General features: G+C 59.0%; 109 protein-coding genes, 1 tRNA gene and 2 riboswitches (1 of these 112 only partly in view). Of the genes, 57 read left to right on the forward strand and 53 right to left on the reverse strand.

The features are described 5' to 3' along the window. The 4 genes from Q1A63_RS21625 to Q1A63_RS21640 form a co-directional block, all read right to left on the reverse strand. Complete coding sequence (locus tag Q1A63_RS21625; RefSeq protein ID WP_298975283.1) at window positions 1-378, reverse strand: winged helix-turn-helix domain-containing protein; 378 nt, start codon at window positions 376-378, stop codon at window positions 1-3. A gap of 10 nt (window positions 379-388) precedes the next feature. Beyond that, on the reverse strand, window positions 389-814 hold the full coding sequence (locus Q1A63_RS21630; protein WP_298975282.1) for a hypothetical protein: 426 nt from the start codon (window positions 812-814) through the stop codon (window positions 389-391). 12 nt (window positions 815-826) lie between these two features. Beyond that, entirely contained in the window at window positions 827-1,246 is a 420-nt protein-coding gene (locus tag Q1A63_RS21635; protein ID WP_298975280.1) for a hypothetical protein, read from the reverse strand. A gap of 97 nt (window positions 1,247-1,343) precedes the next feature. Then, entirely contained in the window at window positions 1,344-2,333 is a 990-nt protein-coding gene (locus Q1A63_RS21640; protein WP_299632469.1) for an AraC family transcriptional regulator, read from the reverse strand. A gap of 212 nt (window positions 2,334-2,545) precedes the next feature. On the opposite strand from Q1A63_RS21640, the gene Q1A63_RS21645 reads away from it, so the two are divergent. Next, the gene (locus Q1A63_RS21645) at window positions 2,546-3,199 is read left to right on the forward strand and encodes a cysteine hydrolase (RefSeq protein WP_299632470.1); all 654 of its coding nucleotides are present in this window, start codon (window positions 2,546-2,548) and stop codon (window positions 3,197-3,199) included. A gap of 322 nt (window positions 3,200-3,521) precedes the next feature. Here the strand turns inward: Q1A63_RS21645 and Q1A63_RS21650 are convergent, their stop codons facing one another. Then, window positions 3,522-4,706, reverse strand: coding sequence for an MFS transporter (locus Q1A63_RS21650; RefSeq protein ID WP_299632471.1), 1,185 nt, complete (start codon window positions 4,704-4,706; stop codon window positions 3,522-3,524). Next, a complete protein-coding gene (locus Q1A63_RS21655; RefSeq protein ID WP_299632472.1) occupies window positions 4,703-5,380 on the reverse strand; it encodes a cyclase family protein in 678 nt (225 codons plus the stop codon). The genes Q1A63_RS21650 and Q1A63_RS21655 overlap by 4 nt, the downstream gene beginning before the upstream one ends. Window positions 5,381-5,488: 108 nt before the next feature. Between Q1A63_RS21655 and Q1A63_RS21660 the strand changes: the two genes are divergently transcribed. Beyond that, the gene (locus Q1A63_RS21660) at window positions 5,489-6,343 is read left to right on the forward strand and encodes a helix-turn-helix transcriptional regulator (protein WP_299632473.1); all 855 of its coding nucleotides are present in this window, start codon (window positions 5,489-5,491) and stop codon (window positions 6,341-6,343) included. A 349-nt stretch (window positions 6,344-6,692) separates the two neighbouring features. Here the strand turns inward: Q1A63_RS21660 and Q1A63_RS21665 are convergent, their stop codons facing one another. Then, window positions 6,693-6,872 carry a hypothetical protein gene (locus tag Q1A63_RS21665; protein WP_298975274.1) on the reverse strand — a complete coding sequence of 60 codons (180 nt, stop codon included), beginning with the start codon at window positions 6,870-6,872 and terminating at the stop codon, window positions 6,693-6,695. A gap of 15 nt (window positions 6,873-6,887) precedes the next feature. Between Q1A63_RS21665 and Q1A63_RS21670 the strand changes: the two genes are divergently transcribed. Next, on the forward strand, window positions 6,888-7,550 hold the full coding sequence (locus Q1A63_RS21670) for a DUF4332 domain-containing protein (protein WP_298975272.1): 663 nt from the start codon (window positions 6,888-6,890) through the stop codon (window positions 7,548-7,550). A 136-nt stretch (window positions 7,551-7,686) separates the two neighbouring features. Here the strand turns inward: Q1A63_RS21670 and Q1A63_RS21675 are convergent, their stop codons facing one another. Together Q1A63_RS21675 and Q1A63_RS25690 are read right to left on the reverse strand one after the other, a co-directional pair. Continuing rightward, window positions 7,687-7,932: a hypothetical protein gene (locus Q1A63_RS21675; RefSeq protein WP_298975271.1), complete on the reverse strand. Its 246-nt coding sequence runs from the start codon at window positions 7,930-7,932 to the stop codon at window positions 7,687-7,689. After that, window positions 7,829-8,278 (reverse strand): hypothetical protein, encoded by a 450-nt coding sequence (locus Q1A63_RS25690; RefSeq protein ID WP_366524396.1) that lies wholly within the window; start codon window positions 8,276-8,278, stop codon window positions 7,829-7,831. The genes Q1A63_RS21675 and Q1A63_RS25690 overlap by 104 nt, the downstream gene beginning before the upstream one ends. A 787-nt stretch (window positions 8,279-9,065) precedes the next feature. On the opposite strand from Q1A63_RS25690, the gene Q1A63_RS21680 reads away from it, so the two are divergent. Further along, a complete protein-coding gene (locus Q1A63_RS21680) occupies window positions 9,066-10,505 on the forward strand; it encodes an alpha/beta fold hydrolase (protein ID WP_299632474.1) in 1,440 nt (479 codons plus the stop codon). 153 nt (window positions 10,506-10,658) lie between these two features. Continuing rightward, window positions 10,659-11,129, forward strand: a complete 471-nt coding sequence (locus tag Q1A63_RS21685; protein WP_299632475.1) for a YbaK/EbsC family protein — start codon at window positions 10,659-10,661, stop codon at window positions 11,127-11,129. On the opposite strand, the gene Q1A63_RS21690 is transcribed toward Q1A63_RS21685, so the two are convergent. Then, window positions 11,126-12,073 (reverse strand): LysR family transcriptional regulator, encoded by a 948-nt coding sequence (locus Q1A63_RS21690; protein WP_298975266.1) that lies wholly within the window; start codon window positions 12,071-12,073, stop codon window positions 11,126-11,128. The genes Q1A63_RS21685 and Q1A63_RS21690 overlap by 4 nt on opposite strands. Before the next feature lie 129 nt (window positions 12,074-12,202). Between Q1A63_RS21690 and Q1A63_RS21695 the strand changes: the two genes are divergently transcribed. The 4 genes from Q1A63_RS21695 (at window position 12,203) to Q1A63_RS21710 (ending at window position 17,531) form a co-directional block, all read left to right on the forward strand. Beyond that, window positions 12,203-13,210 (forward strand): TAXI family TRAP transporter solute-binding subunit, encoded by a 1,008-nt coding sequence (locus tag Q1A63_RS21695; RefSeq protein WP_298975265.1) that lies wholly within the window; start codon window positions 12,203-12,205, stop codon window positions 13,208-13,210. A gap of 95 nt (window positions 13,211-13,305) precedes the next feature. Next, a complete protein-coding gene (locus tag Q1A63_RS21700; RefSeq protein WP_298975263.1) occupies window positions 13,306-15,522 on the forward strand; it encodes a TRAP transporter fused permease subunit in 2,217 nt (738 codons plus the stop codon). Between the two features lie 17 nt (window positions 15,523-15,539). Further along, entirely contained in the window at window positions 15,540-16,766 is a 1,227-nt protein-coding gene (locus Q1A63_RS21705; RefSeq protein ID WP_366524393.1) for an FAD-binding oxidoreductase, read from the forward strand. Between the two features lie 27 nt (window positions 16,767-16,793). Continuing rightward, window positions 16,794-17,531, forward strand: a complete 738-nt coding sequence (locus Q1A63_RS21710) for an aspartate/glutamate racemase family protein (RefSeq protein WP_298975259.1) — start codon at window positions 16,794-16,796, stop codon at window positions 17,529-17,531. A gap of 36 nt (window positions 17,532-17,567) precedes the next feature. Here Q1A63_RS21710 and Q1A63_RS21715 read toward each other — a convergent pair whose 3' ends face one another. The 8 genes from Q1A63_RS21715 to Q1A63_RS21750 form a co-directional block, all read right to left on the reverse strand. Further along, entirely contained in the window at window positions 17,568-17,987 is a 420-nt protein-coding gene (locus Q1A63_RS21715) for a hypothetical protein (protein WP_298975258.1), read from the reverse strand. Between the two features lie 133 nt (window positions 17,988-18,120). Next, entirely contained in the window at window positions 18,121-18,558 is a 438-nt protein-coding gene (locus Q1A63_RS21720; protein WP_298975257.1) for a hypothetical protein, read from the reverse strand. Beyond that, a complete protein-coding gene (locus tag Q1A63_RS21725) occupies window positions 18,558-18,974 on the reverse strand; it encodes a hypothetical protein (RefSeq protein WP_299632476.1) in 417 nt (138 codons plus the stop codon). Before Q1A63_RS21725 ends, Q1A63_RS21720 begins: the two co-directional genes overlap by 1 nt. Before the next feature lie 45 nt (window positions 18,975-19,019). Further along, complete coding sequence (locus Q1A63_RS21730; RefSeq protein WP_298975254.1) at window positions 19,020-19,265, reverse strand: hypothetical protein; 246 nt, start codon at window positions 19,263-19,265, stop codon at window positions 19,020-19,022. A 211-nt stretch (window positions 19,266-19,476) separates the two neighbouring features. Continuing rightward, window positions 19,477-21,129, reverse strand: coding sequence for a hypothetical protein (locus tag Q1A63_RS21735; protein WP_298975251.1), 1,653 nt, complete (start codon window positions 21,127-21,129; stop codon window positions 19,477-19,479). Window positions 21,130-21,322: 193 nt separating this feature from the next. After that, the gene (locus Q1A63_RS21740; protein WP_298975250.1) at window positions 21,323-22,513 is read right to left on the reverse strand and encodes an LLM class flavin-dependent oxidoreductase; all 1,191 of its coding nucleotides are present in this window, start codon (window positions 22,511-22,513) and stop codon (window positions 21,323-21,325) included. 123 nt (window positions 22,514-22,636) lie between these two features. Then, the gene (locus Q1A63_RS21745) at window positions 22,637-23,257 is read right to left on the reverse strand and encodes a VPLPA-CTERM sorting domain-containing protein (RefSeq protein ID WP_298975249.1); all 621 of its coding nucleotides are present in this window, start codon (window positions 23,255-23,257) and stop codon (window positions 22,637-22,639) included. A gap of 367 nt (window positions 23,258-23,624) precedes the next feature. After that, window positions 23,625-24,332, reverse strand: a complete 708-nt coding sequence (locus Q1A63_RS21750) for a response regulator transcription factor (RefSeq protein WP_298975248.1) — start codon at window positions 24,330-24,332, stop codon at window positions 23,625-23,627. A 76-nt stretch (window positions 24,333-24,408) separates the two neighbouring features. Between Q1A63_RS21750 and Q1A63_RS21755 the strand changes: the two genes are divergently transcribed. The 15 genes from Q1A63_RS21755 (at window position 24,409) to cobJ (ending at window position 44,505) form a co-directional block, all read left to right on the forward strand. Beyond that, window positions 24,409-26,610 (forward strand): ATP-binding protein, encoded by a 2,202-nt coding sequence (locus Q1A63_RS21755; protein ID WP_298975247.1) that lies wholly within the window; start codon window positions 24,409-24,411, stop codon window positions 26,608-26,610. A 323-nt stretch (window positions 26,611-26,933) separates the two neighbouring features. Continuing rightward, complete coding sequence (locus tag Q1A63_RS21760) at window positions 26,934-28,010, forward strand: cytochrome c peroxidase (protein ID WP_298975246.1); 1,077 nt, start codon at window positions 26,934-26,936, stop codon at window positions 28,008-28,010. A gap of 11 nt (window positions 28,011-28,021) precedes the next feature. Then, the gene (locus tag Q1A63_RS21765; protein ID WP_298975245.1) at window positions 28,022-29,149 is read left to right on the forward strand and encodes a cytochrome c peroxidase; all 1,128 of its coding nucleotides are present in this window, start codon (window positions 28,022-28,024) and stop codon (window positions 29,147-29,149) included. A gap of 13 nt (window positions 29,150-29,162) precedes the next feature. Beyond that, window positions 29,163-29,750, forward strand: a complete 588-nt coding sequence (locus Q1A63_RS21770) for an arsenate reductase (azurin) small subunit (RefSeq protein WP_298975244.1) — start codon at window positions 29,163-29,165, stop codon at window positions 29,748-29,750. A gap of 11 nt (window positions 29,751-29,761) precedes the next feature. Beyond that, the gene (locus Q1A63_RS21775; RefSeq protein WP_298975243.1) at window positions 29,762-32,437 is read left to right on the forward strand and encodes an arsenate reductase (azurin) large subunit; all 2,676 of its coding nucleotides are present in this window, start codon (window positions 29,762-29,764) and stop codon (window positions 32,435-32,437) included. A 57-nt stretch (window positions 32,438-32,494) separates the two neighbouring features. Beyond that, window positions 32,495-34,612: a HEAT repeat domain-containing protein gene (locus Q1A63_RS21780; protein ID WP_298975242.1), complete on the forward strand. Its 2,118-nt coding sequence runs from the start codon at window positions 32,495-32,497 to the stop codon at window positions 34,610-34,612. Between the two features lie 12 nt (window positions 34,613-34,624). Next, on the forward strand, window positions 34,625-35,146 hold the full coding sequence (locus tag Q1A63_RS21785) for a DUF2478 domain-containing protein (protein WP_298975241.1): 522 nt from the start codon (window positions 34,625-34,627) through the stop codon (window positions 35,144-35,146). 124 nt (window positions 35,147-35,270) lie between these two features. Further along, window positions 35,271-36,167: a DMT family transporter gene (locus Q1A63_RS21790; protein ID WP_298975240.1), complete on the forward strand. Its 897-nt coding sequence runs from the start codon at window positions 35,271-35,273 to the stop codon at window positions 36,165-36,167. Window positions 36,168-36,216: 49 nt separating this feature from the next. Continuing rightward, window positions 36,217-36,429, forward strand: a riboswitch (cobalamin riboswitch). A gap of 93 nt (window positions 36,430-36,522) precedes the next feature. Continuing rightward, complete coding sequence (locus Q1A63_RS21795; RefSeq protein WP_298975239.1) at window positions 36,523-36,921, forward strand: DUF1636 domain-containing protein; 399 nt, start codon at window positions 36,523-36,525, stop codon at window positions 36,919-36,921. Next, window positions 36,914-37,972 carry a cobalamin biosynthesis protein CobW gene (gene cobW / locus Q1A63_RS21800; protein ID WP_298975238.1) on the forward strand — a complete coding sequence of 353 codons (1,059 nt, stop codon included), beginning with the start codon at window positions 36,914-36,916 and terminating at the stop codon, window positions 37,970-37,972. Before Q1A63_RS21795 ends, cobW begins: the two co-directional genes overlap by 8 nt. A 6-nt stretch (window positions 37,973-37,978) precedes the next feature. Beyond that, window positions 37,979-41,272 (forward strand): cobaltochelatase subunit CobN, encoded by a 3,294-nt coding sequence (gene cobN, locus Q1A63_RS21805; RefSeq protein ID WP_299632477.1) that lies wholly within the window; start codon window positions 37,979-37,981, stop codon window positions 41,270-41,272. Continuing rightward, on the forward strand, window positions 41,269-42,405 hold the full coding sequence (locus Q1A63_RS21810; RefSeq protein ID WP_298975235.1) for a cobalamin biosynthesis protein CobG: 1,137 nt from the start codon (window positions 41,269-41,271) through the stop codon (window positions 42,403-42,405). Before cobN ends, Q1A63_RS21810 begins: the two co-directional genes overlap by 4 nt. Next, window positions 42,402-43,031, forward strand: a complete 630-nt coding sequence (locus Q1A63_RS21815; RefSeq protein ID WP_298975233.1) for a precorrin-8X methylmutase — start codon at window positions 42,402-42,404, stop codon at window positions 43,029-43,031. The genes Q1A63_RS21810 and Q1A63_RS21815 overlap by 4 nt, the downstream gene beginning before the upstream one ends. Then, the gene (cobI, locus tag Q1A63_RS21820; RefSeq protein ID WP_298975231.1) at window positions 43,028-43,756 is read left to right on the forward strand and encodes a precorrin-2 C(20)-methyltransferase; all 729 of its coding nucleotides are present in this window, start codon (window positions 43,028-43,030) and stop codon (window positions 43,754-43,756) included. The genes Q1A63_RS21815 and cobI overlap by 4 nt, the downstream gene beginning before the upstream one ends. Further along, window positions 43,753-44,505 (forward strand): precorrin-3B C(17)-methyltransferase, encoded by a 753-nt coding sequence (gene cobJ / locus Q1A63_RS21825; protein ID WP_298975229.1) that lies wholly within the window; start codon window positions 43,753-43,755, stop codon window positions 44,503-44,505. Before cobI ends, cobJ begins: the two co-directional genes overlap by 4 nt. On the opposite strand, the gene Q1A63_RS21830 is transcribed toward cobJ, so the two are convergent. Then, window positions 44,478-45,233 (reverse strand): cobalt-precorrin-6A reductase, encoded by a 756-nt coding sequence (locus tag Q1A63_RS21830; RefSeq protein ID WP_298975227.1) that lies wholly within the window; start codon window positions 45,231-45,233, stop codon window positions 44,478-44,480. The genes cobJ and Q1A63_RS21830 overlap by 28 nt on opposite strands. Here Q1A63_RS21830 and cbiE point away from each other — a divergent pair. From cbiE to cobF, 7 genes are all read left to right on the forward strand, one after another. After that, entirely contained in the window at window positions 45,232-46,431 is a 1,200-nt protein-coding gene (cbiE, locus tag Q1A63_RS21835) for a precorrin-6y C5,15-methyltransferase (decarboxylating) subunit CbiE (protein WP_298975225.1), read from the forward strand. The two genes, Q1A63_RS21830 and cbiE, sit on opposite strands and share 2 nt — an antisense overlap. Beyond that, the gene (locus tag Q1A63_RS21840) at window positions 46,413-46,796 is read left to right on the forward strand and encodes a cobalamin biosynthesis protein (protein WP_299632478.1); all 384 of its coding nucleotides are present in this window, start codon (window positions 46,413-46,415) and stop codon (window positions 46,794-46,796) included. Before cbiE ends, Q1A63_RS21840 begins: the two co-directional genes overlap by 19 nt. Further along, the gene (gene cobM, locus Q1A63_RS21845; protein ID WP_298975221.1) at window positions 46,793-47,587 is read left to right on the forward strand and encodes a precorrin-4 C(11)-methyltransferase; all 795 of its coding nucleotides are present in this window, start codon (window positions 46,793-46,795) and stop codon (window positions 47,585-47,587) included. The genes Q1A63_RS21840 and cobM overlap by 4 nt, the downstream gene beginning before the upstream one ends. Then, window positions 47,580-48,899 (forward strand): cobyrinate a,c-diamide synthase, encoded by a 1,320-nt coding sequence (locus Q1A63_RS21850; protein WP_298975218.1) that lies wholly within the window; start codon window positions 47,580-47,582, stop codon window positions 48,897-48,899. The genes cobM and Q1A63_RS21850 overlap by 8 nt, the downstream gene beginning before the upstream one ends. Continuing rightward, window positions 48,896-49,615 (forward strand): uroporphyrinogen-III C-methyltransferase, encoded by a 720-nt coding sequence (gene cobA, locus Q1A63_RS21855; RefSeq protein ID WP_298975216.1) that lies wholly within the window; start codon window positions 48,896-48,898, stop codon window positions 49,613-49,615. Before Q1A63_RS21850 ends, cobA begins: the two co-directional genes overlap by 4 nt. Before the next feature lie 35 nt (window positions 49,616-49,650). After that, window positions 49,651-49,834: riboswitch (cobalamin riboswitch) on the forward strand. 52 nt (window positions 49,835-49,886) lie between these two features. After that, window positions 49,887-50,564, forward strand: coding sequence for an energy-coupling factor ABC transporter permease (locus Q1A63_RS21860; RefSeq protein WP_298975214.1), 678 nt, complete (start codon window positions 49,887-49,889; stop codon window positions 50,562-50,564). 66 nt (window positions 50,565-50,630) lie between these two features. Next, window positions 50,631-51,371 (forward strand): precorrin-6A synthase (deacetylating), encoded by a 741-nt coding sequence (cobF, locus tag Q1A63_RS21865; protein ID WP_299632479.1) that lies wholly within the window; start codon window positions 50,631-50,633, stop codon window positions 51,369-51,371. 13 nt (window positions 51,372-51,384) lie between these two features. Here cobF and Q1A63_RS21870 read toward each other — a convergent pair whose 3' ends face one another. Further along, window positions 51,385-53,658 (reverse strand): mechanosensitive ion channel family protein, encoded by a 2,274-nt coding sequence (locus Q1A63_RS21870; RefSeq protein WP_298975211.1) that lies wholly within the window; start codon window positions 53,656-53,658, stop codon window positions 51,385-51,387. 236 nt (window positions 53,659-53,894) lie between these two features. Further along, window positions 53,895-54,491, reverse strand: a complete 597-nt coding sequence (locus tag Q1A63_RS21875; RefSeq protein WP_298975209.1) for a hypothetical protein — start codon at window positions 54,489-54,491, stop codon at window positions 53,895-53,897. Window positions 54,492-54,916: 425 nt separating this feature from the next. Between Q1A63_RS21875 and Q1A63_RS21880 the strand changes: the two genes are divergently transcribed. The 4 genes from Q1A63_RS21880 (at window position 54,917) to Q1A63_RS21895 (ending at window position 58,865) form a co-directional block, all read left to right on the forward strand. After that, window positions 54,917-55,978, forward strand: a complete 1,062-nt coding sequence (locus Q1A63_RS21880; protein ID WP_298975208.1) for an extracellular solute-binding protein — start codon at window positions 54,917-54,919, stop codon at window positions 55,976-55,978. A 71-nt stretch (window positions 55,979-56,049) separates the two neighbouring features. After that, on the forward strand, window positions 56,050-57,153 hold the full coding sequence (locus tag Q1A63_RS21885; protein WP_298975206.1) for an ABC transporter ATP-binding protein: 1,104 nt from the start codon (window positions 56,050-56,052) through the stop codon (window positions 57,151-57,153). 1 nt (window position 57,154) lies between these two features. Next, window positions 57,155-58,018, forward strand: coding sequence for an ABC transporter permease (locus tag Q1A63_RS21890; protein WP_298975204.1), 864 nt, complete (start codon window positions 57,155-57,157; stop codon window positions 58,016-58,018). A gap of 1 nt (window position 58,019) precedes the next feature. Further along, on the forward strand, window positions 58,020-58,865 hold the full coding sequence (locus Q1A63_RS21895) for an ABC transporter permease subunit (RefSeq protein ID WP_298975203.1): 846 nt from the start codon (window positions 58,020-58,022) through the stop codon (window positions 58,863-58,865). Here the strand turns inward: Q1A63_RS21895 and Q1A63_RS21900 are convergent. Both Q1A63_RS21900 and Q1A63_RS21905 read right to left on the reverse strand, forming a co-directional pair. Next, window positions 58,862-59,620, reverse strand: coding sequence for a sulfite exporter TauE/SafE family protein (locus Q1A63_RS21900; RefSeq protein ID WP_298975202.1), 759 nt, complete (start codon window positions 59,618-59,620; stop codon window positions 58,862-58,864). The two genes, Q1A63_RS21895 and Q1A63_RS21900, sit on opposite strands and share 4 nt — an antisense overlap. 40 nt (window positions 59,621-59,660) lie before the next feature. Then, entirely contained in the window at window positions 59,661-60,347 is a 687-nt protein-coding gene (locus Q1A63_RS21905) for a fumarylacetoacetate hydrolase family protein (protein ID WP_298975200.1), read from the reverse strand. 259 nt (window positions 60,348-60,606) lie between these two features. Between Q1A63_RS21905 and Q1A63_RS21910 the strand changes: the two genes are divergently transcribed. From Q1A63_RS21910 to Q1A63_RS21940, 7 genes are all read left to right on the forward strand, one after another. Continuing rightward, a complete protein-coding gene (locus Q1A63_RS21910) occupies window positions 60,607-61,290 on the forward strand; it encodes an ABC transporter ATP-binding protein (RefSeq protein ID WP_298975198.1) in 684 nt (227 codons plus the stop codon). Beyond that, window positions 61,287-63,671 (forward strand): FtsX-like permease family protein, encoded by a 2,385-nt coding sequence (locus Q1A63_RS21915; protein WP_299632480.1) that lies wholly within the window; start codon window positions 61,287-61,289, stop codon window positions 63,669-63,671. Before Q1A63_RS21910 ends, Q1A63_RS21915 begins: the two co-directional genes overlap by 4 nt. Beyond that, window positions 63,661-64,710, forward strand: a complete 1,050-nt coding sequence (locus Q1A63_RS21920) for a lipocalin-like domain-containing protein (protein ID WP_298975194.1) — start codon at window positions 63,661-63,663, stop codon at window positions 64,708-64,710. The genes Q1A63_RS21915 and Q1A63_RS21920 overlap by 11 nt, the downstream gene beginning before the upstream one ends. Window positions 64,711-64,811: 101 nt before the next feature. Next, window positions 64,812-67,052: a molybdopterin cofactor-binding domain-containing protein gene (locus Q1A63_RS21925; protein WP_298975192.1), complete on the forward strand. Its 2,241-nt coding sequence runs from the start codon at window positions 64,812-64,814 to the stop codon at window positions 67,050-67,052. A 95-nt stretch (window positions 67,053-67,147) separates the two neighbouring features. Continuing rightward, entirely contained in the window at window positions 67,148-68,296 is a 1,149-nt protein-coding gene (locus tag Q1A63_RS21930) for an acyl-CoA dehydrogenase family protein (protein ID WP_298975190.1), read from the forward strand. A gap of 138 nt (window positions 68,297-68,434) precedes the next feature. Beyond that, window positions 68,435-69,571 carry a chemotaxis-specific protein-glutamate methyltransferase CheB gene (gene cheB, locus Q1A63_RS21935; protein WP_298975188.1) on the forward strand — a complete coding sequence of 379 codons (1,137 nt, stop codon included), beginning with the start codon at window positions 68,435-68,437 and terminating at the stop codon, window positions 69,569-69,571. A gap of 131 nt (window positions 69,572-69,702) precedes the next feature. Continuing rightward, a complete protein-coding gene (locus tag Q1A63_RS21940) occupies window positions 69,703-70,089 on the forward strand; it encodes a chemotaxis protein CheD (protein ID WP_299632481.1) in 387 nt (128 codons plus the stop codon). Between the two features lie 267 nt (window positions 70,090-70,356). Here the strand turns inward: Q1A63_RS21940 and Q1A63_RS21945 are convergent, their stop codons facing one another. The 17 genes from Q1A63_RS21945 to Q1A63_RS22020 all read right to left on the reverse strand — a co-directional run bounded on the left by Q1A63_RS21945 (window position 70,357) and on the right by Q1A63_RS22020 (window position 83,612). Beyond that, window positions 70,357-70,578, reverse strand: coding sequence for an Arm DNA-binding domain-containing protein (locus Q1A63_RS21945; protein WP_298975186.1), 222 nt, complete (start codon window positions 70,576-70,578; stop codon window positions 70,357-70,359). Window positions 70,579-70,799: 221 nt separating this feature from the next. Next, window positions 70,800-70,889 (reverse strand) — tRNA-Ser (locus Q1A63_RS21950). Window positions 70,890-71,074: 185 nt separating this feature from the next. Further along, window positions 71,075-71,689: a hypothetical protein gene (locus Q1A63_RS21955; RefSeq protein WP_298975185.1), complete on the reverse strand. Its 615-nt coding sequence runs from the start codon at window positions 71,687-71,689 to the stop codon at window positions 71,075-71,077. 2 nt (window positions 71,690-71,691) lie between these two features. Then, window positions 71,692-72,459 (reverse strand): vWA domain-containing protein, encoded by a 768-nt coding sequence (locus Q1A63_RS21960; protein WP_298975184.1) that lies wholly within the window; start codon window positions 72,457-72,459, stop codon window positions 71,692-71,694. A 12-nt stretch (window positions 72,460-72,471) separates the two neighbouring features. Continuing rightward, entirely contained in the window at window positions 72,472-74,160 is a 1,689-nt protein-coding gene (locus tag Q1A63_RS21965; protein ID WP_298975183.1) for an ABC transporter substrate-binding protein, read from the reverse strand. Window positions 74,161-74,265: 105 nt separating this feature from the next. Next, complete coding sequence (locus tag Q1A63_RS21970; RefSeq protein WP_298975182.1) at window positions 74,266-74,775, reverse strand: hypothetical protein; 510 nt, start codon at window positions 74,773-74,775, stop codon at window positions 74,266-74,268. A 176-nt stretch (window positions 74,776-74,951) separates the two neighbouring features. Next, on the reverse strand, window positions 74,952-75,446 hold the full coding sequence (locus tag Q1A63_RS25695; protein WP_366524395.1) for an OmpA family protein: 495 nt from the start codon (window positions 75,444-75,446) through the stop codon (window positions 74,952-74,954). A gap of 548 nt (window positions 75,447-75,994) precedes the next feature. Next, window positions 75,995-76,366, reverse strand: coding sequence for a hypothetical protein (locus tag Q1A63_RS21975; protein ID WP_298975181.1), 372 nt, complete (start codon window positions 76,364-76,366; stop codon window positions 75,995-75,997). 3 nt (window positions 76,367-76,369) lie between these two features. Further along, on the reverse strand, window positions 76,370-76,756 hold the full coding sequence (locus tag Q1A63_RS21980) for a response regulator (RefSeq protein WP_298975179.1): 387 nt from the start codon (window positions 76,754-76,756) through the stop codon (window positions 76,370-76,372). A 36-nt stretch (window positions 76,757-76,792) separates the two neighbouring features. Beyond that, window positions 76,793-77,611 carry a CheR family methyltransferase gene (locus Q1A63_RS21985; protein ID WP_299632482.1) on the reverse strand — a complete coding sequence of 273 codons (819 nt, stop codon included), beginning with the start codon at window positions 77,609-77,611 and terminating at the stop codon, window positions 76,793-76,795. A gap of 26 nt (window positions 77,612-77,637) precedes the next feature. Further along, complete coding sequence (locus Q1A63_RS21990; protein WP_298975175.1) at window positions 77,638-78,096, reverse strand: chemotaxis protein CheW; 459 nt, start codon at window positions 78,094-78,096, stop codon at window positions 77,638-77,640. After that, window positions 78,093-80,363 (reverse strand): chemotaxis protein CheA, encoded by a 2,271-nt coding sequence (locus tag Q1A63_RS21995; RefSeq protein WP_299632483.1) that lies wholly within the window; start codon window positions 80,361-80,363, stop codon window positions 78,093-78,095. Before Q1A63_RS21995 ends, Q1A63_RS21990 begins: the two co-directional genes overlap by 4 nt. A gap of 9 nt (window positions 80,364-80,372) precedes the next feature. Continuing rightward, window positions 80,373-80,738 (reverse strand): response regulator, encoded by a 366-nt coding sequence (locus Q1A63_RS22000; RefSeq protein ID WP_298912239.1) that lies wholly within the window; start codon window positions 80,736-80,738, stop codon window positions 80,373-80,375. After that, a complete protein-coding gene (locus Q1A63_RS22005; protein WP_298975171.1) occupies window positions 80,735-81,010 on the reverse strand; it encodes an STAS domain-containing protein in 276 nt (91 codons plus the stop codon). The genes Q1A63_RS22000 and Q1A63_RS22005 overlap by 4 nt, the downstream gene beginning before the upstream one ends. 233 nt (window positions 81,011-81,243) lie before the next feature. Further along, on the reverse strand, window positions 81,244-82,326 hold the full coding sequence (locus Q1A63_RS22010) for a methyltetrahydrofolate cobalamin methyltransferase (protein ID WP_298975169.1): 1,083 nt from the start codon (window positions 82,324-82,326) through the stop codon (window positions 81,244-81,246). Between the two features lie 15 nt (window positions 82,327-82,341). Next, window positions 82,342-83,268, reverse strand: coding sequence for a methylenetetrahydrofolate reductase (locus tag Q1A63_RS22015; RefSeq protein WP_298975167.1), 927 nt, complete (start codon window positions 83,266-83,268; stop codon window positions 82,342-82,344). A gap of 47 nt (window positions 83,269-83,315) precedes the next feature. Beyond that, window positions 83,316-83,612 (reverse strand): virulence factor, encoded by a 297-nt coding sequence (locus Q1A63_RS22020; protein WP_298975166.1) that lies wholly within the window; start codon window positions 83,610-83,612, stop codon window positions 83,316-83,318. A gap of 307 nt (window positions 83,613-83,919) precedes the next feature. On the opposite strand from Q1A63_RS22020, the gene Q1A63_RS22025 reads away from it, so the two are divergent. The 3 genes from Q1A63_RS22025 (at window position 83,920) to Q1A63_RS22035 (ending at window position 86,423) form a co-directional block, all read left to right on the forward strand. Then, a complete protein-coding gene (locus tag Q1A63_RS22025) occupies window positions 83,920-85,035 on the forward strand; it encodes a Ppx/GppA phosphatase family protein (protein WP_298975165.1) in 1,116 nt (371 codons plus the stop codon). Beyond that, window positions 85,035-85,757, forward strand: coding sequence for an RlmE family RNA methyltransferase (locus Q1A63_RS22030; protein ID WP_298975163.1), 723 nt, complete (start codon window positions 85,035-85,037; stop codon window positions 85,755-85,757). Before Q1A63_RS22025 ends, Q1A63_RS22030 begins: the two co-directional genes overlap by 1 nt. A 93-nt stretch (window positions 85,758-85,850) precedes the next feature. After that, entirely contained in the window at window positions 85,851-86,423 is a 573-nt protein-coding gene (locus Q1A63_RS22035; RefSeq protein ID WP_298975162.1) for a hypothetical protein, read from the forward strand. Window positions 86,424-86,442: 19 nt separating this feature from the next. On the opposite strand, the gene Q1A63_RS22040 is transcribed toward Q1A63_RS22035, so the two are convergent. Further along, window positions 86,443-86,655, reverse strand: a complete 213-nt coding sequence (locus Q1A63_RS22040; RefSeq protein ID WP_298975160.1) for a hypothetical protein — start codon at window positions 86,653-86,655, stop codon at window positions 86,443-86,445. Between the two features lie 302 nt (window positions 86,656-86,957). On the opposite strand from Q1A63_RS22040, the gene Q1A63_RS22045 reads away from it, so the two are divergent. The 3 genes from Q1A63_RS22045 to Q1A63_RS22055 all read left to right on the forward strand — a co-directional run bounded on the left by Q1A63_RS22045 (window position 86,958) and on the right by Q1A63_RS22055 (window position 93,948). Beyond that, window positions 86,958-89,918 (forward strand): ABC transporter transmembrane domain-containing protein, encoded by a 2,961-nt coding sequence (locus Q1A63_RS22045; RefSeq protein WP_299632484.1) that lies wholly within the window; start codon window positions 86,958-86,960, stop codon window positions 89,916-89,918. Between the two features lie 203 nt (window positions 89,919-90,121). Further along, a complete protein-coding gene (locus tag Q1A63_RS22050; protein WP_299632485.1) occupies window positions 90,122-91,363 on the forward strand; it encodes an ABC transporter substrate-binding protein in 1,242 nt (413 codons plus the stop codon). Beyond that, complete coding sequence (locus tag Q1A63_RS22055; RefSeq protein ID WP_298975157.1) at window positions 91,363-93,948, forward strand: EAL domain-containing protein; 2,586 nt, start codon at window positions 91,363-91,365, stop codon at window positions 93,946-93,948. The genes Q1A63_RS22050 and Q1A63_RS22055 overlap by 1 nt, the downstream gene beginning before the upstream one ends. Window positions 93,949-94,051: 103 nt before the next feature. Here Q1A63_RS22055 and Q1A63_RS22060 read toward each other — a convergent pair whose 3' ends face one another. The 3 genes from Q1A63_RS22060 to Q1A63_RS22070 form a co-directional block, all read right to left on the reverse strand. Further along, window positions 94,052-95,602 (reverse strand): alanine/glycine:cation symporter family protein, encoded by a 1,551-nt coding sequence (locus Q1A63_RS22060; RefSeq protein ID WP_298975156.1) that lies wholly within the window; start codon window positions 95,600-95,602, stop codon window positions 94,052-94,054. Between the two features lie 13 nt (window positions 95,603-95,615). After that, entirely contained in the window at window positions 95,616-96,053 is a 438-nt protein-coding gene (locus Q1A63_RS22065) for a universal stress protein (RefSeq protein ID WP_298975155.1), read from the reverse strand. 376 nt (window positions 96,054-96,429) lie between these two features. Then, window positions 96,430-97,104 (reverse strand): YafY family protein, encoded by a 675-nt coding sequence (locus Q1A63_RS22070; protein ID WP_298975154.1) that lies wholly within the window; start codon window positions 97,102-97,104, stop codon window positions 96,430-96,432. Between the two features lie 87 nt (window positions 97,105-97,191). On the opposite strand from Q1A63_RS22070, the gene Q1A63_RS22075 reads away from it, so the two are divergent. Genes Q1A63_RS22075 through Q1A63_RS22085 form a run of 3 tightly spaced genes read left to right on the forward strand, consistent with a single transcriptional unit; the run spans window position 97,192 to window position 98,280 of the window. Then, complete coding sequence (locus Q1A63_RS22075; protein ID WP_299632486.1) at window positions 97,192-97,659, forward strand: hypothetical protein; 468 nt, start codon at window positions 97,192-97,194, stop codon at window positions 97,657-97,659. Continuing rightward, window positions 97,656-97,838: a hypothetical protein gene (locus Q1A63_RS22080; RefSeq protein ID WP_298975152.1), complete on the forward strand. Its 183-nt coding sequence runs from the start codon at window positions 97,656-97,658 to the stop codon at window positions 97,836-97,838. The genes Q1A63_RS22075 and Q1A63_RS22080 overlap by 4 nt, the downstream gene beginning before the upstream one ends. Next, window positions 97,831-98,280, forward strand: a complete 450-nt coding sequence (locus tag Q1A63_RS22085; RefSeq protein WP_299632487.1) for a hypothetical protein — start codon at window positions 97,831-97,833, stop codon at window positions 98,278-98,280. Before Q1A63_RS22080 ends, Q1A63_RS22085 begins: the two co-directional genes overlap by 8 nt. A gap of 24 nt (window positions 98,281-98,304) precedes the next feature. Here Q1A63_RS22085 and Q1A63_RS22090 read toward each other — a convergent pair whose 3' ends face one another. Beyond that, window positions 98,305-99,237, reverse strand: coding sequence for a hypothetical protein (locus Q1A63_RS22090; protein ID WP_299632488.1), 933 nt, complete (start codon window positions 99,235-99,237; stop codon window positions 98,305-98,307). 477 nt (window positions 99,238-99,714) lie between these two features. Here Q1A63_RS22090 and pufB point away from each other — a divergent pair, with 477 nt between their 5' ends. The 4 genes from pufB (at window position 99,715) to Q1A63_RS22110 (ending at window position 102,843) form a co-directional block, all read left to right on the forward strand. Continuing rightward, window positions 99,715-99,870 (forward strand): light-harvesting antenna LH1, beta subunit, encoded by a 156-nt coding sequence (pufB, locus tag Q1A63_RS22095; RefSeq protein WP_298975149.1) that lies wholly within the window; start codon window positions 99,715-99,717, stop codon window positions 99,868-99,870. A 12-nt stretch (window positions 99,871-99,882) separates the two neighbouring features. Continuing rightward, window positions 99,883-100,236 (forward strand): light-harvesting protein, encoded by a 354-nt coding sequence (locus Q1A63_RS22100; RefSeq protein WP_299632489.1) that lies wholly within the window; start codon window positions 99,883-99,885, stop codon window positions 100,234-100,236. A gap of 100 nt (window positions 100,237-100,336) precedes the next feature. After that, the gene (locus Q1A63_RS22105; protein ID WP_299405104.1) at window positions 100,337-101,797 is read left to right on the forward strand and encodes a PucC family protein; all 1,461 of its coding nucleotides are present in this window, start codon (window positions 100,337-100,339) and stop codon (window positions 101,795-101,797) included. Then, window positions 101,794-102,843, forward strand: a complete 1,050-nt coding sequence (locus tag Q1A63_RS22110; protein ID WP_298975145.1) for a PucR family transcriptional regulator — start codon at window positions 101,794-101,796, stop codon at window positions 102,841-102,843. Before Q1A63_RS22105 ends, Q1A63_RS22110 begins: the two co-directional genes overlap by 4 nt. Window positions 102,844-103,505: 662 nt before the next feature. Here the strand turns inward: Q1A63_RS22110 and Q1A63_RS22115 are convergent. The 7 genes from Q1A63_RS22115 to Q1A63_RS22145 all read right to left on the reverse strand — a co-directional run bounded on the left by Q1A63_RS22115 (window position 103,506) and on the right by Q1A63_RS22145 (window position 108,108). Next, the gene (locus Q1A63_RS22115) at window positions 103,506-103,787 is read right to left on the reverse strand and encodes a hypothetical protein (RefSeq protein WP_298975143.1); all 282 of its coding nucleotides are present in this window, start codon (window positions 103,785-103,787) and stop codon (window positions 103,506-103,508) included. 143 nt (window positions 103,788-103,930) lie between these two features. After that, entirely contained in the window at window positions 103,931-104,164 is a 234-nt protein-coding gene (locus Q1A63_RS22120; protein WP_298975140.1) for a hypothetical protein, read from the reverse strand. Between the two features lie 49 nt (window positions 104,165-104,213). After that, window positions 104,214-105,335: an alanine/ornithine racemase family PLP-dependent enzyme gene (locus tag Q1A63_RS22125; protein ID WP_299632490.1), complete on the reverse strand. Its 1,122-nt coding sequence runs from the start codon at window positions 105,333-105,335 to the stop codon at window positions 104,214-104,216. Beyond that, window positions 105,332-106,531 carry a DUF1611 domain-containing protein gene (locus tag Q1A63_RS22130; RefSeq protein ID WP_298975137.1) on the reverse strand — a complete coding sequence of 400 codons (1,200 nt, stop codon included), beginning with the start codon at window positions 106,529-106,531 and terminating at the stop codon, window positions 105,332-105,334. The genes Q1A63_RS22125 and Q1A63_RS22130 overlap by 4 nt, the downstream gene beginning before the upstream one ends. 94 nt (window positions 106,532-106,625) lie before the next feature. Then, window positions 106,626-107,339 (reverse strand): hypothetical protein, encoded by a 714-nt coding sequence (locus tag Q1A63_RS22135; protein WP_298975136.1) that lies wholly within the window; start codon window positions 107,337-107,339, stop codon window positions 106,626-106,628. Between the two features lie 115 nt (window positions 107,340-107,454). Beyond that, on the reverse strand, window positions 107,455-107,808 hold the full coding sequence (locus tag Q1A63_RS22140) for a hypothetical protein (protein WP_298975135.1): 354 nt from the start codon (window positions 107,806-107,808) through the stop codon (window positions 107,455-107,457). A 63-nt stretch (window positions 107,809-107,871) separates the two neighbouring features. Then, window positions 107,872-108,108 carry a hypothetical protein gene (locus Q1A63_RS22145; RefSeq protein WP_299632491.1) on the reverse strand — a complete coding sequence of 79 codons (237 nt, stop codon included), beginning with the start codon at window positions 108,106-108,108 and terminating at the stop codon, window positions 107,872-107,874. Window positions 108,109-108,771: 663 nt separating this feature from the next. Between Q1A63_RS22145 and Q1A63_RS22150 the strand changes: the two genes are divergently transcribed. Then, entirely contained in the window at window positions 108,772-109,656 is an 885-nt protein-coding gene (locus Q1A63_RS22150; protein ID WP_299632493.1) for a FecR domain-containing protein, read from the forward strand. Window positions 109,657-109,673: 17 nt separating this feature from the next. Next, window positions 109,674-112,400 (forward strand): EAL domain-containing protein, encoded by a 2,727-nt coding sequence (locus Q1A63_RS22155; protein WP_299632494.1) that lies wholly within the window; start codon window positions 109,674-109,676, stop codon window positions 112,398-112,400. A 377-nt stretch (window positions 112,401-112,777) separates the two neighbouring features. Here Q1A63_RS22155 and gltS read toward each other — a convergent pair whose 3' ends face one another. After that, window positions 112,778-113,619, reverse strand: partial view of a sodium/glutamate symporter gene (gltS, locus tag Q1A63_RS22160; RefSeq protein ID WP_298975128.1) — the 3' portion only. 373 nt of this gene lie beyond the right edge of the window; only the last 842 of its 1,215 coding nucleotides appear in the window; its start codon lies off the right edge, out of view — the gene reads right to left on this strand; it ends in the stop codon at window positions 112,778-112,780.

The raw sequence follows: 113,619 nt of genomic DNA on the forward strand, positions 1-113,619 counted from the left end.
TCAACATGCGTCCACCCGTCCCAGAAACCATTTTAGAGAAAGCCCAAATTTGTGGCCCAGGATCAGGGGGCTAGACATGGTAAGCCTCATCATGTGTGAGGTTGGTCGCTCTTCCTTATTCGGTCGGCATCCACACGCCGCGTTGCTCGGTGTCAATGAGGCCAGCTTGGCGAGGTAGAAGCGCGCCCATCCTACCTTATTTTCGAACTTTGATTGCCCGCCTTTTGTAGTACCTTCGATCTCGGCTTGGGGAATGTCGTGATGCTCGGCGATCCAGCTGTAGACTTCTTTGGGCTTTGCAGAAGAGCCCAGGTCTCGAAACCCGTCAATAACCGGCTGGAAATATTGGACGAACTTTGGACCCTTTAGTTTTGACATTTCTTCTTCCTCACCCCAACCCGTAGAATTTTGAGACCTGTTCCTTAACTGCCTCGCGAAGTGCGTTGGTGTCATTCAGTCGCAGTTGCTTTACCCCAGCAATGTTGAAACCGATGTCCTTCCTCATGTCGCCGATGGACGCGTTGTGCACCAGCAAGAAGTTCTCGTGGGCAAGTCCCTTGCCTTGGTTCAAACCCATTAGGTAGCCGATCTCTTGATAAACGTTCATGTTCCCATGGGTAAGGTCCGCGATCAGCAATCCAGAATCCTCGATCAGGCGCAGGAATTCCGCGTTGATCTCGTAGGAATAACCGGCGTCAAACTGGTCAATCCGGATGGGTCTGATCGCGATGTCAAGATCGTGCGCGGCGTTTAGGTCGTCGACCGCGCTCTTGATCGCGTCGAAATTTGGTTTCGTGTCGTCGCTGAATTGCATCGACACAAATACCTACCGTTTGCGCGATTGTGCAATCTTGCTGAAAATCTTGATCAGGTCGGCGGCGTTGATCGACGTCAGCTCATACTGGTGGGTCCGCAGCACCCAGTTGGTGAATTGTTCATAGGTGCCCCGCTTGCGATCTTCAGACAGCTGGAAGTAGAGGAAGGCCGCAAACAAGCCCTGCGCCATCGAGGCTTGCAGCCGCTTGTCGCCATAAGTGTCATTGATGCGTTTGATCGCCTCGAACACAGCTTCGGTGTCGAGGGTAGTATTGGGATCGATTTGCCCGCGCACGTCCTGCAAGGATTGGATCAGCACGGAACGCGCACACTCGTCCTGGCCCTTGTTCTTGCCGAACACGCTTTTGAGGTTCGACAAGTAAGAGAAGTCGAGCCTGTCCTTGAGCTGGCGGCATTGTAGGTACGTCACTGGTCTGTTTGGGGTGGTAAGCGTCCGCCCATGTTGATCGCCAAAGCCGACTGGGCAGACACTTATCTCTGTCATTGAGCGGGAACGCTATATGCTCTCATCTGACTTTTCGCGATGCCCGGAAATCACTTGGCGATTGGCCAGTCTTAGCTTCAAATGCGCGGGTAAAGGCACTGCGTGATGCAAAGCCAACGAGGTCCGCAACACGTTTTATCGGTAAATCTGTCTTTCCCAGCAGGTGGCCCGCACGCCTCATCCGCAAATCGCGAAGAAGCTCTATTGGTCCCGATCCATACGCGTCGGCAAAGCGTTTGGCGAATGCAGCCCGACTCATGCTTACATGTCTGGCCAGGCTTTCGACGGTGTGAGGATCGCCCGGTTCGTCTAACATCACCTTTAAGGCGCTCCATATAGATGGATCAGCCAGCGCGGCCATCCATCGCATGGCGTCTCCTTCCTCGGTCAAACGCTTGCGCAGCATGTCGATCACGCATTGCATCAAAAGAGCGCGGATCATCGCGCGACTGCCCAAAGACGGGTTGGACACCTCGGTGAGCAATGCCTGCAATGCCGGACGCATATGACTGGGAGACGATACGTTCTCGATCATGGGTTCGCGGATAACGTCAATGATATCCCTGATGCCGCGCAGACCGACAGTAACGTGGGCGCAAAGCGCGGTGAGTTGCCCACTTTCAACGTGTTCTGACCCGGCCATAAGGCTGGCTAGCTTCAGCGCTGCGGGCTTGCACTCAGGTATCGGGTGATTGTTGCCACCAAAACTGTGCAATGCATGGCTTTGCAAAGCGGGTATGAAAACCAACATACCGCGCGACACTTTTATAGGCGCACGCCCGCGCAGGCTGATTTCCCCTTCACCCGACAATATGTAGTGCAACGTAGCCGATGCATCCCGTCCAAGCCCAAGATCACTGGCCCCGCGCAGCTCGCACAATGCGAACGGGTCGGTGACAATTTCCAGCTCATCAAAGATATGATCGTATTTCATGCCGCAGAGTAACCAGAATTTAGACGGAAAGGCACCCCTGACTTTGCCTGGGAGCCAAATCAAGACGAAAAGATACATCGCCATTCCTAACTTTGGGTCATCGAAACACAACACGAAGGATCAACCCAATGTGCAACTGCGATGACCACGATCACCACCACACTCATCAACCCCTCACGCGGCGTGCAGCGCTGCGACGGCGGCGGCTGTCGCGGTCGGCGCAACAGCCGCCACTGCACAGCAGGCCGACCCTTACGCAGCACCGGCAGAGCCTGCGTTGCCACCCCGACATGGAACTTGACCTGTCGCGCGCGGCTCTGGTTGTGACGGACCCGCAGGTGGATTTCCTGCACCCCGACGGCGTGACCTGGGGTGTCATCGGGGCGAGCGTGATGGAGCACAATACTGTCGACAACATCGAAGCTCTGTTCAAAGCGGCCAAGGCTGCCGATATCACGACGGCCGTCTCCCCGCACTACTACTACCCGACCGACCACGGTTGGAAGTTCGAAGGGGCGCTGGAAAAACTGATGCACAAGATCGGCATGTTTGACCGCAAGGGCCCGTTGAATCTTGATGGGTTTGAGGGATCCGGCGCGGATTGGATGCCGCAATACAAAAGGTACATCGAGGACGGCAAAACCATCGTGACATCACCGCACAAGGTCTATGGAAACGACACCAACGACCTGTCCCTGCAGCTTCGGAAACAAGGCGTCGATCAAGTCATCCTGGCGGGTATGTCGGCCAGCCTTTGCACTGAGAGCCATATGCGTGAACTGCTCGAAGACGGGTTCGAAGTGGCCGTCGTACGCGACGCCACCGCTGCGGCCATGCTGCCCGAGGGCGACGGATACCTCGCCGCTCTTATTAACTTCCTCTACATGGCGAACGCGGTGTGGAGCACGGAAGAAGCCGTCGCAAAGATCAAAGCAGCGTCTTAAAACTCGCGAGAAAAGAAACCTACCTTGCGAAAGAAAGGTAGGTTTCTTGAAGCCAGTCACCTTGTGTTATCTTTCCGACAGCTCAGTCGAGAATTCAGTCGCACTGAATGCAGCGCCGGACTTTCGCGCCTCGCAAGTACACAGGATCCGAGATTACCTCGAACCAGCACCACGTTGGCAGCTATTGCGTTGACCTCGCACCGAGATATGTACCCCAACTCATCCCGTGGCCGGGCACACATGGCAGATAGAAACCTGACCCAACAAACGGCTTGGGTGGGGCAATCTGCTTGCGCAAAGCCTCTTTGCTGAGGCGCCCCCGCTACCCAAGCCCTGAGACAGCAGCCTTTTCTGGGTCGCCATAATGCCCAGTCCTGGGCCAGAGCACCGCGAGGATCATTGCGGACAAAATCGTGGGGACGAACAACAAAGAGACCGCGTCATAAACTTCAGCCAGCACGCCGCCGATCATTGGCAGCACAAACGCAAGCGCATAGCCGATGAGCGTGATGCCGCCCGTCAACCTTGCCACGGCACTCCCCGATGCGACGATTGGGGGCAACGACATGATCAGGATCAGTTGCACGGTGGAGGCGAAACCCGCCAGCAGAGCGCACGCAAATCCCACCGCGCCCGGCAGCAGCGCAAACCCAGCCATGCCGATGACCCCGGCGATGCCTGTGGCGACGACAGGCCCGCGCCGACCGATGAACGAGCTCCCACACCACAAGAGTAAGAAAGAGGCCAGCAAGGGTGTCGCATTATAGATCAGCAGAAGAGTTGCAAGCTGAGGCGCGCTGTCGTGCGCATCGAGCGTTGTTTTCATATACGCGTTGATCGAAAAGAATACTGCAATTGAAATCGCCAGCCAAAGGCCAAGCTCCCATGTCAACGGCTCTCGCCAATCAGGCCTCCAAGGGCCGGGTGGAGATGGCTCGCCTTTGTCCCTCGGGAGCAGGGCCAACACGGCGATGATGATCGCAGGTAATGCCCAGATCAGAAAGGCGCGCCGCCAGTCGCCATCTGCAAGCGGCAAGATGACCGGAAGGGTCAAACCGGCACCGGCCAGTTCTCCCACCATCATACCATTGAGATAAACCGCACTGCCAAGGGTGGCGCGCGTCGGCAACCAGGATCGCACGGCAGAAGGCAAAGCCGTTTGAAACAATACAATGCCAAGGCCCATCCCTGTTGATGCGGCAAGGATCATCACGGCTGATGGGGCCCACCCACGTGCGGCGGAAAGCGCGGAGCCCAAGACAAGCCCAATCGCAATCGTGCGACCAATGCCCAAACGTGTGACCAGCAGCGCCGCGAAGGGCGCGGCCAGTGCAAGTACAACCACGGGAAGCATGGTCAGCGCCCCGGTCTGGGCTGTCGACAGATCCAGATCTGCTGCAATATCGCCCGCCAACGCTGGTGCAGCCAGCACCGGGATGCGCAGGAACAGACCTATCGCCCAGAGCAGTGCGAGCAGGCCAATATCATGAAGCGTCAGCCCTTTCATGGTGCGTCTGCAAAGGCGCGCACGGTCATGGCAGCCGCACCCTGCGCCTTGATCGGGACCGCAAAGAACCTGAACGGTCCTTCGGGTAGGGCAGCGAGGTTTGTAAGGTTCTCGACGATCAATATGTCGCGCGACAACAGTTCTGTATGCACAGGGCGGATAGGATCGGTCCGGTCATCGGCATTAAACGTGTCCATTCCGACCAGCTTTGCCCCACCACGGATCAGACGGTCGATGATGTCCGGGCCAATGAAGGGGTAGGTTTCATATGTGTCGGTCCCCCAGTGCTGATCCCAGTCGAACCGAAACAGCACGGCTTTACCTTCGATATCATCGGGCAATGTGTAATTGTCGAGGCCAACGGGACGTCCTGCTTGCGCATTCGGAACATGCACGACTACGCCATCAAGTACGACGTCCTCCAGACGCAGGCCCGAGATGTCTCGCATGCCCTGAAACCGATGTGCCGGCGCATCCAGATACGTCCCGATTGAGGTTTGAAACGTGATCTCGGTCAGTTCAAACGAGGCCTTGCCCTGATAGAAGGGCGCGGAGGTTTCGTGCGTCAGGAAAGGCTTGATCGATGCACTGAAGGTTTCTTCGCGCCCTTCCGGTGTACGGATGGTGAAGCCGGGCATTCCATCGGCGAAAGTGTGGGAAAGATCTATAAGCATGGTCGTGGTCCTTCTGATCAAGTGTCGGCCGCTTTTGTCACGATCAGGTCTCACGTTCTTGGACAATACTGCCGCATCTGGTACGATCCTGTCGAGAAAGGGGAAGCCATGAACCTCGATTATTCCGTTGCCAAATCACTCAAGGACTCTGCAAACCTGCTGCGCAGCGTGACCTCCCCTGCCGGGATCGGCCTGGCGTTGTGGGAAAGGCGTGGCGGGCGCGATCTGAGTTACCGCCGCCCCGCCCATCACACGATCAGCCTTTATCTGCGTGGCGGAAATTATGTGCGTCACATCACAGACGGCACAGGGCAGCGCGGAAAATCCAATGTGTCCGGCAGCCCCGGCGCCATTTGTATCATGCCTGCCGGATGCGAGGCTCGATGGGACAATCGGGGCTATGTCCGGTGGCTGCACATCTATTTTCGAGGCGAGCACATGCAACAGGCCACGTCAGGGATGACAGATAGCCCCACAGAGCTTGTGTTCGGGTGCGACCCTGCCTTTCGGGAAATGGCCGAACGTTTTGTCTTGGCCCTGGATTGGACAGCGGCGAATGACCGTCTGGCGCTGGATCATGCCCTTTATGCGCTTCTCGCGCGGTCCTTGGAGATCAAACGAACGACCGCGACGTTTCGTGCACCGAACGGTGGCTTGACAGGAGCGCAATGCCAAGCCCTGGAAGACGCCGTTGCGGCATCTCTTGAAAAACGGATTACCGTGGCGGACCTTGCTGAGATTGCCGGTTTGAGCTCCCGGCAACTCTCACGGGCCTTCCCGGTAAGCTACGGCATGCCGCCTTACGAATGGGTGTTGCGCCGCCGCCTTGATGCGGCACGCAGCCTGCTGGATCAGGGGCGCGAAGCACTGGACGTCGCCGCCGCCTGCGGTTTCTCTTCTCAAAGCCACATGATCCGTCGCTTTCGTGCAACATTTGGATACACGCCAGGTGCGATGCGTTGAGGTAGTTCAGAGATGGGGAGATTCAGAACCGGTGGGAGCAACGTTTGTAAAATCGGGTGGCTCCTATTCGTCGGCAAAAGCTTACTTCGTCCCGCGCCGGTATCACAGGAGCCGCTTGCTGCTAAGGTCTGGATCGAGCCCAAAGTGACAGATGATACGAACAGTTCAAATGCCTGGTAATGCGTAGAGCATTGTTCCGACGCCCTTCCAAATAACACCGTCGAACCCAAACGGCTTTGCAGATCAATATGCTGATTGATGTGTGTCAACGCTTGTTTGCCGCACCACTGCTAACCTCAGTTTACGGACAAGGAACTCAACGCATTGAATCGAAGGTCATATGACTATGTCACCGATGCTCTTTATCTGCCTCTTCTTCGCCGGTTTCGGAGTTTTCCTGATCGGAGCGGGTGTGATCTGGTGGGTCTCCTTGCAGGCCAGAAAGCTGGCCCATGAAAGCAGAGGGTAAACCTACGACCGCGACTTCATTTTGGATTTCGTTCTTTGGCTGTTGAACGCCAAAAACCATCTTTAAGGAAAGACGGTGACACCTTACTACCTGGACGATCGCGCAACCGATCTGACCGAATTGCAGAAACGGCTGGAAACCTCCGATCTGATTCCAAGCCAGGAGCCTTTGCTTGATGAACTCGACACAAAATTTGCCGCTCTTCGCACCGCAGGCATAGGGTCGCTCGCGGGTCTTCGCGCTGCGCTCAATTCATCGAAATCGCTGGCATCCCTGTCAACAGCATCCGGTGTCGATCCAGATTACCTTCGGTTACTCAAGCGAACAGTCGGTGGGTTCTTCCCGAAACCAAGATCCCTGAATGAGATCGGCTGGCTGGAAAGGAGCGCGGTCTCGCGTCTGAAAGCGGCGGGCCTGACGAACACCAAGAAGCTATTCGATGCTGCGCAAGATGGTGTAGATTTGCTGGCGACCAAAGTTGGCTTGGACGTCGCCGACTTGATGGAACTCGCTGCAATCTCTGATCTGTGCCGGATTCAGTGGGTCAGCCCGAAATTCGCAAGGGCATTGTTGGCCAGCGGTCACGTCAATGCCGCATCCGTTGCCAAGGCTGATCCTGATAGCCTGTGCGACGCGATCGTGGAGGCGAACAAGGGCAGCAAATTCTATAAGGGCAAGGTGGGCTTAAGAGACGTCAAGCGACTGGTGATGGCAGCCGCATATGTTCCCGGGCACTGAAATATGAGGGTGCGGACGCAGCCGAAATCAATCGCGACCGATGTTGCCTTCGTTAAGCGCCTACCCAATGGAGAGAACTTCTTTCTGATGGGGGAGTGTTTGAAAATTGGTCGAAGCGAGGTTTAAGCCTTTTCATTTATATTTCGATCATGCGTAGGGTTTTTGCGTGAATGCTAAATAGAGGATCGTCCCGAACGCTGCGCAGAATACCGCCAAGTATCTGATATTCTACTTCGCTCAACCGGCGATCCAGCACTTTGTACCTTGGCTTCTTGAGGCTATGCGTCGGGTTTTGATTGATGATTCCTGCCGCGATCGCATGGGGGAAAACGTCGGCGAGGAGGCCCATGGCGCGGATGGCGGTGCCGCGGCCGCCACGCATGATCGGCTTTGCTGCGCAGCTTCTCGGTCTTCATCACGACGCTTGTCTTGCCGACGATAATGTCCTTCATCCTCCGTGTCCCGAGCAGCGGTATGATGTGCCCGCGGATGTGCCCGGAATCGGTCGCGACCGTGGTCGCCTTCTTAGGACGGCCACCTTTCCCGAGAACGAGGCCTGCTTTCATGTTTGCGATGTACTTTTGACAGAGCTCCCGAACGGTAACTGCGCGACGTTCCTCTTCTCTTTCAGTCGCGGGATCCTGCCCTTGCGCGATCTGGCCAAGCACTGTCTTGGCTTCCCGTCGCGCGGTCTCTGGTGTCCAGACTCCATGGATTCCGATCCTTATAGCGCCGTGAGCGACCTTTCACTCTGTATTGGATGAGGTAGCTTCGTTTTCCTGAGGGATAAACACCAAGGCCAAAGCTCGGCAGTTCGTAATCCCAGACGACGTGACCTTTGCTTTTTGGGCTACGGACTCGACAAATCGTTTCGTCAGCTGCTCATGCTCCGGTCCTTCGAAGACCCGCTTTCACGCAAGCACCAAGCAAGTGGGCGGAAGTCAGGGCATAATCTCGAATAGAGCCTTCGGAGCGATGAACTGTAAAATCTAGTACTTTCAGATGCCTATCGTGCCCTGGCGTGCTTTATCGTGCAATTCGGAAAGGTTATTTGACCATCTCCGAGAGCAGAGGCTAGAGTTTCTCATCCTCTAGGGCCCGCGATAAAATCAATAACTTTGCCATTCGTCCTCTCTTCAGTATCTGTTCCGCGTAAAAAAAGTTTGTACGCCTTCACTGTAACGGATACGCCTAGGTCTTTGTTGTTGTTAATGGCCTCTCAAGCTCTGTTTCTATTCATGTCTTCGATTGCGTGCTGCACTGGGGCGATCGCATCAATGATCCCCTTTTCAACTTCCTTGAACGCCCTGCGACATCTTTCGAATGGACAATCGCATCGCCCTGTATTTTCACACGCGCTGTGGCCACCGCTCACATAATTGTACTTTCTTCCAAAGCCTCCGAAGCTAGATTGCATCGCATGGACGCAATGTTAAACCGAGCCCGGCAGGCAAGCGCTTTCCGTCCTTTCCGGAAAGCTTGAATGGGATCAGCAGATGTACAGGTCAGGGTGAAATGTTGAGAGCGCTTCTAGCGATTGCCGCGATCCTGACCTCGCTTTGGGTTCTCGAAAGCGCGCGGCAGGACGTTGATATTTCACGCTTTGATATCGGGCAGACGCCTGTCACCGAATTTTCCATCGCGGAGAGCGACGGGCCGGTGGTGGTCATGGCGCACGGCTTTGCCGGCTCGGCCCAGATGATGCAGGGGTACGCGCTGCCCCTGGCGCGGGCCGGATACCGGGTGGTTGTGTTTGAATTCCTCGGTCACGGGCGGCACCCGGACCCGATGTCCGGCGATGTCAACGCGATTGACGGCACGACGCGCGTGCTCGTGGAGCAAACGCAGGAGATCATCGATGCTGTGACGCCGGGTGATCATCCCGTCGCATTGGTTGGTCATTCCATGGCGACTGATATTCTGGTGCGCACAGCCACGACGCGGCAGGATATTGGCCCCATTGTCCTGATCTCCGCCTTTTCGCAGGTGATTGATGCCCAAACCCCCCAAAATCTTTTGCTGGTGACCGGGGCCTGGGAGCCCGGGCTGCGCGGTTTTGCGCAAGAGGCGTTGCAAATGGTGGCACCGGGTGCGGCCGAAGGTGAGACGGTGACCAAGGGGGATGTCTCGCGCCGCGCCATTGCTGCGCCTTTCGCCGAGCATGTCTCTGTCTTGCAGAGCCGCGCGGGGCGGCGCGAGGCGCTGGCCTGGCTTGATCGGGCCTATGACCGGCGCTCGGACGTCGATATCTTGCCCACCGGCTGGGCAATCCTTGGTCTGCTCTGCGGGCTGGTACTGCTCTTCGTGAGCCTCGCAAAGCATCTGCCAGCACGCGATTTTTCCGCGCCGGAACTGAGCCGCACGCGGTTTTCGATCCTGGTGTTACTGCCGATGATGCTCGCGCCGATGATCGGCGTGCCCATGAATCCAGAGTTCCTGCCCGTCCTTGTTGCTGACTATCTGGTTTTGCACCTGATGATTTTCGGTGCGGTGCAACTTGCCTTGCTTTGGATGTGGGGCGCACGGGCAGGGTGGCTTTGTTTCACTGCTTTCCTTGTGCTTCTGCTTTTCTGTGCGCTTTTTGGGGTGGCCCTTGATCGATATGCCGCGAATTTCTGGCCAACGCCTGAGCGGCTTGCCATCATTGCCGCGATGCTGCTCGGTGCGGTGCCCTATATGCTTGCGGACGCAATGCTGACGACAAATGCCACGCGTCTCAGACGCCTTGGATTGCGCATGGGCGTGCTGATCTCGCTTTTCGGCGCTGTTACGTTGGATTTCGACAGCCTGTTTTTCCTGGTGATGATCGCGCCGGTTCTGGTGCTGTTCTACCTGGTTTTCGGGACCATGGGCCGCAGTGCCGCGACAAGGTCAGGGCCGCTCGCATCGGGTCTCGCACTGGGTATCGTGCTGGCCTGGGCGCTTGGCGTCAGTTTCCCACTTTTCCAAGTATAAACTTATCTCGGTCGGCTTTTTAGAATGGCTTCGCGCGGCGCGCCATCTGCCATGAACCTCAGCAACCGACGCATTTGGCCGAACAGACCGGCGGTGATTGACAGCACCCCTGACGAAGGGTCCTTTGTCCATGAAGTTGAATGAGGTTCCGAAATGTCCAAAAGTATCCGCCGCGTCGAAGAGGCCGCGCGCGCGGCATCGCTGCAGATTGAAATAGAACGCATGCCAGACAGCACCCGCACCGCCAGCGAAGCCGCCGAGGCCTGCGCGTGTTCCGTCGCCCAGATCGTGAAATCCATGGTGTTTGAAGGGGCCAGCACGGGCAGGCTCAAGCTTTTGCTGATCAGCGGAAAACATGATGTTGATCTTGACAAAGCCAAGGTGCTTTTCGGCGAAGAATTGATCCGTGCCGATCCCAAACGGGTGCGGTCGGAAACCGGTTTTGCCATTGGCGGTGTCTCGCCCCTTGGCCATCTGTCGGAAATCGAGACCTGGATGGACACCGAATTGCTGGCGCATGACACCGTATGGGCCGCCGCTGGCGCGCCAAATGCGGTTTTCAGTGTCGCGCCAGAGGGGCTTCTGACCGCAACTGCGGCCAAAATGCTGGACCTGAGCGGCTAACCTTTCACCCGGCTTTGCGGTGCTGCGTCAACATCCTGCAACATGGCCATCAATTCGCGCGCCCAGCTGTCCTTGATCCTGCGCGCCAACTGCGACAGTGGACGATGCAGCGGGGTCAATATCGAATACTCATACCGGATCGCATCTTCCATCGGGACAAAGACAATCTCTCCCCGACCGATCTTCAATTCACGCTCCGTGACAACCGTCAAGGGATCGACAATGGACAGACAATGACCGGAGGTGATGAACGGCATCAGCGGCAGGAAAAACTGACTTGCATTCACAACATTGAAACGCGCACCAACCTGATCAAACGCCCGGGTGAGGGTCCGTGACAAGGGATGATTTGCATGGAGCGTGCCCATGGGCTGGTTGTCCAGGTCGGCGACGGAAATTACCGCCTGGCGCGCCAGTGGATGATCCCGGTGCAGCGCGCAAAAGCAGCGCGCATCAATGATTTCCGCATGGTATTGCGGGGTCTTTCCAATCGGGTCGTCAAAATCTGCAAAACCGAAATCGATGCTTTGGGTGCTGGCCAGCTCGCGGATTTGAGGAGAGCTGCGAGAGGAAAACGTGATCCTGAAATCCGTGGTTTCCGCGACTGTGCGGCTGATGAAACGGGGGAAAATGAACGCCGAAGGTCCGGGCATCGCAGCAACGTTCAGATTACCGGATTGCGCGTTGCGCAGGCTTTTCATGGTGCCGGACACGGTTGTAAGCCGATCAAGTATTTCGGAGGATTCCGCCAGCAGATATCGCGCCTCCGGCACCGGCACAAGTTGGCGTCCCCGGCGTTCAAAGAGCTTCAAATCAAGTGATTTTTCCAGATTCTTGATGGCCAGGCTGATGGCGGGCTGGGTCCGGCCAAGTTTCTTGGCTGTTTGCGAAATGGACCCGGATTCCATGACCTCGCGGAAGACGGTGAGTTGGGTGAGATTCATCCGATATTCCATAAGGAATACTTTGTGAAAGTTAAATATATTAAATTTGTTTTTATGTGATTTCCCGTTAGGCTGGTCGTCGCAATAATCGGGAAAACCGATACAGAAAACCTCAACCGGGAGACCACAATGACATTCACAAAGACACTGGCAGGGATCGCCCTGACCGCTGCGTTGGCCGTGCCTGCACTTGCGCAGGATCCTACGTTTTTCCGCATCGGCACGGGCGGGGCAGGCGGGACCTATTTCCCCATCGGCGGGACCATTGCAAATGGGATCTCCGCGCCTCCCGGTTCGCGGGCCTGCGACGAGGGCGGCCAATGCGGCGTGCCCGGGCTGATCGCGATTGCGCAATCGACAACGGCCTCGGTTTTCAACAACGCCGCCGTGCAGAACGGTGAGCTGGAAGCGGGGCTGGCCGCGGCCGATGTGACCCGCTCGATGTATCTGGGCGAGGGCAAGTTTGAGGGCAAACCGCACCCCAAGCTGCGCATCATCGCGAACCTCTTCCCCGAAGACCTGCATCTGGTGATGCCGCAGGGCAGCGAAATCAGCAATCTGGGGGATCTTGCGGGCAAGCGTGTGGGTATCGCTCAGGCGGGGTCCGGCACACAGGTGGCCGTGCTGCAGATGCTCGACGCCTGGGGCGTGAATCGCGACAATATGGAAGAGGCGGAGCTGAACAACAGCCAGTCCGCCGAACGGCTCGCCGATGGTCAGATCGACGCCTATTTCTACGCTGCGGGCTGGCCGGTTGCCGCGATGGTGCAGCTCGCGTCCACCAAGGGCATGAGCCTGCATTCCTTCTCCGAGGAAGATCTGGCCAAGATCAACGAGATCATTCCCGCCTATATCCCGTCGAAAATTCCGGCCGGTGTCTATGAAGGGGTCGACGAAGACATCCTGACACCTGCCGTCTCGGCGATGCTGGTTGTCTCCTCGGATCTAAGCGACGAGTTGGTCTACGGTCTGACCAAGGCGCTGTGGAACGACAACACCCGCAAGCTGCTCGACAACGGCCACGCCAAGGGCAAGCAGATCACGCCAGACACAGCGCTGGATGGCGTCGAAGCCCTGGGTGTTCCGCTGCACCCCGGTGCCGAGAAATTCTACAAAGAAGCCGGTCTTCTGAAGTAATAACCTGACCCTTTCTGGTCAAAACCCAGGCCGGTGCCCCGACAATCAGGGGCACCGCACTCTCCGAATGCAAGCATTGCCAAGGGGGCATTCCAATGTCGGACCCATCTCAGACCGATCAGCACGACCTGACCGACGCGGAACTGGCCGCGATCGAAGAGAAATATGACGAGGGGTCCGCGACCCGATCCGTCGGGCCGACCACCGGGCATATCCTGCGTGCTGTCTCGCTTGTCTTCGCACTCTATCACTACATCACTGCGGGTTTCGGTCTTCCAGCGGATCACTGGCATATGGGTTGGCATCTTGCCGGGCTGTTCATTCTGACCTACGCGCTTTTCCCGATCATTGGCGCAAAAAGCCTTTATGCACAGAAGCTCAGCGCCTTTCGCATCGGCAATATCCCCCTTTATGACCTTGTTTTCATGGCGCTTGGCGTTGCCTCTGCCCTCTACGTCGGCCTTGCGTGGCGCGGCGTGCCGAGCTTGGGGATCGAAGAGCAGACCTTCCGCATGGGGAACCCCAATGGCTATGACGTGTTTTTCGGTGTGGTCATCATTTTGCTGGTGCTCGACATCGCGCGGCGCACGCTGGGCTGGGTGCTGCCGCTGATCATCTGTGTGTTCATTTCCTATGCGCTGCTGGGCCCCTATTTCCCCGGCCTGCTGCAACATCCCGGGGTGAATTTCAAAACCTTCGTCTCCTCGATGTACTTCCCGCAGGAGGGCATCTTTGGCGTCACGCTCTGGGTGGTGTCGACCATTGTGTTCCATTTCGTGCTCTTCGGGGTGATCGCGCAGCGCACCGGTCTGGGGCAGCTCTTCATCGACAATGCCACGATCCTTGCGGGCCGTTACACGGGCGGTCCGGCCAAGGTCTCGGTGGTGTCCTCCGCCTTTTTCGGCACGATTTCCGGCTCGTCGGTCGCAAATACCGTGTCGACCGGGGCGCTCACCATTCCCAATATGAAACGCCTCGGATACCCCGGCCATTTCGCGGGCGGCGTCGAAGCGGCGTCTTCTGCCGGGGGGCAGATCACGCCGCCGATCATGGGGGCAGCGGCCTTCATCATGGCGGAATTTCTGGAGCTTCCCTACACCACCATCGTGATTGCCGCGATCTTTCCCGCGCTGCTGCACTACGTAGGCGTCTTCACCGTTGTGCACCTGATGGCGCGCAAGCTGGACCTCAAAGGCCTGACCAAAGATCAATTGCCCAAGCTTGCCGCGGTCTGGCGCGAGGGCTGGGCCAATATTGTGCCGCTGATCGGCCTGCTGGTGGTGCTGTTTTCGGGCTATACACCCTTTATGTCCGCCTTCTGTGGCATTTCGCTGGCCGTTGTTGCGGGGATGTCGCGGCTCAGGGAGCCGCCGACGCTGGTCTATGCGGCCGCCTTCATCGCCTTTGTGCTCTGGAAGTTTTCCGACGGCGGGTTTGACCTGACAATGACCATCATCCTCTGCGCGGGCTCGGCCATCGCCACGCTCAACCCACAGGCGCGGATCAGGATCCCGGAGATGGCCGCCTCGATGGAACTCGGCGTGAAATACGCGCTGGCCGTAGGGGCCGCCTCCGCCGCCGTGGGCATCGTGGTTGGGGTGATCAACACAACCGGGATCGGCTTTCGCATCGGTTTCATGGTGACGCAGGGCGCGGGCAACCTCGCCACCGACATCTTTGGCTTCATGACCCTGGGCGGGCTGTTGGAGCTCTTTACCGTGCAGGATTTGCAGCTCTTTATCTCTCTGGTTTTCATCGCCATCGCCTGCATTCTGATGGGCGCGGGCATTCCTACTACGGCGCTCTACATCATGCTGGTGTCGGTCGCTCAGCCCGCGCTGGCACAGCTGGGCGTGCCCCCCATCGCGAGCCATATGTTCGTGCTCTACTACGGGGTTGTGTCTGAGATCACGCCGCCGGTTTGCACTTCGGCCTATGCCGCTGCGGCCATTGCCAATTCCAACCCATTCCGCACCGGGCTGTCGGCCTTCTCGCTGGGGCTGGGCAAGGTGGTGGCGCCCATGGCCTTCGTCTATGCGCCGGTGCTGCTCTTTGTGTCCTCGACGGGCTTCGACCTGTGGGAATTCACCTATACGGCCAGTTCCTGCATCGCCGGTGTCGTGGCCCTGTCGGCGTCGGTCGTCGGCTACTGGCTGGTGCCGATGGGGCGGGTGTCGCGCATCCTGATGGCGGTGGCCGGTCTGGTCTTTGTCGCACCGTCCTTGTCGGCGGATCTGGTGGCCCTGCTCATCGCGTCGCCGGTCATTGTGACGCAGATCATTGCCCGGCGCGCCGCCGTGGCGCCTGCCTGATCCCCATGCAGCCACCTGTGACCATTATTGGCGCCGGGATCGTCGGCATCTGTTGTGCCCTGTCATTGCAGGAGCGTGGTGTGCAGGTGCGTCTGATCGACCGCGGCGCACCGGGGCAGGAGACCTCCTTTGGCAATGCCGGGGTGATCTCGCCCTGGTCAATTGTGCCGCAGGCGGTGCCGGGCATCTGGAAAAGCATTCCCGGTATGTTGCTGAACCCGTCGGGGCCGCTGTCGGTGCAAGCGCGTTTCTGGCCTCGGATGATCCCCTGGGGGCTGCGGTTTCTCGGCAAATCAAGCGCATCAAGCACGCGCCGTGTCGCGGATGCGATGGAGCTACTCTGCGGGCCTTCCGTGATGCTCTTTCGTCGCCACCTGTCGGGCACAGGCCATGAGGATCTGGTGGTGGACAGCTGCTATGTGCACGCCTTTCGCAAAGCTGAAAAAGCCAGTCTGTCGGATCTGGGATACGCGATCCGGCATGAAAAAGGGGCGGAGATGGAAGTGGTCGGGGCGGACGCACTGCACCGGTTGGAGCCCGCGCTGTCGCGGGATTTCAAAGCCGCTATCCTGATCAAGGGGCAAGCGCGTGCGCGGGCGCCCGGACGGATCGCAAAAGTGCTGGCCGAAAAGATCCTCCAGCAAGGCGGATCATTTGTCAGTGCCGACGTCACAGCGCTGGAGCGGGCAGGGGATGACGGCTGGTGGGTGCGGACCACGGGCGAGGATATTTCGGCCCAAAAGATCATTCTGGCCGCAGGGGTCTGGAGCGCTGCGCTGCTGAAACCCCTTGGCCTCTCCGTCCCGCTGGCTGCGGAACGTGGGTATCACGTCGAATTTCCACATGCCGCCGTTGCACTTGAGAATTCGGTCATGGATGTGGATGCCAAAATCGTCGCGAGCGCGATGGAGGGCGGTGTGCGGGTGGCGGGATCTTCTGAATTCGCCACACCGGATGCACCGGCCAATCCGCGCAAGAAGGCGCTGCTGGCGCGACAGGCGAAAGCGATGTTGCCTGATCTGGAGATGCGCGATGTCAGGTTCTGGATGGGGCGGCGCCCCTCATTCCCCGACAGCTTGCCCGCTCTGGGTGAAATCAACGGCCGACCGGATCTTTTTGCGGCCTTCGGGCATTCGCATTACGGGCTGATGATGGCGCCAAAAACTGGCGAATTGGTGGCGGATCTGGTTGCTGGTGTGGTGCCCAATCTGGATCTCAGCCCGTTTGATCCCGGCCGGTTCTGAAACATCCCTTTTGGAAAGGAACATCTCATGGTGAAATATGCGGGCGGGCAGAACATCTGCGGCGCAATCATTGGCGTATTATGTCTGGAAAGCTATTTTCCCAAACCGCCCGGCCATATCAAGAACCCTTCAAGCCTCCCATTCCCGGTGCTCTATGAGATGATTGAGGGCGTGAAAGTGCCCGATTTATTGCATGATCCCAGCCCTGCCTTGTTGGAGCCGTTTCTGGAGGGCGCGCGCCGTCTGGAGCGGAGCGGGGTGCGCGCCATCACCGGCAGCTGCGGGTTTCTGGCACTTTTCCAGAAAGAGCTGGCTGCGGCAGTCGATATCCCGGTGTTTGCCTCAAGCCTGATCCAGGTGCCTTTGGCGTTTCACATGACGGGGGCTGCGGCACCCGTTGGCATATTGACGGCGGATGCCTCCGCCCTGACACCCGGACATCTTGAAGCTGTCGGCGCGGGCGACGTGCCCATCGCCGTTGAAGGGCTTGAACAAAGCGCAGAATTTGCCGCCGTTATTCTGCGCTACGAGCGCACTGCGCTGGATCTCGATAGGGTCGAAGAGGAGGTGCTGGCTGCGGCGCATCGGCTTAAATCCCGCGCTCCTGACATCCGTTCGCTTGTGCTGGAATGTACCGATCTGCCGCCCTATGCGGCGCGGTTGCAGGGCGCTTTGAAACTGCCGGTCTTTGATCTGATCACCCTGGCCACGATGGCAAATGATGTCACAACGCGGCGCGGGTACAGTGGTTTTATGCCGTGGTAAGCGCAAGGCGGTGTGGTGCGCCAGTCTGCCATTTGACTAGTGGTCGCCCAGATCACCGGGCCACACGCCGGTCCATTCGTGGTGACCTCTGGCGTTCAGAATGGCCGCCAGTTTGATCCCCTCGTCAGTAGACACCAGAAGGGCCGAGGAGGTGAAAGGCGGTGCTGCGCGGAGGTTCTTGCGCATCAGATTGGTCTCGTAAGTCCCGATCCAGGTGCCGTCCATGCAGTTTTCCAACCCCAGGGGGCGCCGGTAGATATTGTCGAGCTGCATGATGTCACACGCCGTCAGGTAGTGATCGAAATTCTTGCGCAACTCCTCCTCTGTCGACAAAAACACCGGCCCATCCTTGGTGACCATCGAAATGGGCAGGATGATCAGGCTGCGCCATGCCGCGAAATCCCGCTCGATAAAACACGCCGACATCCGGTCCAGCAAATCCTGGAACTCCTGCACGTGAATGGAAGAAGGCGGTTTCGATGACGGCAAGGTATTTGGGACCCTATCAGAGATGACCTAAGTGCAGCGTTACGGTCATGAGCGTTGCCCAGAACCGCATCAACGATAGGGTCTGCGGATTGCTATTCCCTTAACCTGCGACGCTGTTTTTCTTTTTCGGCAGGATCGCGTCGGCCACAGCGGGCGAGGGCAACTGCAGATATTCCACCAGCATGATGTTCATCGGCTGGTCCTGCACATGAGACACGAAAAAGCGAATGAAGCTCTTGCCGAGCATCGCACCGCCTTCGCGGTAGTGCGACCATTGCACCCAAACCGATTTTCGATCGCCACGCGTAAGCGATTGCGCAATCACATCGCAGGCCGTGTGCGTATAGCCTGCGCCCTGCAACAATTGCCGGTATTTCCCGTGAGCGTCGACCATCTCCTCTGCGGAGTTCATGACGATCATATGATCCTGATAGTAAACTGCGGTCGGGAAGGAGAAATGCGCCGCGATCCGGTGCAATTCGCCGGACGTAAAATGCCGGGCCAGTTGTTCGAAATGAGTTTCGAGCGTCAGTTTCATCAGGTTCCCCTCCGCTTTTCAAACCCAGCAGTTTCTAGCTGCGCCCGCACCACAGACAGAACGTCCCGCAGGCTGGGCACACCTTGAAAATGCATCTGCGAGCCGCTTTGTTCCATCAGGTTGCCCATCCAGCGCGGGTTGAACCGCGCATATGTCATGACAAGCGGGTCGCTTCCTGACAGCAGAGAGACAACCTCGCGGAGGCTCTCCAGGTTTTCCGCGCTGAGCGGATCGACCGGCCACAACAGCGCATCCACCGTCATGGTTGCCGCTTTGGCTCTGAAATCCTCAACACAGGCAAAGCGCAGGACCGACCATCCTGCGTCCTGCATAAATTCAGGGGCATTCGGAAAGTCGTCGCGCGCGTTCCAAAGAAGCAGGCTATGTGACGGGGTCACAGGGGTGCGAATATGCATTTTCTGCCCCTCCTGACGGGCATGGGTCTTCAAAAATGAATGGATCTAATTTGTTTGTTCTGATGATGATGTGTCCTGGGCCAGGGACAGGTCTTCCAACCGCGCGGCCAGCAGCAGCAATTCGGCCACGCGGTGCCCCGGACTATGCTGGGTGACACAATTTGCGGCCTCGTCCACGAAGGCGGCCGCAGCCATCATGCACATGCGATAATTATCCGGATACTGCCGTTCCGAGGCACGTGTTGCGAGCTGAGACAGCAAGGTGTCGAAGTCACCCGGTGAATGTGTCATGCGTTTTCCTTCTGGTTTTCAAGTCCAAGATTTCAGTGCGGGATCGAAAACGACCGCTGGCTGAGGATCTTTTTGGTTCAGCCTGCCCGAGTGGCAGCTGATCGGCGCCTTGTGCGAAAAGCGTGACGGAAAAACCAGTTTCAAAGGGTATGTAACAGGTTACATCACCTCGTTAGATATTGAAAATATTTGAGTATTTAAGGAAGCACGCTTAGAGGCGCGGGGTCATCGCCTTTGCCAGCGTGACATAGTTTTCGATAAAGGGCGCTGCGGAGTCTTCCTCTGAACACAGGCGCGGTATCGTGACTTTGGCAAAATGCTCCGGGCTGATGTCGGGCCAGTTGACCTGTTGGCTGCGAATGACATCGGCGGCCGCGTCGGGCCTGCCCAATTTATTCAGCAAGACCGCGCGGCGCATGAAGGTATAGGGGATCTGAAAAATCAAGGCGGCCTCGGTCTCCGCCTCAAGTGCGGCGCTGTATTCTTCGCGGTGCAAATGCAGCCATGCGATCCAGGTCAGGGTCAGCCAGCGGATCGGGTTATCGGGGGAGAGATTGGCGTCAAACCCGATGGCCTCGGCCAGCGTATCATCCGGTGCCACACGACAGGTATAGGGGATCACAAGCGCCAGAAAACGCGCCAGATCGTGGCTCCGGTCCAGGGCGACGACGCGGCGCATGGTTTGTTCGCTGTCATGGATATGGCCACTGTGCCATTGCGATTGGGCAACGTTGAACATCACATCCGGGTCGAGCGGCGCCAGTTCCAGCGCCCGCTGCGCATGCCAATGGGCCTGGTCACGCAGCGCAGGGGTGTCGGACGGGCCGTAGACATTGGCCAGATAGGCCAGTTTATCCGCCAGCACGGAATGCGCCGCCCCAAATTCCGGGGATTTTTCCAGCGCCATCTGCATCAACTCGATGCGTTCCAACTCCCATTCAACCGCATTGGTGGCGGGGCCGGGCACCCATGTCGCCATGACAAAGAGCTGTTCGGGGCTCAGCCGGTTGGGGTCGCGGCCCTCCAGTACATTCTTGGTGACACCAAAGAGCCGCACACGCAGCTCATTGCCGATGGTCTTGGCCAACGTCTCTTCGAGGCGCTCACCGTTTTGGAGGGCGACGGATTTGGCCCAGACGGTGCGGCTGGTCTGTGCGTTGATCAATTCCACGCTGGCCTGCTTTTGATCATCCACCTCCAGAATGGCACCGCGCAGGACAAACTCCGCATGGGGGTGCAGCTTGGCATCTTCGGGTGCCGATAGAACCGTGATCGCCTTATTGCGCGCCAGCACACGGCGTAAGATCAACCCGGCCTGCTGACCGGATTGGTCACTGCCTTTGAGATCGTCAATCTGCACCGCAATCGCGTTTTCTGCCGGGTCCTGCCGGGGCGCGTAGAACTCCAGCCACCCGATCCAGAGCAGTGTGGTGGCAATCGCTGTGACAGCAACGGTCCACCAGTTGCTTTTGCGCTGGCGTGTCGCGCGCGGCTCTGCCGCGATCTGTGCGGTGGGCGTATACGTGGCACGGTGGGTGATGCTTGGCCGGTAGGTGCCAACCGGAATGTCGATGCGGATGTCGGTATCCGCAAATGTGCTCGCCTCAAAAACGGCGATGGCCGTGCGCAGCCTGCCAACCTCGACCCGCACGATGCTGTCGGTCGAGGGGTCGAAATCTTCTGACTTGTCGAAGATGTCCAAAGCGATGGTATAGGCCTTGAGCTGGTCGCCCTTATCCAACACCTCGGCCTTGGCCAAATGCTCCAGCAGCCGCAACCTGCGCTCGCTCTTGCCCATGGCGCCGGAGGCTCTGATGCGTTCGATGTAAGCGTCGACGTCCTGCAATGTGATCGTCGGGGTCATGTGGCGGATACTCAGCTAGAGTTTAAAATGCCGTGATCGCAACATCCTAGCTTCAATCCATCACGCGATCAACTTATTGGAGAGCGGATGCAAGAAATCCCATTCATGCGTGTATGGTTGCGTCCAACCCTATGCGTTTACGTCAAAGCCGGGGATGAAGTGGCGCCTGAATAATCGCAGGCGCCACCGCGGTTTATTCCGCCGGTTCGCTCACCGTTTTTGTGCGGCTTTCCTTTTCGGCGGCATAGTTGGTCTGCGCCGTCTCCACCGCCTTGGCGTGGATTTCCGCCAGTTCAGGCCGCATTTTCTGCGCGCGCATCGCTGCGTTCATCGTCGACATATGCTGCCCCTGGAAATGCGGGAAGACTTCTCGGGCGATCAGCTCGTAGCTGCGCCGTGTCGCGTCAAAATTCGCCCAGTTATGCGCCAGCATCAGATAGGCGCCAAAGCCGCCGTTGCTCTGTTTCCAAAGCCGGTCGATCTGTGCCCGGCACATCTCCGGCGTGCCGATGGCGCCAAAGCCGCTGTCATTGATGAAATCAATCATCTCCTTGGCATTCTGGCCGGGCATGGACATTTGCGGGAAGGCGGCAATTTCCTGGAAATAGTTGAACCAGTGTTCAATGCCGTATTCCACATCGCGGTGTGCCTGTTCCATCGTTTCCGCGATGTGACAGAGGCCCACCAGCCGCCATTTGGACCGATCCGGCATGTGACCGTAGTGTTTGGCCTCTTCCTCGATCACATCCCAATGCAGGGCCAGCGCATCAAACCCGGCGGCGGTGGTTGCGCCGATGGAGATCATGCCCGTGCCGTATTTCCCTGCCAGTTTCGGTCCGGTGGGCGAGGCCACAGCGGCGGTGGCAAGGTCGAAATTGGAGTAGGGGCGCAGATGCAACCGCGCGTCCTTCAGCACCCAGCGATCGTTTTCGAAATTCACCGGCTCATCGGAGCGCAGCAACCGCGTGATGACATCGAGCCCGTCCGCCAGCAACCCGCGTGTGTCCTTTTGCGACAGCCCGATCATCGCGGCATCCGTGGGCAGAGAGCCAGGCCCCAACCCCAACATCGCCCGCCCGCGTGTCAGGTGGTCCAACTGCACGATCTTCTCGGCCACCCAGAGCGGGTTGTGATAGCTGACGGACACAACCCCGGTGCCCAGCTTGATGCGGCGCGTTCGGGGCGCGGATGTGGCGATCATGATCTCCGGACTGGCGGAAATCTCTGATCCTGCGGAGTGATGCTCGCCGAACCAGACCTCGTCATAGTCGCACCGGTCGAGCCATTCGACCAGTTCAAGGTCCTGTTCTAGCGCCAGTGTAGGATTGATACCCGGTTTGTGGAACGGGGCCAAAAAAATGCCGAAACGCATACGATCCGTCATGTGGTTTTACCTCCCTATGTGCCGGGGCGTTGTGCGCCCGGCATTAGGACAGGGTAAACCAAGCAGGCCTATCCACCAATTCAATTTTAGGTAGCAGGTACCGGCACTTCCGCGCTGGCAGGGTCAGGCCGCTTTTTTCTGCCGACGCCGGGCAATCATCCCCAGCCCGCCCAGACCCAGCGCCAAAAGCGGCAACGTGGCGGGCACAGGCACGGCGACCGGCGTGAAGGTATAGGTCAAATAGGCCGCTTCCCAGGACCCATTGTCGGTGCTGCCGTAAAACCCGATCAATTCAGGGGACCATTCCAGATAAAGCATCTCGCCCTTCATCGTTGACCCGTAGAAATCAAAGACTTCATCATAGGGCAGCGAGATGTCGACATCTTCGGGTGTTGCCTGAGCGCTTTCGTTGTTGTTGCAGGAAAAATTGCCCAGATAGCAGTTGGTCGCGATGCCACGGTTCTCTGACCCGCCGCCGTTTTCGATTGTGGCGGTGAAGCTGAAAACCTTGCCGATATCGTCATATCCAAAAGGACCGGGCGTGCGGAAAATGTCGTTCAGACCCCACACATCAGAGGATGATTCCAGAGAGTCATATTCTGTTCTGCCGGAGTCCGTATCGACGATCAGGCCGATCCATTCGATCTTTTCCAATCGCACGTTTTTTTCAAAGGAATGGACGGTGCCCGCCGTGGCTGAAACACCAAGCGACAGAAAAAACAGGGAACTCAGAAACCGGAACATGACACATGCCTCATAATTAAGGAAAAATTAATACTTTAGCACTTGGACAGGGTTTGTGCTCCGGTTTCAAAGGAAAAGATGGATTGGCGCTTCCCTCAGCGGATTTTGCGCCCATAGGTTGCGGGACCTCAGCGCCGCTCCCCCTCAAGCGGTGGAAAGTCCTGCATCGGCCCCGTTTTTCAAAGCGCTTTATTGGCCGTTAACCTTTTGATTCGTCTCCAGATAGCGGCGAATTCCATCTTCGATTGAATTTTCTTGCGCGCCTCGGAGGCCGAATTCACTATCAATCCTTTGAATGCTAAGAGATTGCTGCCCAAAGCGGGCCGACGCGGCGAAAAATGGCACTCATCTTAAAGTTGCACTGCTGCTAGGACACGAGGGCCGCGAGCTTGTACCCGACCCCATGTACCGTGCGGATCAGGTCCTCATTCTGCGTTGCGCCGCCAAGTTTCTTGCGCAGGCGCACGACATGGGCGTCGATGGCCCGGTCGGTGATCTGTACCGAGTTGCCATAGACCGTCGTCAAAATCTGCTCCCGGGTCAGAACCTCACCCTGCGCATCGGCAAGCGCGCGCAGCAGGGCAAATTCGGTGCTCGTGAGCCGCAGTTCGCTGTCATTGTGAATGTTGCGCACGACCGAGCGGATCAGATCGATTTCCAGTGCGTCAAAACGCAGCGCCTTGGCGGAAGTTTCAGGGCGCGACCCGCCACCTGCGTAGCGCCGCATCACCGAGCGCATGCGCGCCAGCAATTCCCGTGGCTCATAGGGTTTGGTGACGTAGTCATCCGCGCCCAGTTCCAGCCCGACAATCCGGTCATAGACCTCATCCCGCGCGGTCAGCATGATCAGCGGCGTTTCCATCTCGCTGCGGATGCGCTTGGCCACCTCAAAACCGTCTTCATCCGGCAGGATAAGATCGAGGATGATCAGATCAAAACTTTCGGTTTCCAGAATTTTGAAGAGCTCAGCCGCGGTGGCCGCGGTCGCAGATTGATACCCGTGACGTGCAAAGAACCGTTCCAGAAAGGAGGTCACCTGCTGGTCGTCATCAACCACCAGAATTTTCTGTTCCATATCCCTACACTCCCACACCCGCAGCTTTAGCGTATTTTAACTTGTGGCGGGCCGCAACTCGCGACAGGCTGCGGCCATGACAGAGTCCAGAGCCCATGTCTCGATGCACCGCCCCCTGCGCGCAGCCCTGTCAGCTTTGGCATTGGTTCTGGTCACCGTCATTCTGGGCGGTGTTCTGGGCGCGCTGACGCAGGCGCAATTCAAGGAAGTCCGGCAAAGTTGGCTCGACTATTCAACCGGAACGGAACGCAAAGGCATCCTGATCAGCGAAGTGCGCGCCTTACTGGGCTATGGCGGCCTGATCCACAATTACAAGAACTTCGTGCTGCGCCAGGAGGATCGCTACCTGGGCGAGACACAGCGGCAACTTGTGGAATTCGATGAAGTCCTGTCCCGGTTCCGGGCGCTTGACCTCTCGGGGGACGAAGAGGCCGCGCTCAGCGCGATCGAGCGGACGATTGCGGAATACAACGCCAATCTGCCGCTCGCGATCCGCGCTGCGGACGAGGGCTGGTCTGCAGAGCGTACGGACGCACAGGTGCGCGTCGATGACAGCCAGGCGATTGCAGGGCTGGCACAATTGGAGCGCATCTGGTCGGAGCTGCAGGCGTCGAGCACGCGGCGCTTGCTGGCGGCCGTGGGGCAGGGGCAGCAGCTGATCTGGATCGGGTTTCTATCGATCGCGGCACTGGTGATGGCGGCTCTGGTCGTGGGGTGGTTGTTGGTCCTGCTCTTTCGCGATCTGCGCCATGCGGTGGCGGATCTGGCGAATGAATTGTCGGAACGCAAAAGGCTGGAGGCCTCCGAGGGGCGGCTGGCCACCGCTGTTGAGCAGAGCCCGGCGACGATCATAATCACGGACACAAATGCGCAGATCCAATATGTGAACGCCAAATTCACACAGCTGACCGGCTGGACGCTGGATGATGTCCGGGGGCAGACGCCCGCGTTCCTGCAATCCGGCGACACCGAAGACAGCGTCTACCGCGACATCCGCGCCGGGCTCTCAAATGGCGAAGCCTGGCACGGTATCTTTCGCAACCGCAAGAAGGATGGATCAAGCTATTGGGCGGAAACGACCATCCTGCCCTTGCTGTCGCCCGAAGGCAGCATCCAGAACTTCATCGGTATCAGCGAGGACATCACCGAAAAACGGCAGGCCCGCGATCAGGTCGTGCGCGCGCAAAAACTCGAAGCCGTGGGGCAATTGGCGGGCGGCGTGGCGCATGATTTCAACAACATCCTGACGACAATTGTGGGCTCCGCGCATCTGGCATCGCTGGATGCTTCCGAAGGCAGTGATCTTGCCGGAGAGATTGCCCAGATCAACATCGCGGCGCGGCGCGCGCAAAGTCTGGTGAACGAACTGCTGACCTTTGCGCGGCGTGAGCCCGGAGACATGCGCGCGGTGGATCTTGGGCAGATCATCGAGGAGGTGACCGGGCTGCTCAAGGCCTCGACGCCGCCGATGATCACCATCCGTTTCGACCCCGAGGGCGCACACCATTTCGTGCGCGGGGATCCGACGCACCTGCACCAGATCGTCATGAACCTTTGTCGCAACGCCGCTGAGGCGCTCGAGGGATCACAGGGAACCATCGACCTGAAGCTCTCCGCTGTTGCGCCGCCCGCCAACGCCGCCCCCCGTGCCGAGGGCTGGGTGAGTCTGACGGTGAGAGATGACGGGCCGGGCATGTCCGCCGAAACCCAGCGGCATCTCTTTGAGCCGTTTTTCACCACCAAGCCACTGGGCAAAAGCTCCGGTCTGGGGCTGTCCGTGGTCTACGGGCTGGTCAATGAGATGGGGGGCGAGATTTCCTTTGTCAGCGATCTTGGCGCCGGCAGCACCTTCACCATCATTCTGCCCGGGGCGGAAGCTGCAGAAGAAACTCTGGCGTCGAAGGATGATGCCATCCCGCGCGGCACCGAACGCATTCTGCTGGTGGACGACGAGGCCGAGGTTCTGGGCACCTTCCGGCGCCTGCTGACGCGGCTGGGGTATCGGGTTGAAGCCTTCAATTCACCCATGACCGCGCTGGAACGCTTCAAGGCGGACCCGGCCCGATTTGACATCCTGATTTCGGACATGGTGATGCCGGACATGAGCGGCGAAGATCTGGTGCGCGCCGTGCGGGATCTGCGCGACGACATCCCGGTCATCTATTGCTCTGCCTATAAACCGCGCCGTGTGACCGTGCCGGGCCCTGCACCAATCCTCATCGACAAACCCGTGCAGCCCGCAAAACTGGCGCGGGAAATTCGCACACTTCTGGACTAATCTGTCGCATTTGAAGGACCTCGTGCGGGCCCGTTTCATATCGCAACATTTCGTCGCAATTAGTTACAAATCGCAACTCCGCGCGCAACATATCCCGCGAGAATAGGCGTTAACCTTAGGTCAAACGGAACGGTTGGGACCCACCTCGCCAGTGCGCCCCAACCGCCTCATGTCGCATAAAAACCAAAGGGACAGGACTTAAAAAGTCTCATCTGAAGGTGTTTTCCAAAGCGGTGTCTCGCGGCACCGCACCCGTCGCGGCTGCGCATTTCGCAGCTGAATTACAGCTAGGCCATTCATCGCCCAGCAAGAAGGAGAGCTCGATGAAACGGACACTGCAAGCGGTTTGCGTGCTGGTTCTGGGGGCGAGTGCTAGTGCCGCACAAGACGTCACACCTGACCCTGCCATAGAAGTAGACGCCGCCCGCGCCGAACTGGGAAAGCGCATGTTCTACGACACGCGGCTCTCGGGCGATACCTCGCTGTCCTGTGCCAGCTGTCACCAGCCCGACAAGGCCTTTACCGACGGCGAGGCGCTGAGCCAGGCCTATACGGGTGCCGGACATTTCCGAAACGCGCCGACACTGGCGAATGTCGGGTTCCGCGACGCCTGGATGCACGATGGCCGTCTGGGCACTAACCTCAATGATGTCGCGCGGGAAATGATCACCGAAACCTATCTGATGAACATGGACATGCGCATCATGCAGGAGCGCATGAAGCAGGATCCGGTGTACCGCGAGATGTTCGCCGCCGCCGGCATGTCGGAACCGTCGAATGGGGGCGCGCGCAATGCGCTGATGGATTTCATGAAGACGATCCAGTCGCGCAATGCGCCTTTCGACACCGGCGAGATGTCGGCGGCGGCGATGCGCGGGCAGGGCATCTTTGAGGGCAAGGGGGGCTGCGCCGCCTGCCATTCCGGCGCGCGCTTCACCGATGACAAACCCCATAACACCGGCGTGCCGACCAACCCCGACATCTGGGCCGATCCGCTGCGGCACTCGGCCTTTGTCACCTACGCCAAATTCATGGGTGTCGAAAACTATATGAACCTGCGCGAGGATCTGGGCGCCTATATCCGCACCCACCGTGAAGAAACCAAACGCACGTTCCTCACACCCTCGCTGCGGGAGCTGACCTATACCGCGCCCTACATGCATAACGGCACCTTTGCGACGCTGGCGGATGTGGTCGATTTCTATGATGCCGGCGGCGGCAACGACACGGGAAAGGACGCGCGCTTGCAGCCGCTTGGACTGGTGCCCAGTGAAAAGGCCGACCTGATCGCCTTCCTCGAAAGCCTCTCCGGCGACAGCTTCGACACCGATGCCTACGTCTGGCGTGAAGATGATTACGATTACGAACTGATCGAAAACTGGCGCGAGCAGCCAAACTGATAGAGGGCATCATGACACATAAAACCCGGATCGCCGCCTTCCTCATGGTCACCTGCCTGGCGGGGGTGGGCATGGCGGATGGGCACAGACCGTCAGAGCTGGCAGCGCTGGATCCACCGGCGGCCCCCGCTGATAACCCGCAGACACCGGAGAAGATCGCCCTGGGCGAGTTGCTGTTCTTTGACCCGATCCTGTCGGGCAACGGCGAGATGTCCTGCGCCTCCTGTCACCGGCCCGAAGCGGGCTGGGCGGTGCAGGACAAGATCAGCTTTGGCTATCCCGGCACCACCCACTGGCGCAACAGCCAGACCGTGGTGAATTCGGCCTACTACAAGAAGCTCTTCTGGGCCGGGGCGAGCGGTAGCCTTGAGCATCAGGCGCGCTCGGCCGCCCGCGGCGGCGTGGCTGGCAATGGTGAAGACGACATGATGGAGGCGCGGCTGGCCTTTGTGCCGGAATACCGCGAGGCCTTCCGCGAGGTGTTTGGCGATGACTGGCCGCTGGTGCGCCATGCCTATATGGCGCTGGCCTCATACCAACGCACCTTGGTCCAAACCGACACCCCCTTCGACACGTATATGCGCGGCGATGATGCCGCACTGAGCGAGGCGCAGAAACGCGGGCTGGATCTCTTCACCGGTAAAGCCAATTGCGCGGCCTGCCACAATGGCGCGCTGCTGTCGAACGAGGCCTATTACAACATCGGCGTGCCACCCTACGACGGCTGGGAAGAGGATGAGTTGGCGCAGATCACCTTCCGGTTCGAACTCTACGCCAAAGGCTCCACAGAAGAGATGTACCGCAAGACCAAGGATGATCCGGGCCTCTATTTCCGCACCAAGCAGAAGGCCGACAAGGGCAAGTTCCGCGTGCCCAGCCTGCGCTACACCAAATACACCTATCCCTACATGCACAACGGCATGCTGGAGACGCTGCGCGACGTGGTGGTCTTTTACAACGCGGGCGGCGGCGAGAATGAATTTGCCGCCAACAAGTCCGAACTGATCCAGCCTCTGGGACTGGAGGAGGCGGAAATCGACGATCTGGTGGCCTTTCTCGAAAGCCTGAGTGGGCCGGAAATTCTGGTCGACGATCCGGACCTGCCCGAAATGCAACCCCTGCCAGCGACACAGAATTGATGAGGAAGCAAGCATGACACAGGTCGATCCTAAGATCCGCGCGGCGATCAACGGCGAGAACGGCGAGGCCGCCAGGGCCGGCACCCGCAACTGCCTGATGAACCGGCGCGAATTCCTGCTCACCAGCGGCATTGCCACCAGCGTGGTGATGGTGGGCGTGCCGGGCATGCCGCAGGCGCAGACACCCGCTGTGGTCTCCACCTATCCGCGCAAGCTGATCGCCAAGCTCAGCGCGCTGACCGTCGATGAACCGTTTGATTTCGAATACCCCGACGAGGGCGAATATGCGGAATCCATTCTGGTTAAACTGGGTCGGGCAGCAGGGGGCGGGCTTGGCCCGGACAAGGATGTGGTGGCATTCAACTACACCTGCACCCATCAGGGCGGCCCGCTGCAAGGCACCTATCAGGCCGCGGACAAGGCGCTGGGACCATGCCCGCTGCACCTGACCACCTTCGATCTGACACGGCACGGGATTTTCATCGCCGGGCAGGCCTATCAGTCGCTGCCGCAGGTGCTCTTGGAACTGGATGGCGACGATATTTACGCCGTCGGCATGTTTGGCCTGATCTACGGCCGTTTTGACAATCTGCAAGGCTGAGGAGCGCACCCATGTCCACGCCATATTATGTCCCGGAAACCGCCGTGCCGCTGCCGCCGCCAGACGCCGACGTCATTTCAACCGCCTGCGACTATTGCGTTGTCGCCTGTGGCTACAAGGTTTACCGCTGGCCGGTTGCGGGCGGCAAGGTCGGTGGCCCGAAAGCCGAAGACAACGCCTTTAACGAAGATTTCCCCGTTGCCCCTCTTGGGGCCTGGGTGGCTCCGAACCAACACAATATCGTGCTGCACAACGGTGCGCCGCACCATGTGGTCATCATCCCGGACAAGGACGCCGAATTCGTCAATTATTCCGGCAATTCGTCAATCCGGGGCGGGGCGCTGGCGCAAAAGGTCTATAACCCGCAAACCCCCACGCGCGACCGTCTGAAATCCCCGATGGTGCGGATGTTCGGCGTGCTGATGCCCGTTACCTGGGACTTCGCGCTGGAGATCGCGGCAGAGGTCGGCAATCACGTGCTCGAAAAACACGGCACCAACGCCTACGGAGTAAAAACCTTCTCCTATGGCTATATGGAGAATACCTATGCGATCACCAAATATGCGCTGCGCCATGTGCGCACGGCGAATTTCACCTTTCACGACACGCCCTCGGATGTAACCTCCACGCCCGGTTTCCGGGATGCGGGTTTTGACAATTTCGGGCCCAGCTACGACGACTGGGCTGAGGCCGACACGCTGTTGATGTGCGGCACAGACCCCTACGAATCCAAGACCATCCTCTTCACCGATTACATCATGCCTGCGATCCAAGGCGGTCAGAAGGCGATCTTTTTGCTGCCGCGCCGCACCTCCGGCACTGCCTTCGCGGAAAAGAACGGTGGCATGGTGATCGATATTCAGCCCGGCACCGACCTGCCGGTGGTGCTGGCCATCGCGCGGGTGATTGTCGAGAACGGCTGGGAGGACAGTGAATGGATCCAGAACTGGGTCAACAACAAGTGGGAAAGCTCTTCCGGCTTCGGGCAGGGCACGCGCAACACGCCCTGGCAGTGGCGCACCACCTGGGGCAAATTCCAGACGGCCGGTTTTGAGGATTGGAAGGAATGGCTGCTGGCCCAGGATTATTCCGAGCCGGAAAAGGCCGCGGAGATCGCCCAGATCGACGTGCAGAAAATCTACACCGCTGCCGAATGGATGGCCAAACCGAAAGAGGACGGCACCCGCCCCAAGACCTCCGTGATGATCGAGAAGGGGTTTTACTGGTCCAACAACACCGGCAATACGCAGGCGATCTCTGCCTTGGGCATCATCACCGGCTGTGGCGGGCGCCCCGGTCAGGTCATCGGGCGCGCCGGGGGCCACCAGCGCGGTGGTCTGCGCGGCGGCGGCTATCCGCGGAACAAGTCTCCCGAAAAACTCCCCGGTCGCAGGCGGCGCGCCATGGACACCGACCGCTATCTGATGAGCGGTCACACGCGGCTGGCCCATGTCATCGGCACCACCTGGGTGCAGGCGATGTGCGGCACGCAGTCGCTGCAGGCCAAGTTTGACGAGCTGACCACGCGAAACCCGCATCAGGTCCAGAGCTTTGAGAAACAGGACATCATCGACACGCTGAAACGGAGGGCGGATTCAGGCGGTATGGTGGTTTGGAACCAGGACATCTACATGGTCGATCCCATCGGCACGCGCTATGCCGACATCGTTTTCCCGGCCAGCGGGTGGGGTGAGGATACCTTTACCCGCGCCAATGGCGAGCGGCGTATCCGGCTTTATCCGAAGTTCTACGACGCCCCCGGTGAGGCAAAACCGGATTGGTGGATCATCGCGCAGCTGGCCAGGAAGATGGGCTTTGAGGGGTTCGACTGGAAGGACTCCAACGAGGTGCTGGAAGAGGGCGCGCGCCATTCGCGCGGTTCGCGTAAGGATTTCTTCATGGTCAAGGTCAAGGCCGATCAGGAAGGCAAGACGCTGCACCAGAAGCTGGGGGAGTTTGGCACCAATGGCATCCAGGGCCCGGTTCTGATGGACAAGGATGGAACCTTGGTGGAGACCAAGCGGCTGCATGATGTGAACCGGGTACTCCCCGAGGAGGGACCGATTGGCGCCAATGTGTTCAACAAGAAGCTGACACATTTCAACAGCCAGACCGGCAAATGCAACATCCAGAAAGCACCCTGGGATCTTTTCTCCAGCTACTGGGAATGGCTCAAACCGCGTGAAGGTGAGATCTGGATCACCTCGGGGCGCATCAACGAGCGGTGGCAATCGGGCTATGACGACCGGCGCAGGCCGTATATCGTGCAGCGCTGGCCGGAGAACTGGATCGAAATTCACCCGACAGTGGCGGAAGCCAGCGGGATCGAGAATGGCGACTACGTGCAGGTCTATTCGGACCGGATTCCGGTGCAGACGGATACGATCATCGGGGTCGAAGGCTCTGATTTCGATTTCGCCGAGTTACTCAAGAACGGGCATATCGAGCTGACCAAAGCGTCAATCACAGCCGTCGCCATTGTGACGCCGGCGGTGAAGGAAAACCTCGGCTACATGGATTTCCTGCACACCAGCCAGCCTGCAAATGCCCTCTCGGGTCGCGTCGTCGACTGGATCAGCGGCAACTACAACTACAAGATGGGTGTCGGCAAGGTGCGCAAAATGGGCGAAAGCCCCTATAAATCGCAGTTCCGGTCGATGTCCTTTGCCCGCCGCGATATCGCGTGATCCCATGTGCGGGTTGGGTCTTTTCGGTCCGGCCCGCCGCACATTCTCGGAGATATGATGCAATCTGATACCCTGCTCAATCCGCGCGCAAAGCTTTCCGCATTTGATGCGTTTCTGACATCGGAGAACGAAGTCCTCCGTTCGGCTGCGGTCTGTGCCTTGCCCGCCTTGATGGAGGGGAGCGCAAAGGATGTGCGCGCGGCATTGTTGATAGCACGCCTTGACCCCGATCCAGACGTGCGCAGCGACGCGATTGAGGCGCTGGTGCCTCTGGCAGAGCCCGAAGATGCGGAGGATTTGCTACATTCGCTCGCCGGTGATCCGGTGCGCGAGGTCAAACTGGCTGCCATTCGGACGCTGGCGCGATTGCAGTCGACGGAGGCTGTCCCCCTGTTGCAGGCGCTGGTGATATCGCGGTCCGAGGATCAGGTGACCTGGGAAGACGCCGGCAGCGATTGGGAAGACTGGCTGGATGTTCAAATGGCTGCCATCCGAGCGCTGAGTGACATGCAGGCCGAAGAGGCCATCGACGATCTGATCGTGGCGCTGATGGATGCGTTCGGGCAATCCGTTGACGTACCCGTCTACCACGCCCTGGCGCAAATGGGCGAGATTGGCGTTGCCACGCTGATCGAGGTCTTCAATCAGATGAAAGGCGTCGCGCGTCGCCGTGCCGCTGCAGCTTTAGCCAAGGCCGCGCCAGAAAGCTTCGAGATGCATCTGGAAAAGCTGTTGGCGTCAGAGGAGCCTGAATTGCGGGTGCTGGCGCTCAAGGTGCTCGCGCCCGATGATGCCCGCAGCGAAGCGCTTGCGCGCGACGACCCCGATGCCGATGTCCGCGCTGCAGCACTGCGGCATGCGGTATCTGTTCATCCCGATCTCGCGCGCCGCGGCCTTTCCGACAGCAGCGAACGTGTTCGGGTTGCGGCCTTGAACAGCCTCGCGCCGCCGTTTGAGTCAGATTTCCACGAAGCACTTGTCGACAACATGCTGATGTGGCTACCGCGTTGTGGGCCTGAGCTGGCGATCTGCGTGATCGAAAGACTGCAGGTGCTCGCGCCCAACCGCGCTTTGGGTCCGCTTTTGCAGCTGATTGATGCGCGTGAAAATGACCTGGAGGTGCGCGTTGCGGCGGCAAAAGCGCTCGGAGCAACTGCATTGAAAGTGCCGGTAGCGCTGATTGCGGAACGTCTGGAAAATCCCGCGCGTCAGGTCCGCGCCACGCTCCTGACCGTATTGATGCACAAGATGGCCAGCGACGACGACGCGGTTGATCTCGCCGCAGCCGTGATTGCGGGCGACATCCTGCTGCCCGAGCCCGACCCCGAACAAATGACGGGTGACGTTGCGGTTCCGGACGCTGGCACGCCCAAGGAAGGGGCCGGGTCCAGCCGCATCTGGATCACGCCTGAGGGTGAGATTGTCGAACGCGAGAACGCCGCCCAGCAAAGCGGGCAGAGCACACTGGATGCAATCCAGTTGGACGCGCATGTGACGCTCTCCGCAGCGCCCCCGATGGCCGGAGAAACGCCCGAAGAATCCGGTGCGAAACGTGCCAAACGACGCGTTGTTGAAGGATCCGACGATCTGGCGCCGTCGCTGGCCTGCGACGCGATGCGGATATTCCGCGACTGCGTTGGGGGCAAGCTGACCGAGGCGATGATGGCGCGGGTAGATGATCCCGATGAGACGGTGCGCCGCGCGGCCTGGGAGACGTTGGCGGGCAGGGTGGTGGCACCGGCGTTCCGCAAGACCGCCGAGGCTGGCTTTGCCGACAGCGACCCGCTGATCCGCATGGCGGCGTTTCGCATTCTGTCGCAAGATCCCGATCCTGCCGTGCTGAGCAGGGGGCTCAATGACGCAGACGCCTTGATCCGCGCCGAAGCCGTTGCGCACTTGCCTGCGAGCCAAGCGCTCGACTTCATCGGCGACACAGCAACCGCTGTGCGGCAAAAAGCGGCGCAGAAAATCCTGACCTCGGGGGAGACCACGTTTATCCAGGCAGCGATGCGCGCCGCGATCAACGCAGAGCGGTCCGACACCCTCGGGATGCTGGCGCGGCAAGCTGACGCGGCGCAGGAAACAGCCCTCGAAATCCTTGCAGACAGTGTTGACAATCCCCGCCGCGCGTTGATCATTCTACGCGGGCTTGCCCCGCGCCACGACGCTTCATAATTTGGTCAGACCATGAGAATTGCCTATACGATTGCGCCCGGAAAAGGCGATACGGATCAGCTGCTTTATGGCTTTGCCCGCAAAGCGCTGACCCTTGGTCATCGCTTGTGCGGTGCCGTGCAGGTCAATACCGACAGCTGCGATGGCGGGCTCTGCGATATGGATGTGAAGCTCCTGCCGGAGGGACCTGTCATTCGCATTTCGCAAAGCCTGGGCCCTTCCGCGACCGGCTGCAGGCTTGATCCCGAAGCGTTGGAACAGGCCGTGGGTTTGGTCAGCACCGAAGTGGCCAAGGGGGCCGATCTGCTCATCGTCAACAAGTTCGGCAAACACGAGGCCGCTGGCCGCGGGTTTCGACCGGTGATCGCGGAAGCGCTGAGCCTTGATATCCCGGTTCTTGTGGGCCTGAATACCTTAAACCTTGCTGCGTTCATCGCGTTTACGGGGGATTTGGCCCAAGCGCTTCCAGCAGATGAGGCGACACTGACTGCATGGTTCGACGCGCAAATCGCGGAACGGAACGCGCCTGCTTGACCCCCGCCTGGGAACCGCTGCGAAAACACATTGCCCGCGGCATTGCCGTTGACGGGCCCGATGCGATCCGTCATGCGGGGCCGGGATCAGTCAGGTCCTGGCGCATCGCAGCATCGGAGACCGCGTGACCCCCAGCATTGCAACCGACAGCAAGGCCAACCTTGTCGGCAGCCTGTGGATGGTGCTCGCCATGGCCGCTTTCGCAGTCGAAGACGTGTTTATCAAAGCAGCGGCGCAAACGCTACCCGTCAGTCAGATCCTGATCCTTTTCGGCCTCGGCGGTGCTATCGTCTTTGCCGGTCTTGCCGTGCTCAATCGGGAAAGCCTTTTCACGCGGGATGTCCTGTCCCGCCCGATGCGGTTGCGGGTCTTTTTCGAGATCACAGGACGTCTCTTTTTCGTGCTGGCGATCACCCTAACGCCGCTGTCGTCGGCCACGGTGATCCTGCAAGCGACCCCCTTGGTTGTGGTGGCCGGGGCCGCCCTGGTTTTTGGTGAAAAGGTGGGGCCACGACGCTGGGTCGCGATCTTCATCGGGTTGCTGGGGGTGATCGTGATCGTGCGTCCGGGCTCAGACAGCTTTTCGCTGCTGTCGTTGTTGGCCGTTTTGGGCATGCTCGGGTTTGCCGGGCGCGATCTGGCGAGCCGCGCGGCCCCAGCGTCTTTGAGCGCGTCCATTCTGGGGCTCTATGGGTTTCTATCGGTTGTCATTGCCGGGCTGCTGTTCTCCTTGTGGGAAGCGGCGCCCTTTGTCCGGCCTGATCCCGTGGCGTCTGCGTGCCTCTTGGGCGCCGTGCTGGCCGGTGTGGCAGCCTACACCGGCCTGATGAAGGCCATGCGCACTGGCGAAGTCTCTGCAGTGACGCCCTTTCGGTACACGCGACTACTTTTTGGCGTTGGCTTTGGTGTTGTCCTTTTTGGCGAGGACATCGGCTGGTCGGTGCTCCTGGGCTGCGGCCTGATCGTTCTGTCCGGTCTTTTCATTCTTTGGCGCAGCAAACAAACCACCGGTCAGGCATAGCCCGCGTGCGGAAACACCCGCTTCTGCTTGACAATGCCCCTGCTTCTGACGCAACTGAATCGCAGTTGGTGCTTCGTGCTTTGAAGTGAAAAGGGAATGTGCAGTCGATTGCTTTCGACGAAGCACAGCCGCCCCCGCGACCGTGAACGGAAAGGTCTGCCGATACCACTGGACATAGGTCCGGGAAGGTGGCGCAGACCGAAGGCAGCCAGGCTGCCGGGATCCGTGAGCCGGGAGACCTGCCAGCGACACGTGAGGAAACCGGACGGGGTGTTCCGGTGTCGGGAAAGCCCTGATCCCATCAGGCCCATCTCGTCATCTGACCCACGTCCCATGACATATGGGACAAAACACTATGACGACAGACGCAACAGCCTTGACCGGCCCTGCCACAGAATTGCTGATCTGTGTCAAATGCAGGCGCGGTCAGGAGATCCCGGAGGACGAACGCCGTCCGGGACAGCGCCTTTATGACACTTTGGCGCAAAACGGGATGCCGCCTGGCATTCGCCTGAAACCCGTGGAATGCCTGCAGAACTGTGACCATGGCTGCACGATTGCGCTGCGCGGCGGCGACAGGTGGACGTATATTTACGGAAACATCGATGAAGTGTCGCATCCGGACGTCCTGATCGATGGGGCGGCCCGCTATAACGCCACGCAGGATGGCCTGATCCCGTGGCGCGAGCGCCCCGACCATTTTAAACGCAACTGTATCGCGCGCATCCCGCCGCTGGAGAACGACCATGACTGATCTTGCAAAACTTCCCGTGACCGTGATCACCGGCTTTCTGGGCTCGGGCAAAACCACCCTGATCCGCGAACTGATGCAGAACCCCGGCGGCAAGCGGCTGGCCGTGGTGGTGAATGAGTTTGGCGATGTGGGGGTCGACGGCGACATCCTGAAATCCTGCGCGATCCCCGATTGCCCGGCGGAGAATATCATGGAACTGGCCAACGGCTGCATCTGCTGCACCGTGGCCGATGATTTCATCCCGACCATCGAGGCGCTGATGGCGCTGGAGCCGCGTCCCGATCACATCCTCATTGAGACCTCCGGGCTGGCGCTGCCGAAACCCTTGCTCAAGGCCTTCGACTGGCCCGACATCCGCTCGAAAATCACGGTAGACGGTGTGATCGCGCTGGCAGATGCCGAAGCCGTGGCGGCGGGGCGCTTTGCGCCCAATGTGGCGGCGGTGGATGCGCAACGCGCAGCGGATGAGAGCATTGATCACGAAACGCCCCTGTCCGAGGTCTTCGAGGATCAGATTTCCTGCGCCGATATCATCCTGTTGACCAAGCCCGATCTGGCCGGACCGGAAGGGGTTGCGAAGGCAAAAGAAATCATCGCCGCCGAAGCGCCGCGCCCCTTGCCGGTGGTCGAGGTTGCCGAAGGGATCGTGGACCCGCGCATCATTCTCGGCCTCGAAGCGGCGGCGGAGGATGACATGGACGCGCGTCCCAGCCACCACGACGGCCCGCATGATCACGACCACGAGGATTTTGAAAGCATCGTGGTAGATATCCCCGAGCAAACCGACCCGGCGGATCTGGTGCGCGCGGTGGAGGTGCTGGCCAATGAGCACAACATCCTGCGCGTGAAAGGCTATGCCGCTGTGGCAGGCAAACCCATGCGCTTGCTGGTGCAGGCGGTGGGTGCCCGCGTCCGGCATCAGTATGACCGTGCGTGGCAGCCGGATGAGGCGCGGCAGGGGCGTCTGGTGGTGATTGCCGAGCATGACGATATCAGAGTGGCAACCATTCAGTCCGTGCTGGGCGCCCGCGCCGTCGAGGCCGCAGAGTAACCCCCCATGCACGTCGTTTTCCGCGAAAGCCATGGGTTGGAGGAGACCGAGACGCCAACGGATCTGGGGCAGAGCCCCGCGGATCTGGTGGTGTTGTCGTTCTCCGACAGTGACCTGGGTGCTTTCGCGGAGGCCTGGCGGCGGGGCGGCGGGCCAGAGGGCAAACTGCCCACGTTGCGGCTCGCCAATCTGGTGGCACTGAAACATCCGCTGTCGGTCGACACCTATGTGGAGCAGACGCTGGCGGGCGCGAAGGGCATCCTGATCCGGCTGATCGGCGGCGTGCCGTACTGGTCTTACGGGCTGCAACAGGTCCGCGCAATGGCCGAGCGCAAGGGTATCGCGCTGGCGGTGCTGCCTGCGGATGGGCGCGTCGACGCAAGGCTCGATGATTTCGCCACGCTGCCGGTCTCGACCCTGCGACGGCTCAGTCACCTCTGTGACACCGGTGGCGTTGTTGCCGCGCAGGCGGCGCTGGCGCAGATGTCACTGGCGGCGGGCCTCTATGCAGGGCCGGTCGCAGGTTCCAAAACGCTGCCGTCTCTTGGCGCCTGGACGCCGGAGCATGGCGTGACCTGTCCTGTTGTGACGCAGGTCGCTGATCCGAAACCGCGCATTCTCATCAGCTTCTACCGCTCTTACCTCGTTTCTGCCGATCTGGCGCCGATCCATGCGCTTTTTGCGGCTTTCCGCGCCCGGGGCTATGACGTCATTGGCCTCTTTGTGCCCTCGCTGAAAGCGCCGCAAGCCTCCGGGTGGCTGCGCCGTCAGGTGGCGCACATGAAACCGGCGGCCATCGTCAACGCCACGGCCTTCAGCGGCAAGGGTGACGATGGCGCATCCCCGTTGGATGTGGGCGATGTACCGGTATTTCAAGTGGCGCTGGCCACCTCGACTCGCGCAGCCTGGGTGGAAGCAGAGCGGGGGTTGTCACCTGCGGATCTGGCCATGCATGTGGTGCTGCCCGAGGTGGACGGTCGGATCATGGGCGGTGTCGCCTCCTTCAAGGAACCGGGCGTGCGCGACCCTGATCTTGAGTATTCCCGCTTTGCCCATGCGCCGGAGCCCGACCGGATCGAGGCGATTGCCGATCGCGTGCACGGCTGGCTGACACTGGCAGCGACACCTGCAGCCGAACGCCGGGTGGCGCTGGTGCTCTCCACCTATCCCGGCAAAGACTGGAACATGGGCCATGCGGTGGGGCTGGATGCGCCCGCCTCGGCGCAGACCATCCTGCAAGACCTCGCACAGGCTGGTTATGACGCGCAGGCGGCGGCTGCAGAGATCACGGGTGAGCTCGTGGCCCGCCACGAAACATGGCCTGTGGCGGATTACATGGCAGCTCTGAGCCAAGTCCCTGATGCGCTGAAAACCGATCTTTTCAACGCCTGGGGCGCGCCAGAAAACGATCCGGATGTCGAGGATGGTGCGTTCCGCTTTGCCGTGACCCATCACGGCAAGGTGTTCGTGGCGCTGCAGCCCGAACGCGGCACGCCGGATCAGCGCGACGATGACTACCACGATCTGTCGCGGGTGCCCCGGCATGCCTATGTGGCGTTTTATCTCTGGCTGCAGGCGCGCGCCGACGCCTTGGTGCACATCGGAGCACATGGGACGTTGGAATGGCTGCCCGGCAAATCGGTTGCACTTTCAGCCACCTGCTGGCCCGAGGCGCTCACCGGGGCGCTGCCGGTCATCTATCCTTTCATCGTCAATGACCCGGGCGAGGCGGCGCAGGCGAAACGGCGGATCGGCGCGATCACCCTCGGTCATGTCCCGCCACCGCTGCGCGAGAGCGGCACGCCCGAGGGCCTGGTGCGGTTGGAGAGCCTGCTGGACGAGTTCTCCAACGCCGATGGGTTGGACCCGCGCCGCCGCGACCGGTTGCAGGATGACATCCGCGCCGAGGCGCAGGCGCTGGGTGTCGAGGACGATCTGGGTCTGGATCGCGCCGGGTGCAGCGCCGAAGCGATCACGCGCATCGACAGGTTTGTCTGCGACATCAAGGAAAGCCAGTTTGGCGACGGTTTGCACATCTGGGGTAGGGCACCGCGTGCCGACACAGCTTTCGATGTCGAACCCTCGATCCAAGCCGAGCAACACGCGCTGCTGGATGCCCTGGACGGGCGACGCATTGCGGCGGGGCCCTCGGGGTCGCCCTATCGCGGTCGCACGGATGTCCTGCCCACGGGCCGCAACCTCTTTACCACCGATCCCCGCGCCGTGCCGACCCGTGCCGCCTATGCGCAGGGCGTGAAGCTGGCCGATGAGCTGGTGCGCCGCCATCTGCAGGATGCGGGGGACTGGCCGCGCGGTCTGATCGTCGATCTTTGGGGGTCGGCAACCATGCGCACGGCGGGCGAGGATTTCGCCATGGCGCTGCATCTGCTGGGCACAAGGCCCGTCTGGGACGCCGGATCAGAGCGCGTGTCCGGCATCGAGGTGCTGCCCATCACCGAATTGGACCGGCCCCGGATCGATGTCACCCTGCGGGTCTCAGGCCTCTTCCGCGATGTCTTCCCCACGCTTTCGGCGCTCTTTGCCCAGGCCGTGCGCGCCCTGGCTGCGCGGGACGAGGCCGCCGATTGGAACCCCTATGTTGGGAGGGGCGATCTGGCGCGCGTCTATGGCCCGGCACCCGGCAGTTTTGGCGTCGGCATGACCGACGCCGCGCAGACCCATACCGAAGCGGGCCGCCGGGCCGCGGGCGAGGCGTGGTTGAAGGCCAGCGCCTGGGCACTGGACGGCGAAACGGCGAAACGGCAGGATCACGGCATCCGCACCCGGGTCGCGCAGGCGGATACATTTGTGCACGCACAGGACCTGCCGGAGACGGACCTGTTGCTGGCCGCCGATTACGCGGCGCATGAGGCCGGATTTGCCGCGGCACAGGCCATCACTGGCGGGCAGGCGGCGCTCTATCATCTGGACAACACCGATCCCAACCGGCCCCGCGCCCGCGCGCTGCCCGAAGAGATCGCGCGGGTGGTTCAGGCGCGCGCCGCCAATCCAGCGTGGATCGCTGGCATGCGCGCCCATGGGTTCCGTGGCGCGGCGGAGATTGCGGCGACGCTGGATCACATGGCGGCCTTTGCGCATCTGGCGGGCGCTGTCTCGCCGCATCTCTTCGATCTCTATCACGATGCAACGCTGGGTCACGTGGATACGGATCAGTTCCTGCAGGACGCCAATCCTGAAGCGCGCGAGGCCATGGTGCACCGCTTTGCAGAACTCCATGCTGCCGGGCTCTGGCAAACACGGCGTAATTCGATCCTCGCCGGGCTAGAGGCGGCGCAATGACCGCCACGCCCGATGTCAAAGGCTGGTGCCCGGGCGCCTACAAACCGATGATGTCGGGGGATGGGCTGATCGTGCGGGTCAGGCCGTTCTTTGCCCGGCTTACCGCGGCCCAGGTGTTAGGTCTGTGCACGCTGGCACAGCGGTATGGCAACGGCTTTCTCGACCTGACCAACCGGGCGAACCTGCAAATTCGGGGGGTTGGCGACGGCGCGCTCGACGCGCTGCTACAGGACCTGGACGATCTTCACCTGCTCGATGAGACACCTGCGCTGGAAAGCCGCCGCAACATCCTGGTGACGCCGTTCTGGTCCGCTGGGGATGAGACGGAAGCGCTTGTGGCCCGCTTGTTGAACTCTCTGGCGCAACTCCCTGATCTGCCTGCAAAGTTTGGATTTTCGGTTGACACCGCTGCCGCGCCATTACTGACGACAGCCTCTGGGGATATCCGGATCGAGCGGAGCGCGGGGGGCATCATCGTACGGGCGGATGGCGCGGATTTGGGTCGGCTAGTGCCTATGGACGCTGTGGTGACGGCTGTTCATGACTTTGCGACCTGGTTTGCCACGCACAAACGGCCCGAGGACCGGCGCATGGCCAGCGTTCTGGCACATACGCAACCGCCTGCGGCATGGCGGCAATCCCCACCGCTTGCCGCCGCAGCTCTGCCAATCCCCGGCGCCCATCAACAGGGTGCGCTTTTTGGGGCTGCCTTCGGGCAGATCGACGCTGTTGCGCTTTCTGAACTCATGCAGGAGACGGGTGCTATTGCCTTGCGCGTCACCCCATGGCGGCTCTTTCTGCTCGAAGGGGCGGATATGGTGCATCATGATGCGTTTGTGACCACGCCCGACGATCCGCTGCTGCAGGTGGATGCCTGCCCGGGCGCGCCGTTCTGCGCCAGCGCCAGCGTCGACACCCGCATCATCGCGCGGGCGCTGGCAGGGGCACAAATCGGCAGCCTGCATGTCTCGGGGTGCGCCAAGGGATGCGCGTGCAAGGGCGCCGCCGACACCACAATTGTTGGCCAGGACGGGCGTTTTGACCTTGTTCGGCGCGGTCATGCATGGGATGCCCCGGAAAAATCAGGGCTATTGCCCCAGGACTTATTGGCGGAATTGACTGGCTCCTCATGACTTATGCTTACGAAACGGACGGCGCTGCGATTTACAAACAATCCTTCGCAACAATACGCGCGGAGGCAAATCTGGCGCGGTTTGCCGAGGATGAAGAGCAGATCGCGGTGCGGATGATCCATGCCGCCGGGCTGGTCGGGCTGGAAGAGCACATTCGGTTTTCGCCGGGGTTTGCCCGGACGGCACGGGCGGCACTGGAAGCCGGAGCGCCGATCCTATGCGACGCGCGAATGGTCAGCGAAGGGGTGACCCGCCCGCGTTTGCCCGCAGAGAACGCGGTGATCTGCACCCTGCAGAACGATGGCGTGCGCGCCCTCGCGGCGGAGATGCAGAATACCCGGTCAGCGGCCGCCCTGGAGCTCTGGCGCCCGCATCTGGCAGGTGCGCTGGTGGCCATTGGCAATGCGCCCACAGCGCTTTTTCATCTGCTGAACATGCTGGAAGACCCTGATTGCCCACGCCCCGCAGCGATCATCGGCTGCCCGGTTGGTTTTGTCGGCGCGGTGGAAAGCAAGGACGCGCTCTGGGCGGATCAACCGGTGCCCTGCTGTATCGTGCAGGGACGCCTGGGCGGCAGCGCCATCACCGTGGCCGCTGTCAATGCCATCGCGAGCCGTGCGGAATGAGCGCTGGGACTCTGCACGGCGTCGGGCTCGGCCCGGGTGATCCGGATCTGATGAGCGTGCGCGCCGACCGGCTGCTGCGCAGCGCTCGCCATGTGGCCTTCTTTCGCAAGGCCGGCAGGTCGGGGCAGGCCAGACGGATTGTGGAAGGCATGCTGCACAAGGATGTCATCGAATTCCCGATGGAATACCCCGTTACCACCGAAATCCCGGTGACCGATCCGAGTTACAACGCGACCCTCTCTGATTTCTACACCACCTGCACCGAGCATCTGCGCACATTGGTCGACAGTGGCGAAGATGTTGTTGTGCTCTGCGAGGGCGATCCTTTCTTTTTCGGTTCGTTCATGCATCTCTATACCCGTCTGAGGGATGTCGTGCCGGTGCAGGTCGTGCCCGCGATCACCGGCATGTCGGGGGCCTGGACGGCGACGGGTCAGCCGATCACCTGGGGCGACGATATCCTCACGGTGCTGATGGGCACCCTGCCGTTGGAGATGCTGGTGGACCGCATGGCGCAAAGCGATGCGATTGTGGTGATGAAGATCGGCCGACATATCGAAAAGGTCAAATCCGCGCTACAACAGGCGGGCAAATTCGAGGATGCCTGGATCATCGAATATGCCAGTATGCCGAACCAGACGGTGCAGAAACTCTCCCAAGCAGGTGAGAAGATCACCCCCTATTTCTCGATCATCGTTGTGCATGGGCAAGGGCGCAGACCGTGAGCGGCTGGCTGGTCATTGCGGGGCTGGGGCCGGGGGATGAAAATCTGGTCACGCCGGAAGTGCGCGCCGCGCTGGATCAGGCCACGGATGTGGTGGGCTACATTCCGTATGTTGCCCGCGTGGCTGCGCGCGACGGGTTGACCCTGCATGCCAGCGACAACCGCGTGGAACTCGACCGCGCGCGCCATGCGTTGGAGATGACGGCGGTGGGGCGGCGCGTTGTGGTGGTCTCCTCGGGCGATCCCGGCGTTTTTGCCATGGCAGCGGCGGTGTTCGAGGCGGTTGAAGCGGGGCCGCAGGACTGGCGTGCGCTGGACATTCGCGTGGCCCCCGGCATCACCGCAATGCTGGCGGCGGCGGCCCATGTGGGCGCGCCTCTGGGCCATGATTTCTGTGCCATCAATCTCAGCGATAACCTCAAACCCTGGGCCTTGATCGAAAAGCGCTTGCGGCTTGCGGCGGAAGCCGATTTTGCCATGGCCTTTTACAATCCGCGGTCCAAATCGCGCCCCGAAGGTTTTGTCAAAACCCTTGAAATCCTCAAGGAGGTCTGTCGTGACGCGCGCCCGGTGATTTTTGCGCGTGCGGTTTCCACGCCGGAGGAAAAGATCACGGTGGTGCCCCTGACCGACGCCCGGCCGGAAATGGCAGATATGCGCACCATGGTGATTGTTGGTGCGTCGAATACCCGGATCATTGCGCGGGACGGCCCCCCGATTGTCTACACGCCCAGATCGGTTGAGGCATGATGCACCCAGTCCAGGACCGCCTGAACAGAATGCACCTCGCGGCGCTCCGGCACCTGCGGGCGGTCAATCATGATGACGGGCAGCCTGAGCGCGCGGGCGGCAAGGATTTTCGCGTAGGCACCAGTGCCACCGGCGTTTTTGGAGACCACAAGCGAGATGTCAAAGGCGCGCATGAGATCCAGATCCCCCTGTGTGTCGAAGGGGCCGCGGTCCACCACGATGTGATGATCGGGGAAGGGCGGCGGCGTTTCCGGCGGATCCACAAGCCGCAGCAGATAGAAATGCTGCGGGTGCGGGGCAAAAGCGGGCAGGTTCATGCGCCCGATGGCCAGCATGACCCGCGTGGCGGGCCGGTCCAGGGCGGCAACGGCGGCGTCAATGCTCTGCACCGAGGTCCATTGGTCACCCTCCTGCGCCATCCAGGGCGCGCGTGTGAGGGCGACCAAGGGCACCCCAACCTCGGCACAGGCGGCAATGGCATTCCGGCTCATCTGCGCGGCAAAGGGGTGCGTGGCATCCACAACATGGGTGATTTTCTCCGCGCGCAGAAAGGACACCAACCCGGCAACACCGCCGAACCCGCCGACACGTTGCGGCAGGGGCTGTCTGACCGGGCGCTTGACCCGACCGGCAAAGGAGATTGTGCCCGCCAGTCCGGCTTCAGCCAGCGCACGACACAGTGCCGTCGCTTCGGCTGTGCCGCCAAGGACAAGCAGGTTTGGCACCATGTCTGAGGCTCCGTGGTTGACCATCATCGGGTTGGGCGAAGATGGCCTCAAAGGGCTGACCGCTGCAAGCCAATCCGCGCTGGATAGCGCAGAAATCGTCATGGGACCGGCGCGGCATCTGGCGCTTCTGGGCGATCTGCCCTGCGAAACTGTCGAATGGCCGGTGCCTTTCGCAGAAGGCGTGCAGCAGTTGTTGTCGCTGCGGGGGCGGCGCGTGGTTGTTCTGGCCTCGGGCGACCCCTTCTGGTTCGGAGCGGGTGCCGTGCTGGCGCGGCATCTGAACCCGCATGAATGGCAAAGCCTGCCAATACCTTCAGTGTTTTCGCTTGTGGCCAATCGTCTGGGCTGGCCGCTTGAGACGACGCTCTGCCTGGGCCTGCACGCGGCTCCTTTGACACGGGTGCGACCACATCTGGCCAAGGGGATGCGCTTGATCGTGCTCTTGCGTGACGGTGCGGCGGTCCGCGACCTCGCTGATTATCTTGATGACGCGGGTTTCGGCGAAACCTCGATGACAGTCTTTGAGGCTTTGGGTGGACCGCGCGAACGGGTGACCGATATGCACGCCAAAGCGCTGCCTGATACCACGTTTCAGCACCCCGTCTGCGTGGCCTGCGACATCCTCGGGGTGGGGGCCGCGATGCCTTTGGCCAGCGGGCGCCCGGACACATGGTTTGACAACGACGGTCAGATCACCAAGCAACCGATCCGCGCCATGACCCTCTCCGCCTTGGCGCCACATCCCTTCGAACACCTGTGGGATATCGGCGGCGGGTCGGGCTCCATCGGCATCGAATGGTTGCTCTGTCACCCGACCTTGCAGGCCACAACGATTGAACCGCGTCCGGATCGCGCGGCGCGCATCACCGCCAATGCGGCCAGCCTTGGGGTGGACCGATTGCGGGTTGTGACTGGCGCGGCACCCGAGGCGCTGGCCGGGCTGGACGCGCCGCAGGCGGTCTTCATCGGCGGCGGGTTGTCTGAAAATCTGCTACACTGGCTGGTGGAAAACCTTGCTGCGGGCACCCGCCTTGTCGCCAACGCCGTGACGCTGGAGACCGAAGCGCTGCTTTTGCAAGAGCAGGAACACCACGGCGGGGAGCTGATGCGTCTGGAACTGTCCCGGTCCGAACCCCTGGGTCCGCGCCGGGGATGGAAGGCCAGCTACCCGATTGTGCAATGGAGCGTGACCCTATGATTGTAGCAGGTTTCGGATTTCGAAAGGATGCGTCCCAGGGCAGCCTGCAAAATGCCTATGACAGCGCCTGCGTTTCGGCGCGGCCTGACGTGCTGGCGGCCCCGGATGACAAGGCGACGGCCAAGGCGTTCCGCCTTTTCGCAGAGGAGGCCGACCTGCCCATCAAGGCGGTGCCCGCCGACATGCTGGAACAGCAGAACACCGTCACGCAATCGCTGAAATCCCTGACAGAGAGGGGCATCGGGTCCGTCGCCGAGGCCTCCGCGCTCGCAGCCGCAGGCCCCGGCGCCAAGCTACTGACGACACGACATATTTCCGCGGACAGGCTGGCAACCTGTGCCCTGGCCATCAGAGAGACATCATGACCGTTCATTTTATTGGCGCCGGTCCCGGCGCGCCCGACCTTCTGACCCTGCGCGGGCGCGATCTGATCGCGTCCTGCCCGGTGTGCCTTTACGCGGGCTCGCTGGTGCCGGAGGCGATCCTGGCGCATTGTCCGCCCGGCGCGGAGATTGTGAATACGGCTTCGATGAGCCTGGAGGAGATCATGGCGGCCATCAAAGCGGCCCATGACCACGGCAGGGACATCGCGCGGCTGCATTCCGGCGATCTGTCGGTCTGGTCGGCGATGGGCGAGCAGATGCGCAGACTACGCGCGGCGGGCATCCCGGTGTCCGTGACGCCGGGGGTGCCGTCCTTTGCCGCCGCTGCCGCCGCACTGGGCGCGGAACTGACGCTGCCGGGGCTGGCGCAATCGGTGGTGCTGACCCGCACACCCGGGCGCGCTTCTTCCATGCCCGAAGGCGAGACTCTGCAGAATTTCGCAGCCACCGGCGCGACAATGGCGATCCATCTGTCCATTCAGAACCTTGACAGCGTAGTGCAAGAGTTGATGCCCGCCTATGGCGGTGACTGCCCCGTTGCCGTGGTCTACCGGGCGAGTTGGCCGGATGAACGCATCATCCGCGGCACCCTGACGGATATCGCGACCCGGGTGGACGAGGGCATCGTGCGTACCGCGTTGATCTTGGTGGGACCTGCGCTTGCGGGTGAAGGGTTTGATGAGAGCTGCCTCTATGCGGCGGATTATGACCGGCGCTACCGACCACAAAGCGCCGAAAGCCCCTGGGCAAGCTGGAGCCATGGCGATGACTGAGATGCCCGGGATCATGATTTCAGCGCCGTCCTCCGGCACCGGCAAGACAACTGTGATGTTGGGGCTGCTGCGCGCGCTGGCAGAGGACGGATTGCAGGTGCAGCCGTTTAAGTCTGGCCCTGACTACATCGACCCGGCCTTTCATCATGCCGCCAGTGGTCGGGCGTCGTTCAACCTCGACAGCTGGGCGATGGGGCCGGATCTGCTGGCGGCGATCTCTCAGCAGGCGCTTGGCGCGGACATCTGCGTCGCCGAAGGATCCATGGGCCTCTATGACGGGGTCGCCACCCGCGGGCAAAGCGGGTTCGGCAGCAGCGCCGAGACTGCGCAGCGCATGGGCTGGCCGGTGGTGCTGATCGTTGACGTCAGTGGGCAGGCGCAATCGGCGGCGGCCACCGCGCTAGGGTTTCAGGCCTATAACCGGCAGGTGCCTTTTGCTGGCGTGATCCTGAATCGTTGCGCATCGCCCCGTCACGAGCGGCTGGCGCGGCTGGGCATGGAAAACGCGGGCGTCAACGTGCTGGGCGTGCTGCCGAGGCGCGGTGATCTGACCCTGCCGGAACGGCACCTCGGGCTCATTCAGGCGGTGGAGCACCCGGATCTGGAGGCCGCCATCGCCGGATACGCGACCTTCCTGCGCGAACATGTGGACATCAGCGCCATTCGGGATGCAGCGAAAGGGCAGTTGCCGGAGCACGCCGGCGCACAGTTGCCGGTACCGCCCGCGCAACGGATCGCCCTGGCGCGGGATGCGGCCTTTTCCTTCACCTATCCGCATGTGCTGGAAGGCTGGCGCCGGGCGGGTGCCGAAATCCTGCCGTTCTCGCCTCTGGCCAATGAGGCCCCTGACGCAACGGCCGATCTGGTCTGGTTGCCCGGTGGCTACCCGGAACTGCACGGGTGTACTTTAGCTGCGGCGGATAACTTCCTGTCTGGCATCAGAAAACACGCGGAAACACGCCCCGTGCATGGGGAATGCGGTGGCTACATGGCCTTGGGCGATACACTGATCGACAAGGAAGGCACGCACCACCGGATGGCGGGCCTGCTCGGCCTGGTGACCAGCTATGAAAAACGCAAATTCCACCTGGGTTACCGCCGCGCGGTGTTGGACGCGCCCTTGCCGGGATATGCACCCGGTGCCGCGCTCAGAGGCCACGAGTTCCACTATTCAACCATACTCGAACAACCGGACGCACCGCTGGCGCAGGTGGCGGATGCGGATGGCAACCCGGTGCCTGAGACAGGATCGTACCGGGGCAATGTCTCCGGCACCTTTTTCCACCTCATCACGGCGGAGGAGGGTGCGTGACCGGTTTCGTCAGCTTCGTGGGCTCCGGCCCCGGCGATCCAGAACTGCTGACCCTCAAGGCGGTCGACCGGTTGAAGCGCGCGGATGCGGTGCTTTTTGACGATCTCTCCTCTGGGCCGATCCTGAGCCATGCACGATCGGGTGCCGATCTGGTGGGTGTGGGCAAACGCGCGGGCAGGCCATCGCCCAAGCAGCATCACGTCAGCCGGTTGCTGGTGGAATATGCACAGATGGATCAACGCGTGGTGCGGCTGAAATCCGGGGACAGCGGCCTTTTTGGCCGTCTCGAAGAGGAGCTGGTGGCGCTGCGAGAGGCAAATATCCCCTATGAGATCATCCCCGGCATCCCCTCCGCCTGCGCTGCCGCGGCGGCGGCAGGCATTCCGCTGACCCGGCGGCTGACGGCCCGCCGCGTGCAGTTTGTCACCGGCCATGACGTGTCGGGGCAATTGCCTGAGGATCTTGACCTCGAAGCCCTGGCAGACCCGTCAGCCTCCACCGTGGTCTTCATGGGCAAGCGGACCTTCCCACGGCTGCTTGAGGCGCTGACCCGGAAAGGGCTGCCAAAAGACACGCCCGCTATTCTCGCGGAAAGCGTCAGCGGTCCGGATCAGCAGATCACCCGATCCACCGTGTCGGAACTGGCCGAACAACTGGCGCAGGACGTCGGCGAAAAACCGGCTTTGATCCTCTATGGGCCGTTTGCTGAGAGTTGAAAGTCGCTTTTTTGTTGTTCGGACCGGAGCATCAGCGATAGGACTAGAAATACGGTGCCACATTCTGTGGCTGAAAAGGGAATTGGGTGAAAGGCCCGAACTGCCCCCGCAACTGTAAGCGGCGAGCGCAACGGAAAGACCCACTGGCCGCAAGGCCGGGAAGGACCCGCGCGCCGTGACCCGCAAGTCAGGAGACCTGCCGTACCAACCCACAACCCGTTTGCAAACGGATCAGACGCTGCCGGAGGGGCAGCACAGAAAGGACAAAAACATGCATATCGAACCCGGGATCGTAGATGGTGCCAAAATGGCCTTCGCCTATGCCACCGCAGCAGGTGCGGCGGGCTATACCGCCAAGCTCGCGCTGAAGGATCTGAACGACCACACCATCGGATCCTTTGCCGTGCGCACGGCACTGGCAACCATTGGGACGTTCATCTTCTTTGAGGTGCTGCCGCACTTCCCCGTGGGCGTCTCTGAAGTGCACTTCATTCTGGGCACCACGCTGTTTTTGCTGATGGGCGCCGCACCTGCCGCCTTGGGTCTTGCGCTTGGTCTGCTGGTGCAGGGCACCTTCTTCGCGCCAAGCGATCTGCCAATGTTCTTTGTGAATGTGACCACCTTGCTGGTACCGCTCTTTGCGATCTCGGCGCTGGCGCAGAGGTTCATTCCCGAGCATAAAGCCTACGTTGATCTGGCCTATGCGGACGTCTTCAAACTGTCCGCGATGTATCAGGGTGGTGTCGTGGCATGGGTCGCATTCTGGGCCTTCTATGGTCAGGGTGTCGGCGCCGAGACGTTACAGTCGGTCCTGACCTTCGGGGCGGCCTATATGCTGGTTGTGATCATCGAACCGATTGCCGACCTTGCGGTATTGGCAGGGGCCAAGGCCATGCGCGCGAACAAGGCCACAGGTCTCTTTACCCAGCGCCTCTTCAACGCGGCGTAAATCGCTGCTAGACAACCGTCCCGGATCCCTGCCGTGGGGTCCGGGATTTTTTGTGAGGGTTGCACAGTGATCGACACGCTCTGGCTTATCGGGATCGGCACTGGATCCACCGATCATGTGACCGGGCAGGGGATGGCGGCGCTGCGCGACGCGGCGGTCATTCTGGTGCCGCATAAGGGCGCGGGCAAAGACGATCTGGCAACCCTACGGCACCGGATCATCGACGTCAGCGGGTCGCAGGCCGAGATCATTCCCTTTGACTACCCGGTGCGGGACCCGGACCTGCCTTATGCAGAACGTGTGGCGCGCTGGCACGACGAGATCGCCCGGCGCTGGCAGGCCGCTGTGGCAGGAACCAACATCAAAGGGCCGGTGGCGCTGCTGGTCTGGGGCGATCCCTCGCTCTACGACAGCACCATCCGCATTGCGCAGCGCCTGGATCCCAAGCCCGATATCCGCGTGGTGCCGGGCATCACCGCCATTCAGGCGCTAACCGCGGCCCATGCGCTGCCGCTCAACACGGTGAACGGCCCCGTTCTGATCACCACCGGGCGGCGTCTGCGCGATCAGGGCTGGCCCGAGGGCGCCGAGCGGGTGGTGGTGATGCTGGATGGCGAGGCCAGTTTCCAAACGCTGGACCGTAGCGATCTGCATATCTGGTGGGGCGCCTATCTGGGCATGCCGGAGCAAATCCTGGATCAGGGCAGGCTCGCTGATGTGGCGGAACGCATCGTGACAACGCGGGCCGAGGCACGCGCGCGCCATGGCTGGATCATGGACACCTATTTGCTCAGCACCTGCAACTGAGCCGGTCGCGGCGCTACTTCTTTGCGGCCGCCGCAGCCTGCTGTTCCGCGATATGCTGGTCCACCGCACTTGAGGCCGCTGCCTGAACCGCGGCTTTTTCATTCTCTTCAAGGCTTTCAATGTCTTCCATGCCCGGGATTTCGACCCGCACCTCACGCCGCGCAAATTCGATCCCATTGGCTTTGAACTCGTTGCGCACACGGTTGTAGATTTCCTTGCGGATGGTGAATTGCGTGCCCGGCTTGGCCATGAATTTGCCGCGCATCACGATGCCCACATCGTCAAACTGGAAGACGCCCTGGCTTTTGAAGGGTTCCAGGAAATCATCCTTGAAGAGCGGATCCTCCAGCATCTCCGCGCCGATCTTCTTGAAGATCTTTTTGACCCGGTTGGGATCGGTATCAAAGGGCACGGTGAACATCAGTTTCATGATCACCCAGTCGCGGCTGAAATTGGTGACCTTTTCGACGCTGCCATAGGGAATGGTGTGCACATTGCCGCGGTGATGGCGCAGCTGCATCGAGCGGATGGAGATTTTTTCCACCGACCCCATGGTGCCGCCGACATCGACATATTCACCCACCCGGAACGCGTCATCCACCAGAAAGAAGATGCCCGAGACGATGTCGGTGACCAGCTTTTGCGCGCCGAACCCGATGGCCAGCCCCAGAATACCGGCCCCGGCGAGCAGCGGGGTGATGTCGATGCCCAGGCTGCCCACCGCCAGCAGGCCAAAGATCGTGGCAATCGCCGCTTGTGCGGCCATCAGCACCAGCGGCAGGACCGTGGCCAGACGTGATCCACCGGCACCGCCGCCTTCGCCGGCTTCTTGATCCGAGGTGACTTCGGAGGTGATTTCACGCGTCAGGCGCCGATTGATCCACAAGGACACCAATTCGTAAACGACGTAGCCAAAGGCCGCGACCACGATGAATTCGATGATATTGCCCGCAATGGCCGAGCCGCCGTCGGACGCGCCGACATCGGAGAGGTTGATGTTCCAGGCATTGGCAATGATCAGCACGATGGACCCCAGCGCCAGCACCCGGCCGATGCGGATCAGGCTGCGTTTATTGGACTTATAGGCCTGTTCCGCAATCGGTCCTTCGCCAATCATCGGGGGCTGCAAATGGCGCACCAGACCGCGGATCGCGGTGTCGATCAGCGGTGTCATCAGCAGCCAGAACATGGTTTTGAGGTGTGGCGCGGTGATGAGCAGGCCGAAATACCCATAGCCCGCGACGATGTTCGCAATGATCCAGGTGACCGCCGAGGCGCAGATGGCGAAGATCGGATAGGCATGGGCCACCTGCGCGTCAAACGCGGTGCGGTCCGGGTCGGTGCCTAGCATCATCTTTGTCAGCCCTTCCTTGCCGTACCAGGCGATGGCGATGATGTAGAGGTGCAGGGCGAGGCTAAACCAGAAACCGATCCGAGTTTCAGAAAGCGGCACGCCAAACCGGATATTGAACCCCATCAGGAAAAAGCCGAAGCCCACCACCAGCGCCAGTGTCACAAAGTGCCGGTGGAAGAAGGCCGCCCGGGCATCGTCGATGCTGACCAAGCGATAGTCGGGTTGTTTCGGGGCCAGCGCAAAGCGCGAGAGGGCGGCGGCAAAGCGCGGGATCATGATCATGTTGAGCACGGCTGGCGCGGCAATCGCGATCTGATCCAGCGTCAGCAGGAATTGCCCGACCGTGCGGGTGACGACGTAGAACACAACAAGACCCAAGATTTCGCGCCAAAGCCTGCGCACCAGAAACCCCATTGTACTGCGCAGCGACGCACTGTCGGGCGTCCCCAGCCCCTGGTCGCGCCGTTTGCAGATGGCCAGCACCACGCGTTCCGCGGCGTAGCCCGCCGCCAGTGCAATCACCGTCAGGCCAATCAGCATGAAAATCCCTGTGATGCCAAACGCCGTGGCAAAATTCGAGAAAGCCTCGCCCTGTTTGACAAAGAGCGTGGGCAGCAAACCGACCGCATCCAGAACCGGCGTGTAAAATGCCTCCCAGGTGTCGGTCAGCCGTTCACTGAAGGTCAACTGTGCCGCGTTCTCCGCAGCTTCTGTCTGCGCAACCGCGTCGAGCCGCTCCAACAGCATCTGTCGCACTTGATCATCCGACATCTGCGCCACCATTTCCCGCACCGCTTCGGGGCTGGTGAGTTCTACCGGCTCCGCGGTTTCTGCGGCCGATGAGGACGTGGGCAATGCAACCTGAGCCTGCACGGTTGTCGCGACAAGACAGTTGATCAACAGGGTAAGTAGAAGTGCGATTGCGTGTCTCATGGTCATGTCCCCGGTGTAATCTTTTCACTTTGAAAGCGTTTTTATGGTCGGTTTTCAGTGCACTGGGCGTAAAATTCCAATGCAGGAGTGGTTCAATGGTGTCGTTTGCGGGGGCCAGAAAAAATACGGCACGGGCCCTCTTTCAAATCAGAGCCTTACGACGTTTTTAAAAATACACAAGTTTTCTCTCGCTCAGGTAGATCGCCAGCCGGGCTTGGCGGGTCATTACGATTGGCTTATTCGGATATTGCGGTCTCAGCGGGATCGTTTGGCCGGAGATGACGCAGGATCGAGCACTCGGGAAAGCCATAGCCCCAGCGCCAGGGTAGGCCGGAGCAGGGGCCGCCGCCCAACCGAACCGCCAGGTACATCCCCTGAGCGATCCCCTTGTAGGTGTAGTCAATCGTCTCCACGCTTAGACCATAGCGCACCGCCAGGGTATCGCGGTCCTGCGCGCCTTGTGACAAGATGCAGGCACGCAGCTCTTCATCTGCCCTCAGGCGCGCATCATAGCTCTGCCCGGCTTCTGTCGCGCCATTCGCGGAATGATAGAGCCGGTCGTGGGCCACGCAGCAAGCCTCCCAGGGTGGCTTTTCGCCCTGATTTTCGGCCCAGGCCGGGAATTGCGCCGCAGTGGCCGTCCAGATATCCGACATCCCGCCGCTGCAGCCGTCGCTGACAAAGGGGGTCAGTTTGGCCTCCGCACGATGGGCCATCAGCGTGCGATGCGCTGGCAATTCCGCTGTCTCGCCAAAACCAGAGAGGGACTGCGCGTTGGCAGGCTGCAAAATAATACTCACAAGCATCGCGGCCCAAATGCGCGCAGATTTCATCTAGCCACTCCCTCATCGTCCAGATCAGCGTAAATTGTCCCGCGTTGGCGTCTGTGCTGATCAAACCCGACCCTACCGGTTGGCATCATCTTTGTCGTCCGCATTTCGCCTTGGCGTGTCACCTTATGAAAGGGGAAAATAGGGCAGGGATGACACGGTAATTTGTGCCAAGCCCGGCACATTCCCCACGCGCGTGACATTTACCATGTCGTTATGTTGAGCGAATTCGGTTGTGAGACTGCGCAGTTAGCGCCTATGCTCATGCAAAAGCTGATAGATATCGACGGCTTGCGTCGCCGATGTTCCGGGGGATCACACATCACACAGGTACCGAAACTGCCGCAGGACTTGGGGAGTGCCAGGATCGACGTGCAGATACCCCAATAGCCGACACAAAAGCGATTTCGAATTTAAAGGAGAAGACCATGAAAACAACTTTGATGCTTTCAACCGCTGCAGCGATGATGCTGTCGTCCGTGGCGGTGCATGCCGATACTTTGCGCCTGCTGACCTGGGGCGGCTACGCGCCTGAAGAGGTCATTGCCAAGTTCGAGGCGGAAACCGGTCATACCGTCGAAGTCACGAAATCCAACAACGAAGAGATGATTGCCAAGCTGCGCGCCACCAATGGCGGCGGCTTTGATCTGGCGCAGCCCAGCCAGGACCGGATCGCCGGGGCGCAGGCTGAATTTGGCATCTATAAGCCAATTGACATGTCCAAGATCGACAAAAACCTCTTTATCCCGTCGATGTTGGAAGCCACCAAGATCTACACCACGCTGGAGGGCGACGTATACGGCGTGCCGCATGTCTGGGGCACCAGCGGTCTGGTGGTGAATACCGCCGAAGCGGCAGGCGTGCAGGACTATACGGATCTTTGTGGCGCCGATGTTGCGGGCAAGGTGTCTTATCGTCTGAAACGCCCGACGCTCATTGGTTTTGCCTTCTCCATGGGGCTCGATCCCTTTGCCGCTTATGCTGACCCGGATGCCTATCAGGAGGTATTGGATCAGGTCGAGGCCAAACTGATCGACTGTAAGGCCAATGTGAAGACCTATTGGGATGGTGGCGACGAGATTAAGAACCTGCTGCGGTCGGGCGAGGTCACGGCCTCCATGGCCTGGGACACCGGTGGCTGGCAGCTGAACGACGACAACAAGGACATCACCTTTGTGGCGCCCAAGGCTGGGGCGCTGGGGTGGATCGACACCTTCGCCATTCCCTCGCGGGGCCGCGCGGATGAGGCCGCCTATGCCTGGATCAACTTTGTCATGCGCCCGGATATTGCGGCGATGATCACCAATACCGCGGGCAACTTTACCGCCTCGCAGGGGGGTGATGCGGGTGTCGATGCTGCGCTGAAGGAAAAGTATCAGGCGAGCTTTACCCCCGAAGCGCTCAACAACATCAAGTGGTACCCTGCAGTACCGCCCGGGTTGGAAGCGCTGGAAGGGGCCACGTTGGACCGCATCAACGCGGCCAAGTAACCCGTTTCGAAGATACGACCTGTGGAGCGCGGATGCCGCGCTCCATCTTTTTCGCGAAAGCCTGACCCATAATGTCCGACATCCCCGACCTCGAATGCCGCGCTGTTTCCAAAAGTTATGATGATTTTCAAGCGGTTCAGGATGTAAGCTTCAGCGTTCCCAAGGGCACATTCTTCTCCATTTTGGGACCCTCGGGCTGTGGCAAGACCACGCTCTTGCGTATGATCGCAGGTTTTCAGAATCCGACCGGGGGCGATCTGCTCATCAAGGGCAAATCGGTGCTGGAGGTGCCGCCCAACAAACGCCCGGTGTCGATGGTGTTTCAACACCTCGCCCTGTTCCCGATGATGAACATCGGGGCCAATGTGGGCTTTGGCCTGCGCCAGCTTGGGGTCAATAAGACCGACATCAAGGCACAGGTGGAGCGGGTGCTGGAACGGGTTGGTCTGGGTGGCGTGGCGGAGCGATCCGTCTCATCGCTTTCCGGCGGGCAGAAACAGCGTGTGGCCATCGCGCGCTGTATGGTGCTGGAACCCAGCGTTTTGCTGCTGGATGAACCGCTGGGTGCGCTCGACCTGAAACTGCGCGAGCACATGAAGGTGGAGCTGAAAAAGCTGCAATCCGAATTCAACACCACCTTTGTCTACATCACCCATGACCAGTCCGAAGCGCTGGTGATGAGCGATCAGATCGCGGTGATGAACAAGGGGGCGTTTGAGCAGATCGGCACGGCCAAGGACCTCTATTACCAGCCCCAAACCGCATTTGTGGCCGGGTTCGTCGGTGAGGCGAACAAATATACCGCCAAGGTCGAGGCAGCGGCGGCAAATGGCCTGCATCTGGTCACCCGCGACGGCGTTCACCTGCGCGGCGTCGACACCGGCGACAGGCTTGGACAGGGTGATACCGCGCAGGTTTTTGTGCGCCCAGAAGCGATCCGGTTGTCACGCAAGAGCGCGGATATGGATCAAATGGCCAATACCGGCGCGGGGCAGGTGGAAAGCGTGCTTTTCAACGGGGCCAACAGCCAGTTGATCCTGCGCGATGCGCGCACGGGCAGCGAGTTGAACGTGGCCCTGCCGCAAACCGCCGAATTTCGTGACCTGACGAAAGGGGATCAGATCCATTTCGGCTGGGAAGCGGATCAGACCCGATGCTATCGGCAGGGCACCTGAGATGACGTCGGACAAGTCCAAACTGGGGTTTATCCTGCTGCTGGCGCCTTTGCTGATCTGGCTGATCACGCTGATCGTGCTGCCGCATGTCGGCATGTTTCTGGTGTCTCTGCGGGAAAAGACCGGCATTCGCGAATATGAAACCAGCTTTGCCAATTACGCGGTGTTCTTTAACGAACCGCTCTATTGGAATACCTTTGCCCGCACCGCCTATATGTCTATTGCGGCCACGGCGCTGACGCTGCTGATCGGCTTTCCGGTGGCCTATTACATCGCGAAACTGACCCGAGGGCGCACCAAGACCACGCTCTTTCTGATGTGCCTCATTCCGTTCTGGGTCAGCGAGCTGGTGCGGACTTTCGGCTGGATGATCCTGCTGCGCGAGACCGGCGTGCTGTCGTCCTTCCTGCAATATCTCGGCGTGGTCAGCGGGCCGGTGGAGTTCCTTTACAATGACGCGGCGATCATGACGGGGCTGGTCTACACCTCCATGCTTTTCATGGTCGTCCCGCTTGTCACCACGCTCGACAGCCTCGATGACAGTCTGATTGAGGCGGGCTATGATCTGGGCGGCACCAATTGGTCGATCCTGCGCGAGATTATCATCCCGCACGCCATGCCGGGGATCGTGTCGGGCTGCATCGTGGTGTTCATGCTGAGCCTTGGCAATTATCTCACGCCCATCCTGCTCGGTGGCAAGGACAGCCTGTGGTTCACCGGGCTGATCTACAACCAGTTCATCACGCGGTTCAACTGGGAGCTTGGCTCCGCCTTTGGCTTCTTGCTGCTGGGGCTATCCTCGCTGATCGTGTTTCTGGCGCTGAAACTGTCCGGGCAGTCGCTGGGCAAGACGATGGGGCGCTGAGATGATCACGACGATCCCGCAATCGGCCCCGTTCAAGTGGTCCTACCGGCTCTATGTAACGCTGTTTTTCCTCTACCTCGCGCTGCCGCTGGTCACGGTCTGTGTCTTTGCCTTCAACGACAGCGTCTTTCCCTCGCTGCCGTGGGACGGCTTCACATGGGACTGGTTTTTCGGCACCGAAGCGCCCCGCATCGGGGTCTTTCACGAACGCCCCATTCTGCGCGCCATCGTCACCTCCGGCGTCGTCGCTTTCTGGGTCTCGGGCCTCTCGGTGATCGTGGGGACCTGCAATGCCTTCCTCTTTGTGCGCCATGATTTCGCGGGCAAGAATTTCCTCTATATCCTGATGCTGTTGCCGCTGATCATCCCGGGCATCATCCTGGGCATCTCCATCCTGGTCTTCAGCAGTTCCATCGCCAACGCGCTGGAGGAGGCCACGGGGCTCTGGTTCGACGGCCTGCGCCCGGGCTTGCTTCTGGTGATCCTGGGGCAGTTTTCCTTCATCACTACTTTCGCCACGCTGGTGATCTCCGCCCGCCTGCAAAAGTTCGACACCAGCCTCGAAGAGGCGGCGCTCAATCTCGGCGCCACGAAATGGGGCGCGATCCGTCAGGTCACGCTGCCGTTCCTCTTCCCGGCGATGCTGGCGGCCGCCGTGGTGGCGGTGCTGATGAGTTTTGAGAATTTCAACACCACGCTGATGCTGGTGGGATCAGACGCGCCCTTGACGGTGACGATGTTTGATCGGCTCAAGCTCGGATCGACGCCGGTGCTGAACGCGGTCTCACTGCTCCTGATCATCGTCTCGGCTCTTCTCGGCCTCTTGTCTCTGGTGCTGAAACGCTAACGGTCTCCCCAAAGATCCATACCGCCGGCATAGATCAACCGCAGGGCCAGAATGGTCAGGATGCCATTCAGCACCAGTTTGAACCGCGCCTCGTTCATGCGAAACAGCACGCGCCGCCCGACCATGGTGCCCAGAAAGCCTGAGAGGATCAGCAGAACGATCAGACCGGCCCACTGCGCAAAGGCAAAGCCCAGCAGGCCAAAGGCCGCGGTTTTCAGCAGATGCTGGAGGGTCATGAAAGTTGCATGGGTGGCCACATGTTGGACCCGGTTCAATTCAATCGATTTCAGATAGGTTGCGACAAAGGGGCCGGTGGCCCCCACGAACATGGTCAGAAAGCTGGAGATAGCGCCCGTCAGCGCGGCGGATTTGCGCAAGAAAGCCGGGGGGCGGGACACGACGCTCCACAGGATAAACGCGCCCAGGGTGATCTGCAGCGTGCCCGCATCCAGTTGCACGACAAAGGCGCTGCCCAGGGCAATGCCGATCAGTGACCCCAGCAGAAACGGCCCGACAGCGGAGCGGTATATCTCCCGGCGGAACAGATAGGTGCGCCCGGCGTTGGAGCCCACTTGGACCAGACCGTGCACCGGAATGACGGCCACAGCGGGCAAGAGCGTGGCAAGGGCGGCCAGCACAACCGCGCCGCCGCCGATGCCAAAGGCCGCCGTGATGAAGGAGCCCAGAAAGCTCACGGCGATCAGGAGGGTTGCGATGGGCCATCCAAGCCCGGCGTGGATGAGATCGGCGGTCATGCTGTTATTCTAGCGGTCGCATGATTGGCCCGCATGAGCATCAGACAACGGTGACGGTCATGCTGCCCAGCCCGTCAATCGCCACTTCGATCACGTCGCCTCTGACCACCGGGCCGACGCCGGCGGGCGTGCCCGACATGATCACATCGCCCGCCGCCAGTTCGAAATACTCCGACAAATAGGCAATCATTTCCGGGACCTTCCAGATCAACTGGTTCAGGTCACCCGCCTGCCGCAGATCGCCGTTGACCTTCAGCGAAACGGCTCCCTCATCGAGATGCCCCACCTGAGACGCGGGGTGGATCGGTCCCACCGGGGCGGAGCGCTCAAAGGCCTTGCCGATCTCCCAGGGACGCCCGGCCTTTTTCATCTCGCCCTGAAGATCTCTGCGGGTCATGTCGAGCGACAGCGCATAGCCGAAGACGTGCTCCAGCGCATCCGCCACCGCGATATTGGTGCCGCCCGACCGCAGCATGACCGAAAGCTCGGCCTCATGGTGCACATCCGCGGTTTTCGGCGGGTAGGGGAAGGTGCCGCTGGGGTCGAGGTTGTCAGGATTTTTCTGAAAGAAGAATGGCGCTTCGCGGTCCGGGTCATGCCCCATTTCAATCGCATGGGCCGCGTAGTTGCGACCGATGCAGTAGACCCGGCGCACCGGGAAAAGCGCGTCCGTATCTGCAATCGGCAAGGCAACAACGGGCGGTGTTTCAATGGCATAAAGTGGCATATGGTGACCTGAGGTGGTGAGCGTTCGGGCGCACCATATACCGTTTGACGGTGATCACAATCGCAGGCCTGCCGGTCTGTTTTCCGTGGTTTCACCACAAGAAAGGCGCGGGATGAGGGGCAAAACCAATCCCGACCAAGCTCGGTTGCAGGTGTCAAGCCAGGCAACCGGCGAAAAGGCCGCAGCCAGCGGTGTCGGTTTGTCTTGCGCATCCGTAAAAATGCGCCATGTCTTTAGGGACATCGGCACAGGGCAATCCATGGTATTGAAGATTTCCAATCTGGCAAAGCACTACGGCACCGGCGCGGACGCCGTTGTGGTGCTGCAGGATGTCTCCTTTGCCATGTCGCGCGGCGAGACACTGGCGCTGGAAGGCGAATCCGGCAGCGGCAAAAGCACGCTTTTGCATCTGGTGGCCGGGCTCGATGCCGTAAGCGGTGGCAAGATCGAGGTGGACGGCGTTGATATCACGCGCTTTTCCGACGCTCAGACCGCGCAGATGCGCCGCGATGCCGTGGGGCTGATCTTTCAGCAGTTCAACCTGATCCCGAGCCTGACGGTCGAGAGCAACATCGCCTTTCACGCGCGGCTGGCCGGTCGCCATGACCCACGGCTGGCCGCGCATTTGTCGGAGAAGATCGGATTGCAGGACCATCTGGCGAAGTATCCCGAGGCCTTGTCCGGGGGACAACAGCAACGCGTTGCGATTGCGCGCTCCCTTGCGGCCCGTCCGAAACTGTTGTTGGCGGATGAGCCCACGGGCAATCTGGATGAAGCGACGGCGGACGCGGTGCTGGGGTTGATGTTGGAAAGTGCTGCTGAAACCGAAACGGCCATCCTGATGGTCACCCATTCGCCCCGACAGGCGGCGCGCATGCAGCGGCGCCTGACCCTGTCGCGCGGTTCTGTGCGCGGCACCGAGATGTCCGCGGCCTCCGCATGACCTGGCTGGGCCTCACCGCCTTGCTGTCGCATTGGCGCGCCAATCCCTGGCAATTGATCACGCTGATCGCGGGGCTCGCTCTGGCCACCGCCCTATGGTCCGGGGTGCAGGCGATCAACGCCGAGGCGCGCGCCAGCTATGACACGGCGGCGGATCTGGTGACGGGCAGCGGGTTGCGCCAGATGCGCCGCGCCGACGGGGCCGTGCTGAGCACAGCGGAATATGTGGCGCTGCGCCGGGCGGGTTGGCAGGTGAGCCCGGTGCTGGAAGGGCAGTTGCGCCTCAAAGGGCAGTCGCTGCGCCTGATCGGGCTGGAACCTCTGACACTGCCGCAAACTGCCCCCCGCGACGAGGCCGCTACAACAAGTGCCTTTGCCCAGACCGATCTCTTTGACAGCGCTGAAACGGTGGTTGCACATCCCGAGGACGCGGCGCTCTTTGAAGGGATGTCCGTGGAGGTCAGGGCGGATGACACCCGCGCTCAGGGCACTGCGCTCACGGATATCGCCACCGCGCAACGTTTGCTAAACACCCCGGATCAGATCACCCGACTGATTGTGGATGCTGCACAGCCGCTGGGTCTAGAACCTTTGCCGGACCGCTATGAGATGTCCCAGCCCGCGCCCCAGAATGATGTCGCGCGGTTGACGGAGAGCTTTCACCTCAACCTGACCGCCTTTGGTCTGCTCTCCTTCGCTGTCGGGATTTTCATCGTCTACGGTGCGGTCGGGCTGGCGTTCGAACAACGGCGCGCTGTCTTCCGCACGCTGCGCGCTCTGGGAGTGCCGCTGCGTACGCTGATGGCGCTCCTCGCGCTGGAACTTGGCGTCTTCGCGCTGCTGGCCGGGGCCGTGGGCGTGGCGCTGGGGTATCTCATTGCTGCGGCCCTTTTACCGGATGTTGCGGCCACATTGCGCGGCCTCTACGGGGCGGAAATCACTGGTCAATTGCAATTGCGCCCGGCGTGGTGGCTGTCTGGCCTCGGCATGGCCCTGGCGGGCACCGGCGTTGCGGCAACCGCGGCCCTGATCAAGCTCGCGCGCCTGCCGTTGCTGTCCTTCAACCACCCTCGCGCCATGAGCATGCATGCCGCGGCCAGCGCGCGGTGGCTGGCGCTGCTGGCCTGTGTCCTGCTGGTGGCCGGGCTGGCGCTCGCGGTGTGGGGGCAGGGGTTGTTTGCCGGGTTTGCGCTGCTCGCCTGTTTGCTGATCGGGGCGGCGTTTTTGTTGCCCTTGCTGCTGGGCGGGGCGCTGAACCTGGCAGGCCACCTGCATCAGGGCGCATTGGCCGCATGGTTCTGGGCGGACAGCCGCCAGCAATTGCCGGGCCTCTCCATGGCGCTGATGGCGCTGTTGCTGGCGATGGCCGCGAATATCGGCGTCTCCACGATGGTATCGAGCTTCAGGCTGACCTTCACCGGCTATCTGGACCAGCGCCTTGCGTCCGAGCTTTATCTGAATACCAGAACCCCGGCGCAGGCCGCCGCCATTACCTCCTATCTTGAGGAGAAGGGCGTGACGGTGCTGCCGATCCTTTCCGAAGATCTGCGGATTGGCGGGTTGCCTGCAGAGATCTACGGCGTACGCAACCACGCGACCTACCGGGAAAACTGGCCCGTGCTCGCGGCCCTGCCAGCGGCCTGGGACCGGCTGGCCGCAAGCGAGGGGGCGTTTATCAATGAGCAACTGGCCAGACGCAATGATCTCGCCCCGGGTGATTATCTGGAGACCGGCGATCTGATCCTGGGCGTCTACAGCGATTATGGCAATTCAGCCGGGCAGGTCGTGATCTCAGAGCCGCAGTTTGCACAACGCTACCCGCAAAAGCGGGCACAGCGATTTGGGTTGCGAACGCAGGACCCAAGCGCACTGGCAACAGATCTGCGGCAACGGTTCGATCTTGCCGAAGATGCGCTGATCAATCAGGCGGATCTCAAGGCCTTCTCGCTGTCCGTCTTTGAGCGCACCTTTTCGGTGACTGCAGCGCTGAACCTGCTGACGCTTTCTGTGGCGGGGCTTGCCATCCTGATCAGCCTGCTGACGCTGGCAAGCCTGCGGTTGCCGCAGCTCGCCCCGGTCTGGGCGCTGGGGCTGACACGGCGTCACCTGGCTATGCTGGAGTTGCTGCGGGCGGTATGCCTGGCCGCGGCCACGGGGCTGCTCGCCATCCCGCTGGGTCTGGCGCTCGCCTGGGTGCTGCTGACAGTGGTGAATGTCGAGGCCTTCGGGTGGCGGTTGCCGATGTTCCTGTTTCCCTGGGAATATCTCAAGCTGGGGATGCTGACGCTGCTGGCTGCTGTGCTGGCGGCGCTCTGGCCCGCGATCCGACTGGCGCGCACCCCACCGGACCGATTGCTGCGCGTGTTTAGCAATGAACGGTAAGTCTTTGATCATAATTACCATTGCGTGGCTTCTGAGCGCTGCGATCGTCGCCGCACAAAGCTTTGCGGGCCTGGGCAGTGACGCGGAAGGGTTCGATCTGCCCGAACGCGGCACCCCCTTTGAGTTTCCTGCCGATCACGGGGCCCACCCCTCTTATCGCATTGAATGGTGGTATCTGACCGCCAACCTGAAGGATGCCGCTGGCATCGACTATGGCCTGCAATGGACCCTGTTCCGCAGCGCGTTGGAACCCGAAGAGCGCCCCGGCTGGGACAGCCCCCAGCTTTGGCTGGGGCATGCGGCTGTCACCACTCCCACGGCGCATTACGTGGCGGAGCGACGCGCGCGCGGGGGCATCGGGCAGGCCGGGGTGATTACGGACCCCTTCGAGGCCTGGATTGATGACTGGCAAATGGCGGGTGCGGAGATGGAGGTCATGACCCTGCGCGCATCGGGCACGGATTTCGCCTATGACATGCAGCTCGAAGCACAGGGGCCTTTGATCTTTCACGGGGACGGCGGGTATTCCCAGAAATCCGCCTCGGGACGGGCGAGTTATTACTATTCGCAGCCCTTCTTCGAGATTTCCGGCACCTTGATGCTGCCCGATGGGCCGGTCGAGGTGACCGGACAGGCGTGGTTGGACCGTGAGTGGGCCTCGCAACCGCTGGGCGCATCGCAGGTCAGTTGGGATTGGTTCTCGATGGCCTTCGAGGGAGGCGACCGCCTGATGGGCTTCACCCTGCGGGACAGCGACGGGGGCGATTATACGGCGGCCACATGGATTGACGCGGATGGCACAACGACCCCGTTTCCGGACGGCGCGTTTTCGGCAAAACCGCTCACCACCAGCGCTGTGGCAGGGCGTCGGGTGCCCACCCGCTGGCAGGCTGTCTTGCCGGAGAAAGGCGTCGATGTCACGGTTGAGGCGCTGAACCCGCAGGCCTGGATGGCGACCTCCATCCCCTATTGGGAAGGTCCGGTGCGGATCAACGGCACCCACGCGGGGCGCGGGTATCTGGAAATGACCGGCTATTGAGCAGGGGCGACTGACGTGGGTTATGCCGCCTTGATGGGCCAGCGATCTTTTCGCGGGTCGCTGTAGCGCGTATTCTGCCCCCCAACCACGAGGAGTTTCAGATGAGCCGTCTTGGAACCATGACGCGTCGGGGCCTGATGATCGGGGCCGCAGCCATCGCAGGCGGCGTGGCCTTTGGCACCTACCGCGTGATGACCCCTCACGCGAACCCGCTGGCTAGGGGTCTGGCACCCGATGCGGTCAGCTTCAACCCATTTGTGCGCGTAACACCCCGGGGCATCACCCTGATTGCCCAGCATGTGGATGTCGGGCAGGGGGCGGCCTCGATGCAGGCCGCTTTGATCGCCGAGGAGATGGACATAGCCTTCGGTCAGTTCGAGATCGAACAGGCACGCCCGGATCCTGCCTATTACAACACGGCGATGGCGGATGAAGCGGTGCCCTTCATGTCGACGGACACCGGCAGGGTGGCGGAAACGATGCGCGGCGCAATGGGCGCGATGATCAAACTCATGGGCACGCAGGTGACCGGCGGCTCCACCTCTGTGCCCGATGGTTTTGACAAGCTGCGCATGGCAGGTGCGGTCGCCCGCGAAACGCTGAAAGCCGCCGCGGCGGTCGAAACGGGCGTGGCGGTCGACAAGCTCCGGACATCGCAGGCCGCGGTGATCCTGCCCGATGATACGGAGATTGCCTATACGGCCCTTGCGGCAACGGCTGCGACGCTGGAGCCGGTGACCGATGTGGCGCTGCGCGATGCAAGCGCATGGCAGCTGATTGGCAAGCCGATGCAGCGGCTGGATATCGTCGCGAAATCGACGGGCCAGCAAACCTATGGGATTGATCTCAAGATCGACGGCATGGTGCTGGGTGCGGTGCGCTGCAATCCACGCAAGGGCGGGGCGCTGAACGGCTTTGATGCCAGCGCTGCCGAGGCCATGCGTGGCGTGCAACAGATCATACCGCTGGCCAATGGTGTCGCGGTGATTGCTGAAAACACCTGGTACGCGCTGCAGGCGCTGGAGGCGATTGACTATGACTGGGGGCCAGCGCCTTATCCCGCGGAGCAGGACGATCACTGGGCCGCTGTCGCCCAGGCTTTCGCGCCTGAAGCATTGGACCGGGTCTGGCGCGATGACGGCGATGCATCCTCGGCAGTGACCGATACACCGGATGTCACCGTCGAATACCGGGCACCCTATGTGGCGCACCAACCGTTGGAGCCATTGAGCGCGGTGGTGCGGGTGACAGAGACACAGGCCGATGTCTGGGCGTCGCACCAGATGCCGCGTTTCGTGCAACAAAGCGTCGCGAAACAGACGGGGCTGGCAGCCGATCAGGTGGTGTTTCACAACCAGTTCGCGGGCGGCAGTTTCGGCCACAGGCTGGAATTCGACAACATCGACAGGGCCACAGAAGTTGCGATGCAGCTCAAGGGCACGCCGGTCAAACTCATGTTCAGCCGCGAAGAGGATTTCGCGCAGGATTACCCGCGCCAGATCGGCATGGCACGGGCCAAAGGTGCGGTGCAAGACGGGCAGGTGACAGCCCTCGATCTGGAGATTGCCACACCTTCCGCAGTGCGCAGCCAGATGGGCCGTGTCGGACTGCCGGTGCCCGGGCCGGATACGCAGATTGCCGCCGGGGCCTGGAACGCCCCCTATGCCATCCCGCACTTTCGCGTCGCGGCCTATGCCGCTCCGGAACTGGCACCGACAAGTTCGTGGCGGTCAGTTGGCGCCTCCACGGCGGGGTTTTTCGGCGAATCTGCGTTGGATGAGGTGATCCATGTCGCTGGCGCCGATCCGATGGCCGAACGGTTGCGGCTGGTCGACGATCCGGTGGCCAAGGCTGTTCTGGAGGCTGTCGCGGATATGTCCGACTGGGGCAGCGCATTGCCTGCGGGCAGGGGGCGTGGTGTTGCGCTGGTCAATTCCTTCGGCGTGCCCGTTGCAGAGGTCGTCGAGGTCACCCAGACAGCGGAGGGCCTCAGGATCGACCATGTTTATGTCGCCGCGGACGTTGGCCGCATCGTGGACCCGGTGAATTTCGAAAACCAGGTGCAGGGCGGTGTGATCTGGGGGTTTGGGCATGCGATCAATTCCGAGATCACCTTCTCCGATGGGCGGGTTGAGCAGTCGAACTATTATGACGCCGAGGGCATGCGGCTCTATCAGACACCTGAAATCCATGTGCGCGGGCTGGAGAATGCGGAGAAAATCCGCGGCATTGGCGAACCCCCGGTGCCCCCGGCGGCCCCCGCCCTGGCCAACGCGATCTTTGCCGCCACCGGTCAGCGGATACGGGAAATGCCCTTCAACCGTCATATCGATTTTATCTGAAGGCCGGTCTGCGCTGTTGCAGGGGTGCGGATTGATGGTATTTGACGTGCCAGGATCTCCGCAGGACGGGCGGGGCAGACAGGAAGGGTAAGCTCTTGGATTTTGCACTCACCGAAGAACAATCCGCCATCTTCGACATGGCATATGCCTTTGGACAAGAGCACATCGCGCCCTTTGCGCGCGACTGGGAAGCGCAGGGGACGATCCCCAAGGCACTTTGGCCCAAGGTTGCAGAGCTGGGTCTCGCCGGGATTTACGTGTCCGAAGACTACGGCGGCTCGGGGCTCAGCCGGTTGGACGCCACGCTGGTCTTCGAGGCGCTGTCGATGGCCTGCCCTGCGGTCGCCTCCTTCTTGTCGATCCACAACATGTGTGGCGGGATGATCGATAAATTCGGCTCGGACGACAGCAAGGCGCATTGGTTGCCGCAGCTTTGCACGATGGAGAAGATCTTTTCCTACTGCCTGACGGAGCCCGGATCCGGTTCTGATGCCGCCGCCCTGCGCACCCGCGCCATCCGCACCAACGAGGGCTATGTGCTAGACGGAACCAAGGCCTTCATCTCCGGCGGAGGGTATTCGGATGCCTACCTGAGCATGGTGCGCACGGGCGACAACGGCCCAAAAGGGATCTCGGCGATGGTGATCGAGGCGGGCAGCGAGGGGCTCTCCTATGGTGGTCTTGAGAGCAAGATGGGCTGGCGCGCGCAACCCACCGCACAGGTGCAATTCGACGCCTGCAAGGTGCCTGCCGACAATCTCATTGGTGAGGAAGGGCGTGGTTTCAGCTACGCCATGGCGGGGCTTGATGGGGGGCGTCTGAACATCGCGGCGTCGGCACTGGGGGGCGCACAATCCGCGCTGGATGCCGCACTTGGCTATGCCGCGGACCGCAAGGCCTTTGGCAAATCCATCGATCAGTTCCAATCGCTTCAGTTCAAACTGGCCGATATGGAAGTGAAGCTGCAGGCCGCACGGGTGTTTTTGCGCCAGGCTGCGTGGAAGCTCGACAGCAGCGCGGTGGATGCGACCAAATATTGCGCCATGGCGAAGGTTTTTGTCACCGACGTCTGCTTTGACGTGGCCAATGACGCGCTGCAGATCCACGGCGGATACGGGTATCTGGCGGATTACGGCATCGAAAAGATCGTCCGTGACCTGCGCGTGCACCAGATCCTGGAGGGCACCAACGAAATCATGCGCATGATCGTGTCCCGCCAGTTGATTGCAGATCACGCTGCCTGATCGTCCATGTGCTGGTGCGGTTTATGAAATCGGTGTGGCATTAAGCATCGCTTCATAACTCTTTGCGATACCCGTGCATGAGAGCGCAGAACCGTTAAACGGACATCGGTTCGGTACCAAACCGCACGGGATGCAATTGTGACATCACCCTATTTGCATGGCACGCCTGCAGGCACTCCACCGACAAAACAGGTCCTGATCGTAGACGATTCGCGCGTGATGCGCGCCTGGCTCCGCGCTGTGTTATCGGCCGATCCTCGGCTCGAAATAGCGGGGGAGGCCTGTGACGCCATCGCAGCCCGCGATTTCCTCAAAGCCCAGCCCGTCGATGTTCTGACCCTCGATATTGAAATGCCGGGTATGAGCGGGTTGGAGTTCCTGGCGCGGCTCATGCGCGCACGCCCGATGCCCGTGGTGATGATGTCCAGCCTGACCGCTGCAGGCAGCGATGCCGCCATTCAGGCGCTGTCGCGCGGGGCAATTGATTGCATGGTCAAACCCTCAAAAAGCTTTGGAGAAGAGCTGACGCAGGACATCTGTGAGCGGGTCTATCACGCGGCCTGCACTCGGCCCTCACAGTTGCAGATGCGCATTCAATCAAATGCGGCACAACCAAATCATGCAGCCCAGGCCGTGCCGCGTGTAGCCACGGCTGGCCCCTGCGCAGAGGGTTCAATTATTTTGCTCGGGGCTTCGACAGGCGGCGTTGCAGCACTGGAAACAGTTCTGCCGATGCTGGACCCGGAAGGCCCGCCTGTGGTTGTGGTGCAGCATATGCCCGGAAACTTCCTGCGCAGTTTTTCCGAACGTCTCAACCGGCAAATGCAGCAGACTGTGAGGTTAGCATCGGAACATAAGGCACTGGAAAAAGGCGAAATTGTCCTGGCGCCGGGCAATCAGCAACACACTGAGTTGTACCGCAGGTCCGGATATTGGTATTGTCATTTTATCGCAAATGATCCACCGGCATTGCATTGCCCGGCTGTCGACAAACTCTTTTCGTCCGCAGTAAATGACGCAAAGCGCGTAACTGCCGGTTTGCTCACGGGCCTGGGAAGAGATGGCGCAGAAGGGCTTCTAAAACTTTCCCAGGCCGGAGCGTCCACCTTTGGTCAGAATGAAGCGTCCTGCGTCGTATACGGTATGCCGCGCGCGGCTAAATTGATCGGCGCGGTTCAAAGCGAACTGCCCCTGGATCAGATTGGCACCGCGATCCGAGAAGCAGCGGCAAAGAAAACGCGTTCGGCAAGAATGGCCAGCCGGGTTCAGCTCTGATGACCGATGTGCGACACCATATCACTCAGGGAGAACAGGCTGTTGGCAGTGACCCGAAAATGGTGATCACCACACTGCTGGGATCCTGCGTGTCATGTTGCCTGTGGGATCCTGCGGCGGGGGTGGGTGGCATGAACCACATGTTGCTGACAACAAGCGGGAGTGATGCCGACACCTGCAACCTCGCAGGCCTAAATGCGATGGAGCTTTTGATCAATGAAATACAAAAACAGGGGGGGCAGAGAAGCCGGTTGCGCGCCAAAGCCTTTGGTGGCGCTCAGATGGTCTCCGGTCTGAGCAAGATTGGCGAACAAAACAGCGCGTTCATTCTAAATTTCCTGGAACAGGAAGGTATTGAGTGCGAGGGGCACTCCTTGGGTGGAGAAACCGCGCGCCAATTGATGTTTTGGCCTGCCACGGGACGTGTGATGCAAAAAATCCGCGGGGATGCCCCAGCTGAAACAGCCTCTCAAATTCAGGCTCCGGCCGATACCGGCAATGATCTGGAGTTGTTTTAGCGATACTTGGAACAATTTTCGGATGCATGATGACGGACTAAGTCGCGTGCCCAATCAGGGTGGTTCGTTCAGTTGCCTTCGGATAGGTCCAATCCTGCCTTGCTCTCCTGAAGTTGTGTTGGAATTAGCTTAGTGTTGCCCGATCTCTGACACCGGCAGACGGCCGATCTTTGGGAAGGCGTACTCGGCCAGCGTATTGATCCATTGCTGGCCGTGCTTGGAGTTCTTCCATGTTGGCAGGCGCCCGATATGGACTTGTCGTGCGATCTATTCGAAGCAGGGGATTTCTTGGCGTCCATTGTAGCGTGGATTGATGCTCTGCTTTGCGAGCCGCCGATACTCCAAAGCCAGGTCTCGCGCTTCGTTGAGGGTGACTACATCTGCACCGCCTAGGCCGAAGTCGGTGCGCAACGGCTTGCCTTCGCGGTTACGTTGGCCCTTCACTGTGACACGTACAATCCAGCGCCGAGCGCCGGACGGAGCGACCACGAGTTACAAACCGCTCCCGTCGCCGTGGCGACCAGGACCAAGCGTTCGTACCAGATTCCTCGTCAGCTTTCCACTAAGAGCAGCCATAAAATACCACGTAACGAACAAAAGTAGATGTAATCGAAGAGAAATGGAAAGCAGAAATAAATACAGGTAAATCAACAAAAACAGCTCTGTAAGACCTTGAACGGCATCGAGCAGAATTAAATGAAAATGGTGGGTGGCGGAGACGAAGGGATTCGAACCCTCGAGACCCTTCCGGGCCTACTCCCTTAGCAGGGGAGCGCCTTCGACCACTCGGCCACGTCTCCGCCGACGGGTATAGCCGCGCAGCCCTCGGAGTTACAAGGCTAAATCGGGATCTCGAACATGTCTTTTGCGATGGCGCAAATTCGATGCGCCTGGGTCGCTCGATGTTTCAATGATCAGGGAATGATCGCCGCGCTCAACGGAAGGAAACATTGTTGTTTTCGACAAGTGGATTTCAGTCCAAACCTCATGTGTCATCGCGGCGCAAAGCCACGTCTTCGCGGTGCATGGACGTATCCAGGCGTTGGCTCGCTTTGGTGCCCGGGACCAGTAGCTGCGCTTTTCGAAAGTAGGCGCGCAATTCTTCCTTAACGATACCCAACTCTCGCCGGGCTTGCCGAACGGTCATGCTTTGCCAGGGCTCTTCTTCGAGGGCAATTAGGTGTAAATCTCGAGCGCTGAGATTGTCCACGGCATAACCGACACCAAGCCGAAAACTCGGAATGTGCTCCTGTTGAAAGCGCCAATGTTCAGGATATTCAGTTGTAGATACGCGAATGAAGGTATCGATATGCGCTTCGGTGATGTCAGAGGCCGCGCCCATCGTGGCGCCAATCACGAATGCTTCGTCCTGAACGTGCAGGCCGCGGCCAATCAGGACGTGGATGCAATCATGCCGCGCAAGCGTGATCGCACCGGGCAGGGCGTCCGGGCTGGACGGGTTTTCGTATTTCTGAATGATTTCAGGGACATCGTCCGCTGCTGCCGCAGGCATCGTAGCCAATACCTCGCGAAGTGTCATGTCATCCGTATCGAGGCCTGGCGTCCATTCATCCCAGTTCAAATCCGTGCGGCGGCCCATTGTTATTGCTCCTCAAAAGCGGTGATCGGGTCAAATGTGGTGCCTTCTGCGACAGCGCTGCGCAAAGCATCGGCAAGCCCGTCGACCCCGCTGATGGTCGTGAAGCTGGTGAAGCCGGCGGCATTCAGGGCGTGATCGGGCAAGGACTTTGTGGCGATCGTGGAGATTTGGATCGGCGTCTCTGTCACGGTTTTTACCACGGCTTGCCTAAGTGCGAGGGCGTCATCGGCGCGGCCATCCGTCGTCACAATAATCCGGTAGTTGCCGAATGATCGCCGTGCGGCCGCTGAATTTTCCAAGATTGTCCGCGCCGATGCAATGGCTTCGGTGAGCGGTGTGCCGCCGCGCGCAACGACAGGGCGCAGCGCATTTTGCAAGGCCAATCGTGCCTCATCGACCGGCGTCGTGGGGAGAATGACGCCTCCGTTCAATCCAATGACGGCAACCTGATCCGTTTCAGACAAAAACCCGACGGCTTCGACAAGGGCCGCCTTGGCCTGGCTGATTTCCTCTTCCATCGAACCGGAATCGTCGAGCACCAAAACCGCTACAGTAACATTGGGGTCCGGCTGCGCAATGACCTCAACCTCTTCGGCTACTGCAGGCCAGACCGCGATTGCATTCCAATCCGGATCCCCGAATTCAGCCAGCGATTGTGGCGGCTCGACCGTTTCAGGCGCATTGCCTAGACCATCGAGGAACTCGCCGCCAAAGAACACGCCCAGGACAGCCACCACAATCGCGAATTCGACGACATGTTTCTTTTTCATGGCAGCACCTCCCTAAAGCGGTGCAAATGTGGTGGCTTCGGCCTGCGTTGTCAGAACCCGAAAAATCACCCGCATATTCTGTCGCCATTCTTCCTGCGTTGTGGGCGGGTTAAAGGCTGGCGCGGAAATGCCGACACCATCGACGGTGAATTGATTGCGATTGATGCGCACGCCTTCACTTTCGGCATAGGATTCAAGCGCATCGACAACCTTTATCGCCCGGTCGAGCGACAGGTTCTGGGTCGACGATCTGATGGCGCGCAGTTCTGAGGCCGCAGCTCCGTCCTTTTCGCGCCGCAGATAGTGCAGGGGGTCTGAATGCCCTTCTACCGTGATGATCGCACCGGAATAGGTTGAAGCGAGCCGGAGAATTTCCGCAAAGTCATCCGCATAGAGGTTGACCGGAAACGAGGTCGAATCCGGCTCGAAGAATACGCTGAAATCGATCTTCGTATTCGCCTCCAGCTGACCAGTTCTGCGCAACCGCGTCACGGCGGCAGCTGCCGCCTCGGGGTCAAAGGCAGCGATCTGACGTTCGGTTAGATCATCAAGACCTTCCGTCAAAGACGCGAAATCCCATTCTGCAATTTCCAGGTTGTAGGCGCGTTGCACGCGGCCCGCGCCCTTCAGAGCCAGATTGACCTCATCCAAAAGAACCGAAAACCGGCGGGGTTCCTTTGGGTCGGCAAAATGCTTTGCATTACCCGACCAGCCATCGGTAATTGCATCTTGCCACAAAAACACACCTTCTTCCTGAGGCAGGCCGCCAAGAAACGCATCAGCCATCAATTGGGCCATCGCGGTTCGATCACTGTCACCGTCGCGCGCCATGAAGCTGCGCATGTCTTCCTCTGCATTGAAGAGGATGTTCACCAGCCTTGCGATGTCATCTCGGTGCGCATCAAAATAATCCGCGCGCACGGCGATGTAGTCACCAATGACGGAGGCGGCCTCCTGCGTTGAGATCAGAATTTTAGCACCGCGTACGGATCCTTCAGCACCTGTTCCAACAGCGCCACCCGAGGTCAGAAACCGCGCATCAGGCAAAATCACGGCCGCCGCATCGGCCTGGCCGTTTGCCAGAGCATTCGCAGGTGTGTCGCCATCACCGGTCAGCGCCTGGGTCCAGACGATTTCGATGTCGTCAAAAGACAGGCCAGCGTCCTGCAGCACGCGACCAACAAAATCGACATGCGGACCATTGGCCTGTATGGCCACACGTTTGCCCGCCAGATCAGCGGCACGCGAAATATCCTCCGACGCCACGATGCCATCGCCGGCGGAAAAGGAGTGTTTGAAGAAAATCACCTGTTCGGTGCGCGCATCGGCTTCCGTCACTGGGGCGGCGGACACCAGCATGCCCAAGGTGCCGCGCAGAAACGGTGATGCGCAGGACACATAGTCATTCACCTGGCCCGCGAAATCATCGCGAACTGTCAGTTCAAGTGGCAGGTTTGCCGCGCTGAGTGCCCCATCGTTCGGGCTGAGGCTATTGCCATTCGCGTGCGCAACGATGCCATCCGCACCCCAGGCGATCAGTGGCATGTTCGTGTTCCATCCCGGCGCGCAGTCTCGCACTGGGGCCGTAACCGTCTCTGTCAGCAAATCACCCGGCGCTGCATGCCCCGGAACTGGTGTGAAGGCGCTGGCCAGCATGACCAAGTAAAGTGCAGTAAACGTGCGAACGATTGAACGGATCATGGCCGTGGGTAGCTCCTGTCATATTTGGTATCGCATATAGAGTTCGAATGCGGCGGTGATGTGGAAGGTGCTGCGATTTTTGTGACGTTTGAGATTCCATCATAGTCATATTTTATCCGCGCTGCCCTTACCATCTCCCAACAAAAGTTCTGCTGTGCTGGTCGATGCTTCAATCCTGTGCATCAATTGTGCGGCGGCGGAGGCCTCAAGAGTGTCGATCCCTTCCTGAAAAGCGGCAAGCCCGGCACGGATTTTCTGCCTACTTTCGTTAACCACCGTTTCGGAGGCCGCTTTGCGCAGTTCAGCATGAGCCGTCGCGGCCTCAACAAGCAGGTCGCTTCTGATGACGAGTGGCTGCACGTGACGGATCGCTTGCGGATCATCCATCAATTGACCGGCAATCCCGTCCAACTGGTCAGCAGCTTTTGCCAGATCAGCTCGCAGATCAGCCTGCACGGATTTGCCAGCCCGTCGCAGCATGGATGCTTTGGAGTGGGCGCGTTGAATCATCGAAAGAGCTGCATTGGCCCGATCATCACTGATGCCGTGGCGCGAACCGAAGTGAAACTTGATCAGTTGAGCGTCCGAGTAAAGTAGCCTGTCGGGCAACATCATGGTAAAACCAATTGCAAAGACAAAGGCGCAAACTGCACCGATCACAGCGGTCGAATTTATGAAAAAGACCGGGATCGGGAGGAACTCCAGAAAGGCAGCCGTAATACCAATGGCTGCGAAACAGCAAATTGCGAGTGGTAAAATCGGCTGTTGGTCGTTTGGGCCTAGGTCGACTTTCATCGAACGACCTGTGTAGAAACTGTAACGCGCGCCAGCATTGACTGATATTCTCTGTCTGACAGGCCCGCTGGACGCGGGAGCGGCTGTGCATTTCCGGTCGCGGCGATCCTGATGCGATCCTGTGAAATCCCTAGATCCTGCGCAATCAATGCGACCGCCCGCGCGCGCGACCTGGACAGCGCAATGTTTGCTTGCTGATCTCCGCGTGTTCCGGTGTGGCCAGACAATAAAATAGCGATGCGCGCGTCTGCGGCGAGACGTGCCAAATACTCCCTGAGCTCTTGCTCTTGACCCACGTCGAAGGTGGTTCCGCGGGAAAAAGTGAACGAAGCAGTTTCTGGCGCGTCGCGTGCGCCGATCAGTCCAAGGGTCGACAAGGTGCCAACGCAACACGCCGATAAAACTGCGCCCACGAATGCACGTCTATGCAATGGGGGTCTGTGAGTGCGGCGCGATCTTTCTTGATCAGAATTCTCACCGGTTTTTGGCATCTTAATTCCAGTCTCGAACAAATCTAAAAAGGGGCCATGTCATAACTTTGCTTCACTCACAGGATACTTAGGGGTGCCTTGGCAGGTTCGCAACGCGTTTCATCGACCTGCTGGAGCCGTGCACCTGTTACTGTGAGATGCAGAGCTGCTTAGCGCCGTTGCTATCGGTGAGTTTTGACGGGATTTCTGTGGCTGGTGGACGCGGGTTTTAGGCCTGACTAAACCGAATGGAATTTTATTCGCTGAGCCGGGCATCGATGACGACCAATGGCTTGTTTGATGGTGTGAAGCAAAGCCGCCTGCAAAACTCCTCCGCACAAGCCATCACTGGACCGTTCGTTTCAGCCACTCCCCAAAGGGGTTCGGGCCAGATCTGGATCGGATCTTGATGACAATCTTTCTTGGTCAGTCTGACAATACGACGGCGTTTTTTGATTAAAAGAAAGAGAAATTTGGTTAAAAGAAAGGGAGATAGAAGTGATGAGTTATCGACTTCCGATCTACGGAGGCGGCTACGCCCACAAAGTGATGTTCTTTTAGGAACAAGCTTAAAAGAGATCGAGCTCGCCGAGACCGTTTTTACCGCTCTTTGCGGGCGCGTCGGAGGTGTCGCCCAGCAAGAGGCGACTGGATTTCAGTTTTAACTTGCTCGTCGTTGATTTGATAACCGCTTCGCTAGATTCGTTTTCATTGGATTCCCCAAAAGCGGCTGCCATGAGCGCCAAGTCTTCCAATGATTGACGCAAAAAATCTAGAGACTGAAGATTTTTGATCGCACGCTCATCTTGGACTTCCTTCACTTTGACGACGTCGCCGACGGTATCTTCCAAGTCGGCCACATCACCGGCAAGCCCATCCAGATATACGGCAATACGCTTTAGAATGATTTTAGCGTGATCCACTTCATTGATCTTCGACATGGGCTACAATCGCCCGACGACCGCTTCGATGCAATTGCGAAGCCCGTCTGGTTCAAAGGGCTTTTTCAGATAGTTGTTCATCCCGAGTTTCTTACCATGATCGACTATCTGTTGTTCAGCGCGTCCGGTGATTAGGATAAAACCAACTCCCTTGGTTTTTGGAGACGCTCGAAGTTGATGCAACAGCTGGAGCCCGTCCATTTGAGGCATGTTATAGTCAGATATGACCAAGTGCACCGGACTTGATGCCAACGCCTTGAGCGCATCCAAACCATTTTCAGCAGTCGACACGTTTCTAATGCCAAACGCATCGAGTGCTTGAGTTATCAGGCCACGGCTGGTGGACATGTCATCCACAACCATAATGCGTAGTTGGTCACGCAGAGACATTTGATGTTCCTTTAGTTGGTTTGGGGGTCATGCTGGTCAGCGGGTTGGTCTATATGTCGTTGGACCATCAGTGAAAAACCCCACGTTTTCAGGATCTGCTATTCTTTCAGAATGACCGAGAAACAAAATCCCTTCTAGCGGCATCGCACGATGAAAACGAGGCCAGAGTCGGTTCTGGGTCTCTTGATCGAAGTAAATGACAACGTTTCGACAAAAGATGATGTCCATCCGTTGGCGCATAGGCCATTCAGACAACAAGTTAAGTTCTTTGAAAGAGACAAGCGACCGAACAGTATTCTTGGCGAGGTAAACGCGCTCACTTTCTGTATCGATAGCGCCGAAGTACTTTGAGACCAAACCTGGCGGGATGCCGGAGGTTAAGCGCTCCGGATAGCGGGCGGTTTTGGCGAAGTCGACTACATTGGAGTCGATGTCCGTTCCCAGTATCTTTAGATTCATGTCGCCTATATCGGGGGCAATCTCCAGCAGTGTTATTGCAATGGAAAGAGCCTCCTGACCATTGGAACACCCAGCAGACCAAATTCTAACAGCCCCCCCGGATCGCAGTTTTGGAAGCAGTGTGGTACGCGCTTGCGTTTCAAGGATGTCGAAGTGGTGCTTTTCTCGAAAAAAGTGAGATACGTTTGTGGTGAGCGCTGAAATCATGTGTCGGCGCTCGGCAAGACCTTTTTCCGAGCAAACGTAGGCGCTGTATTGCGAGAAGCTCTCAAGATCCAAAATTTTCAGTCGGTGGCGCAATCGAGATTGAATCATCGAAGTCTTTTCAACCGCTAACTGCAGGCCACTCTCCTGATAGGCCAGCTTTGCGATAGCGTCGAAGCTTTCGGTATCCATACCTATTTCAGATCGGATCCTACTCATTAGGCGGCGTTGCTCTGTACGGACAGAACAATTGCGCTGAGATCTAGGACTCTAATCATTCTCTCATCAATCAGAGTAAGCGAACTGACGACGCTCGAAGTCGAGCCAGGTTGCATTTCCGGAGGTGGCTGCAGATCCTCTGCCGTCAATGCGATAATATCAGAAACTGCGTCCACGAGCAGTCCAGTCATCACGTCGTTGTGGTTAACGACAATAATAACGTTTCGATCAGTTTGCTCTTGAGGCTTGAGGCCTAATCGCTCCGAAAGATCCATAACCGGCAAAACAGTGCCGCGAAGATTGATCACACCCTTCATGTAACTGGGTGCGTGCGGCAGTGGGGTGGTCCGGGTCCATCCTCTGATTTCACGCACGGACATTATGTCCAGAGAGTACTCCTGGTCGGCCAATTGGAAAGTCAAAAGCTCGATGGTTTCTGGTGTTTCTTTTTCGCTCATGCCGATTTTCCCATTAGTGATTGTGCCGCACTTCCAGACGCGCCGATCGCGTTAGAGATGATATCCGATGTATCTAGAATGAGCGCGATTTGCCCATCGCCAAGAATGGTCGCTGCAGCAATGCCGGGAGCTCGGTAAAAACTGTCATCAAGCCCCTTGATGACGACCTGTCTTTGGTCCTGAATACTATCGATAACAAGTGCAGCATGGCTGTCGTCTTCATGCGCTATTAGCAACACGACAGACCCCTCATAGTCTTCCACGGGTGGACGGTACCCAAGCTCTTTGCCCAAATCGAACAAGGGTACAAATCCACTGCGGACGCGCACAACATTTGCACCTGGGCGAACCATTTCCACGTCATTGTTCGAAAGGGTTAGCGTTTCGACAACAACATTCAGCGGCAGCACCAGCGTTTGATCTGCAACCTGAACGACCATCCCATCCAATACAGCCAGCGTGAGCGGCAGGGAAATCGAAAAGGTAGTCCCTTCGCCAGGTGTCGACGCAATGGTTATTCTGCCACCCAACGCTTGAATGGAGGTTCGAACAACATCCATCCCGACGCCCCGCCCGGAAAGGTCAGAAACAACCGATGCGGTAGAGAAACCCGGCAGAAACAGGAGGTTGTCGATCTCGCTGTCGGACAGAGACGCATCGGCTGGCACCAGGCCTTTATCAATGGCAATCTGAAGAACTTTTGGGCGATTTATGCCACCCCCATCATCAGAAACTTCTATAACGACACGGCCAGATCGATGCGCGGCGCTCAGATTTACACGCCCTTGCTCCGGTTTCCCTGCTGCTCTGCGATCTTCAGGGCTTTCCAGACCGTGATCGACAGCATTTCGGATCATATGGGTCAGTGGATCGGCAAGCCGCTCGATAACCGTTTTGTCAACTTCGGTCCCTTCACCCTCAGTGTGCAAACGTACGTCTTTTCCAACCGCCGCCGATGCTTCGCGTACGATGCGCGACATGCGTTGAAACAACGACTTCACGGGCTGCGCACGGATCATCATAACGCTGTCTTGGATATCACGTGTAAGGCGTTGAAATTCTTCTAAACCGTTCATTGCGTCGGAGTGAGGAGACAGGCCAGAGCTTTCAAGGCTTTGGGACAACATCGCCTGGTTGATTACGAGTTCGCCTACCAAGTTGACCAGCCTCTCGATCCGGTCCAAGTCCACACGGACCACAGACTTTGCGGCGGCGAGCGCAGATGGTTTGGAGGCGGTTGGGCTCTTTACTGGTGCTTTGGCCGCTTCGGGGGCTTTGGATGTATCGGTCGTTGTTGGTGGGTCTTCCTGTGTCCCGGCATCAGGAGCTTCGTCGGCTACAGCGGTATTCCGCGGCTGATCTGCTTCGACAACAGGCAATTCCGTCTCGAGCTCAGGAAGCGGTTGTGCCAATTGATCGCTTGCTTCGCTTTCAGGAACTGGCACTTCTGCTGCATCGATCTTTGTAATTTCCAGTGTACAAAGGCCCTCGACGAATTCAAAAGCTGCAGCGATTTCAGCTTCTTCAACGTCGGAGTGCAATTCGACTGTCCAAGAAAGATAGGATTGCTCAGGCGCGAGAGCCTCCATATCCGGCACTTTGTCCAGATGGCAGGTTACAGTGCATTCGCCCATCTCATCGAGTGACCGGAGCATATGGAAAGGTTCATTTCCCGTCTCAAACAATTCGTTATCTGGACGGAAGTGGATGCGGTAAACGGTTGTACTTGCAGCGGGCAGGTCATCAAGCGGGGGCAGGAGCGGTAAATCGCCATCGCCTTCATCGCCTCCGAAATCCAAATCCAGCGACAGGGTCGCGGGTTGAAAATCGATGTCCTCTTCCTCAGCCTCTTCCTCTTCTTCCACACCGGCGTCACCAAGCAGGCCGCTCAGCAGCGATAGCAGTTTGGCCGTTTCCTCGTCGGGCAGCGCCTCATCTTCTCTACTGATGCGCACCAAATCTGATAGGTGATCCGCGCATTGGAAAAAGATCTTGAGCGCGTCAGCATCCGGCGACATGCGCCCGGCGCGCACTTCATCCAGAACCGTTTCGAAACGGTGCGCAAAACGTACCAATGCTTCCAGACCAAAAGCGCCAGCACCCCCTTTGATGGAGTGTACCGCGCGAAATACCACGTTGATTGTCTCTGGGTCTTCATCCCCATCATCAAGCGATTGCAGACCATCCTGCAGCGCCTCCAAGAGTTCCTCGCATTCTATGAAAAAGGATGCTCGGATCTCTGCCATTGGGTCATTGCTATCAGACATGGAAACCTCTTACCCAGCGACCATCTGCAAAGCTTTGATCAGCTTGGAGGGATCAAAAGGTTTGACGATCCAACCCGTCGCACCCGCGCTCCTTGCGCGCGCTTTCAATTCCGGCGCAGCTTCCGTTGTGAGTACCAGGATCGGTGTTGCACGGTGTTTGTCCTGCCCACGGACAGCATCGATAAACCCAAAACCATCCATGCGCGGCATATTGATGTCGGTGATGATTGCGTCGGGTTCAATGCCATCGAGAACCTCGATGCCGTGCACACCATCATCGGCAGTGTGAACGTTAAACCCCGCCGGCAGCAGGGCAAGTCGGATCATGTCCCGCATCGTGCGGCTATCATCCACGGCTAATATTTCCAGTGTCATATGCGTCCCCTTGAAATGGCTTCCGGTGTCATGCCCATGACACGCAATTGATCCGTCACACGCTCAGACGCGTTCAGCACCGAAACGGACCGCCCGGCGGCAATGGCGCTTGTTGCGGCGGAAATCATGACCTGCAAACACAGAGCGCCGAGGTGACTGACCTCCGACAGATCCATGACGAGATCACCTTCATCTTGATCTTTTAAAGTCGTCATCAAAGACGATGCGGCCGATAGATCGAGGCGGGCGGGGAGCGCGATTGGATCACTCATTGCACTGCTCGCAGGTTCAAAGATCTTTGCAGGTGCATCGCTCTCTCCACATCGGCTTCCTGGTTGGATGAGAGCGGTTGTAGGGGGCAGTCCGTTAAGACCGGGTTACTTGGAAAAAAACTTTTTGGTCCAAAAGGGCGTCGATCTCCCCGGGGTCAAATTCACGCCTCTTAACAAGAGAAAATCCCGGCGCAATCACACCGGGGTTTTCTTTTTCTCAGGTATTTCAGCGTTCAGGCGCGGCGGCGCCGTCCGCCACTGCGGCCTGCGCGACCACGGCCTTCCTGACCGGGTTTTGGGGCTTCCTTGTTGAATTCGATCCAGGCCCCGCCATGCGGGTCATTGTTGGTCAGGAAATTCGCGGCTCGAATCGCCTCCATCTCCTTACCGGGCCGTGGTTTGGTCGATCCCAAACCGGTCAGTTGGCAGAAGAGTTCAAGGTCCATATCTTCGGGAAACACTACGCCGGACGCCGCAAGTTCCAGCTTCTTCGCGTCGATCTTTGCGGCGGAAACGGGCAGGGCGACCGGGTTCATGATCGCCGACGTCATACCGGCCCCCATGGCCATCGGCAGGAAGGCGTTGTTGATGCCGTGGCGGTTGGGCAGCCCGAAGGAGATGTTGGACGCGCCGCAGGTGGTGTTGACGCCCAATTCCTCACGCAGCCGACGCACAAGTGTGAACACCTGATGCCCTGCCGTCGCCATCGCGCCAATTGGCATCACCAGAGGATCGACCACGATATCATGGGCGGGAATGCCAAAATCAGCGGCGCGTTCGACGATCTTCTTGGCTACGGCAAAACGCACATCTGGGTCTTCGGAAATCCCGGTGTCATCGTTGGAAATGGCCACCACCGGCACATTGTATTTCTTCACCAGCGGCAACACGATTTCCAGCCGTTCTTCTTCGCCGGTAACTGAATTCAGCAGCGGGCGGCCCTCGGCGGCGGCCAGACCGGATTCCAGCGCGCCCGGTACCGAGCTGTCAATGCACAGCGGCACGTCGACAATCACCTGCACCCGCTCCACCAGTTCCTTCATCAGCGGCGGCTCGACAAAGTTATTGTCCGCGTAGCGTGTGTCCTCCGCCATTTTATTGGTGAAAACCGCCCCGGAGTTGATGTCCAGCACCGTGGCACCCGCCGCGACCTGCGCGATGGCATCTGCTTCGACCGTGCTGAAATCGCCCGCTTCCAGTTCCAGCGCCAATTTCTTGCGACCCGTTGGATTGATCCGTTCACCAATGACACAGAACGGCTGATCAAAGCCGATGATCGCGGTCTTGGTTTTGGATTCGACGATGGTCTTTGTCATGAAGCTGTCCTTAAATCAGGCGTTTGCGGGCGCGGCAGCAGCGCCGCCATTGTTGATCGCCCAGGTGGCGTTGGTCTTGATGCCGCCCAGCGGAAAGAAATGCACGTTGGTGATGTTGAAGTCCGGGTTGGCCGCCTTGTGCGCCGCCAATTCAGCCACCACGTCGGTGGGTTCATAGGGCAGCAGCAGCTTGGTGACATCCATCGCGCGTTTCTGCAGCACTTTCAGTGAGGGGCCAACGCCGCAGGCAATGGCGAATTTGATCAGTGTCTGCAGTTTGGCAGGACCCGCAATGCCGATGTGCACGGGCAGGGTGATGCCATCGGCTGACAGATCGTCCGCCCATTTGATGATCGGTTTGGCGTCAAAGGCGAACTGCGTGGCCAGCGCCATCTTGGCGTCGGTGCGGCTCTGGAAGTCGTTTTTCCATTTCAGCGCGGCGGTCACATTGGTCATCGACCCATCCGCATCGATGTCGCGGTTACCCTCGGGGTGACCGGCCACATGCAGACGCTCAAAGCCTGCTTCGTCAAAAAGCCCGGTTTCCATCAACTGCATGGAACTGTCGAAATCGCCCTGGGGGGTGGCAACACCACCCGCCAGCAGCAGCGCCTGTTTCACGTCTGCTTCTCCCTGATACCGCGCGATCCAGTCCGCGAGCGTGGCTTTGTCCCTGATGATCCGCGCCGGGAAATGGGGCATCACCGGAAAGCCGTCTGCGTGCAGACGCTTGGCCGTGGCAACCATCTCCTCAATCGGGGTGCCTTCGATATGTGCGATGTAAACGCGCGTGCCCTCTGGCAGCAGATCGCGAAAGTTTTCCACCTTTTCCGCGGTGCGCGGCATCACCTCGATGGAATAATCCTGCAGGAACGCCTCCACCTGAGGGTTCGATGGTGTCGTGCCGGGTGTTTCTTTCTTTTTGAAGTTCAACAAGGCCATCAGGCGTTCCTTTCGGGAAAGAAGGGTGTCGAAAAGTCCGGTCAGGGTCAGGCCCAGCCATCATTGTTGATCAGCGCTTTGATGCGCTCACGGTCATATTCGGTATCCAGGCGCGCTGCTTCTGCATCCGCAACCGCGTCCGGATCCCCATCAACGACAAACGGATCGGCCTTGCGCCATTCGGCAAGATAGGCATCCGTGTCCTCTGCGCCAACCTTCATGGCCGCACGATCAATCGCCTGCTCGAACCGCTCCGGCAACTGACGTTTGGACCCACGCCGCCCTTTGCCCACAATCACCTGGGCCGGGATATCGCGCCAATAAACAATCGTGACGTCAGGCATGAGCTGATTCCCCTTGATCCGTTCCGCTCTGTCTAACGACACCAAACCCGATTTCGATGCCGGTTTTCGACAGAACAACATCTTTCCGCGACGCACATGGTCTATCCTATTGTGCCGTTGATCACGAGAGGCGCGGGGCCGCAAAATCTTCATAATGACTGTGAGGGCCGTGCGGAGTTGATCCGCGATGCCCCTGCCAAACACTGTCATCCTGCGCCAATGCCCTTTCCAGAACCAACAGCGACCGCTTGCGCCGAACCCCACCAGCGACTAGGCTAGCGTTAACTCGAAATGAAAGGCGCGTAAGATGGCGCCACAGCGTCCCAAAGGTGCGGGCGCGCTCGAACAGAAGACGGCTCTGAGCCCCGCGCCAGTTCCGCCCCGGTCAGGTGAGTTGTACGCAGCCCTGGATCTGGGCACGAATAGTTGCCGCATGTTGATCGCCCAACCCAAGGGCAACGGTTTTCATGTGGTCGATAGCTTCTCGAAGTCCGTGCAATTGGGCGCCGGGCTTGAACGCACCCAGCGGCTTTCGCGCGGCTCGATGACGCGCACCATCCAAGCACTCAGAATCTGCCAGCAGAAACTGCGCCGCAACAAGGTGCGCCGCATGCGTCTGGTGGCGACCGAAGCCTGCCGCCGGGCGCTGAATGCCAATGAATTCATCCGCCGCGTGCACCGCGAAACCGGCCTGAAGCTCGACATCATCAAACCGCAGGAAGAAGCGCAGCTCGCGGTGATCTCCTGCGCGCCGCTGGTGGGGCGGTCCACCGAAAACCTGCTGGTGGTTGATATTGGCGGCGGGTCTACCGAATTGGTTTGGATCGACCTCAAGGATGTGCCCGCGCATGACAGGCCGCAATCGATCATGCGGCTGCACAGCGGGTTCAAACAGCTGCAATCCGATCTGCCCGCGGCGCGGGTGGTGGACTGGATTTCGGTGCCCTTGGGGGTTGCGACGCTGCGCGAGCAGTTCAACGATGTGGAAGATGACGCCGCGCGTTTTGCTCTGATGAGCTGGTTTTTTGAGGAAAACCTGGGCGATTTCGCCCCCTATCACGACACGCAACCGCATGAGAAATTCCAGATTGTCGGCACCTCCGGCACGGTCACAACCGTGGCCGCCAGCCATCTGGGCCTCAAACGTTATGACCGCACCAAGGTGGATGGGCTGCACATGACCTCGGATGAGATCGACCGCGTGATCCGGTCCTATCTGGCCCTGGGTCCGGCCGGGCGACGCTCGGACCCGCGGATCGGCCACGACCGTCAGGCGCTGATCATGTCCGGGGCCGCGATCCTGCAGGCGCTGATGCGCTGTTGGCCCACGGATCGGTTGTCGGTTGCGGATCGCGGTCTGCGCGAGGGCCTGCTATATGCCCAGATGAGCGCGGATGGCGTGCTGGAAGACGGAGAGTTCTGATGGCCAAGACCCCCACGGGCAAAAACACCTCCGGACGCGGGCAGCGCGAGTTGAAGGTCAAGGTGAAATCGGCGCGCGGGCGCAAGCTGAGTTCCACGCGCTGGTTGCAGCGCCAGTTGAACGATCCTTACGTCAAACGCGCCAAGGCCGAAGGTTATCGGGGCAGGGCCGCCTTCAAGATCATGGAGCTGGACGATAAATACCGCTTTCTTGTGCCCGGCGCGCGGGTGGTTGATCTGGGCGCAGCACCAGGGGGGTGGTGCCAGGTCGCCGTCAAGCGTGTGAACGCATTGGGCGAGAAATCCGGCAAGGCGGTGGGCACCATTCTCGGGATTGATCTGCAGGAAATGGAACCGATTGCAGGGTGTGAGTTGCACCAGCTCGACTTCATGGCAGATGACGCCGATCTGAAGGTCAAGGACTGGCTCGGCGGCAAGGCTGATGTGGTCATGTCCGACATGGCGGCCAGTAGTTCCGGACACAAACAGACGGACCATCTGCGCATCATCGCGCTTTGTGAGGCGGCGGCCTATTTTGCATTTGATGTATTGGACGAGGGTGGCACCTTCGTGGCCAAGGTGCTGGCAGGCGGGGCCGAGGGAGAGTTGCAGAAACTTCTCAAACAGCGATTCTCCAAGGTCGCGAACATCAAACCCCCCGCCTCACGGTCGGACAGTTCGGAAAAATTTGTTGTGGCAACAGGCTTTCGTGCGGACGGCTGACAGCTTTTACCTTGCCTTAAGTCTTTCTTGAATAGCCTGCGGCAATGGCGGCGTCGTTGTGACGTGCCAAATGCTATTAAAAGGACCCACGACATGCTCCGCACACTTCTTTTGTCCGCACCATTGGTGGTCGCGGCAAGCTTGGCTCACGCCGTTGATGCCCCCCCCGCCATGAAAGCGTTTGTAGATTCCGAGGTGATGGGATGGGCGCAGGACGCGCAGGTGATCGACGCCATCAATGCGCAGAACACGCAAACAGCCGGTGCCAGTGCGGCCCAGATCGAAGAGTGGGATACTCAGTGGCGTGGAGAAGTGGGCGCGGACAGTCAGCCGCTGATCAGCGATGTGATGGGCCGGCCTCTGTCTGTCTTTCTGGGCGAGCAGGTTGCGGCCTCGGGTGGGCGCATCACCGAGATCTTTGTCATGGATGCGATGGGTCTGAACGTGGCTGCGAGCGACGTCACCTCTGACTATTGGCAGGGGGATGAAGACAAACACGCCAAGACCTATGGTGTTGGCGCCGGTGCGGTTTTTGTCGATGAAGTCGAATTCGATGAGAGCACACAATCCTATCAGGGGCAGGTATCGGTGGCTCTGACGGACCCGGCAACCGGTGAGGTTATCGGCGCGATGACCATCGGCCTGAACGCCGAGGCCTTCTTTTAACGATCTGTTGCAGGTGGGCCTATGCGCTCACCTGCAATGACCGTGCGGCGGCTTTTTGCAACGCCGCGGCTTCCTCTGCGCTGACAGGGCGGAGATCGAATTGCGCGACGCGGGCAACCGTCGTTTCCGCCTGATTTTTCTGCCTGATCAATTCGAACAGCCTGGTGTGACGCGCATTTTTTTCGCGATGCATAAACGACATTGAATCGCCCCTTCCGGATTTGTCTGACAAAACCGTCTCATGGAACTGCGGCCCTGATCAGGCCGAAAAAGGGCGTCATGCTGGCGTTTCAAACCTGAAATCTGTCCATGTTTTGCGAAATCCCACGGTCCGGCGCCTGTTGCCTGACGATTGCCAGCATTCTTCGCGAGTAGCGAAAGAAACAATCAGGTTTCACGAATTGAAACTGCTGAGGTATGGTGCGCGTAAAGATAAGGACGCGGGTACATTAAGATCTGACGTCTCGCATGGGGGTGCGGACCATAGAAAAGACTCTCTTTCAATTCATTTGGAAGTATTCAAAGCGCGACCAGATGGTCCTTCTGGCATTCACAACCGCTTTGTTTCCTTTCCTTTATCTGACGCTGGAGCTGCCAAAGCGCATCATCAACGACGCGATTGGCGCGCAGACCTCTCGTATTGATTTCCTGGGCTTCGAGATGACGCAAATCGGCTTTCTATCGCTACTTTGCGCCTTCTTCCTGCTTTCGGTGCTGACACACGGCCTGCTGAAAATGCGAATCAATACGATGAAAGGGGTTTTGTCGGAACGCATGCTGCGCCGCCTGCGATATGGGTTGATCTCCCGAATGCTGCGTTTCCCCAGGTCCTATTTCAGGCGCACATCGCAAGGCGAGATGGTGGCGATGATCACGGGCGAAACCGAGCCAATGGGCGGGATGATGGGAGACGCCCTGACCCAACCGGTCTTACAGGCCGGTCAGATGCTCACCATCCTGGTGTTCCTGTTTCTGCAAAGTGTGTGGTTCGGGCTGGCGGCCATCGCACTGATCCCGCTGCAGGCCTGGTTGATCCCGCGGCTGCAACGCCAGATCAACCTGATGAACAAGGAACGCATCAAAGAGGTGCGCCACCTGGCCTCCATGATCGGCGAAAGCGCGGCGGGTGCCGGAGAATTGCGCATCCACGGCGGCTGGCGGCATCGGCTTTCAATGATCAGCGACCGTCTGGGCATCGTGTTCAACATTCGCTTCAAAATCTACCAGAAGAAGTTTTTCATGAAGTTTATCAATAACTTCATCACACAACTTACACCGTTCTTCTTTTTTTCGGTGGGGGGATATCTGGTCATTCAGGGTGCGGTGTCTCTTGGTGCACTGGTCGCAGCATTGGCGGCTTACAAAGACCTCAGCTCGCCGTGGAAAGAACTGCTGACCTACTACAATCAGGCGCAGGATATGAGCCTGCGGTGGGAAACCGTGACAGAAAAATTCTCGCCTGCAGGCGCGGTCGACGCCGCATTGATGGAGGGACGCCCTGCCGACGCGCCGCGGCTCGATCAGACCATCGCACTGGCGGGCATCACGGTTCAGGACTTTGACGGAAATGCTATTCTGGAAAACATCTCCGCCCGCTTTGAGCCCGGATCTCTGGTTGGGATTGACGTGCCCAGTGACGAAGACAGGCGTGCGCTGGCCGAGGTTCTGACGCGTGAAATTCTGCCGGTTTCCGGTCACATTACCATTGGCGATCAGCCGCTCGACACGCTGCACCAGGAGGTCATCGCAGCGCGGATTGGATATGCCAGCGCCCGCCCGGTGCTGTTTCAAGGTAGTTTTGGCGACAATGTCATGATGCCGTTGAAACAACACCCCGTCGGCGATCTGACGGAGATGGCAAAGGCAGCGGCAGAAGAGGCTGCTGCGGCCGGTAACAGCCATGATCCGCTAGAGGCGCAATGGTTGGACCCGGCGCTGGCCGGTCTTAAGGACGATGCGGAATTGCGCCAGTGGTGGTTGTCGCTGCTCGACGTCATGGGGCAGGGCGGCGCGCTCTATCGGCGGGCCCTGGATCAGAAAATGAGCTCAACCTCACAAACAGCGCTGAGTGCCGGATTGATCGAGGCGCGCCCCAAAATCTGGGAGGCGGTGGTCGCCGCTGGCCTGGAAAGGCATGTCTTTCGATTTGATCCGGAACGCTACAATCCCGCACTGCCGGTGGCGAGTAACCTGTTTTTCGCAACCATGCGACAGCCCATGACCCAGCGCGAACTGGCCGGTCAGACCGAGCTCTTCGAGGTCATGCGTAAACTTGGTCTGGAAGAGGGGCTTCTGGATCTGTCCAAAGAAGTTATTGATCTGTTGAACCAGATCTTTGGCACCGATGGCACGGAGCATCCGCTTTTCCGCAAACTGGGGCTGGATCCCGAGCTTTTCGAGCGCTCGGTGGCACTGCTGCGCACCCAAGGACGCGCGGGCACCGATCTGTTGCCTGAAGCCGATAAAATTATGCTGATGACCGTGCCCGCACAGATTTCCGCAGAACAAATTGGCCCAGCATTTTCCGCCGACATGCAGCGCCGCATTCTTGAGCTGCGCCAGCGCAACAGCATGGGCATTCAGGATGAATTGAGCGCGCTTTATGCGCCTTTGAGGCCGGACCAGATCGCGCCGGGATTGTCCGTGCTGGAAAATGCGCTTTACGGGAAAATATCGGACGGTGCCGGTGCGCGCGCGGACGACCTGCGCAAACTAGTATCGGAGGTGTTGGAGCAAGAAGGCCTGAAATCGGCAGTCATCGAACTCATCTATGATCTACCATTGTCCTTGTCGGGCGAAAACCTCCCGACGATCTTTGCGGAACCTCTGGCCCTGAGTCGTGCGGCGGTCAAACGCCCGGACATCCTGATCCTGGATAAGATGCTTGCTGGCCATGACCAAAGCGCCCTGGATGAGTTGAACAGCAAATTACGTCACCTGTTGCCGCAAACAACGATCATCCACTTGGGGGAGGGGTTCGAGGCGCCGGAACAGTTCGATACCTATCTGGAAATCCGTCAGGGCCGCATGATCTCCTCTGACCAGGGGATCGCAGATGTCGAAGATGGGGCGGCAAGCGCCGATCTGCTGCGCAAGGTGCGTGCGCTGGAATCCACCACGCTTTTCTCGGGATTGAACCGTAAGCAATTGAGGTTGCTGGCTTTTGGGGCGAAATGGTTTTCGGCGCCGGCAGGTGATGTGATCTTTAGCAAAGATGATGCGCCGACGGACGGAGCCTATATGATCCTCTCGGGCGAGGCCGCGCTTTTCAAGCCCGACGACGGCTTTGGTGAGACAGAAATCGCGACGGTTGGACCCGGCACCTTGGTGGGTGAATTGGGGCTCATCCGCAATGTTCCGCGGGTGCTGAGCATGCGCGCGCAGACCGATATCGACGCGCTGCGGCTTGGGGCCGAAGAATTCCTGGCCGTTGTCGAGCATGACGCGGCAACCTCCTTTAAGTTGTTGCAGGTGGTTGCCGGGTACACGAGCTGAGCCGCACCGCATCTGGCAGGTGATCAATGGACGCCTGAAAAGACCTAATTCAAATTTACATCAGAGCGCTGCAAATTTGAGCAAAATGGGGGGCATAAAACGCGTTTTTTCCGACATCAACCTAAGTAGATTTAACGAATTCACGACAGCTCGGCGTGTACGAAGATGAGGGATCATTCTGAGGCGCAGTGCCGGAGGAGTTCATGTTCAAATTTTTCCGCTCATACCTCATTTTGCTTGTTGCGCTTGCAGCGCCTGCATCTGGTGAAACCCTTCGGCTTTATATCGATGCCGATTATTCGATCTCCCGACATGGCGCAGAAGCAATAGAACTTGGCGTCACAACAGCGCTCTCCGAGGTAGGTAGTCGCGCTGGTGGATTTGACCTTGAGGTCCTGCCACGAGACCACCGTGCCAATTCCAAACGATCTCTTGCGACGATGCGCAACTACCTCCGTGATCCAAAGGGACTTGCCGTGATTGGGGGCGTACACTCGCCGCCCTATCTGACAAACAAGCGTTTCATCAACGAAAACGGAGTCTTGTTACTTTTGCCCTGGTCAGCGGCGGGGCCGATCACACGCGCAGATGATGGCGTTGAAAACTGGATCTACCGGCTGTCCGTCGATGACACAAAGGCGGGACCGTTTCTGGTGGCAAGGGCGCTCTCGCATGCCCATTGCGCGCGCACAGCATTGCTGCTGGTGGACACAGGATGGGGTCGGGCCAACAAAGGCACGATGCGTACGGCATTTGAGACCGCCCAGGCTCAGGAGCCCTATGTCTTCATGTTTCCGTCGTCGATCGGGGCTGCAAGCGCCCGGACGCTGGTCCAGAGCATCGCGCGCGTGAGCCCTGATTGCGTGATCATGCTGGCCAGCGCGGCAGAGGGCGCCTTGCTGCTTAACGAACTTCATAAAGAGCTGCCGAGCACAAAAGTCATCAGCCACTGGGGTATTTTGGCGGCGGATTTCGAGGATAGAATAGCGCCCGCGACATTGTCGAATATGGATTTGGAAGTGCTGCAAACCTGCGGCCTGGAACAGGAGCGTCAGAAAGCTCCGGCCCTGAAGCGCGCATTGGATCTGGCGAGCGATGCGCAAAGCCCGTTTCATTCGCTGTCTGATATTCCCGCCTCAACCGGATTTGTGCATGGGTATGACCTGACCAGATTACTACTCGCCGCCATTGAGCAGTCGGCACAGGCATCGGATTGGGCAGCTCTCTCCATTCAACAAAGGCGCGCGGCCGTGCGGCTGGCCCTCACACGTCTGGAAGCTCCTGTAGATGGAATTTTGAAGACTTACGCTGAGCCGTTCGCGCCCTATTCTCCTGCATATCGTGACGCCCATGAAGCCCTTGGATTGGGAGACCTGTGCATGGCGTCCTTTGACGAAACCGGGCGGCTTGTTCTGGTGGATCATTCACCTTTGGGCCATTTATAATGGCTGGCAGATCAATCAACCGGGTCTTCTGGGGGTTATTGATCGGCAGCTTTGCCTTTGCATTGGTGTTTTCCGCCATTGCGGTCTGGATCACGTCCAAACCGTTTTTGGCGGACACGCAAAAACAAGCAATCATGTCTCAGGCCAAGAGAGAAGCCGCCCGGGTCGATGCCTTGCTCGACCCCAGTGTCTCACTCACCGCGTTTCTCGCGACCGAACCCTCTCTGGTGTCCTTTGTGATGGGCGATCAGGCCCGAGACGACGCGTTTGTCGACCGCTTGAGCAATACAATCCTGCCGCAGGAAGTCACCGAGTTCTTCGTTTTTGATTTCGAAGGGCAACCCATCAGTTTCCACATCGTTTCGCCGCAGGCGCAGTCCATGGAACTTGCCGCCAGTGCCGCTGATCTGGCAGCCTTTGTCCTCAGCACCGGGGAACCAACCGTGCGCACAATCGACAGCTACCGCGCGGTACAAAGCGGAACCCAGGAGCTGCTGATCGCCGCCCCCATTCGAAATAGGGGGTTTGCGGAAGGGGTCCTTGTCACGGTGGTGTTCATTCCCTTTGAAACCGATACGATCTCCGACGGCACAAGCTCGATGTATGCGCGTATCGTTGATCCGTCCTCGAACTGGGCGCTGGTTTCGGCGGGGCAGGGCGCGATCAATGTTCCCATTGAAGCAACCGGTCTTATTCTATCGGTAAAGTCCGAAGCCAGCCTGTTTCGCCAGATCGGTCAGGCCCTGGTGATCCAGACAATCTTGTCCATTGCCGCCGCCTTGCTCCTGCCTTTCGCGGTTTTCGGTTGGCTGGGCAAGCAAAGTATCCTGCTGCCGCACGCAGAAATGGAAATGTCCCGTAACAAGCTGAGAGAGCAGCAAAAAGAACTAAAGGAGCTTGCTGCAATTGCTGAACGGGCGGGAGAGGCGATCCTGATCACTGATCTCGATTGCCGGATAATGTGGCACAACCCGGCTTTCGAAAACATCTCGGGCTATACGTCCGAGGAAATCAGGGGCCAATTGCCCAGCAAGCTTTTGCAAGGACCCAATACCAGCGCCGAAGCCCGTGCCCAAATCCGCGCGGCACTGCAGGCTTTCGAGCCCATCACGATCGAAGTTCTCAACTATCGCCATGGCACGGAAGAATACTGGATCCAATTGAGCATCTCGACGATGTTCGATGACGAGGGGCAACCCTATGGCTACATGGCGATTTCTCAGGATGTTTCCGACCGCAAACGCGACGAAGCCAATTTGCTTGCCACGACATCGGCGATGGAATGGCAGGCATTGCATGATGAACTGACGGGGCTTCCGAACCGGCGCTACTTCAACACGACGTTCGATGAGATTTGCGCAAACCCCGATAAGACGAGAGTCCTGGCAATTGTCAGGATCGATCTGGATCACTTCAAAAACGTCAATGACACGATGGGCCATGAAGCAGGCGATCTTGTGTTATGCGAAGTCGCGCGAATACTGCGCGAAGAAATCGGGCCGGATGATGTCCCGGTGCGCGTCGGCGGTGACGAATTTATCGTTTTCATGACCGTCGATGGCACGCTGCAAAAAGCGCAGATCCTTGCGACGGCCTTGCTCAAAAGGATTGCAGAGCCAATTGAATACGAGGGAAAATCCCTGCGCTACGGCGCGAGCTTCGGCATCGCATCGTCAAGCTGCAAACTTGTTGCGCATAGTGAGTTGGTACGGGCTGCGGACGCAGCACTCTATATCGCCAAGGAACGTGGTCGCAATCAGGTGGTGTGTTACGGCACCGAGGAGCACCAGCAGGTAAATGAAGTCCGCGCGACTGCGGAATTGATCCGAGTGGGTTTGGACCGTGGCGAGTTCGAGCCGTTTTTTCAACCGCAATTCGATGCGAAAACCCGCCGCATTGTCGGGGCAGAGGTGCTCGCCCGTTGGATCCATCCGCAGAAAGGTGTCGTTTTACCCTCCGAATTTCTCCAGGTCGCCCAGCAGCTCTCTATGCTGACCATTCTAGATAAGATCGTAATGGAAAAAGCCTTGCGACATGTTGCTGAGCTTGAAGATTTGGGCCTGACCCTGCCCAGAGTGTCGTTCAACGTGACGGCTGACAGACTCTGTGACCCGGAGCTTCTGATCGCCGTTGACGCTCGCCCGTTTCGCCATACCAAGATGTCGTTTGAAATCCTTGAGTCTGTCTTCCTGGATGATCAGCCGGAATATCTGGACTTCAATCTTGATCGGCTCCGCGACAAGGGCTTGTCCATCGAAATCGATGATTTCGGATCCGGGCACGCCTCAATGATCAGCCTGATGCGGGTGCGTCCGGATGTTCTGAAAATCGACCAGCGCCTGGTGTTCGGTGCACCGCACTCAAGGGTGTGTCGCAACATGGTGCGGTCGATCATCGGGATCGCGGACTCTCTGGATATCGGGGTGACGGCCGAAGGCGTGGAAACACAGGAACACGCCGACATGATGCAGGAAATGGGATGCGAAACGCTGCAGGGATTTTATTTTTCGGAGCCCATGAGGTTCGAAGACCTATGCGTGTTTTTGTCTGCGGAACGTCAAAAACACATGCAGATTGCTCAGTGAGCCGATCAGAACGTAAAAGCCTATTACAACCGGCGCAAACGGATCGCCGTATCTAAATTGAGGTTTCCCAAGGCAGCAAGTCGCCGCCTTGGGATTGTTTGCTTTAGTGTGCGAACTTCTTGATCTCTCCGGAGGCGAGACGCTCCGAATAGGACCGCAGTTCCTCACGGACAATCGACATCAGGAAGTAAAGCGCCGTGATGTTGACCACCGCCATGGCAAAGATCGCCGCATCCGAGAAATCAATCACCGGGCCAAGGCTGGCTGCGGCGCCGATGACGATAAAGATGCAGAAAATGATCTTGAAGGTCAGCTCGGAGGTCTTGCCCTCACCGAAGATATAGGTCCAGCTTTTCAACCCATAGTACGACCAGGAGATCATGGTGGAGAAGGCAAAGAGCACAACCGCAATGGCCAGAACATAGGGGAACCAGCTGATCCCGGAGGCAAATGCCGCCGATGTCAGGGCCACACCGCTGTTGCCATCCACTGTTGCAATGGCCGAACCCGCTTCGTTCAATACGTAGTTGCCGGTTTCAGCGTCCAAGATCAGCTGACCGGAGATTGTGATCACCAAGGCTGTCATCGTGCAGATGACGACGGTATCGATCAGCGGCTCCAGCAGTGACACGAACCCCTCGGTGATGGGTTCTTTTGTCCGCACGGCGGAGTGTGCGATCGCTGCCGAACCAACCCCGGCTTCGTTTGAGAAGGCCGCGCGCTTGAACCCCTGGATCAGCGCACCGACAAAGCCACCTGCAACGCCGAGCCCGGTAAAGGCGCCCGCGAAAATCTGACCGAAGGCCCAGCCGATCTTGTCATAGTTCACCACCAGGATGATCAGCGCCGCACCGACGTAAAGAATGCCCATAAAAGGAACGACTTTTTCCGTCACGTTTGCGATCGACTTAATGCCACCGACGATGACGGCAAACACCACGCCTGCGAAGATAAGGCCGGTGATCCAGCCCGGATAATCCCCAACGATGCCCGAAATCTGCGCATGCGCCTGGTTCGCCTGGAACATGTTCCCGCCGCCAAGTGCGCCGAGGATGCAAAACACCGAAAACAGGATGGCCAGCGCGCCGCCCCCCGGGATGCCACGTTCCTTGAACCCTTTGGAAATATAGTACATCGGGCCACCCGAAACGGTACCGTCCGGGTATTCGTTGCGGTATTTCACGCCCAGCGTACATTCGGTGAATTTGGAGGCCATGCCCAGAAGACCGGCGAGGATCATCCAGAATGTCGCCCCCGGACCGCCAATGCCCACGGCCACGGCAACGCCCGCGATGTTCCCCAGGCCGACGGTGCCGGAGAGCGCTGTTGCAAGCGCCTGAAAGTGGCTGACTTCGCCCGCATCGTCAGGGTCGGAATAGTCGCCTTTCACCAGCGAAACCGCGTGTCCAAAGTAGCGCAGCTGCACAAAAGAAAAGTAGATGGTGAAGATCGACGCGGCCACAACCAGCCACAAAACGATCCACGGAAAACTGGTGCCGGGCAGGGGGGCAAAGATCAGGCTGACAAAGGGCCCGGTGAAATTTGCAAAAGCCGTGTTGACTTTTTCATCCAGGCTCATGGCCTCTTGTGCGTAAGCCGGCAGGGCCGCGCCGGTCGCCGCAGCGGCGAGCAGTGCTCTGTTAATAAATTTCATTTTCATGTCCTTTTCATCCAATGACCGTGACCGGCACAGTTGCGCTCATGACAAGATTTGCGGTCGAACTGCCGAAAATACGCTGTGCAAAGCCGCCCTCAGACGACCGGCACACGATGATCTGATGCCCGCCTTCCTTTTCGCAGATGCTGTTGAGCGTGTGGGCAACGTCTCCATGACGCACAATCCCCGACGCGGTCATCCCAGCGCTTTGCAGAGAGGCGACGGCAGGATCGACAATACGCTCCTTTGCCATCGAGATTTCCTCTTCGCGGCGCTTGTGACGTTGCGCGTTTTCTTCTGCAGTCTGGAAGGAGTAGGGCGACCATTCGATCACATAAGCAACCAAAAGTTCACAATCTCCAATCCTCTCTGCCAGATCCTTGGCATACGTCAGAGCGCGGTCGCCTGACCCTTGCCCGTCCAAGCCAATCACCAGTTTCGTGGTCATTTTCTGTCCCTTTATTTTATTTTACGAGTCCATCGTGTGGATCAACTTCAACGCATGCGTGTTTTTCAGCAAACCCAAAGTTGAGCTTGGGCGCGGTACTTCACCGGTCAGCGTTCCGGGTATTTTAGTTAAACTGACTAGATTTTGCGCCCGTAATTCGTATTTTTACGGATGAATGCTCTTTTTTTGCCTCTTTTGCAGGACAAATGACTTCCTGAACAATTTGCAAAAATGCGCAAACGATTGCCCCTTTATGTCATTTTTGTATCAATCAAGGTGCGAGGCCTTGATGTTTTCAGCAAAGCGCGGATGCGGAGACCCGCAAGATCGGTGGTGGCAAACCGTTGCAAAGATCAGCCGAAAGCCCGTGATTTTTTTACGGGCTGAGGTCTTCGGACTGCCAAATTCGTCGCAGGGCTTCCCCGGACATATGAAACGCACCGGAAGTGGGTTTGACGGCTTGAATGCGATCCAATCTGAAATGACGCAAACCGTCGCGCAGCACGCACCATGCCACCAAGACCACCACATCAATGTAGTAGATCAGCGCAATGGGGTGGATGCAGCGGTTGGTGCACCGGCCTGCTTCGTCGCGATAGGTGATCTGCAGTTCGGTTTCTTCGCGGATGTATCGGCGCGCGTCCGCAGGTGACAGCGCCCCCGCCGGGATCTGATTCCATTCGGACACACGAAAGGTTTCCGGCAATCCCGGCGTCGCTGCAGCGGCATCGGCGATCTTTGCGCTGGCGCGCACCGCGGCTTTTTCCAGCGCCTGATCACCTGTCCGGCCCAAAAGGGCAAGGCCGACAACAATGGCCTCGCGCTCCTCTTCATCCAGCATGATTGGCGGCAGATCATATCCCGCCCGCAGGATGTACCCGACACCCGCCTCGCCATCGATCGGCAGGCCGCTGGCCTGAAGCGAAGCGATGTCGCGGTAGATCGTGCGTTTGGTTACTTCCAGCGTTTCAGCCATTTGCGCAGCGGTCATCGGCGCGGTGGCCCGGCGCAGCATCTGGATGATTTCAAAGAAACGGGTTGAACGGGTCATACACTTGGGTAGCACAACACTGCTGACACATACATGTCAGCAGTGAATTGTTAGACAGGGGCAAGCTCCGCAGTACAGGACGGCCCAATGCTATCAGATTATTCAGCGCGCTCAGGCCGCTTCGACCCGGTCTTCACCCTGGAAATCCAGACCCTGCCAAAAGAGACCGACCGCCTGCTGGACGCGATCATGCACGTGCACCCGCTGGCCTATGGGCGCTATGAACGCAATGCCTCCGTTTCAGCGGTTGGCGCGGAGACGACGCAGCCGATGGCGCAGTCCACGACCACAACGCATAAATCGGGCTACAGTGCCGGTGCCACCGAGACCTACCCAATGGTTGAGCTCAAGATTTCAATCGCGCGCGACCTCGATGCGCTGGAGCGCGTCATGGATGTGATCCTCGATCTCCACCACTATGAGCAGCCTGTCATCTACCTGCGCGAAGACTGGGCCAGCCGCGCGGCCTACGATCCGAATAACACAAATCCAAATCGGTGGTGGAACAATGGCCGGGGGTTGCCGGACCAGATTTCCCAAGGAGAAGACCAATGATCAAATACTACTACCCCAACGGCGACACATGCTACCGCGCGCTGCACACGACGCATGCGGTGTATCATGCGGCGGATGGTCGATTGATGGCGCGCACGATGAAGCCGGACAACAGCGCGCTTTATGAGTTTGAGATCACTGGCTTTGAACTGCTCGAAACCGGGGTGAAATATGACTGAGACTTCCATCACATCAGGCGTTTTCGACACGCCCCCGATTGCAATGCTGCCCATGTGGATGGTCGCGTTTCAGGCGCCACAAGAAGACGTGGACCGGATTTTCGAAGCGGTGACGCAGGTTGCCCCGTTGGTGCAGGGCAAGACCGACCAAAATGGCTACCGTGCCCTGAGCGGTGTTGAGTATTACCGCCCGCGTGAAGGAACGCCGACAGGCGCCGAAGATGACATACGTCGTCGACCGGACGTGGATGAGATGCGCTTTTTCCTGCCCCGCGATCAGGACCAGCTGAGATCGGTGATCGAGGCGATTTACGAGGTGCACAGCTATTACGAGCCGGTCATCACCGTCACGGATGTGCTGCGCAGCCAATGCAAGGGGCTCGATGACGAGGACAACCCGCATCGCTGGTGGAACAAGCAGGGTGATTGGAAACAGGCTTAGGCGACGAAAATTCGCCGAGCGTGGCTATCCGTTCGGTTTGGTTTCGGGCAGCAGGGCCTGCAGGAGGCGTTCCAATAGCGCAATTGAAAACCGCACCGAATAGCCGCCGAAGAAGGCCGCGACCGATCCCACCGCGAGACCCGCTTCGAGGTCCAGCGCCGAGCTTGTCATCAAGATCCAGGGCACAACGAAACCAAACATGCCACCGAGCAACAAACGCGGCCAGACCTTGCGTTCCTCGCTCAGCTCGAAGGTTTTCATGCGGGTGGCCGTCAGCGCGTGGTTCAGCAGATGGACCAGTGCGCCGACGCAGCCAAAGGCAATCCAGGACGCCCATTGGATGAAATCGGTGTCTTTGCCGACCTGCCATTCCTGCGGGACCAGCGAATTCCAAAGCGAATAGACCGCAAACAGCAGCAGCAGGATGAGCAGCGTGTAGCTCACATAACGCGTCACGCGTTGCACAAAGCGACCCGCGGCAGAACTGGTGCGATCATTGGGGTCGGTGCGCCGCGTCGCCAGCAGCGAGTTGACCGTGACGGGCAGCGCTTCGCGCGACAGGGCTTCGGTCACCTGATTATAGCAAAACTCCGATTTTTCGCGGGCCGTCAGGGAGTTGAAAAAACGCGGGATGCCGTTGATCACCTCCGGGCTGTCCAGCTCATTGGGGTTATCGCCGGCGTAATGCTCCGCGATCGTATAGAGAATATGGACGCTCTCCGTGACCTTTCGTTCTGAAGCGATGCAGTAGTTATAGAGCAGCCGCGCCTTGGTCTGTGCATCGGGGTGTCCGGACAGAATGGGTTCATGGCTCTGCGGGGCCTCAAGGCCGAGCATATTGGGAAGTGACAGCATCGTTTCTGCGTTGGACTCGCTTTGTGGCGGCACCGCTTGGGCGGTTTTGCTGTCTTCACTTGCTGCCTCAGGGGGCTTCTTTTCCATGGTTTTTTCGGTCATGGCGCGCTCCAATCAACTCAAAATTCTCTCGTAGCGCATTGAATTATATTAAAAATAACTTCTGGAATCTTCAATTTGGTATTTTTCAAATGCAGCTAAACAACCAAAGGTTATGCCATGACGGGCTTTCGGCCAAGCGGTTTAGGGGTTTGGCTGCTTCAAGCCAAACCCCTCGGGCGCGCGTGAAAGCGATTTGCGTCCAAAGCCCTGCATCCACTCAGGGTCCGCGCAGTCGCCTTTCAGGCACGGTCGGCCCAGGGGCTTGCACATCTCTCTTCTCAGACGATGCGTCGCTAGAGATCATCCTCTCGACCAGCGATCAGATCACATTAAGCTGTCTAGTCAAATTTACAGTTGTGATTGTAATCTATCCGTGACACATTGATTAATACAGTGTGCGTTCTTTCAAGTAAGGTGTCCCGGACGGCAAAAATATCCCGGGTGCGGCTTCTTACGTCAATTAACGGAGGACGGAAAATGGCGGAAAGTGAAGACAAAGTCTGGCCAACAGGCCTGACGCTTGAGGAAGCGGAGGAAGTGCACAGCTATCTTATCGATGGCACGCGCGTCTTTGGCGCGATTGCGCTGCTTGCTCACATTCTGGTTGCGTTTGCGACCCCCTGGCTCGGATAAAGGAGGCACATCATGAACAATGCAAAGATGTGGCTTGTCGTTAAGCCAACCGTCGGTGTTCCGCTTTTTCTAAGCGCTGTCGCCATCGGATCCTTCGCAGTCCATGTGGCTGTTTTGACCAATACATCCTGGGTGTCTGACTTCCTGTCAGGCCAGGAGCTGGGATCTGGGGATCAAACAGCCGCCGCGGCGATGCTGAATGAGACGGACACGGCCAAGGCCACCTATGTCGTACCATCAGGTGAGCACGCGGGCGAGGTGACGATCATCCTGTCGGACGGCACACCGGTAAAGGCGATCTTACAACCGCCGGAGGTACATGCCACGGCAGGTGCGTCGGGATCGCATTCGGTCATAACCCAATAGAAGATCGGGCCCGTGGCGCATTGCCAGCGGGCCCAATCATTTTCTCTGACGAGAACCTATGTGCTGCGGTTTGCGGCATGTTCGGGAATTGATCAAAGACATGTTTGACTATCGATCTTTCGCCACGCGCAAACTGGCGGCCATCGGCCCCAAATACCTGCCGTTTGCGGATGTGGCCACTGCGGAGGTGCCGCTGAGCCGATTGCTGCGGCTGTCGCTGTTTCAGGTCACCGTGGGCATGGCGCTGGTGCTTTTGGTGGGCACGCTCAACCGGGTGATGATCGTTGAATTGGCAGTGCCTGCCTCGCTGGTGGCATTGATGCTGGCGCTTCCCCTCGTTTTCGCACCCTTTCGGACCCTGATCGGTTTCAAATCGGATGTGCATGTCTCAGCACTGGGACTGCGCCGGGTGCCCTACATCTGGAAGGGCACGCTTTATCAATTCGGTGGTTTTGCCATTATGCCCTTCGCGTTGCTGGTGCTCTCTGGCTATGGCGAGGCGGTGGATGCCCCGCGCTGGGTCGGGTATAGCTCCGCGGCCCTTTCCTTTTTGCTCGTGGGCGCTGGCGTTCACATCGTGCAAACCGTAGGGCTCGCACTGGCAACAGATCTTGTTGCCGAAGAAGACCAGCCCAAGGTGGTTGGCCTGATGTATGTCATGTTGCTGGTCGGCATGGTGGTCAGTGCATTGGTGTTTGGCGCTTTGCTTGAAAACTACACGCCCGGACGGCTGATACAGGTCATTCAGGGCGCAGCGGTGGTGACAGCCGCGTTGAACCTCTTTGCCATGTGGCAGCAGGAGGCGCGCGACCGGGACCGCGCCCGCGCCATGAAAGCCGCCCGTCCCATGCAATTTTCCGAGGCCTGGCGATTGCTGATGCAAGCTGACGGCATGCTGCGGCTGCTGATCGTGATCGGGCTGGGGACCTTCGGTTTCGGCATGGCGGACGTGCTGCTGGAGCCCTACGGCGGTCAGGCGCTTGGTCTGTCCGTGGCCAGCACCACCAAACTGACGGCGCTTTTTGCGGCAGGCACGCTATTGGGGTTTGCCGTGGCCTCGCGCGGGCTGGCCCAAGGCGGGGCGCCCGCACGGTTTGCCGTGATCGGGGCCTGCATCGGCGTGCCGGGGTTTGCCGGCATCATTGTTTCATCGATGGGCATCGGCGTGGCCGTCTTCCTGGCAGGCGTTTTTGCCACCGGGCTCGGCGCGGGTCTTTTCGGTCACGCGACGCTGACGGCGACCATCAGGGCGGCACCCAAAGAGCGGATCGGTCTGGCGTTGGGGGCCTGGGGCGCTGTGCAGGCCACGGCGGCGGGCATCGGTATCGCGCTGGCGGGGATCGTGCGGGATTTGATCGTCGGTCTGCAAGGCGCGGCTGGAAGTGCTGCGCAAACGCCCTACAATGTCGTATTCACAATCGAGATCGTGTTCTTGATCATGGCGGTTGTCGTCGCAATGCCATTTCTCAAAAACACCAAGAGACAAAGACTTCAGCCGGAGACGCGCGCACCTGGTCCTGAGCTTTCGAACGCAAACACAAACCCGGTGGAGGTATCATGACACAGGTAATCACGCGGTATTTCGACAGCGTAGAACAAGCCCGTCTGGTCAGACAGGAACTCGTATATCGGAGACGGTTCAATCAGAAAATCCTGCGCCTTTACGACGATGCGAAAGGCGCGGCGGATGCTCTTGTTGCCGCCGATGTCGCGGCGGAGACGGCGGAGGCCTATCAAAAGCGTCTGGCAAAAGGCGGCGCCGTGCTGATGGTGCGCGCGGGTTTCAAACCGCTTAGCGTGGCCCAGACCGCGCGGAACGTCACGGCGGCGATGGGGGCCGTTGATCTGGGTGATCTGGTCGAAGAGGTCTATGTCAAGGACGCACTGAAACCGTCGCTCAGCATCCTGCAAGACCATCCGCTGATGTTCACCCGGCCCAGGGATCCCTATGCCACGAACTTCCACATGGCGGACTGGCCGATCCCGCTGATCAGCCGACGCAAGCCATTTGCGGAAATGCTGTTCTCGCCCCATGCACGGATGGCCGACTTCCCGATCCCGCTGATCAGCCGCCGAAAACCTTACACGGGGTCCGCGATCCAACCCCACGCACGGATGGCCAATTTTCCGATCCCGCTGATCAGCCGCCGTGAGCCGTTTACCGGCTCGATATTCCCGCGTCATGCCCGGATGGCGAATTTCCCGATCCCCTTGATCAGCCGCAGAAAGCCCTACACAGGGTCGCTGATCCCGCGCCATCAGCGGATGGCAAACTGGCCGTTCCCGCATCTCATCAATGGCAAGACCGGCACAAACTCCCTAATCCCGGGGGGGCCACGGATGGCCAATTTCCCGATCTCACTGCTGAGCGGTCGCAAGCCCTTCGACAAATCCATCTTCAAGCGTCACGCAAGGATGGCTAGTTTCCCGATTTCGCTGATCAGCCGCCGTAAGCCCTTCACCGGGTCAATGTTCCCACGTCATGCGCGGATGGCCGATGTCCTGCTGCCCTTGGTGATCAAACATGGCGACGATGCACCGCGAAATGCAAATAAGGGCTTCTCGTTCTCGAAGTTCTTTGGCCTGCCAACGTTGATCAAACGCTAACGCGCTGGAATAACGAACGATTTCTGCTTCACCTGAAGATCGGGCCACCCAAATATGCGCCCGGTCGCTTCATGTAGCCCTTCTAGATTCTGGCAAAACCTGTCCGTTTGATTTGCTTTTCCGGACAGCTTGTATCGCTTACGGCCTGCATTTCTGAGACTAATGCGGACCCCACCGCCATTCAAAACCGCAATACATGGCACTCAAACGCGGCCCGAAGCTGTTCTTGAAACAGGCCAGTGGCGGAGAGACAGTCCGTCTTATTAAGTTTTTAATGTGTTGTATTTAAATATAATTATTTTACACTATAGAAATGGTACCACATAAAGTACCACCAGAGATCTGCGATGACCGGACTCGCGACGACAATTAGGTACTCAGAAGTGGTTCAAAGGTACTGTTTGCAACAAACTGATCAAATTACTGCTCCCGGCCCGAAGCGGACGTTGGTTCGCGGTGCCTGTTGGCAGCAATGCGGACAAAAGCTGCCTTTCGCTGTGTCTGCTCCAATGAGCGCTTTTACAGTGAAAAGGTCCAACTATGTAGACGATACCTTATCGAAGAAGTCTTTTCGACTGCTAGCAAAGAGGCGTGTTTAGGGCGACGCTGTGTTGCGTTCGAGGTGCGGTGTTATGGGTCGAGACTAGTCCAGTTAAAAGGCCTCAGAATTCATCAAATTCTGGAACATTGCCAAGCCTTACAAGGAAACTTGGTGATCCGACTTCGCCGCTGTTCGGGTCTTCGCTGACTGTGTAGGCATCGACACCCGCGCACTTTTCGGATCGGACTTCTCTTTCCGCTCTGTTTTGCGCTTCCGATGCTGTCGAATGCTCAAATTGCTTGTCAATTTTCAGGGTTACTTGACCATCGCGCCCTACTGCCTTCTCAACATATGTCTGGCAGATGTAGTGAACCTTTACTGCGCTCTTGTCTGAATCTGTCATAGATACTTCCTCGGAAAGAGTGGGAACGGTTGCGAAGGTTGGGAGAGACATGAGGCGGAAACGTATTTGTCTGCTTCTCGCATAACCAGATCATGAATTGCCAGGTTTGGTGGCAAACAGAAAACAGGGAATCAGTGTTGGTATCATCCCTTTTTGACGGCTTTGGATGCGTTTTTTTTCTTCGTTGCAGAGGCGGCGTCGGTAGGGGTGTTCGCTTCCCTCTCGAGCCTAGCAGTGCGAAGCCGGGCGATCTTAACTTGTCGTTGCTGTGCTTCTTCGTCGATTATTTCCCTGACGACACGCGTTGTCTTGTCCATCGCCGTTTCCGGCTGGGGATCAAGTGCTTTAAACAGGCTAGTTTTTGTCGGCTTGGGCAATGGTCAATCTCCTTAGGGACTTCATATTCACATTTTTGAGCGAGGCGCTTCAAACCAACGTCAGGTCTTTGATTGCACCTTGGATCTTTCGCGACCGCTTTGGGGACCGGTTCGAGAGCAGCTTTGTTTCCACGTCGGGTGCGGCCATGGCCTGCATCAACGCGCTATAGTTTATCTGAAATCTCATCTCGGTTCCGACCGGTAGCGATGAGCGGTTCGTGCAAATGACAAGATGATCGCTAGTTGCGCCGACAAATGAGTGTCCGGAAGGCATCGAAAGCCCCGAAACATCCGTGTCCTGATGCCCAATTGCGAGGAGCAGACGTGTGGTGTAACCACTGTTCGGGACAAGGCGAAGTCTTACCAAAACCGGATCGACACAGTTGGTAGGTGTAAATACCGGCTTTGTATCGGTCTCAATAACTTCAGCGACCAGTGTGAATGCATCCTTATAGAGGCCGCCTATCTGATCTCCTGTAACCGGATTAACGCCTAGAAGTATGGCTTCCCCCAGCCTCAGATCGTTGATCCGCCCAGTCGATTGCCCGCCGAGCGCCCAGGGCAAACTAGCGGAACCGCCACCAGATACCGTTTTGAGGAAAGGGCCACATGCTCCTTCGGTTTCCGTCGCCAGATCGCAGAGAGCTGCCATCTTGCTTGCATTGGGGGCCATTCCACTGAGGCAGGCAAAGTTCGACCCGATACCTTTCAACGCAACACCGGGCATATTCATGACGTGCCGTGCAATTGTGGCCAGGTTCTCTCGCAGTATCCCTTCACGCAGATCGCCCATCTCGACCATCAGGATAATGCCATGGGTCGTGTTTTCCCGGATCGCAGCAGCGGCCAAGGCTGCGATCACAACTGGCTCTGTGTTGTAGCTTGCCTCGCAGAGTTGGACGACCTCGTTGGCTTGGCTCAGCAGGGGTGTTCGGATCAAAGTAATGGGGTTTGTTAGACCAGCTGCGCGCAACCTCTGCACGTTACTGAGACGCGCATCTGCAAGACCCAGAGCGCCACCGTCCAGCATGGCCTGAGCGACGGCAGGATGTCCACACACTGCTTTGGTCACGCCAGTGACACTGATGCCACGCGTCCTCAGCCGTCCGACAACTGTCTGAGTGTTGTGGCGTATCTTGCTCAGATCCACTTCTATGCGAGGAGTGCTCATACCGCAGCCACAGGCGTTTTTTCCTGCAGGTCCGGATACGCGGCAACGAGCATGGCGAGCAAATGCGCTGCCGGTCGGCTTAACGCATCGGTCACAGGCAATCCAAGTTTTTGAGATTGTGCTGCAATAGCGTCCGTAATTTCGGCTTCGGACATCCCTTCATGATTGAGTGTGACGCCGATAACCTTCGTATCGGCAAACGCTTCGATAAGAGCAATCTCACGCGCAGGGGTGGGCATCGGCATATTCGGAAAATCGCAGCGATGCGCGCGTTTGGGCGCGTGCTGAAGGATGACCGCATCGGGTTGGCTGCCCCGCAATATAAAAGCGGAGGTGCAAAATGCCGGGTGGCTTAGCGCGCCCTGACCCTCGATCAGGATCACGTCAGGCCGTTCACCGTCCGAGGCGGCAACAATCGCACCCTCAAGCTCGCCACAGCAGAACTGCGGCGGCACCGCGTCCATTGCCACACCGTATTTTGCGCCCTGCATCAAACCCGTCTGGCCCGTGCCGACAAGCACAGTCTTGATCCCTTTTGCGTTCAGCGCACGTGCCAGCACTGTCGCTGTCGTCCGCTTGCCAATGGCGCAATCGGTCCCGAGAACCGCAATACGCAGAGCTTCCACCCCTGCTACGCTGCCATCAAACAGTCGCATGTCTTTGCTTGGCTTGGGTTTTCGTATGTCGCGAATGGTGACATCCCGTTGGGAAGCGGCGGTAGCGATTTCAGGGTCGTCGCTCAAATATTCATGCAAACCACTGACGATGTTCAAACCAAGTGCTATGGCATCCAGAATGACGCTCCGATCAGATGGTGAGATTTTCCCAGTCGAGGGTGCCATCCCGTAGATGAGCGTATCGGGGATCAGCGCCTCATGGACGAGAGCCGCATTCAGATCATTGAAGACCGGTATGTTGTTCATCGCATCGTCAAGAACCAACCCGCTGTCCTGCCCACCGTGGTTGCTGTCAATGACAGATTGGATCCGGTAGGCTTCTGAATGACGCACGAGGCCGTTTGCCGTCTTGCCATCAATTTTGGCGAAGTTGCCCTCGCAATAGATGATGGCGCTTGGGGGAATGATCGGCTGGGTTACGGTCTTGGATTGGGTGCTATCGTTTTGAACTGATGGAGACACTTGCGCGCCACTGTCATTCCGCTGGATGCTATCGATGGTCTTAAGGTCGGGTTCCATGTTTGGGTCCTTTGGATGACTGGCACAAATGGCATCACTGCCATCGGTGCCGAGATTTGAAGCCGGAGTAGTCGTGGTCCTGCGCGGTGCGCGCTCAGTCGTCGAGCACACACAAGCCTTTTGATTTGCGGAAGTTCTTGTTGCATCCCCAACGGTTTCCGGATCGGTCGAGATGAGCGTTCGCGGGAACCTCTATGGTTTTGCACCCCTCGCCAGACGCGGCATATCCTCGTTCGCACTTCCACCCCTGGCCGTACGCCGCATCATCGAAGTAGGCATGCTCGGGAACCACCACGGCCACGCACAGACCATCCAGTTCGAAAAAGCCCCGCTCACATGTCCAGGGTTGGCCGTAGCTAGATGTATTCAGGTAGGCGTTAGGCGGAACCGCAATGGCGCTACATGCGTCTCCATCGGCCCGAAACCCACGTTCGCAAAGCCATTTGGGCCCATAAGATGTATCTGCCAGATAGGAGTTTGCGGGAAGGACAATCTCTTGGCAGGTGTCGTCGAGTTTGAAAAATCCGCGCAGGCAGTGCCAGCGTTCACCCGATGGGTCCAGAAACCCGCCCTCGGGGACAATCACTTCAACACAGGCATCTTCATGGCTCCTGCTAAAGCCGTGGAAACACTCCCAACCTAGACCATATGTGTGGTTGGTCTCATAAGCATTTTCCGGCACAATCACTGCCGCACAGGCATCGCCATTCAGTCTATACCCCTTATTGCATTGCCACCCATCCCCGTAGCTTTTTGCGCTGGCGTTCTCGGGCATCGGCTGCCCGGTGGATTGGGCCAATGCAGGCATCGCAAAGAGAAGCAAAGCGAAGATTGAGACGACAAATAAAGCCAAAATGGTTTGAACGGCTGTCGACATACGTGTCCCGCAAGCTGCCTGCGGCGGTCGCAGCATTAGGTCGGACCTATGATCCATCCAGCTCAAGCCCCGCGAGACAAGCCGCTGCGAGCTCCCGGTTTGGCGTGTCGGAGCCCGGTGGCGTCGCCCAGCCCGTATCCATCATAGCCTTGCGGCGGTTGAACCCAGAGGCCTCCCGAAGGACGACCAGTTTTTCTGCGCTTTCCGGGTCAGTCGCTGACATATCCAGGCAGACTGGCACCATCGCCAGTGTCACTTCTTCGCCTGCAAGTTTCTGCGCCATGTCCTGAGCATTGCCGCTGGTTGTCCAGCCACCCCAGGTAAAGCCGAGGATAGAGACCGCAATCGCACCGGTTAAAGCACCGTAAATACCTGGTTTCGTCCATTCTGGAAAAGTCATTTCATATCCCTTGACGGAGAAAGCGCCGCCTCACTGTTTTGTTTGTTTTTGTCCAGCTCTGATTTACGTCAGGGCCATTTCTAAGTCGCGGTGATCGTTAAAGCGCAATCGGCATCCGCCGGTGACCCGACGGATCGGCAGATGCGTTAAGGTCTTTCGCTCCGCCACCATGCTGTGACTTTGCGTAAATTCATCTCCCTCAAAGAACTCACAACTGCCTGGCGGCGAGTCATCGGGAGAACCGGCCACCACAAACGGATGGGCAAATGTCACAAGTGATGTGGTCGTGCGCGACAACATCGGCAAACTTCTCAAACATCAGATCCCTTTCAGAGGACGTGACAGCTGAATTTTAATGGTGGAAGATTGTAGTCCGCTCTGGCAGAGCGATGGGCCTAGACCTCAGAAAACCACATCTCTTGGACCCTCTATGTAGTCTCTTGGCGTCGCAATTACAATGTTATCTGACCTGGCTCTGTTTCTAAGTCCGCCAATACCCTTGAAAGTAATGAGAGTTAGAAAGCCTTCACCTTTTGTATCGGCAAAACCCTCGCCAGTTACGTCACTTTTTTTGGTATGCTACCCAGATGCCGACCTTCGCTGCATTCCAGAAAATCTACAAGATGGGCTCAATCGAGACCTTAGCCGCAGCGTGCAACGATGATCGCTAAGCGGACTCTGCAGTCATTCAATTTCTCACTATCGCTGACGCAGCAAATACTTGCGAACGCGGTACATCGTTCGCTGTATCGCAGCCGAGTTTACCCATTCCGCCATATAGAGCGTGGAGTTGACCAAAGAGCTCGCTTCAGCACCGGAATACGATACGTTTCGTCTGCAGGTCTTGCTCGATACGGCAAAACGGAAAAGAACCATTAACCAATTTCCTACAAATCACGACCTGGTTTTAAGTTCTTTTACTTCTTCACGGCATTTCTTCAGCACTTTTTGAAGAGGTAAACCATGTCTTTGCGCATACTTGTCACGTTTGTTTTTCTGATCAGTGCTGCTGTCCAAGCTGCCGCTGAAGGGTGGGAACTCCAGCGCGCGGATGGGAACGTTCGCATTTCAGTCGATGGGAAGACCTGGAGCCGTGCAAAGGACGGGACGACCCTGTCCAGCGGGACCTGGATCCGAACTGGCCCGCGCAGCCGCGCGATCCTCGGTCGCGGAGTTGAGCGGATCATTTACCGTGCGAATACACTCGCGGCGGTCTCCGTTTCTCAGCCGACGGGTCAAACCACGCAGGTCACTCACCAGCGTGGATCTGTCTTTTTGTCTGTGGTTACCAAGCAGCGCAAACGCACCAGCGTTGTCACACCGCACCTGGCCGCCGTCATTAAGGGGACGGTTTTGGAGGTTACCACGGACGAGCAAAGCGCATCCGTTCGGGTCGACAAGGGCGTTGTCGAGGTCCGCAGCGATGAACGCAGCGTTGATGTCGAAGCGGGTCGTGAGGCCGTCTCCGATGGTCAATCTCTGAGCGTCGCTGCTGCAGAAGTGACCAGTCAAGTTCCTGGTGCACCGAATACCTTCAGCACCGATTTGCGAGAAGTTCCCGCGTCGAACAGTCAGAACAATGGGGGCGCGACAGGACCTGCCAATACCGGCAACAACGGCGTTGGTAACGGCAACGGCGGCGGGAACGGCAACGGTGGCGGGAATGGTAACGGTGGCGGGAATGGCAACGGTGGCGGGAACGGCAACGGTGGCGGGAATGGCAACGGTGGCGGGAATGGCAACGGCAACAATGGGAATGGAAACGGCAACGGTGGCGGGAACGGTAACGGCGGCGGGAACGGCAACGGCAACAACGGGAATGGAAACGGCAATGGAGGCGGAAACTGACACCCTCCTCCCATGTCATGCGGCATTTGCTTGTCGTACATTTGATTGTCGCCGCGATCCTCCTGGCTGATCGCGGCGGCTTTTTACGTGGGCTGAATGACCGCGTGGAAGACATCAGGTCAGGTCTACTCGACCGCAGCGCGTCCGGCGATTTTGTGTTTGTGGCGATTGACGCAGACTCCATCCGCGCTGTGGGCACCTGGCCCTGGTCTCGTCAGGTACATGCCGACATCCTCGAAAACCTGTCCAGAGCAGGCGCTATTGATGTCTTTTTTGACATCGACTTTGCATTCCCTGCCGATCCGGCTGGTGATGCGGCCTTTGCAGCAGCTCTGGACAGATCGGGGAGCGCCTATTTGCCTGTCTTTCAACAGCTTAGCCGCACGAACAGCAGCGAGGAAATCATCAATTGGCCCATGGAGGATTTTGCGCAGCGAAGCTGGCCCGCACTGGTCAACGTTTTCGGCGATACGCAGGGGGCAATCCGCTTCTATCCGTACGGCGCGGTAATCGCGGAAGAGTATATCCCATCAGCCGCTGCTTTGATCACCGGCACGTTTTCGGAGCGATCCGGCAGCTTTCCGATCAACTACGCCATTCGACCGGACAGCGTACCGGTTTTGTCTGCGGTCGACGTCGCTGAAGGCAGGTTTGAAGCGGATATGATCGCTGGGCGTTCAATCGTCGTAGGGGCTTCCGCTATTGAGTTGGGCGATCTCTTTGCGGTTCCTGTCCACGGAATTATCCCAGGACCACTTGTGCATGTCTTGGCAGCCGAGACCCTGGCGGGTGGTATCGTCCCAGCGACCCTTGCGACAGGTTGGATTTTGCTGGGCTTGCTTGTGCTGTTGCTTTTGTTCCAGATGCGGGCGTTCCGAAAGCCGACGGCTTTGATCACCGCCGCTGGGCTGGCCCTCGTTGCGAGCGAGGTTGCAGCTTTCGGGGTCTTCGCGCAGCATGCCATCGTGGTTCCCACAGCACCTCTGTACCCAGGCCTGCTTGTCTTTTGCAGTTGGTCGCTCCTCTGGCGGTTGAAGATCAACAGAACAATCATAGCCAGGCAACGGCAGGAGGTCGCCAACACCTCAGCTCTTTTGCGGCAGGTTTTCGAGGACAGCTTCGATGCCATCGCCATCCTCGATGAAACGGGCAGAGTGCGGATGCACAGCGATTCCGCAGCGCGTCTGTTCGATTATTCCGACACACAAGACCTGATGCTTCCTGCGCGGCTAAAAACCGAAGCTATGACGGCGATGCGGGCAGGCGGCGATGGGGCAATGCGCACCTACGAGTCCCTCGGCAACGGCACCGCCCTGCACCTGGAGTATACGGTCACGCCGTCGGAGACCGTGACCTTCGATCAAAACAAAGAGCAGACGGTTCAGATTGCCACGCTGTCGATGCGCGACGTCACAAAGATCAAGCAGCAAGAACGCGATATCGCCTATCTTTCCAGCTACGACGCACTCACGGGCGCCCTCCGGCGCAGCGTTTTTCTCGATTTCATCAAGCTCCGTGCAGAGGCAGGCGAGTGTTTCGCGATCTTTGTATTCAATTTGAGCCGCTTCAAAACCGTGAACGTCGTTTTGGGCCGGGATGTCGGGGACGCTCTTCTGCGACATGTCGTCAAGCGTTTGGAAGAAGCAGAGTTGAACATCTCTGCTGCTGCACGCCTTGGCGGAGACACGTTCGCATGCTTCACCGAGTTCGCGGTGGATGACACCGACGCGCAAGACCTGGCGCATCGCCTTTGCGAGATCATCGGCAAGCCTTACGAGCTTGAAGACTCCAACGCCCGCGTCGGCCTGAAACTTGGTTATTCCATCATTGATCCCGGCACCGATGTTTCGGCTTCGGATGCGCTGTCCCAGGCCGAGGAGGCATTGGATGCTGCCAAGCTGGCCGGAAACGATGCCCCTCATCCTTACAACCCCGCGATGTCAAAGAAGCAGTTCCGGTCCCGGGCGATAGAGCGTGCGATGGGTCGCGCTTTGGACCGCGAAGAGTTCGAGGTCTGGTATCAGCCACAGCATCGCGTTGATGACCTCAAGCTCATAGGCTCCGAAGCTCTCTTGCGCTGGAAATCCGATACGCTTGGACAGGTCTACCCTGACGAATTCATCGAAATCGCGGAATCAACGGGTTTCATCAACGAATTGGGGGCGTGGGTTCTGGACAAGGCGGTGCGTGACACGATGCGCTTGCCCCCTCACATGAGCGTTGCCGTAAATGTCTCAGGCGTTCAGATGACTTCGGAGAACATCGTCAGCGACATCAACAGGCTGTTGCAAGAGACCCAATTCCCCGCCACGCGCCTCTGTCTTGAACTTACAGAGACGGTTTTGTTCGATGGGACAGGGGAACTGGTGGAAATGATGCGCGATATCCAGTTTCGAGGTGTCTGCTGGGCCTTGGATGATTTCGGAACGGGCTATTCGTCGCTGGGGTACCTGTCGCAGCTTCCAATCGAAAAACTGAAGGTCGACAAATCCTTCATGCTTGGCCTCGGCACCGACCCAGCCGCAGAGCCGATACTGACTGCGGTCGGAGATCTGTGTCGTGGTCTTGGCATGACTCTGCTGTGCGAAGGCGTGGAAACCGACGAGCACCTGAAATTCCTCCAAACCAGAGAAGTTGCCGAGGCTCAAGGATACCTCTTTGGCAAGCCGATGCCGTTTTCCGACTTTCAAGCATATGCGACCGACTGCGCGACATCGAACCGGCGCGGCAAGGCCAACAGTTAGGGGCTAGCCGATAGGGGATGCACTGACGCGCTGCTTTGGCAGAAGCGCTTTGCCGCAGCGATCAGCCTGCCGCATATTACAAGCCATGCAGCAGCAAACAGCGATTGGAAACAAGCCTGATTTTGCCTGCTTCTTGTGAAGCGCCAGTGCCAAGTCTGCTGCAGGCCGCACCAATGACCAGTTGTCCCGCTGCTGAACTGCGGCAACTCTTGGATCACCACAGCAACTCTCCCGGCGAAGTGCACCCACAGCAAAAAAACGAAATAACGGGTTGGGCTCACAGCAGACTTCCGACGGTTTCGGTCAGTTGACGGGTGGCAGCCCAAAGCCGACCTTCAATTCCACACTAGAAAGCAGTGCCATTCGCGGCAGAGTGTTTACAGTCCGACAAAAAAGCGGATTGCGAAGGCGTTGGCGAGGTCCACGAAAAACGCGGATACCAGCGGCAACACAATGAAAGCCAATGGCGCTGCCCCGTACCGTTTTGTAACTGAGGACATGTTTGCGATGGCTGTAGGCGTCGCCCCAAGCGCAAATCCCGCGAAGCCTGCACTGAGGACAGCGGCAAGGTATCCGCGCCCGATCACACGGAACACCACAAATAGGATAAAGGCCACCGTCATAACCACCTGCATCAGCAGAACAGCGATGAGTGGCCCACCCAGTTCCGCGAGTGTCCAAAGCTTCATGCTCATCAACGACATCGCCAGGAACACCGACAGCGCATAGTCGGACAGGACAGCCAACGCCTTGCTTCCCGCAGGCCAAGTCAATGAACTGAGGACGTACGGGATCGTGTTCGACATCAGGATTCCCATCAGAAGGCAAGGAACAAAGAGCGGCAGCTTCAGGCCCATCTCGCCGATAAACTGATGTGCGACCCAGCCCAGCAGAATGGCAATATGCGCCGCCAGTGTCGCACGCATCAGACTGACGTGGTTCACGCTTTCTCCGGTATCATTGTCATAGCTCAGGCCAACCACTGGTGTCTGATCTGTCTCGCCTGAGAGGTGGTGGCGGTCGATGAGCCATTTGGCAATCGGACCCCCAATCAATGCGGCTAGAACGAGACCGAGCGTGGCGGTCGCAATACCCACTTCAGCGGCCGCATTGAATCCGGTCATTTCTCCAATCTGTGGTCCCCAGGCAATGGCAGTTCCGTGCCCGCCGATGAGTGACGCGGATCCAAGAAGCACCGATACAGCATTGGGCAGGCCGA

It is taken from the genome of uncultured Roseobacter sp. (assembly GCF_947499265.1).
GTDB lineage: Bacteria > Pseudomonadota > Alphaproteobacteria > Rhodobacterales > Rhodobacteraceae > Roseobacter.

What these genes read in the sequence shown, in the direction of transcription:
- Q1A63_RS21815 (WP_298975233.1), top strand. Translation starts at nt 42,402, where the DNA reads ATGACTTATGCTTACGAAACGGACGGCGCTGCGATTTACAAACAATCC.
- Q1A63_RS21650 (WP_299632471.1), bottom strand. Translation starts at nt 4,706, where the DNA reads ATGAAAGGGCTGACGCTTCATGATATTGGCCTGCTCGCACTGCTCTGG.
- cobI (WP_298975231.1), top strand. Translation starts at nt 43,028, where the DNA reads ATGAGCGCTGGGACTCTGCACGGCGTCGGGCTCGGCCCGGGTGATCCG.
- Q1A63_RS21700 (WP_298975263.1), top strand. Translation starts at nt 13,306, where the DNA reads ATGTCGGACCCATCTCAGACCGATCAGCACGACCTGACCGACGCGGAA.
- Q1A63_RS21720 (WP_298975257.1), bottom strand. Translation starts at nt 18,558, where the DNA reads ATGAAACTGACGCTCGAAACTCATTTCGAACAACTGGCCCGGCATTTT.
- Q1A63_RS21640 (WP_299632469.1), bottom strand. Translation starts at nt 2,333, where the DNA reads ATGTATCTTTTCGTCTTGATTTGGCTCCCAGGCAAAGTCAGGGGTGCC.
- Q1A63_RS21655 (WP_299632472.1), bottom strand. Translation starts at nt 5,380, where the DNA reads ATGCTTATAGATCTTTCCCACACTTTCGCCGATGGAATGCCCGGCTTC.
- Q1A63_RS22050 (WP_299632485.1), top strand. Translation starts at nt 90,122, where the DNA reads ATGTTCAAATTTTTCCGCTCATACCTCATTTTGCTTGTTGCGCTTGCA.
- Q1A63_RS21760 (WP_298975246.1), top strand. Translation starts at nt 26,934, where the DNA reads ATGAAACGGACACTGCAAGCGGTTTGCGTGCTGGTTCTGGGGGCGAGT.
- Q1A63_RS22035 (WP_298975162.1), top strand. Translation starts at nt 85,851, where the DNA reads ATGCTCCGCACACTTCTTTTGTCCGCACCATTGGTGGTCGCGGCAAGC.
- Q1A63_RS21775 (WP_298975243.1), top strand. Translation starts at nt 29,762, where the DNA reads ATGTCCACGCCATATTATGTCCCGGAAACCGCCGTGCCGCTGCCGCCG.
- Q1A63_RS22045 (WP_299632484.1), top strand. Translation starts at nt 86,958, where the DNA reads ATGGTCCTTCTGGCATTCACAACCGCTTTGTTTCCTTTCCTTTATCTG.
- Q1A63_RS21965 (WP_298975183.1), bottom strand. Translation starts at nt 74,160, where the DNA reads ATGATCCGTTCAATCGTTCGCACGTTTACTGCACTTTACTTGGTCATG.
- Q1A63_RS21990 (WP_298975175.1), bottom strand. Translation starts at nt 78,096, where the DNA reads ATGAGCGAAAAAGAAACACCAGAAACCATCGAGCTTTTGACTTTCCAA.
- Q1A63_RS22105 (WP_299405104.1), top strand. Translation starts at nt 100,337, where the DNA reads ATGTTTGACTATCGATCTTTCGCCACGCGCAAACTGGCGGCCATCGGC.
- Q1A63_RS22140 (WP_298975135.1), bottom strand. Translation starts at nt 107,808, where the DNA reads ATGACTTTTCCAGAATGGACGAAACCAGGTATTTACGGTGCTTTAACC.
- Q1A63_RS21785 (WP_298975241.1), top strand. Translation starts at nt 34,625, where the DNA reads ATGAGAATTGCCTATACGATTGCGCCCGGAAAAGGCGATACGGATCAG.
- Q1A63_RS21765 (WP_298975245.1), top strand. Translation starts at nt 28,022, where the DNA reads ATGACACATAAAACCCGGATCGCCGCCTTCCTCATGGTCACCTGCCTG.
- Q1A63_RS22080 (WP_298975152.1), top strand. Translation starts at nt 97,656, where the DNA reads ATGATCAAATACTACTACCCCAACGGCGACACATGCTACCGCGCGCTG.
- Q1A63_RS21770 (WP_298975244.1), top strand. Translation starts at nt 29,163, where the DNA reads ATGACACAGGTCGATCCTAAGATCCGCGCGGCGATCAACGGCGAGAAC.
- Q1A63_RS21660 (WP_299632473.1), top strand. Translation starts at nt 5,489, where the DNA reads ATGAACCTCGATTATTCCGTTGCCAAATCACTCAAGGACTCTGCAAAC.
- cobN (WP_299632477.1), top strand. Translation starts at nt 37,979, where the DNA reads ATGCACGTCGTTTTCCGCGAAAGCCATGGGTTGGAGGAGACCGAGACG.
- Q1A63_RS21685 (WP_299632475.1), top strand. Translation starts at nt 10,659, where the DNA reads ATGTCCAAAAGTATCCGCCGCGTCGAAGAGGCCGCGCGCGCGGCATCG.
- Q1A63_RS21885 (WP_298975206.1), top strand. Translation starts at nt 56,050, where the DNA reads ATGTCCGACATCCCCGACCTCGAATGCCGCGCTGTTTCCAAAAGTTAT.
- Q1A63_RS21900 (WP_298975202.1), bottom strand. Translation starts at nt 59,620, where the DNA reads ATGACCGCCGATCTCATCCACGCCGGGCTTGGATGGCCCATCGCAACC.
- Q1A63_RS22005 (WP_298975171.1), bottom strand. Translation starts at nt 81,010, where the DNA reads ATGAGTGATCCAATCGCGCTCCCCGCCCGCCTCGATCTATCGGCCGCA.
- Q1A63_RS22070 (WP_298975154.1), bottom strand. Translation starts at nt 97,104, where the DNA reads ATGACCCGTTCAACCCGTTTCTTTGAAATCATCCAGATGCTGCGCCGG.
- Q1A63_RS22075 (WP_299632486.1), top strand. Translation starts at nt 97,192, where the DNA reads ATGCTATCAGATTATTCAGCGCGCTCAGGCCGCTTCGACCCGGTCTTC.
- Q1A63_RS22030 (WP_298975163.1), top strand. Translation starts at nt 85,035, where the DNA reads ATGGCCAAGACCCCCACGGGCAAAAACACCTCCGGACGCGGGCAGCGC.
- Q1A63_RS22090 (WP_299632488.1), bottom strand. Translation starts at nt 99,237, where the DNA reads ATGACCGAAAAAACCATGGAAAAGAAGCCCCCTGAGGCAGCAAGTGAA.
- Q1A63_RS22085 (WP_299632487.1), top strand. Translation starts at nt 97,831, where the DNA reads ATGACTGAGACTTCCATCACATCAGGCGTTTTCGACACGCCCCCGATT.
- Q1A63_RS21840 (WP_299632478.1), top strand. Translation starts at nt 46,413, where the DNA reads ATGGAGCGTGACCCTATGATTGTAGCAGGTTTCGGATTTCGAAAGGAT.
- Q1A63_RS21905 (WP_298975200.1), bottom strand. Translation starts at nt 60,347, where the DNA reads ATGCCACTTTATGCCATTGAAACACCGCCCGTTGTTGCCTTGCCGATT.
- Q1A63_RS21870 (WP_298975211.1), bottom strand. Translation starts at nt 53,658, where the DNA reads ATGAGACACGCAATCGCACTTCTACTTACCCTGTTGATCAACTGTCTT.
- Q1A63_RS21875 (WP_298975209.1), bottom strand. Translation starts at nt 54,491, where the DNA reads ATGAAATCTGCGCGCATTTGGGCCGCGATGCTTGTGAGTATTATTTTG.
- Q1A63_RS21630 (WP_298975282.1), bottom strand. Translation starts at nt 814, where the DNA reads ATGCAATTCAGCGACGACACGAAACCAAATTTCGACGCGATCAAGAGC.
- Q1A63_RS22115 (WP_298975143.1), bottom strand. Translation starts at nt 103,787, where the DNA reads ATGACAGATTCAGACAAGAGCGCAGTAAAGGTTCACTACATCTGCCAG.
- Q1A63_RS21730 (WP_298975254.1), bottom strand. Translation starts at nt 19,265, where the DNA reads ATGACACATTCACCGGGTGACTTCGACACCTTGCTGTCTCAGCTCGCA.
- Q1A63_RS21980 (WP_298975179.1), bottom strand. Translation starts at nt 76,756, where the DNA reads ATGTCTCTGCGTGACCAACTACGCATTATGGTTGTGGATGACATGTCC.
- Q1A63_RS21915 (WP_299632480.1), top strand. Translation starts at nt 61,287, where the DNA reads ATGACCTGGCTGGGCCTCACCGCCTTGCTGTCGCATTGGCGCGCCAAT.
- Q1A63_RS22100 (WP_299632489.1), top strand. Translation starts at nt 99,883, where the DNA reads ATGAACAATGCAAAGATGTGGCTTGTCGTTAAGCCAACCGTCGGTGTT.
- Q1A63_RS21675 (WP_298975271.1), bottom strand. Translation starts at nt 7,932, where the DNA reads ATGCGTGGCGGCCGCGGCACCGCCATCCGCGCCATGGGCCTCCTCGCC.
- Q1A63_RS21890 (WP_298975204.1), top strand. Translation starts at nt 57,155, where the DNA reads ATGACGTCGGACAAGTCCAAACTGGGGTTTATCCTGCTGCTGGCGCCT.
- Q1A63_RS21925 (WP_298975192.1), top strand. Translation starts at nt 64,812, where the DNA reads ATGAGCCGTCTTGGAACCATGACGCGTCGGGGCCTGATGATCGGGGCC.
- Q1A63_RS21750 (WP_298975248.1), bottom strand. Translation starts at nt 24,332, where the DNA reads ATGGAACAGAAAATTCTGGTGGTTGATGACGACCAGCAGGTGACCTCC.
- Q1A63_RS21940 (WP_299632481.1), top strand. Translation starts at nt 69,703, where the DNA reads ATGAACCACATGTTGCTGACAACAAGCGGGAGTGATGCCGACACCTGC.
- Q1A63_RS21860 (WP_298975214.1), top strand. Translation starts at nt 49,887, where the DNA reads ATGCATATCGAACCCGGGATCGTAGATGGTGCCAAAATGGCCTTCGCC.
- Q1A63_RS21690 (WP_298975266.1), bottom strand. Translation starts at nt 12,073, where the DNA reads ATGAATCTCACCCAACTCACCGTCTTCCGCGAGGTCATGGAATCCGGG.
- Q1A63_RS21795 (WP_298975239.1), top strand. Translation starts at nt 36,523, where the DNA reads ATGACGACAGACGCAACAGCCTTGACCGGCCCTGCCACAGAATTGCTG.
- Q1A63_RS21895 (WP_298975203.1), top strand. Translation starts at nt 58,020, where the DNA reads ATGATCACGACGATCCCGCAATCGGCCCCGTTCAAGTGGTCCTACCGG.
- Q1A63_RS21960 (WP_298975184.1), bottom strand. Translation starts at nt 72,459, where the DNA reads ATGAAAAAGAAACATGTCGTCGAATTCGCGATTGTGGTGGCTGTCCTG.
- Q1A63_RS21745 (WP_298975249.1), bottom strand. Translation starts at nt 23,257, where the DNA reads ATGTTCCGGTTTCTGAGTTCCCTGTTTTTTCTGTCGCTTGGTGTTTCA.
- Q1A63_RS21920 (WP_298975194.1), top strand. Translation starts at nt 63,661, where the DNA reads ATGAACGGTAAGTCTTTGATCATAATTACCATTGCGTGGCTTCTGAGC.
- Q1A63_RS22000 (WP_298912239.1), bottom strand. Translation starts at nt 80,738, where the DNA reads ATGACACTGGAAATATTAGCCGTGGATGATAGCCGCACGATGCGGGAC.
- Q1A63_RS21830 (WP_298975227.1), bottom strand. Translation starts at nt 45,233, where the DNA reads ATGGTGCCAAACCTGCTTGTCCTTGGCGGCACAGCCGAAGCGACGGCA.
- Q1A63_RS21850 (WP_298975218.1), top strand. Translation starts at nt 47,580, where the DNA reads ATGACTGAGATGCCCGGGATCATGATTTCAGCGCCGTCCTCCGGCACC.
- cbiE (WP_298975225.1), top strand. Translation starts at nt 45,232, where the DNA reads ATGTCTGAGGCTCCGTGGTTGACCATCATCGGGTTGGGCGAAGATGGC.
- Q1A63_RS22130 (WP_298975137.1), bottom strand. Translation starts at nt 106,531, where the DNA reads ATGGAACCCGACCTTAAGACCATCGATAGCATCCAGCGGAATGACAGT.
- Q1A63_RS21995 (WP_299632483.1), bottom strand. Translation starts at nt 80,363, where the DNA reads ATGTCTGATAGCAATGACCCAATGGCAGAGATCCGAGCATCCTTTTTC.
- Q1A63_RS21780 (WP_298975242.1), top strand. Translation starts at nt 32,495, where the DNA reads ATGCAATCTGATACCCTGCTCAATCCGCGCGCAAAGCTTTCCGCATTT.
- Q1A63_RS21985 (WP_299632482.1), bottom strand. Translation starts at nt 77,611, where the DNA reads ATGGATACCGAAAGCTTCGACGCTATCGCAAAGCTGGCCTATCAGGAG.
- Q1A63_RS22155 (WP_299632494.1), top strand. Translation starts at nt 109,674, where the DNA reads ATGCGGCATTTGCTTGTCGTACATTTGATTGTCGCCGCGATCCTCCTG.
- Q1A63_RS21740 (WP_298975250.1), bottom strand. Translation starts at nt 22,513, where the DNA reads ATGACGGATCGTATGCGTTTCGGCATTTTTTTGGCCCCGTTCCACAAA.
- Q1A63_RS25695 (WP_366524395.1), bottom strand. Translation starts at nt 75,446, where the DNA reads ATGCCAAAAACCGGTGAGAATTCTGATCAAGAAAGATCGCGCCGCACT.
- Q1A63_RS22055 (WP_298975157.1), top strand. Translation starts at nt 91,363, where the DNA reads ATGGCTGGCAGATCAATCAACCGGGTCTTCTGGGGGTTATTGATCGGC.
- Q1A63_RS21665 (WP_298975274.1), bottom strand. Translation starts at nt 6,872, where the DNA reads ATGGTTTTTGGCGTTCAACAGCCAAAGAACGAAATCCAAAATGAAGTC.
- Q1A63_RS21680 (WP_299632474.1), top strand. Translation starts at nt 9,066, where the DNA reads ATGTTGAGAGCGCTTCTAGCGATTGCCGCGATCCTGACCTCGCTTTGG.
- Q1A63_RS21645 (WP_299632470.1), top strand. Translation starts at nt 2,546, where the DNA reads ATGGAACTTGACCTGTCGCGCGCGGCTCTGGTTGTGACGGACCCGCAG.
- Q1A63_RS21910 (WP_298975198.1), top strand. Translation starts at nt 60,607, where the DNA reads ATGGTATTGAAGATTTCCAATCTGGCAAAGCACTACGGCACCGGCGCG.
- Q1A63_RS21975 (WP_298975181.1), bottom strand. Translation starts at nt 76,366, where the DNA reads ATGTCGAAGATCAATGAAGTGGATCACGCTAAAATCATTCTAAAGCGT.
- Q1A63_RS21810 (WP_298975235.1), top strand. Translation starts at nt 41,269, where the DNA reads ATGACCGCCACGCCCGATGTCAAAGGCTGGTGCCCGGGCGCCTACAAA.
- Q1A63_RS21625 (WP_298975283.1), bottom strand. Translation starts at nt 378, where the DNA reads ATGTCAAAACTAAAGGGTCCAAAGTTCGTCCAATATTTCCAGCCGGTT.
- Q1A63_RS22150 (WP_299632493.1), top strand. Translation starts at nt 108,772, where the DNA reads ATGTCTTTGCGCATACTTGTCACGTTTGTTTTTCTGATCAGTGCTGCT.
- Q1A63_RS21725 (WP_299632476.1), bottom strand. Translation starts at nt 18,974, where the DNA reads ATGCATATTCGCACCCCTGTGACCCCGTCACATAGCCTGCTTCTTTGG.
- Q1A63_RS22065 (WP_298975155.1), bottom strand. Translation starts at nt 96,053, where the DNA reads ATGACCACGAAACTGGTGATTGGCTTGGACGGGCAAGGGTCAGGCGAC.
- Q1A63_RS22020 (WP_298975166.1), bottom strand. Translation starts at nt 83,612, where the DNA reads ATGCCTGACGTCACGATTGTTTATTGGCGCGATATCCCGGCCCAGGTG.
- Q1A63_RS22125 (WP_299632490.1), bottom strand. Translation starts at nt 105,335, where the DNA reads ATGAGCACTCCTCGCATAGAAGTGGATCTGAGCAAGATACGCCACAAC.
- Q1A63_RS21735 (WP_298975251.1), bottom strand. Translation starts at nt 21,129, where the DNA reads ATGACCCCGACGATCACATTGCAGGACGTCGACGCTTACATCGAACGC.
- cobM (WP_298975221.1), top strand. Translation starts at nt 46,793, where the DNA reads ATGACCGTTCATTTTATTGGCGCCGGTCCCGGCGCGCCCGACCTTCTG.
- Q1A63_RS22110 (WP_298975145.1), top strand. Translation starts at nt 101,794, where the DNA reads ATGACACAGGTAATCACGCGGTATTTCGACAGCGTAGAACAAGCCCGT.
- Q1A63_RS22015 (WP_298975167.1), bottom strand. Translation starts at nt 83,268, where the DNA reads ATGGCCTTGTTGAACTTCAAAAAGAAAGAAACACCCGGCACGACACCA.
- Q1A63_RS21955 (WP_298975185.1), bottom strand. Translation starts at nt 71,689, where the DNA reads ATGGGCCGCCGCACGGATTTGAACTGGGATGAATGGACGCCAGGCCTC.
- Q1A63_RS22060 (WP_298975156.1), bottom strand. Translation starts at nt 95,602, where the DNA reads ATGAAATTTATTAACAGAGCACTGCTCGCCGCTGCGGCGACCGGCGCG.
- Q1A63_RS21970 (WP_298975182.1), bottom strand. Translation starts at nt 74,775, where the DNA reads ATGATGTTGCCCGACAGGCTACTTTACTCGGACGCTCAACTGATCAAG.
- Q1A63_RS22145 (WP_299632491.1), bottom strand. Translation starts at nt 108,108, where the DNA reads ATGTTGTCGCGCACGACCACATCACTTGTGACATTTGCCCATCCGTTT.
- Q1A63_RS21755 (WP_298975247.1), top strand. Translation starts at nt 24,409, where the DNA reads ATGACAGAGTCCAGAGCCCATGTCTCGATGCACCGCCCCCTGCGCGCA.
- Q1A63_RS22135 (WP_298975136.1), bottom strand. Translation starts at nt 107,339, where the DNA reads ATGCCTGCATTGGCCCAATCCACCGGGCAGCCGATGCCCGAGAACGCC.
- Q1A63_RS22025 (WP_298975165.1), top strand. Translation starts at nt 83,920, where the DNA reads ATGGCGCCACAGCGTCCCAAAGGTGCGGGCGCGCTCGAACAGAAGACG.
- Q1A63_RS21880 (WP_298975208.1), top strand. Translation starts at nt 54,917, where the DNA reads ATGAAAACAACTTTGATGCTTTCAACCGCTGCAGCGATGATGCTGTCG.
- Q1A63_RS21710 (WP_298975259.1), top strand. Translation starts at nt 16,794, where the DNA reads ATGGTGAAATATGCGGGCGGGCAGAACATCTGCGGCGCAATCATTGGC.
- cobW (WP_298975238.1), top strand. Translation starts at nt 36,914, where the DNA reads ATGACTGATCTTGCAAAACTTCCCGTGACCGTGATCACCGGCTTTCTG.
- Q1A63_RS21695 (WP_298975265.1), top strand. Translation starts at nt 12,203, where the DNA reads ATGACATTCACAAAGACACTGGCAGGGATCGCCCTGACCGCTGCGTTG.
- Q1A63_RS22010 (WP_298975169.1), bottom strand. Translation starts at nt 82,326, where the DNA reads ATGACAAAGACCATCGTCGAATCCAAAACCAAGACCGCGATCATCGGC.
- pufB (WP_298975149.1), top strand. Translation starts at nt 99,715, where the DNA reads ATGGCGGAAAGTGAAGACAAAGTCTGGCCAACAGGCCTGACGCTTGAG.